The sequence below is a fragment of the Proteus penneri genome (genome assembly GCF_003144535.1).
GTDB classification, from domain to species: Bacteria; Pseudomonadota; Gammaproteobacteria; order Enterobacterales; family Enterobacteriaceae; genus Proteus; species Proteus penneri.
In genome coordinates this window covers 115,344-230,686 of the sequence record NZ_PHFJ01000001.1, presented here as the reverse complement: position 1 = coordinate 230,686, position 115,343 = coordinate 115,344, and the positions used below count along the sequence as shown (strand labels likewise).

Sequence of the window (115,343 nt, the reverse complement as noted above, 5' to 3'; positions counted from 1 at the left end):
CGTGATCGTCAGCGTGTCACCTATATTTCGAGGGCGTCTATCTTCAAATAAAGGTTGATAGCCAAAATAAACAGGCTGAGTTGCCTGAAAAATAGAGCCATTTGGTGCAGGTGCTGTTGGTGCCGTTGGAACCGCCGTTGTGTTACCTTCTACCAACGGTTTTTTCGGTATATGTGCGCATCCCGCCAGTGTCAGTACCAACAGGGCGGTACCTAAACGTTGATGACGACGCCATCTGACACTAAGCTTTCTTGCCCCAGAATTGTCAGTAATGACCTTTGTATCCATCTTCGATACTCTTTTAGTAATATGCCTGACAGGAAACCCTGTCAGGCTAATGAACAAACGAAATTAGAGTTGCGTTAGTTTCTGTAACATCTGATCAGATGTTGAAATTGCTTTACTGTTAATTTCATAAGCACGTTGAGTCTGGATCATATTGACCAACTCTTCAGCTACATTAACGTTAGAGGTTTCAACATATCCCTGATACAACAAGCCTGCGCCGTTGATACCTGGAGCATTTTCAGTCGGTGCGCCAGAACTTGCGGTTTCTAAGTACAAGTTTTCACCGACACTTTCTAATCCGCTGTCATTAATAAAGGTTGTTAGCGTCAATTGCCCCACTTGTTGTGGTGCTGGTGAACCTTCAATTTCAACACTAACAGTACCATCACGACCAATCATGACCTTTTTCGCCGTTTCAGGCAGAATAATTGCTGGAACGACTTGGAAACCACTGGTTGTCACTAATTGCCCATTTTGATCCATTTGAAAAGAACCATCACGGGTATAAGCGTCTGTGCCATCAGGTAACTGAACATGGAAGAAACCCTGTCCTTTAATCGCCACATCACGAGTACCATTAGTTTGAGCCAAGTTACCTTGACTATGTAAACGCTCAGTAGCAACAGGACGAACCCCCGTACCAATTTGTAAACCTGACGGTGCATTCGTCTGTTCAGAAGTCATCGCCCCCGGTTGACGGATTGTTTGATACAGTAAATCTTCGAAAACCGCACGTTGACGTTTAAAGCCATTGGTGCTGACGTTCGCGAGGTTGTTGGAAATCACATCCATGTTTGTCTGTTGTGCATCCAACCCAGTTTTAGCAATCCATAAAGAACGGATCATGGTTTTCCCCTTACACTATTTAACTCAGTGATAGCAATTGGTTAGCTCGTTGCGCATTATCGTCAGCGCTATGAATAACCTTCATTTGCATTTCAAAACGTCTTGCGTTTGCTATCATATCGACCATGGCTTCTGCTGGATTAACATTACTGCCTTCTAACACACCAGCTAACACCTTCACGCTATCATCCGCAGGTAATTCCGCACCTGCACGTGCAACGCCGTTCGGTGATAAATGGAATAAACCATCATCGCCACGAACTAAATCGTTTTGCTCTGGTTTTACCATTTTCAAACGACCAATCTGACCCAACATTTTTGGCGGATCAGTCGGCACATGCGCAGTCACAATACCGTTATTGGCAATACTGACATCTGCTTGAGGAGGTACTTCAATCGCACCGTTATCCCCCATTAACAAACGCCCTTGTACCATCAACATGCCGTCAGCGTTACGTTGGATATTCCCGTTTCGGGTATAGGCTTCAGTACCATCTTCAAGTTGAACCGCTAAATAGCCGTTATCACTTAACGCAACGTCCATTGATCTGCCGGTATAGTTCATCGTTCCTTGACTCTGATCGCTACCAGGCGTTGAGGCTACCGTTAATGTACGAGTTGGTAAGGTATCGCCATTGACAGGTACGGCTCGCATTGCACTAAGCTGCGCTTTGAATCCCGGCGTTGATGCGTTTGCTAAGTTGTTCGCCACGACAGCTTGATTTTCCATCGAGTGTCTGGCGCCGCCCATCGCGGTATAAATCACATGATCCATAACAGATTATTTCCGGCGTTATTAGCGCAAGCTAACCAGAGTCTGCAGGATCTGATCCTGAGTCTTAATGGTTTGTGCGTTTGATTGATAGTTACGTTGAGCAACGATCATATTGACTAACTCTTGGCTCATATCCACGTTAGACGCTTCTAATGCGTTATTGGTTAATTTGCCGAATACACCAGAGCCAGCAACACCGACGATTGGCGAACCTGAACCGTTAGTTTCAGACCACATGTTGTCGCCTTGTGAGCTTAAGCCGCCAGCGTTTGCAAAGTTAGCTAATGCGATTTGGCCAACAACTTGGCTTTGTTGGTTTGAGTAAGTCGCCATAATAGAGCCGTCTTGCTCAATACGGAAGTTGGTGAATTCACCTGCTTGATAACCGTTTTGCGCCAGTTTAGAAACACTTGATTCGGCTACTTTTTGTTGAGTACTGCCTGTAAAGTTCATCGCCATATCCATGGTTTCTGAACCTTTATAAGACACAGTAGTGAAATTTTTAATGCTAGTTGCCGTTTCGTCTAGTACACCATTATTTTTATAAACTAACTTACCTAGATTTTGAGCTGGCTCACCTGTTGTAGAGTCTTGAGCATGAACTTCCCATTCATTATCTTTTGTTTTCACAAAGAATAAGTTCAAGTTATGTTCATTACCTAAGCTATCATAAGTTGTTACGTTAGTACTGAAGTTATAAGAGTCATTATCTTTAGGATTAAACGCATGAGTCGTTTGGTCAATTGGCTCTTCAGCTGAGTTCAAGTTAACCGTCATATCCACTTTATCGGTTGCACTTGCATTCATCATATCCGTAGGAATAACGATAGGTGTTGGCGTTGCCCCTTTTTGAACCACGTTTTTACCATCAACGCTTTGTACTGGATAACCTGTTACACGCATACCTTGCATGTTAGTCAGAAAACCATTTTTATCTTTACCAAATTCACCATTACGTGAATAGAAAACGCCGCCGTTTTGATCTTCAATACGGAAAAAACCACCACCAGAAATCGCCACGTCTGTTGGACGGTTAGTGGTTGTGATACTACCGTCTTTAAAGTTTTGGCTAATACCCGCCACTTTAACCCCCAGACCTGCACCTGAACCAGCGAATACGTCTGCAAAAGAAACGCTTGCGCCTTTAAAACCGTAGGTTGCGGAGTTAGAAATATTATTACCGATAGTATCTAAGTTAGCGGCTGCTGCGTTTAAACCACTTACTGCTTGTGAAAAGGACATGCGCCCTCCAAGTTGAATATGTGTTAGTTAAAGAACCTGACGAATTTCATCCAATGAAACGGTATTACCTAAGCCAACATCAAGGCGGGCACCACCATCCACCATGGACACACTATTCACCAGCGCATAATTCAGTGTCTTAACAGGGACCTGAGCATCATTAAGCGTGGCGTTAACGGTAAATTTATAACTGCCTGTTGGAACAGGATTGTCATCTTCATCAGTACAATCCCAAGAGAAGTTATAAACATCCGGTAGCATCTTTTTGTCCATTTGGATTGTACGAACGGTAACACCACTCGCATTGGTGATGTTTATCGTAAGAGAATCGGTTGGACTGAGTAATTCAAAACCAAAAGGTGTTGAAAAAAGGTGTTCATCGCTAGGCGTAGTTGGGTCAGTACCTTCTGATTTATACGTTCCCATTTGCTGGCGCATTTTTTCATTTTGAGTATCAGGTGTTGGAATTGTGTCATCCCCGTTACCAGGTTTTTCAGTCTCACCTTTACCGTCAGTTGGCTGAAAGACAACAATTTTATTCCCAGAGACCATGACACCATGGCCAACTAAGGAAGATGCTCGCAATGCCTGACTTTGATCAATCTGACCAACAATGTTGTTCACTGTTTTATTCAGTGTTTCGATACCTTCAACGGTCGAAATTTGAGCTAACTGGGAGGTTAACTCATTATTTTGCATTGGATTTGTTGGGTCTTGGTTTTTCATCTGAGTGATGAGTAGTGTTAGGAAATTCCCTTTGATATCCTCACTACCACTTTTTTTCGTATGGTACGAAGAAGGTGCATCCCCGATAATGGTATTATCATAAGGTTCATTCATTGAGGCGGAAATACCCACAATTTATTCTCCCTATTGGCCTATCATCAGTGTTTTTTGCATCAGTGATTTGGCTGTGTTCATCACTTCGACGTTAGCTTGGTAGCTTCTTGATGCAGAAATGGTGTTAATCATTTCACCCACAACATCAACATTCGGCATACGTACATACCCTTTTTCATCGGCAAAAGGGTGTCCCGGCTGATATTCCATACGAAATGGAGCAGGATCATCCACCACTTCAGTGACACGAACACCACCAACTTCTTGACCAGCAGGTGCGTTAACCTGAAAAACAACCTGTTTTGCACGATAAGGTTCACCATCTGGGCCTGCAACACTGTCGGCATTTGCCATATTGCTAGCGCTTACGTTTAAACGTTGAGATTGCGCTGAAAGTGCTGAACCTGAAATATCAAAAATACTAAATAAAGACATGCTCTTTACCCTACTGTTGCAATACAGCCATCATGCTTTTGACTTGCGAGTTAATAAATGTCACATCAGCCTGATACTTAAGGCTATTGTCAGCAAAATTACTACGTTCCATATCCATATCCACGGTATTACCATCCATCGCCGTTTGATGAGGTACGCGATAGAGTAAGTCTGCTTCTAAGCGATAACCGGGTTTGATCGGGATATGGCGCTCTGATGTCATCGCCAATTGCATGCCATGACTACCAGTACGTCCGTTTTCAATGGTTTTCTTCAATTCAGAAGCAAAATCAATATCACGAGCCTGAAAGCCTGGGGTGTCTGCGTTAGCGATATTCGCAGCGAGAATTTCTTGGCGTTTATTGCGTATTGAGAGCGCTTCTTGTTGAAAATGAAACGTATTTTCTAATTTATCGAGCATCTTCTATCCTTGGTGGCTAAGCCACTTACCTCAGCTGATAAAACAATTTCAGTTGACAGAATAAACGCTCAAAAAAAAGATGATTGGAGGAATAGGCGTAAATTGGATTGCTATTTATGCGTTTAAGGCATGCAAAGTCGCTGTACACTGTTGTTGCTAAATAATGACAAACGCACAATTAGCATCAACTCTGTAAGGTGATACAAACTATGTTAGTTAAAACTCTTATCGGTCTGTTTTCTTTTTTCTTTATGGTGAATGTGAGTATTGCGAAATCACTTCCTGAAGAACTACAAGATTTCTTTGTCGCGCTTCATCAACAAGGCGATAAAGTGACAGTCACAGTTTTAACACCGGAAGAGAAATGGCCAGTGTGTCAAACACAAGCGATCCAACGCCATGCAGGCTCTCGTAATTGGGGGCGGCTTTCGATTCCCATTCAATGTGATAAACAACGTCGTTTTATTCAAGTTGATGTGAGTGTAACGGGTAAATATTTAGTCGCCAAAAAAGACATCAATCGTGATGATGCGATTGAAACGGCATCAGTCAGCATGATAACAGGTGAATTAGAAAAGCAACCTTATGACGTATTACGTGATCCTACGTTAATTAAAAATGCCATTGCTATGCGCCAAATTTCTGCCGGAAAACCTATCACATCGACCATGATCCGTCGCCCTTGGGCTATTTTGGCAGGTCAAACCGTTACTGTTTTTGCACAAGGCGATCATTTTCAAATTCGCTATGAAGGCAAGGCAATCAACAATGCTGTTGCCAATGAAACGATTAGAGTTAGAGTGAAATCAGGCCAAATCGTCATTGGAGAAGCTCTTGAAAATGGCTCTGTTCGCATCCCTCTTTAATAAATAAAAAAGCTGATAAGCAGAATAAGCCCTTATTAAATTGCTTGTTAGCCGTTTCAGTTATGGCAAGCCGAGGTAAACTCTCTTGCGCTACATTTTTTACTCTAAATAATTTAAAGCATCATATGTAGATACTCTAAATAATTTAAGCTGTAGTTAGATAACAATTTAAAGCATCTAATATAGATACTCTAAATAATTCAAGTTGTAGCTAGGCGACAAATGAACGAATCGCTAGGAGCATACATAAGTATGTGACTAGTGTGAGTGAATGCGGTCAACAACGCTACGGCTTGAAGTATGACGAGTATGATGAATATGACGACTAAGATTAAAGTTTTTGATTCGATAGCCGATATAAAGAACCAAGATGATAGGCGAAAACACATAGGTTGTTTTACAATGGCTTCATCTGACTATTAATTGATGCCTAACAAAGGATTTTCCTATGAGTATTGAACGCGCAAATCCACTGCTTCCGATTAACGCAATTGCACAACGTAACCCAAGTGAAATCACTCAGGGATCACGTAAATCGGGAACAACTGAACAAAAATCTACAACAGGTGACACGTCTGTAAAACTAAGTGAAGCGCAGAAAAAACTTGTTCAACCTGGCAATAAAGACATTAACGTTGAGAAAGTTGCTCGCTTAAAAGAAGCAATTGCCAACGGAACATTAACCATGGACAGCGGTAAAATTGCGGATGCTCTTTTCCGTGAAGCTGCTGAAAGCATAACTCAATAATATTTTAATGATTATGATGGAAGAACTCCGCCAGACTTTAGATCTTCAATTATCACAGCTTAATACCATTGCGAGTATTTTACGTGCTGAACAACAGTTATTATGCGCTGGTAATATTGATATCAATGCCCTACACGAAGTAACTGAACAGAAGAATTTTGTCTTGTCGGCTTTAGGTCATACAGACCAACAGCGTCATACGCTAAGCCTACAAGCCGGTGTAGAAAAGCCTTATACAGGGTTACCATTCTTATCTGATTTATGGATACAGATAATGGATATTACGGCGGAGCTAAAACATCTTAATCAACATAACGGATTACTACTTGATCAACACATCTCTCGTAATAGTGATGCAATCCGTTTTTTGCAAAAGAACCACAGCCCAACCCTTTATGGTTCTGATGGGCAAGCACAACGTTCAATATTAGCTGGGCGAAAAATCCAAGTATAAAATTTAAAGAAAATAACAGTCCTTGCATTATATCAACATAATACAAGGACTATTTTATGTAACCTATTATAGTTACTTATATATAGTAACTATAAAATAAGCATTAAATTAATGTTACACGTTAAATCGATAGTAATAATAAACATGATATTTTTATCATTACTTTTTAATTAAAGTCTATTAACGGATTTTCACGGTTGATGTTTTTTTATCTATAATAGTTGATGTACCTAATCGAAATTTCGGTAGTCCCTTTAATTCTACTAGCTCTTCTCCTGTTAACTCTATTTTATCTTTTCCATTAAAATTCCCTTTTTTTCCTTCTAACACAACACGACCTTCCCCATGGATTTTACCATCAATATTTATACGATGCAGAGAAGTAACATCAAGATAGCTTTTATTCAACGTAATGTTATTCATATCTATATAATTAACACGTGATATTAAATAGCTATTGTCGATAATATAATCGTTAAGTAACACCATATCTCCCGCATTAATAAATAAAGCACTATCTTTAACATAAAAAGATGATTTATCAGCACTAAAATAATACGTTGAAATATTTAACTTTGATTTTTTTACATCATCATAAGCTGTTTTATATAAGTTTATATCTCTATTTAAATCAATGATTGAATCATTGAGGTTCCACCATATATTGACATTTGCATTTAAAGATAAAGTATCAATATGACCATAATGACTAACCGCAGCCTTATTCCCTTTTATTATTAAATACCGACTATTTAACGTTGCATTATCGCTTATTACCAAATCTCCCATACGATTATAAGCATTTGAATAATTAAGGTTAAATTTATCTAAACCGATATCAAAACGGATATATTCAGCATTAAAATCACCTTTATCCAGCATTATATTATTAGATATGATATTTATATATTTAGGTGAAATGTCTTTATCATGACGATTGATATGCGTAAGCTTATTTCTAGGTAATTTATTGACAAAAGCAAAATCAACAGGATTATCTGTTATAGTAAATTCCTTAGAAAATTTTCCTACACTGCTACCAGAAATTAACTTAATATCATCAATTCCTGAGAAAGAGCAATCATAACAAGAAATTCCATTAGGGTTAGCTATAATTACTGTCGCCTTTTTTCCTTGTAACTCAAGATCACCATGCAACTCTGAACTTTCGTGAGAAACAACCTCATTAATAATTAATTCTGCTTTATCATTATCTAATGATAAACCATCATTATTAATATTAAAACGGTCGTAATAGATATGGGCTACATTATCTTGATTAGTGTTTATGATTTTAACTTGTGTTTTACCTATATCATCATTAATTGATACTTGTGCATCAGATAATGAATTAGCATTTAAAACAACATCTTGAGTAGCATAACAAGATACTGAAACAAATATAGATAATAATGAAAGAGTAAATAAAGGGATTTTTTTCATAGCCATTTCCTTTGGTTTTAAAGTAATTATTATAATTAATATATAATCCGATTAATTTTAAAAACCATCCACATAAAAAACATTCATATAAAATATTTTATAAAAAAACATATATAAATAATTAATATTAAATATTTAATAAGGATGTTATCGCTATTTTTCTGATTAAATCTAATATCCGTACTGTTTTGAATAAAAACTTTACCAAGGGAATCAATAAAGAAAATTTCCCCATTGAGTATTACTCTTTTTTCAGCATCAATAACCATTAAAGAGTTAATGTTAAATGATTTACTTTCGAAAGAATGAATATAATTACGTACATTAGCAGAAAATTTACTCTTCTCTAAACGTAGGGAACCCTTATTAAAATAAGTTACCTTTAGATAAATTAAAATGAACATTAGTCTTATAAATAGTTAATCTAGAATTTTTTTCATTACTGAATATCTTAGCATTCAATATGGTATTTTTTCTGAAAAATCAGTGTTACTATATTTCTTATAAAGATTTTCAAAAATGGAATCAATACGCCAACTTAATATATTTATTTCCCCTAAGTTGATTATTTTCCCCTTTGTATATACAACTATCACTCCCATATTTAAAATACCATTTTTTATAAGAACATTATTTCCAGCAGAATAAATAAATTTCTTTGCATTAATAATCGAGCCAAAATCTAATAACAATTTTCCTTTATGATACTTTTAGGGGAATTTATTATACATATGGTAAATCTGTTTACCATTAAATGAACATCCTTGACAATGTATTCCATTAGGATTTGCAATAACGATACTTACAGGGTTGCCATTAATAGATAGGTCACCTTTAAGCATTGTTTTATTTTTAGATGTCACTTCATTTATAATGGTTATTACATCTTGCTCTTTAGCGTTATTAAACACTACACCTTTTTCATCAACATTAAAGTCACTATAATGATTATGTGAAACCCCTTGAATATCATTTGTCTCAATATTAATCACAGCTTTTCCACTTTCATAATTAATAGAAAGTTTTTTTCTTTATCATCATCTTTAACGATTAACATATCCGAAGAAGCTTGAGAGGAAAAAAATAGTGATATTATAAATAAACTATGATAACAAAAATAAAGTATTTTTTGATTTCATTACTAAACCTATTTATATTATATATTAGCAGAGATAATAAGAAGTATTTCATAAAATACTTCTTATTAAATTTATTACTTCTAGAAAATAAACATCAGCACGTTAACTCTATATGTGATTTACCTAAATTAGCACCTATATATTTTATATTTAAAATAAAAACGTCATTTTTATATATTAATTACCTAGATATATAAAGAGCACTATTTCCAGACAAATCATCAATATTTAATTTACTTTTCGTTATATTATAAGCACCTTTATCAAAATAAACCTCACCATAACCATGCTTAATATTAATTTCATTTAAATTAGATTTAAACCCTTCAAAAAAAGAAATTTGTCCATTGTGATTAAATTCATTTTTTGAAAAAAGATGATATGTTTTCAACCCACTAAGTATATTTAATGTATCAATAGATTTATTTAATGTTCCTTCCATAAAAATTTTATTAGAAATAAGATTAATTTTTTGACTAGCGATCCGTTTTAGACCATGAATAGAGACATAATTTTTATCTGATAAAATGAAATCTCTGACACTGTCATTAGTTTTTCCACTAATTAGTGTAAAATCAGTAACTCTGGAGGCAGAACACTGGTTGCATTCAATACCATTAGGATTAGCAATAATTACATGAGCCTTTAGTCCTTCGACTCTAACATTACCATTAATTAAACTCATTTCATTTCCAGTGGCTTCATTAATAATAATATTTGCTTTGGCTTTTCTATTATTAAGAATGATCCCCTCTTTAGGAACATTAAATTTATGGTAAAAATTAAGTGAAATACCATCTTCAAGGTTTGTATCTATATTAATGACATCTTTATTTTTTTCATTATCAAAAGTGAGCGTTGTCTTAGGCGATAAATTATCATTTACAATAATATTCTCACCTGCCAAAACCATTTGTGAATTGAATAAAATAAATAATGGGAAAAGTAATTTTTTATTTTTCATTAATAAATCTCCTATAAAAAAAATTATATTAATGAAATTAATTTTCTTAGATATTATAAATAAAACATCATCTGTAAGGATTAAAACAAGATAGAGATAAAAAAACACGCAACTAATCAAATTAGTCGCGTGTAATAACATGTTCAAAATAAAGATTATTGGTCTATATGACGTCTAATTATTAGTTTAGTGTGGCTGTCCACCAATCATCGACGTCATACGAATACGACGACCTTCACTGATTTCCATATTTGATAATACGGCTAATTGTGGCAGGCTACGACGTAAAAAACGTGACAATAATGAACGTAGCGAATGATTCACTAATAATACTGGCGCACCGCCGGACATCTCTTGATGGCGTACAGCATCTGCCGCTTGTTGTTCAATATTTTCAGCAAGCCCTGGTTCTAATCCACCGCCACTTTGCATCGCTTGAACCAGAATACGCTCTAAGCTTGCATCTAAACCAATCACCTGGATTTCATCTTGATCACCAAACCAATGTTGTGTAATCGCTCGACGAAGTGCAACACGAACCACGGCGGTTAATTCAGCTGGATCTTTTTGTTCTGGTGCATGCTCCGCTAAGGCTTCTAATATAGTTCTCATATCACGAATAGGCACCTGCTCAGACAGTAGGTTTTGCAATACTTTGTGCAATACCGTCAGTGAAAGCATATCTGGGATCATATTTTCTGTCATTTTAGGGAGCTCTTTACTGACCCTATCAAATAACATTTGTGCTTCTTGACGACCAAATAATTCTGATGCGTATTTCGTTAATGCATGATTAAAGTGCGTTGCAATAACAGTACTTGCAGCAACAACGGTATAGCCCTGCACCTGTGCTTGCTCTCTTAAACTGTCATCGATCCAAACTGCCGGTAAACCAAATGCAGGTTCTTGAGTAATATCACCTTCTAAAGAGCCAACAGCATTACCCGGATTGATTGCTAACCAACGCCCCGGATGCGCTTCTCCATGACCAATTTCAACCCCTTTCATTAGAATGCGATAAAAAGAAGGTTTTAATTCCATATTGTCTCGAATATGAACAACGGGAGGGAGATATCCTGTCTCTTGAGCAAACTTTTTACGAATCCCACTAATTCGACCTAACAACTCGCCATTTTGGCGGCTATCTACCATTGGAATTAACCGATACCCCACTTCCATCGCTAATGGATCTTCAAGTTGCACATCTTCCCATGATGCTTCAACAACACGATTTTGTTTTTCAACTTCTTCCATCTCTTTTTGTTGTTGTACTTCAGGGTTAGCATTACGACGTAAGATATACCAACCTAATCCACCTAATGCTGCGGTGAAGAATAGGAAAACAAAGTTAGGCATTCCCGGTACTAAACCTAACAAGCCTAATACCCCAGCTGTTAACATCAGTACACGAGGATTATCAAATAGTTGGGTCACCATTTGTTGCCCAACATCTTCATCTGTTGCAACACGCGTAACGATAACACCTGCTGCTGTTGAGATAATCAATGCTGGGATCTGAGCAACCAGACCATCACCAATGGTTAAAAGGGTATAAGTCGTTGCAGCATCGTTTAATGCCATTCCATGTTGAGCGACACCGACGATAAGACCGCCTACCACGTTAATCACTAGGATCATTAAGCCTGCGATAGCATCACCACGAACAAACTTACTCGCACCATCCATTGAGCCGTAAAAGTCAGATTCTAATGAAACTTCTTTACGACGTTTTTTAGCTTCATCTTCGTTGATAATGCCCGCATTCAGGTCAGCATCGATTGCCATCTGTTTACCCGGCATTCCATCTAACACAAAACGTGCACCCACTTCAGCAATACGTCCCGCACCCTTGGTAATAACCATAAAGTTAATCAAAATAAGGATGATAAAGACCACAATACCGATAGCAAAGTTACCGCCAACAAGGAAATGGCCAAAGGCCTCAACAACGCGCCCTGCGGCTTCTGGCCCTGTATGCCCTTCCATTAAGATGATACGCGTTGAAGCCACGTTTAATGATAAACGTAACAACGTGGTAAACAGCAAAATAGTCGGGAAAGCAGCAAAATCTAAAGTACGCTTTGTAAACATTGCTACTAACAGCACCATAATGGAGAGTGCGATATTAAAGGTAAATAATAAATCCAATAGAAAAGGTGGCAATGGCAATACCATCATTGACAGTATCAACAAGATAAGCACTGGCCCTGCCAGTATCTGCCACTGAGAACTTTTCCAATTTCCCGGCAAGCGGAGTAATGAGGCCAAATTAGCCATGACGATTATCTTCTCCAGCAAAGTCCAGTGCGGGAGGCACTGGCAAGTTCATAGGTTGTTTAGGTTTTAAACCACCTTCGGTTTTCCATCGTTTCAGTTGATAAACCCATGCAAGTACTTCTGCAACCGCAGCATAAAGGGTTGAAGGTATTGCATGGCCTATTTCACTGTGACGATATAACGCCCTAGCAAGCGGCGGCGCTTCTAGAAGCGGAATTCGATTTTCTGCACCAATTTCTTTAATTTTTAACGCAATAGCCCCAGCCCCTTTTGCTAACACTTTAGGGGCTGTCATTTTGTCGTTATATTGCAGTGCGACAGCATAGTGGGTTGGGTTTGTCACAATTACATCTGCATTAGGCACATCTGCCATCATTCGACGACGCGACATCGCATGTTGCTGCTGGCGGATACGCGCTTTAAGTTGCGGATCACCCTCTTGCTGTTTAAATTCGTCTTTAATTTCCTGGCGTGTCATACGTAGTTTTTTCAGATGACTACGGATTTGGAAAATAATGTCGAATGCCACCATCGGGATCAGCATAAAAACCGTAATGTAGACAGCAAAAATTAGCAGTTGCATCGCATTGGCTAGCGCACTAAGCGGTGGAAGCGTGATCAGATGGAGAATATCGTTCCAGTTGTGCCATAAAAACACTGTTGCAGCGATCCCCACAAAGGTTGATTTCAGTATCGCTTTAAACAACTCTGCTAACGCATTCATAGAAAAAATACGTTTTAACCCAGAAATAGGATTCCATTTTTTGGGATCAAACTTAATGGATTTACTACTAAAGTTAATCCCACCTAATAAGGCAGAGCCACCAATTGCTACAAATACTAACCCCAAAAACACGGGTGATAGCGCAAAAACAGCTTGTTTAATCAAGCTACCAAATCGAGGGATCAATAAATTCTCATTACCGATAAGGTGATGATTAAACGTAAACCCTTCTGTTAACATGGCATATAACTCACGAGTGATAAATCCACCACTCATCCACAGCAAACTCACGCCACCCAAGATCATTAAAACGGATGAAAGCTCTTTAGAACGGACAATTTGCCCATCCTTTTTAGCTTTTTCCCGTTTATGGGGTGTGGGTTCCTCTGTTTTTTCGAGATCGCTATCTTCAGCCACAGTCTGTCCGATTTAGGTAATGAGATTAAAAGCATGAATGAAATGACTCTAATCATGACAAATTCAGAGGAAATTGATGGGTTGAACAATCGCAAATTTACGGGGCTTTTTGGGCTATGACGGCATGCACTGAAAAAAACAACCTAATGATAAAAATGGAGATATGACCAAAATTGACGCTGATTATAAGGAAATTAGCAAAATTCACAGTAAAATTGAGTTATTTTACTTTTGATGTTTATTTCAACAACTTCAAAAGCCGCTTAAACAAAGCGGCTTACAGTTTCTTCAATAGCGTGAGCTATTAAAGCATTATTACGTGATTTTTTATCCATAAAATACACCATCCTAAAAGAGCAGAGCATAGAGCGAATGCGTCCTGCATATCTCAACGTCCTTATCGCCCTACAACTCATCACAGGTTAAAAACCTAGACTTTCTAGCAAATCATCAACTTGATCTTGATTTTTGATCACACCAGCGTTGTTTTTATTAACCTGAGGACCATTTAATAAAGAGTCAGTCTCTTTCTTCACATTAGACTTTTCAAGTTGCTCTGGTGGCAGGTTTTCCATTAATACCATCACGAGTTGTTTTTCAATTTCTTGAACGACACTCATCATGCGTTTAATCACCTGACCGGTCAGATCTTGGAAATCCTGTGCCATCATGATTTCCAATAACTGACTGTTAGTAAAAGCCGTACTCTCAGGGATATCCCGCAAATAATTGCGGGTATCGGTTACAAGAGAGCGTACATCTTTCAGCTCTTCTGGCTGTTCGAACCATTGGTCCCAACGTTCAGTAAGCTTAGTCGCATCGGCACTTAACGCATCCTGTTTAGGCTGCGCAGCTTCGACACAATTCAATGTACGCTCTGCTGCCTGAGCGGTCATTTGAGCAACATAGTCCAGTCGTTCCCTAGCGTCAGGGATGGCTTCTGCTGCTTCGGCTATTGCTTTATCCAATCCTAATTCTCGCAAACTGTCGCGTAACATCCGCGTCAATTGTCCGATCCGGCTGATAATATCAGATGTCATTTCAATATTATCTTTCGGCATAATTGGATTCCCACTCATTGCGACTCCTTAGATGCCCAGTTTTTCAAAAATTTTATTTAGTTTTTCTTCAAGAATTGCTGCCGTAAAAGGTTTAACAACATATCCACTTGCACCAGCTTGCGCTGCTGCAATGATATTTTCTTTTTTAGCTTCAGCGGTTACCATCAGTACTGGTGTTGCTGCAAGTCCCGCATCACTACGAATATTTTTAAGAAGCTCTAGACCATCCATGTTTGGCATGTTCCAGTCTGTAATCACAAAATCAACTGCCGAATTGCGTAATTTAGCTAACGCGTCAGCACCATCTTCTGCTTCTTCTACATTCGTAAATCCTAATTCCTTTAGCAAATTACGAACTATGCGGCGCATTGTTGAAAAATCATCAACCACTAAAAATTTCAGATCCTTACTTGCCATTGAAAACTCCTTCAAAATATATCGGCAAATTACTGTGTTGCTTTTTAAACTGAACTTAATCAGATACGCAATGATTGCGTGCTACTGATTTTCATCAGCACCGCTTTACTCATTGCGCTTATGCTTTTCACTTCGTCTACTGCGCCTATTTCAACCGCAGCACGAGGCATACCAAAGACGACACAACTCGCTTCATCTTGTGCAAAGGTATAACTTCCTGCTTGACGCATTTCTAATAACCCAACTGCACCATCACTTCCCATCCCAGTTAAAATAACGCCAATAGCATTACGCCCCGCATATTTTGCAACTGAACGAAATAGCACATCAACTGAAGGACGATGACGGTTTACTGCAGGTTCTTTATTAATGTGGATCTGGTAGTTAGCACCATTACGACGAAGCTCCATGTGATAATCACCTGGTGCAATATAAGCATGCCCAGGTAATACACGTTCGCCGTCTTCTGCTTCTTTTACACTAATTTGACATAATCGATTTAATCGTTCTGCAAATGAGTGTGTAAACCCTGCCGGCATATGTTGCGTAATTAATATCGCAGGGCTGGTAATCGGTAATGGTTCTAGAAAATTACGAATAGCCTCTGTGCCACCAGTTGATGCACCGACAGCGATCAACTTTTCACTCGAAATCATCGGTGTAAATGACAATGATTTAGAAGGCTGTGCTTGTACTTCTCGGCGATTAATTCGTGCCAGTGCTGCCGCTCGAATTTTCTCGGCAATCAGTTCGCTATAAGCCATCATACCTTCACGCAAACCAAGCTGTGGTTTAGTCACAAAATCAACCGCACCCAACTCTAACGCTTTTAACGTTACTTCGGAGCCTTTGGCTGTTAATGATGAAACCATAACGACAGGCATTGGTCTTAATCGCATCAATTTTTCCAAGAAATCAATACCATCCATACGTGGCATTTCAACGTCTAACGTTAATACCTGTGGGTTGTACTTTTTTATTAAGTCACGAGCCACTATAGGATCTGGTGCACAATCAACAACTTCCATATCGCTATGACTGTTGATGATTTCTCGCATGATTTGACGCATTAACGCCGAATCATCGACACAGAGTACCGTTATTTTATTCATAACCTCTCCTTGCTGGTGTCAGCCCGTAAACGGTATGCCCATGCAAGTAGAAATTCTTGCTAAGCTGGCTTACATTCTCTGAATGTCCAACAAACAGCATTCCGTCTGGCTTAAGTAATGAGGTAAAGCGGTTAAGTAAGGTTTGTTGTGTTTCTTTGTCGAAGTAAATCATGACATTACGACAAAAAATCGCATCAAAACTACCTTCTAAATCCCATTGCTTGTCAAGTAAATTCAAATACTGAAAAGAGACCATCTCGCTAATTTGATGTCTAATTTTCACGTATCCTTCAAACTCGCCGACACCTTTGAGAAAATATTTTTTCAAATATTCATCATTTAATGTTTTAAGCTCTTCCTGTCGGTAAACACCTTTTCGTGCTTTATCCAACACATTAGTATCGATATCGCTGGCAATAATTTTGGTTTTATACGGGTTATTTCCAAAAACATCGCGTAAAGTCATCGCTATTGAATAAGGTTCTTCTCCAGTAGATGCTGCTGCACACCATACTCGGTAGACGCCTCCTGCTTTTTTTCTGGCATGTTTTGCCAAAATAGGAAAATGATGCGCTTCCCTGAAAAATGCAGTGAGATTGGTTGTTAATGCATTGACAAACTCTTGCCATTCAGGGTTGCGTACATCACTTTTAAGAAACGCAAGATAGTCACCAAAGTTATTCATCCGTAATTCACGTAACCTCCTAGTGAGACGGTTATAAACCATCTCCCTTTTGTTGTTAGTCAGCACAATACCAGCCTTTTGATAAATCAATTGGCATATAGATTGGAACTGATCATCGGACAACATGAACCGTTGGGTAAAAATATCCAACGGTTGAGCAGCGATATCTGATAAGACTTCAGTAACATTACGTTTCATTGTTTTTTAATGGGTCTTTTTAAAAAATGATTTTTTATCTGCTTTTTTCAACCCATTACCTTCTAAGGATGAAGAATTATTACTCTCATCCGTGTCAGGCAACTCGAATGCCGATACAGCATCAACAAGGTTATTAGCCTGATCTTCTAATGCTGCGGCAGCAGATGCTGATTGCTCCACCAAAGCAGCGTTTTGCTGTGTCACCTGATCCATCTGACTGACTGCATCAGCGACTTGGTGAATACCTCGGCTTTGTTCATCAGAAGCTGAGGCGATTTCTGCCATTAATTCAGTGACTTTATTTACTGAGGTGACGAGTTCCTCCATTGTCTGTCCTGCATTATTAACGAGTTGAGAACCTTGAGAGACACGTAAAACGGACTCATCAATCAACAACTTAATTTCTTTTGCAGCATCAGCACTGCGTTGAGCAAGGTTACGAACTTCTCCTGCAACGACAGAGAATCCACGCCCTTGTTCACCCGCGCGAGCAGCTTCAACCGCCGCGTTAAGTGCTAATATATTGGTTTGGAACGCAATACCATCAATCACACTGATAATAGCCCCTATCTTTTGAGAACTTTGTGTAATCGCATCCATGGTTTCAACAACACTATGCGTGATTTGCCCACCACGTATAGCTGTTTCAGAAGCAGATTCTGCGAGCTTGCTCGCTTGCAGAGCGTTATCAGCATTTTGTTTTACCGTTGCTGTTAACTCTTCCATGCTTGCCGCAGTTTCTTCTAACGAAGCAGCTTGTTGTTCAGTTCTTGAGGATAAATCCGTATTTCCTTTGGAAATTTCTTGAATACCCGAATACATAGCATGGCTATTATCACGAACGAGACGAATAGAACGTGCAAGCTCACCACGCATCTCTCGTAGTTTTTTAAACACATTTCCTATTTCATCATCGGTGAAGACAAGAATTTCACGATTTAATTTACCAGTAGCAACATCATTAAAATAACGGCTTAAACTTGCGAAAGGTTTAATGATATTAAAACTTAGCCAGCGATGAGCGGCGATTGATACAACAATAACCATCGCTATTGCACCGATAAACATCAAGATAGCAATAGTATAAGAACGATGTCCTTGCTCGATAGATTCAGTAATTTCATCCTGAACATAATTCATATAGGTATTAAATGAATTTTCCATCGCTGTTTGATAACGTTCTGTTGGTTGATCTAAAAAACCTTGGAAGTTATCGTTTTTTAACATGCTATGTAATTCGGTTAATGCACCATACAAAACGTGGTAATCATTTTTCACTGCATCAACAATTTCTTTTTCTTCTGTTGGGATTGCCTCTTTATTTATTTCAGCAAGGAAATTTTGAAAATGAGTATTCGCCGTTTCCAAACGTGAAAGTGCAATTGATTCAATAGATTGAATATAATCCGTTGACTGTTCAGTTTTCACTGCGATAGCTACACGATTAATCGCATTACGTGTTTGTATTAAAGATGCCCAACTTAATCCTAATTCATCTCGCTTAGATGTATCTATATCTACTTTAGTGATCTGTTCGTTATTCAAATGAACAATCCCTAGCGAAATACCACTAGAAATCAATTGCATAACGCAAAACATCATCAGTAATAAATAGAGACTGGTGGATATCTTTAATTTGCGAAACCTAAACATGCCTTCACCTCGTTTAAAGCGGTGGTTCAAAGCCACCGCTTGTCAGCCACTTGTTGTTGTTAGAAAGTTTCCCAATTAGCGGGATCTTCAACACTGCTGCTCTTTTTCTTTTCTGAGGTTCCTGGTTTTATAAGTGGAGCAGCGGCTTTAACTACAGGGGTTGCATCCAATTCCTTTTTTTCTAGCGTTTTTTCTTCCTGACCCGGTAATTTGAAGATTGAAACTAAGCGGGTTAATGCAACTGCTTGATCTTCAAGACCAGCAGCAGCGGCTGCAGATTGTTCTACTAAAGAGGCGTTTTGCTGAGTAACACGATCCATTTCAGAAACCGCAAGGCCAACTTGTGAAATACCTCGGCTTTGCTCATCTGATGCTGAAGCAATTTCGCCCATGATATCAGTAACGCGCGTTACTGAATCCACGATACGCGTCATCGTTTCACCCGCACTTTCAACAAGCACAGAGCCAGTTTCAGTACGACTTACAGAATCTTCAATCAGTGTTTTTATTTCTTTAGCAGCTTCTGCACTCCTCTGTGCAAGGTTACGAACTTCTCCGGCAACCACCGCAAATCCGCGACCATGCTCACCGGCTCTTGCTGCTTCAACAGCTGCATTCAGTGCCAAAATATTGGTCTGGAATGCAATGCCATCGATAACAGCTGTGATATCGGTGATTTTCTGAGAACTTCCGGCTATGTCGTGCATTGTTTGCACCACATTAGCAACAACTTTTCCACCTTGGCGGGCAATATCTGAGGCGTCATTAGCAAGGTTACTTGCTTGGCGAGCGTTATCTGCGTTCTGTTTTACAGTTGCAGTTAATTGTTCCATACTTGCAGCAGTTTCTTCTAACGAAGCGACTTGCTCTTCTGTACGAGCAGATAAGTCATTATTCCCCGCAGCAATTTCACTTGTACTGTTATAAATATTTTCTGTACTTTGATAGACACCACGAACAGTTTGAATTAGCTCTTGTTGCATATGTTTTAAACCACTCGCTAACAAGCTCATTTCATTGCGGCCATTCACCTCGATATTTGGACGTAAATCACCTTCAGAGAAAGTTTTAATGCTTAATAGAAGTGAGTTTAATGGTCTAATTAAGGCATTACGTAATGCAAACCAACAGAGAATTAATGCCGCAATAACGATAATGGCTAACACTGCTATAGTAATGGTAGTACGTTGGTGAGAGGCTTCTAATGCCATATTTAACTCTTCGTTAAATTTCTCATTACGCATAACATATGAAAGATATTCTTTATATAAAGCATCTTGATAACCCGTAGTTGGTTGCTCAAAAAAATCTTTTAAGTTCTTATCTTGAAGTAAAATTTCTAATTGGTTTAATGCAGAGAAATATTCAATAAAGCGCCCTTTTAGACTACGAATATCATCTTCTGAGTGAATTTGATAAGCAGTAATATTCTTTTCAAATTCTTTAAATTTCTCGTCTGCACGCGACATATTTTTGCGAGCAAGTCCCGCCAAATAATCAACAGACAGAGAATCATCTACATTAAGATTTTTATCTTGTAATAAAAAACTAATCGCAGCGCGGTTAATATTATTACGAGCTTGAAGTAAGTTAGCCCAGCTTTCATCTAGGCGTTCACGTTGCTTTTGTATTGTCAGTGTTTTATTAAGGTCGTTTCTTGTCTCAACGATATTTGAGTAAAAAACGCCCCCTGAGACAAATTGCAAAACACCAAACAACAGAAGAATGGATAATAATCCAGTCACTATTTTCATTCGGCTAAACATAGTTTCCCTTTTTATAATAAACGGTAATGAGCAAGTTATCGGCAGACTTAAGAGAAACTTTATAGGATTCATTTCGTCTTAGTCACATTTTGCTCCATTAGAAAGCGGTGGTAATACCATTTTTAATTAAAATTATAAGTATAAAAAACTTTAAAGTTATTTCCGTCAGTAGAAAAATATTACAGCTAAGTAATAGCTACTTATTAAGTTAATAAGTAATAAAATAGAACTTAACTAAAATTATTAGTTCTTTTTTATCTTTTAATTTCACTTAAGGTTAATTTAATGTGTTAACGCTCACTAATAAAATAAAAAAGATAAAAATAACTATTCCGGCAAAATTACCGGAACAGTATTTAGATTATTTTTTTAAAAATAAAAACTTATTTAGCTTGAATTGCAGCACTATCGACTAATTCCATTTCTTCACTATTGAGTAATTTTTCAATATCAACAAGAATAAGCATTCTTTCATCTAAAGTACCTAAACCTGTTAAATACTCAGTAGACATGGTGACTGCAAACTCTGGCGCAGGGCAGATTTGTTCTGGCTTTAGCGTAAGAACATCAGAAACGCCATCAACCACAATTCCTACAATTCGATTTAATAAGTTAACCACGATAACAACAGTATTGTCATTATAAGTTACACTTTCTTGTGAAAATTTAATACGCAGATCAACTATCGGAACAATAACGCCCCGTAAATTAGTTACACCTTTAATAAAGCTAGGTGAATTAGCAATACGTGTAACTTGATCATATCCACGAATTTCTTGAACCTTTAAAATATCAATTCCATATTCTTCATCACCCAGCGTAAAAATTAGAAATCCTTGTCCAACAGTTTCACCGGATAATTTCTCGAAATGTTCCGAAGCCATAATCTTATTTTATCCTCACTATTAAATGACTGCACTTGCAGTTGTATTCTTTTTCTTATTCGTCATTTGTGTATGACTTAAACGTTGCAATTCTGGTACATCAAGAATTAAAGCTACACTACCGTCACCCATAATTGTTGCTGCAGATATCCCCGGAACTTTTCGGTAATTACTCTCTATATTTTTAACAACAACTTGATGCTGACCAACTAATTGATCTACTAATAAAGCATAACGACGTCCGGCACTTTGAACAATAACCGCAATTGCTTGGGTAATATCCGTTTGAGCGCCTTCAATATTAAAAGTACGATGCAATTCAATCAGTGGTAAATATTCCCCTCTAACCTGCAATAATTTCTCATCGCCAGCCAATGGATAAATATCATCTTCTTCCGGTTGTAAAGAACTGACTACCGTTCCTAATGGTAAAATAAAGACTTCGTCATGAACTTTAACAGACATACCATCTAAAATTGCTAATGTTAGTGGAAGTAAAATACGAATACGCGTTCCTTTACCAACCTCAAAACTGATCTGAATTTGCCCCCCCCCATCTCTTGGATATTTCGTTTCACAACATCCATACCCACACCACGGCCGGAAACATCTGTTACGACTTCGGCGGTAGAGAAACCCGGTGCAAAAATCAGCATAGCAACTTCTTCGTTGCTCATATTTTCAGAAACTGCAAGCCCAGAGGAAATCGCTTTTTTCAAAATACGTTCGCGGTTTAATCCTGCGCCATCATCAGTCACTTCAATGCAAATATTACCACCTTGATGTTCCGCAGACAGCGTTAACTGCCCTGCTTCCGGTTTACCCAGTGCAATCCGCTCCGCTGGCATTTCAATACCGTGATCAAGGCTGTTACGAACTAAGTGAGTTAAAGGATCGATAATTTTTTCAATTAAGCTTTTATCAAGTTCTGTTGAGCTACCAATCATGTTTAACTCAACTTTCTTATTCATTTTACCTGCAACATCACGAACAACTCGAGGGAAGCGACTGAAAACATATTCCATCGGCATCATACGTATTGACATAACAGATTCTTGTAAATCTCGAGAATTACGCTGCAACTGAGCAATACAACTTAATAAATCACTATATATTGCAGGCTCAAGACTACCGCTGTGCTGCGCCAACATTGACTGTGTAATAACCAGCTCACCAACTAAGTTGATTAATTGGTCAACTTTTTCAACTGCAACACGAATGCTGCTTGATTCTGTTTTTGGTGTTGCCGCTGCAGTTGGCCTTTTCGTTGGTGCTGCTACAGGTGCTTTAGTTGGTTCTGCCGATGGCATCACCTTTTCAACCACTGTTTTTTGTACAGGTGCAGGTTGCTCAGCTTGGCTTTCAACATGAGCATCATCAACAGATGTTGTACTTTCTTCTGTAACTGCATTTTTTTCTGGTGTTTTTTCTGCAACAACCACTTTTTTAAACGAGATTTGTTCAGGTTCAATCACAAAACAAAGTACAGCGCTGATATCTTCTTCTGTTGCAGTAGTTTTTAATATTGCTTCAAGGCCATGATGCTGTTTTTCAACTTGGCTAACTTCACCAAGATGCTTTAATTCATCGAGCATTAAATCAATATCTGTCTCTTTCAGATCAGACAAAATGATATGATGGTAATAATGTCCATCAGCTGCCATTGTCGATGCGACTTCAACTCTGTTTTCTACGGCTTCACTTTGCACATTTTCAGCGTCAGATGACAAAACAGGAGTTTCAATCATTGTGGCCTGTGAGTCCGAAGCTTCAGATCCAGCAACAGCCTCAACTTGAGGAGCGGATTGTTCTTCTTTTACATCGAGAGCCAGCTGACGCAACTTCTCACAAATATAGTTAAATGTTTCCTCATCAGGTTCTTGTGAGTTTTTATGTGCATCCAATTGCTGTTGCATAATATCTTTCGCTTCCAGAAACAGGTTAATAATGTCGTCGGTGAGCGCCATCTCATGACGCCTTGCACTATCGAGCAAGTTTTCAAGCACATGAGTGGTCTGTTGAAGTTTAACGAAGCCAAATGTTGCAGCTCCTCCTTTTATGGAGTGTGCACTACGGAAAATTGCATTCAACTGTTCTTGATCTGGATTTGCCGGATCAAGTAACAGCAAATGCTGTTCCATATCAGCTAACAACTCATCTGCTTCATCAAAAAATGTTTGATAAAACTCAGTAATATCCATCGTTACTCATTCACCTTTACGCGATTACTAACAAATTAGGGGGCTGTTCCCTGCTTTGTAGTAATATTTGTCGATTGTGATGGCAAACTTTCCCCAGAAACTCCTGTTTCAACATTTTCCTTTTTTGATTCGGGAAGCTCAGATGCAGAAGACACAGACGAACCCGTCTGTGTGTTTTCTGCTTTTTCTTGTGGGGTTTCTTGCCCTGAAAGTAGAGGTTTAATTTCTGAAGCCTCTGTTACTGTCGGTGCAACCCGCTCATTTTCTTGTACAATTTTTTGTTCTGCTTGCTTCGTTAAGACCAAAATACTGATCCGTCGGTTAGCAGCTGCAAAACCATCCTCTTTAACTAAATGAACTGTTGATGCCATACCCACAACACGCAATACTTTCCATTCATTTAAGCCTGCACCAATTAATTCTCGACGAGAAGCATTTGCACGATCCGTTGATAATTCCCAGTTACTATATTTAAAAGCACCACTTGCATAAGGGATATCATCGGTATGACCCGATAAACTGATTTTGTATGGCGTATCATTTAAAATAGGTGCGATTGCCGTCAAAATATCTTTCATATAAGGTTCAACGGTGGCACTACCGACTCTAAACATCGGTCGATTTGCTTTATCAATAATTTGAATGCGCAAACCTTCATCCATCATGTCGATCAGTAAATGAGGCTTCAGATCTTTTAACCGAGGATCATTTAAAATGACTTGTTCTAAATTCTCTTTTAATCGGCGGAATTGTTGCTTTTCATTGAGCTGTTTATCTTCTTGGCCTTTTGGCAAAATATCGCCTTCGTTATAGACAGGATCACGCCCTCCTCCAGGAATAGGATTGGTTGCATCCCCACTAAATCGCCCTTTTTCAATAGCGACTTTTAATGGCGTACGAAAATATTCGGCTACACGAGTTAATTCTTGTGGACTAGAGATTGAAAGTAACCACATCACCAGAAAGAAAGCCATCATTGCGGTCATAAAGTCAGCATAAGCTATCTTCCATGCACCACCGTGAGCGTTATGTTGCTTTCTCCCTCGCTTTTTAACTCGGATGATTTGTGAATTACTCTTCATAATTACTCTTCTTTCATTGCATCAGGATTTGCCTGCATTGGTGTCCGTACCTGACGTACATGTTCTTCCAATTCAATAAAAGAAGGTCTGTCTGCCAGAAAGAGGGTTTTACGTCCAAATTCAACAGCTATCTGTGGTGCATATCCATTCATGCTAGATAACAATGTTGTTTTGATGCACTCCATCATTTTCATTTGCTGACTAGAGCGCTGTCTGAGCCTAGAAGCTAATGGTGAAATAAAGCCATAAGCTAATAAAATACCTAAGAAAGTACCAACCATTGCATGACCAATGAGAACGCCCATTTCACCAGCAGGTCTATCGGCTGCACCTAACGCATTAACGACCCCCATCACCGCAGCAACAATACCAAATGCGGGCAGTGAATCACCCATGGCAGATAATCCCGTTGCAGGAACTTCGCTCTCTTCCTCAAAAGTTGCAATCTCTTCATCCATCAGAGATTCAATTTCATAAGGGTTCATATTCCCTGTCACCATCAGACGCATATAGTCAGTAATAAAACTGAGCATATAAACATCTTTCATAATGCGAGGATATTGGGAAAAAATGTCACTTTGTTGTGGATTTTCGATATCTCTCTCTAATGCCAACATCCCGTTTTGACGAGCTTTTGACAATAAACGAAACATGAGTGCCATTAAATCCATGTACATCGCTTTATTATAATTTGTACTACGAAGTAATTTCGGTAGGATCTTCATTGTCGATACAATTGCTCTACCATTATTACCTACAATAAAAGCACCGATACCGGCACCAAAGATGATTATAAATTCGGCTGGCTGGTATAAGGCACCTAAACTACCACCGACGAGAAGATATCCCCCGATGACGGCGCTCATAACCACGATATATCCTAAGAGTACTAACACGCGATATCCCTTTAGCTAATTTCGTTATTGAGAGAATGGCGAACATAGCAGCAAGAGATAGGAGGGGGAGAGGAAACGGTACAGGTTATAGATAACTAAGCTCTATAACCTGATATTTAACTTTCAATCTCGAATCACATTGCAAACTGTTCAAGACCATCCAACAGTTGTAAGTTAATATCGGCAGGATTGGCGGAAAGTTTACGTTTTTTTATTGCGCGAGAAGGTGGCTGGCAAAGACTACAAACATAATTACTAGCTGGCTGGTGTGCGTATGTAATAAATGAACCATTACATTTGGTACAAACAGAAAGTTGCAACATACCACTTTCAACAAAACGTACTAATGTCCATGCTCTTGTTAGTGCTAAAATAGGTTCTTGATCTTTAACAGGAGGACATTGCTCTAAGTATAAACGATAAGCCTTAACAACAGCCTCAACGCCAACACAACCGCCATTTTTTAATAAAAAGCGATAAGCATTATAAAACATTGAGGAATGGATATTTTGTTCCCATGTCATAAACCAATCCGTTGAAAATGGCAGCATTCCTTTTGGAGGGGGCTCCCTCTTAATTCTTTGTATAATTTAATTAAACGCCCCCGACTTAATTGAGTTTCACTTTCAAGCATTTGTAAGCGGGCACCCAAGGTGATTAATTCCATTGCTAAGCGAATATCTTTCGCTTCTCGGACGATACTTTTCTCACTCATTGTTATGCCCGTTTCTTTGTTGCAGTAGTGTCTTGTTCCGATAACTGACGAAACAAGTTAGAAGAAAGAAGAATGCCAGTATGAATTTGTTGTAAATCATCCACTCTAGATTCTTTAGTGAGTTGTTCTATTGTTTCGCTGTCTTCAAAGCGGAAATTACAGATTAGTTGGTTTGTTTCAGCCAACTTAACCAATTGTGGCAATGTAAGCTCTGCCAGTGCATCCGCCATTGCATCACTAATCCCAAGCCGAAACATTGCGGAAGCCTTTTCTTGGTTAATTAACCTTTGCGCCAAAAGCAAATACGATAAATTTATGTCATAAATATGCTTAAGCAATTCAACCGTACTCATCTCTTTACATCCCGTCCGATTATATTGAACAAAGAGGATCTTTCTAATGAAAGATCCCGAGGAAATTAATATAAATGTAATATTAAATTCCAGGCCCCATTTTATGAACATGACACGTAGTAACACTACCTTGTATTACTTAGTTACGGTCATTTTCAAAAGTAGCGAAAAAATCATTTAAATTAAAAGTAAACTTTAAATGCTCGCCAATATAGCTCGTTAAGAATAATCCTAACGCAACAACTTTACTCCTTAACGATTAAGTTATTCAACGGATAAAGTAGTCTAATTTAAATACTATGTGAGTCACATCACAAAAAGATAATCATTATTATGGAATTAGTTCATTAACTATTCAAGTGATAAAAGTAATAAAACTTGGTGTAAATTAATAAGCTAATCTACCCAAATTAAAATATTAATGATAATTTTTTATTTTATACGATCTATTAAACTTATAAACCTAAAAATACAGCATAAAAATTTGACAAATCTACAATTAGAGATTTTTTTGATCACAGTAACATATATTGATATATCTCCCCCTCATCTTTATCTAAACAAGCTTCTTAAATTTAATAAATATTTCTATAGATATTATTTTTTTCACCATTTACGCAAACCTTCATAAATGATCACTTTTTGTTTACAATTTGTTTGAAAAATAACCCATTCTAATTATTTATAGTTATCCTAAATTTTTTTATTATTTCAAACCAAATATTATACTTTAAAATCAATATGATAAGTTAATGCATTTATTAGACAGGACGATAAGTCATATAAAATTAAATTCTTAGTTATGCATCTTCACCCTTAAATCATTGAATATTTATTTCTACATCATTAAAGTTTCAACTGTAATAATTTAATTTAGCTAATACTTACCAAGTACTATTTAACACTTAAATTACAGAACCCTTAATAAGAGTTTTATTGCCTTTAAATTAATCACAGAGAAATAATATCCACATATAAATAAGTTTTTTTTATGAGTCATAGTATAATTTATGAACAATATAAATTTAAAATTACTACTAGATTAATATAAAAACAAAATAATCTTTTTTATTTAATTAAATAAAACCTTTTACCAATTTAATTATTAATTCAGAATTGAATATGAAAATAATACAGTATTTAACTTAAGTTGAATCAAAAAAAACACGCATTTTTTTATAAAATAAAGTCAAAGATTATTAATATAAGAAATTTAAAATTTCTTATTTTTCACTGTATAGTTATATTCCACCAATAATTTACAACTAATAAAAAACACAAAAGACAGTAAAAAAATAAAGAAAAAAAGCAGATTTATAAAATCATGTCTTATATAACCACATCTCTTTTTTTATAAAAAAAAGACATTTCTTGAAATATAAATTTCAATTTCATAAAAAAAGATCCCAAGATCTCCAAGATAAAGTAATTAATTCATAAAATAATAAGGTAAAATATAAATTCTGTTTTTCCTGTTAACCGTATTGCCTCTACACAATAAATGGCTGTAATGGCAAATATGATAACCCGAAGTTAACACCTGTATAGATGCACTTTCTCAATGTAAAGCCAGAAAAACAAATATGATTAAAATAACACCTTATTGATTACTCCATTAGCATTGGTACGAATAAAAAAATATCAAATGTTAACTTTTAGCCCCAAATAGTTTCTAACAACAATTTGTTTTACTCTTACAAATGATGAGTATTGTTTCACCTTCTCTCTTATCATGTAGTTAGCCTCTTTTTTTCAACCTAGCTATCACAAGTCTCAAGGCATTACGGAACTAAAAATGCTGACTTCGTAACAACACTATTACTTAACAAAAGTTGGTGTTGACGAACCTAGGAGAGTATAAAGATTTAAATATCGGTACATCTTTACTTAAAGCGCCAAAATATATCTCTAAATGTTCCTCTATTCTAACTACTAATTTGACTCATTTTATTACCCTTTTTATGAGTAATTTCAACATTAAAAAGACTTTTTCTCTCGCTCAAAACCTAATAAAAATATTGATATATCTAAATAATCAAGGCTTATATCTCATTTATTAGATTAGTCTTAAAAACCAATAACAGTACTTAGTATTCTATAACCCCAAAGTGTTCTAATTTTTTGGAAAAAGAAGGTATTGAAAAATATTGTAACCGTATTTTGTTATAGTAATAATCGAGATCATTCATGAGGTGAATGCAAATAGTTTGTGTATTGCTTCCAGTTCTATTGAAACGAGTTACATTGTTTTTTAGTAAGCGAACATGAAATTTTTGTTCACACTTTTATACCAGCAATGTTTTAAATTAGTGTTCCTCTTATACTTGGTTTTATCTTTTTTGGTGAATCAAAAAAGGTCAGTACCACAATTATCCTTTATATATATTTTCAAGAAAAATACTAACGACACATCTATTTCATACTAAGATAATTCTCTTTCTGTAATAAGTAAGATTTACATCCTTGACAAAGTTATAAACAATATAATTTTGAAATGATTATTTTACTGAACAGAAAGAGTGGTGTAATTTTTCTACTATTATTATAAGATTACTTATTGGTATCAATTTTTCCACATGGTCTTTACAAAAAAAACCACAATTCTTCAAAAGATTTTCATTCACCAATGATTAGTGATTACAGACAACATACCACAGCAATTCATCAGCTTTACTGTAGCAGTATAAGCCCACCGTTTTCCTAAATTTTTCTTCATATTTTGAGAGTCTAATTAAATTAAATTAAAAACATTACTCAAAAAAATCACGCTTAAATTAAATATGGCAGTAAATGTTGATATATTTTTAGCCAAATACATTGAAATAATTTGAGAGTATAATTTAGGTATTAAAAAAATCTAATATAATCAATGGAAAACATCAATTTTTATCCCAAATGAAATACTGCTCTAAGCCCCTTAATAACGACTTTTTGTCCCATAATACTCCTAAGTACCTCATTTAATAAGTAAACCATGGGTAGCAATCTCTTACTTGATTTTAGTTTTTTCTATTTATTAAAAACAAAATAAACAGAGATAAATCAAATCAGAGCAAAAGAAACGATTAATAAAAATGAGAAATGATACCAAACACCCCACAAAGGTAGTTCAATATTTTTCATTCATAACTCATTATATGCGGGTTAACCACAATACAAATAATTGTACATTAATCAATTTAGACAAAAATGTTTGTTTTTATTAAAACGAAAATGAACGTATCCTCTCTATCACGTATTTTAATTAGCTTTTTTTGAATATATTTTTCTATTTTTTATTCCATAAAGTAATAGTTACGCAAATAATAATTACACAATTAAAATACTTTATTTCTATATGTTAGTAATAATACGTAATTTATAACTAAAGCCTTATTCTTCTCATTAGAGAAATTAGTTTTAGAATTAAATATTATGTAAATACTCTAAGTGATTTGGATTTAGGTAGGAAAAAGTGAATGGTTTACTATGAACATACAAAAGAATATGTCTGTACGAATAAACATAATCGACTATACAACAACTTGAAATATGACAGTTCTATTACTTACAAATTACAAAATTATATTCTTTATAACTTTTATTAATATTCATATTCCTTTTTGAAATAACTTTGTAAGTTGATCTCTAACTAGTATCTACATGACAAAAAAGCGCCCTATACTGAATATAGAGAGCCTTGATTAGAATAATCTTGTCTTAAAAAAGATCCGTTAAATAGGATGCTCTGCTGCTATCTTCCAATTAATTGCACTGACACTCTTTTCTAAACTTACTCTGCAAACAATCGCTTCTATCTCTTTTTGCTCGACAGGGGTTGCAAGTAATTCGGCACAAACTTCCAATTGACTAGGCATCAATGTATCAGCACTACTTAAAGACTGTAATCGAACATGTAATCCATTTATTGCCTGTAAAATCAGAGTTCTAACTAAAACTTCATCTTCTTCATGACAAATAATTCGTATTGAGTAGCGTTGCTCAATATCTATTGCTTGATGTTGTGGTTGAGCGTTTATCCGCTGAGCAGCTTCTCGCAATAAAATATTCGCACAAAGAATAAGAAGTGCTGCTATGGTCGCCAATTGATATAAACCTAATCCACTCAACACACCAATTCCCGCAGAACACCAAAGCGTTGCTGCTGTATTAAGCCCTCGTATATTCATTCCTTCGCGCATGATCACACCAGCACCAAGAAATCCAATACCTGAAACAACTTGAGCTGCAATCCGACCAGGGCTATCTGACGAAGTTTCTATTGAGCTTAAAATAAAAACAGCAGCCCCCGTTGCCACTAAAGCATTTGTTCTTAAACCTGCCATTCTTTGTCGCCATTGACGTTCAGCACCAATCAAAGCACCAAGGCACATTGCAATCACGAGATTTAAAATATAAGGCGTCATCGTCATGTTTATTTCCTCTACATGATGATTAAAATCGATATGAAAATTTTGCTCTGACAATTCAGAGTGTTGAAATCAATTCATCGCCTTAGGAGGAGGAAATAAAGAGAAAAAAATATAGCACATGAAATTACCCTTCTTGTTTTAGCTGCATAAGGGAAATTATTTGGGTAAGTGCATAATTGAAATATAAGAAAGGAATATTACAACGCACTGCCCACCAAAATGGTAAGCAGTTTTACTGAAGAAAACAGCTTACCTATTATTTTGAATAAAATTATTCTCGATTAATGGTTTTATCATTAACCTACAACTTTGTGTATCCAAGGTGTTTTCTCCTAACTATAATTTAGCAAAAGTATAAGTAGCTGATTTGAAAATGTAAATGAACCAAACCTAAACGTCAGTCACTTTTGCTGTATTGGTCTCACAAATATTCCTTCACCGCCCTCTTTTTCATTAAAAAACCAAATTCCTTTTGGATATTCAGGGAGTGATACCAAATACATTATACCTTCATTAAATTCTTCGATAAGTAGGATAGTTCCTTCACGATCGTCAATACCATCTGTTTTTACAACAACATTATCATTAACCTGCATTTTCTCTCCTGATAAATATTATCATTCTCTTTTTTTATTTTACCCATAAAGAAAAAGCCTGCCACCATAAGGTGACAGGCTTGAAGAAAATTTTTAAAAGGCTTTAATTACAGAGCAGTTACGTTAGCAGCTGCTGGACCTTTTGCACCGTTTTCAATTGTGAATTCTACGTTCTGACCTTCAGCCAGAGTTTTGAAACCGTTACCTTGAATGGCAGAAAAGTGAACGAATACGTCTTTGCTTCCGTCTGCTGGAGTAATAAAACCAAAGCCTTTAGACTCGTTGAACCACTTAACTTGACCTTTCATTTTGTCAGACATGTGACTTTCCTATATATCAATAAAACGTTGCCTTCTCGGCATCTACTGGCCTGAACTACCTATAACTTATGGGCACACATGAAGAAAACGGTCAAAAAGCGATGCTGTTTAAAACTCATTAACTTAGAATGTCAATCATAAATCAGGTCTGTATTGAGGCCTTACTCATTAACGCATGAGACAAGTTTAATAGCAATAGTTTTATGCACCTAAAGATTAAAAAAATGCAAATTGCACATTAAAAATACAATTCTTCCTCGATTTTTATCACTGTGCATAAAATTTATTTGATATTTTATCTCTATTATTAACAACGAATAAGAATATTCTTAATAATCTAACAATAACAGTTAATGCCAGAATTTAAAAAAACTGTTCTACCCGCTTATCTTGCCCACGTGATAATCTAGTAACAAGAAACAAGTTTGCAACATTCATCTCTTAAGGTGTTTACAATGAATGTATTAAAAGAAATCTTAGAGCGTGATTTAGACCGGATCAATAAAGCAGAAAAAAGAGACGGGAAACCACATTTTAATAGTCAATTTTTAAAAAACCATATCTGGCTATGTATCAGCATGGTTCTCTCTTATGTATTACTCGCGGCGTTATTAATTTATTCACCTTACTTTGGTGTTATCTCGCTGACTCTCTTTACTATGATGTTCTTAGCTATGGCTGGTATCTTATTATTTGATATAAAACCTATCTATAAATTTGAAGACATTGGCGTTCTCGATTTGAGAGTCTGCTATAACGGTGAATGGTATACCTTTGAAAAACTCTCTGATGAAGCCATAAATGAGATCCACCAGCACCCTGCGATATCTCAACAAATAAAAGAAGACATTCGTGAGATTATTAGTAAAAAACAAGAAATTCATTTTTACGATGTGTACTTGATGGCATTTGATCCCGTTCAACAATCAATTTCAGCATCACAATTATCTCATCAAGCCTAATTGATTCTCCGTGTTACAGATAAAAACACGGAGAATAACTTCTATTATTTAGCCACTTTGTCGATAAACCCACCAAACAGATATTTAATCCACTTTTAACGTTGACACTCTGATATATCATCGTTATTATGCGCCTCGTTCTCACGAGAACTCGCTTCCTCCATAGTTCAGTCGGTAGAACGGCGGACTGTTAATCCGTATGTCACTGGTTCGAGTCCAGTTGGAGGAGCCAAATTTAGAAAAGCCCGCGCTATTGCAGTGCGGGCTTTTTACTTTCTACATTCTTATCATCTAAATCAGCTACCTAAATCCAATCAGTATCGTTATCTTGCTTAATTAATAAATAGCTAATTTATATCTAGTACGATAAAGACCTAACCTGCTATTCCAACAATTTCGTGTTTTAGGTGTTTTTTATACGCTTCAACATCTTGCTCAATTTGCGGTTGTTTCACCACATCAAACATTCCGAAGGTTTTTAATCCTTCCATACCTAAAAATTGATTCGCTTTATGGAATGGAAAATAGACAGCATCAATCCCTTTTCCTTCAAAGAACTGTTCTTGTTCTTCAAAAGATTCAAAAGGCGCATTCCAAGTTACAGAAAGAAGATACTTTTTGCCTTGTAATAATCCACCCGAACCATATTTTTTCGAAGGATCTTTTCGTGTACGACCATCATCAATATACATTTTGCCGTACCCAGCACTAAATACATCATCAATATATTTTTTTAAGATCCAAGGACCTTCCATCCACCATGCTGGCATTTGATAAATAATGACATCGGCCCATAAGTATTTATCAACTTCTTCGTTATTATCATAACCATCATCAATGCGTGTTGATTGCACATTTATCTGATGCGAAGACAACAAATCTGTGGCGACTTGCGTTAAATGATCGTTGAGTTTCCCTTCAGAACCATCAAACTCTTTTGCAGCATTAATAATAAAAACGTTAGTCACTTCTAAACTCCTTGTATACACATATTTAATAAGCAAACTATAACGCAATTACTCATCACTGCTTTAACTCATTTCTCCATTATTCTTGCCTAATAATCCAAAGATACCATTTCAGTTTCTGATTCTTTTAATCGTTGAATATCTTTTAAGGGCGATAAACCAAATAATCGATGATATTCACGACTAAATTGTGATGGGCTTTCATAACCGACGATAAATGCTGCTTTAGAAACATCACTCATTTCAATCAGCATGATCCTTCTTGCTTCATTCAGCCGTAACCACTTTTGATATTGCAACGGCGTCATGCCAGTTCGTTTTTTAAAGTGAAAATGAAATGATGAGGTGCTCATACCCACTAACGTTGTAAGATCTTCAATCCGAATTGTTTCGTGATAATGTTGTTTAATCCAATCAAGCGCATCACTAATTTGCCGACACTGAGGATGTTGTGATGCTAATAGTTGCTGACGCGCACCATCATTCGATCTTAATAAGTAATAAAGGATCTCTTTTTGGATCAAAGGAGCAATAAAAAGTGCATCTTCTGGTGTATCTATTAGTTTTATAAGTCTTGTTACTGCTTGTAAAATTGGCGCGGTTGCTTGAACAATTTGTTGAGCGCTGATCTCGTTATTTTCTTGTAGTAATTCAAACTTATTTTCGGCTAGCAGTTCAGGTAATAGAGCGAGGTCTAATTTTAGCAACATTGCTAAAAAAGGCGTTTCTTTTGACGCTTCACAGACTTTAGCAAAAGTAGGTATATCTGATGATGTTAAAAGCATATTCATAGGGCGATAACAGTTTGTCTCTAGCCCTATCGTTATTTGCTTTGCACCTTGTGCAGCAATAGCCAAACTGGGTTCATACATCCAGCCTTCAGACTCTGTAATAGAAGTATACCGACATAACGCTAAACCAGAAACAGAGGTATCCCATCCTCCTTCTTTATCTTTTGTATATAGAAGAAGTGTTTTTTTAAATTGCTCAAACTCTAATACCATCGGTACTGATAAATTCGTAGTATCCATCGTCTCGGGATCTTCAATTAGTCTTTGAATTCGTCAGATTGTATAACTAAACAGTATGAAAAACTTTCTTTTAAAAAAACGCTTTATCTTTTCTTTCCTATGTAAGACACATTTCAGCGACTAGAAATGAAATTTCGAATATTATTTCTATTGATAACCATCTATTTTTTATACATTTTTATCAAAAAAGAAACAACTTGATGCAGTCTTGAGCAAACGGTATTTTTTTTCATTTTTTTACTTTACAAGGTGATAAAGGATAGCTATTATTCGCCTCGTTCTCACGAGAACTCGCTTCCTCCATAGTTCAGTCGGTAGAACGGCGGACTGTTAATCCGTATGTCACTGGTTCAAGTCCAGTTGGAGGAGCCAAATTTAGAAAAGCCCGCGCTATCACAGTGCGGGCTTTTTGCTTTCTACTCATTGACTATTTTTATTCCTCTATTTTCTTATTTATTTCTTTTGTATTTTTATATGTCCATCTTCAATTTCGTGTTAACTCAAAATCATTAATAAAAGAATGCCTTTTTATAAGGTCATTTCAATCAACACTCTTCCACCGACTATTTTTTAAACTCAAAACCTCCTTATTTGATTTAAAAACCATAAATTAGTTATTTTTTAACCACTTAAACTGTTATTTCACTTTTTTTACTTTACAATGTTCATCTCCCTCGCTATTATCCATCTCGTTCTTACGAGAACTCGCTTCCTCCATAGTTCAGTCGGTAGAACGGCGGACTGTTAATCCGTATGTCACTGGTTCAAGTCCAGTTGGAGGAGCCAAATTTAGAAAAGCCCGCACTATCTCAGTGCGGGCTTTTTGCTTTTCATCTTTTCTATTATCATTACCTTTCTTCTTTTTCTATCTCATTTATTTTTTAGATTTCCGCGTTGACTTAAATACGTTATTTCTTTATTTTCAGTATTCGGCGTGGAAAAAACATCCAATTAAAAAATGTTTATTATCTCATAATTAGATTATCTGTTTTAGAAACGAACAATATGTCGTTTATCTATGCACTTAAACAAATATCGTCGATTGTCCTTTGACATATCAAACCACCCACTATATGATACACGCCACTTAATGATGTTCCTCCATAGTTCAGTCGGTAGAACGGCGGACTGTTAATCCGTATGTCACTGGTTCGAGTCCAGTTGGAGGAGCCATTTCTCTTTGTGTCACCCTCGTAACATTTTGATTTTATTCTCTGTTTTACCTTACACACTTCCCAAAAATATAATAAAAAAATGCGATTAAATGGTAGCTATTTAATCGTTTTCGTATTAGCATTCATTTCCGGCTTGACTACCTAGTCCAATCCAATCCTTGATCTTTCGATTTTCCTAAGACACACGGAGCCGGTATATGACCACTGCACAACCTATCACCCTCACTATTCACCGTCCAGATGATTGGCATGTTCACTTTCGTGATGATGACATGCTAAAAACTGTTGTTCCTTATACCAGTCGCTATTTTGGCAGAGCTATAGTCATGCCAAACCTTGTTCCACCAGTTACAACGATTGAAGCTGCTCGCACTTACCGTGATCGCATCAAAGCGGCTATTCCTGCCGGAGATAACTTCGAACCGTTAATGACTTGCTATTTAACAGATAGCACACTACCTTCAGAAGTCGAACAAGGTTTCTTACAAGGTGTTTTTACTGCTTGTAAACTTTATCCTGCAAATGCAACAACCAACTCAAGTCATGGTGTATCTGATATCACAAAGATTTATCCTATCTTAAGTGTGATGGAAAAAATCGGCATGCCATTGCTGATCCACGGCGAAGTAACTGCTTCAAGTATTGACATTTTTGATAGAGAAGCACGTTTCATTGATAGCGTTATGTCTCCTGTACGCAAGCAATTTCCTGAGCTAAAAATTGTTTTTGAACACATTACAACTAAAGAAGCAGCTCAGTATGTCTTAGAAGGAAATGAGTTTCTCGGTGCCACTATTACCCCACAACACTTGATGTTTAACCGCAATCATATGTTGGTAGGTGGTGTTAAACCTCACCTATATTGCTTACCTATTCTTAAACGCAACGTTCACCAAGAAGCACTAAGAGAAGCTGTTGCGTCAGGAAATTCTCGCTTCTTCTTAGGTACAGATTCTGCACCTCACTTACAACATCGCAAAGAATCATCTTGTGGTTGTGCTGGGGTATTTAATGCGCCAACCGCGCTGGCAGCTTACGCAACCGTATTTAAAGAACTCAATGCATTACAACATTTTGAAGCTTTCTGTTCTCTAAATGGCCCTCGTTTCTATGGTTTACCGGTTAATGAAGGAACCATCACATTAACTGAAAAAACTGTTGAGGCTCCAGCACAAATCCTTTGTGGTGATGAAGCACTTATCCCATTCTTAGCGAATGAAAATATTCACTGGGATATTACTGTCGATTAATCTCACCCCCTTGATATTTTTCTAAAATGCACCATATAACATTTGTTAGACTGTTAATGGTGCATTGCTCTTTTATCAGAGCCAGCACACATTTTTTTGTTACAACAAAATTTATCTTTTTAATCATGATAAATCTCGTATACTGAAAAGTAACCACATTGCGTGGGAGCTTCTCTCTTAGTCAAAACCGGTTGTATGATTAGGAGGTATTATGAGTAGAAAAAATGAAGTTATTCAGACACACCCTGTTGTAGGCTGGGACATCAGTACCGTTGACATCTACGATGCCATGATGTTGCGTTTGCATTATCTTCCTGAAAACGAACATCATCCAGAAAATGCAGTTGTAGATAAGACACTTTGGCTCACAACAGACATAGCTAAGCAGTTGATTCATATTCTTCAAGCAGGTATTGATAAAATTGAATCATCTGAAGATTCTGTTTCAGTCAACACCAAGCATTAATAAAAAGATCTAGAAAAGATAGCGAACGCGAAGCAGGGGTACTTGGTACTCCTGTTCTCATTTTATCTCTCACCAATCCACTACCACATATTGTTTATATCTATATAAGCCAACTCTTACAGTATAAAAATAATTAGTTATATTAATAAATCGACTCCCATTTAATGGAAAAATAATCATAACCTTTTTATTCGATATATCTTCAAGAAAAGAACACATAAGCCGAATTGACATAAAATAAGGTTATCTTTATTTTAATAAATTAAAACAACGACAAACAAGGAAGTTATTTGTGAAAGTATTAATTATTGACGAATGTTTTTTTACTCGTAATGGTATAAAACACTATTTTGAGAAGAGAAATGTAAGGCATGAAATAATTGATATGCCATCTATACAGGAAGCCAATAATTATATTAATCACTCAATGCCAGATATCATATTTATTGATCTCACAAGATATTGCCGGGAAATAGCATATTGCCCTCATTTGCAGCTTTTTTTTCTTTCAACAAAGAACTGTCGTCTTTATCTTTATCTAGATGCAAACTATCCAGATAAAGAAAGACCTATATCATTGACAAACAACTGTTTTATCCTTCCAAAAAAGATACTTCCTTGGGTACTTGAAAAGGCATCGATGTTCACTTCTCGGTGCCAAGTTTTCTTTCCAACTTATAAACATTCATTATGTTCTATTTTTAGTTTACAAGAACAAAAAATAATTAATTATTGGATGAGTGAAATACCTAATCATCAAATCGCTAAAAAACTATCCATTAGTAGTAGCACAGTATATTCACACAAAAGACATATTACAGAAAAAATTAATGTAAAAAATCGAATTGAGTTATTTTTTATATATAATATTTTAAAATATATATATGAGAAATAACCTTATTAAACTTCAATCAAAAAATAAACAAAAGAAAGAAAAAAGGAGTCCATTTCCTATTATTACTCACTGTAATGAAGTGGCTAATATGCGTGTTGGTCACCTTAAAATTATTATACTATTATGTATTTAGGATATATATGATATTAAAACAATAAAACTAATATAGTTATATCTTATAAAAAATAAAGTAAAACTGATTTGTTTTGCAATCACTTCACTCTGCTTCTAATAAAGAGTGAAGTGATTATTCACAATACCAGATTGAGAATTAAGCTATGCGCTCAATCTTAGCGGGTAAACCTTGGCGAACAGATGCACCCGATACCCAATCTAACCATGTATTAGTGATTTGACGGGTTGGATCAGCAAAACCTAAATCATTAAGGTTAATACCGCTACCAATACCTTTATCCATTGGTAATGGTTGTTCATCTAAGTAATGCTGACGAGAACCTAACTCTTGATGCCCATATCCATGTTCAATAGCTAAAACCCCCGGCATTACACCATCGAGCAAGCTAATCTCAGCTTCAACTTGCCCACCAGGTGTTACAATACGAACCTTATCACCATGGTTAACCCCCCATTTTTTACCATCTTGAGGATTAATTGCGACCAAGTTACTCGGTTTCACCATTCGTAAACGTTGTATCATACCCGTTGAACTACTCACCACATGAGATTTAAAGGACATTAATTTCAATGGCCACTGCTCTTCAGGATAATGCTGATGAATATCGCTACCATCCGATAAACGTGGCGGATAATAAGTCGGGCAACCACTATAACGTTCACCTGTTATTGCATGATGGTTTTTCGCCACTTCTTCATTCCAAATCTGCAATGGTTGTTTCCACTGCGGCCCTGTTTCATCACCATTCCATGCTTTTTCATAAGGTGCAAAACGGCCACCTCGCGTATAGATATACGCAACTTGAAGAACTTCTTCATTTTTTAACGTTGAAGTTATCGCAGGTAAAATGCGATCTACACCACTTAATAAAATATCTTCATTGGTTGCTGGTACAACAGGTTTCTCACCCATAAATGCCATATTAGCCGCAACACGTAAATAGTAATCTTCTGCACTGTTGATTGGATAGAAATTTCCATCCATATCTTCAATAGCTTTATCACCAAAGCCGGGTAAGTCTAAGGCTTTTGCAACGGCAATACAGAATGTTTCCATTGAAATTGGTTGGCCTTCCGCTGTTTTAGCAACACGAGGTTCAATAATCGGCCAACGTGCAGTACTTGCTTTAGTTTGAACACCAGACCAAGGCGCACTAAACCCCCAACTTTCAAAGTTGTGTGTATCAGGCACGATATAATCTGCCAGCGCAGTTGTTTCATTCATAAAAGCATCAATACCGATAATTAAAGGCAGATGCTTCGGATCTTTAAGACGCTCTTCCATTACTTGACGAATACCAGCAATCCCATAAACAGGGTTGGTCATATTCGTGATCCATGCTTTTAATGAATAAGGATAACCCGCTAACGCAGAACCCAATTGTTCAGTTAATTGCCCAGCAGCAAACGGATACCAAGGTGCTTTTGCTGGATATGGAGATTCCCCTTTTTCTACTCGCTCACGGTACTCATCAGATTTCTCATAAGCTACTTTACTGCGTGATAACACCATGCCTTTTGGCTTCACTTTACCCTTAAAGCTATCCATTTTGTAACAAGGGCCGTCTGTTGCGCCATTAAATTTACCGCCACCAACAGATACTCCACCTTTAAGGTTTAAGTTACCTATTAGTGCATTGAGCATAATCACACTCCAAGCAGTATAAAAACCATTTCCTCCCATCATACCGCCATGAGAGATAACTGCGGCTTTTCGTCCATAAGCAGTAAATTCGCGACCTAATGCAACAATGGTCGTTTCTGGTACTTTACAGCGCTCGCTATATTCAGCCAGAGTCATACGTTTAGCTGCTTCATCAAGTAATTGAAAACTTGATTTTACAGTCACTTCTGCGCCTGTTTTTAAAATGACTTTATACGTAGCAAATAATTGTGCTTTATCGACTTGTGTTGCGGGAACTAATTCACCATCTGGCGATAACACTAAGTTTTGCTCTTCCCCTTCTGCAACATCATTTAAATGTGCCGTAGTGAGCATTTGTCCTGAAAGTGGATGTTTTTCATCACTGACCACAAGGTGAGTCGCATTTGTCCAGCTCTTCTCACCCACATTTTTCATTGAAACTTCACTTGGTACTGACAGATATTCTGCATTGTAGCGCTTGTTTTCAATGATCCAGCGGATCATTCCCATCACTAAAGCCGCATCCGTTCCCGGTTGAACAGGAACCCAATGACCATGATCGTTCGCTAATGTCGTTGTTAGAGGTAAAGCTGGTGCAACAACCACATAATTAAACGAATCACGAATTCGAGCGTTAGCTAACTGACGGCCTTGACGTTTAAATGGATTACCTGATTGTGCCGGTGATGTTCCTAAAAACAGAGCAAATTCAACGTAATCCCAATCAGGCTTAACGTGAGCGTTTTTATTTAAATCGTTCATTAACGCACCAGAGCCGGCACGGTACGCTAATCCACAATAAGAGCCGTGAGCACCAAAGTTTTTACTACCAAATGAGTTTTGAGCAAAACGACGAATAAACGAATCACGTCCATCATCACCCGCATTTGTCATCAATAATTGGTTCGCTTTAGGGCCTAAAGCCGGTTGTTTTGGATCGATTAAAGTATCTAAATCACGAATAGCACGTAAACCATCAACATGCCCCTCACCAAAGAGATCGCCACCTTCGACAACTTCCTGGATCAACTGCTCAAAACTGATACGTTTCCATTTACCTTCACCACGTTTACCCACGCGTTTCATTGGTTCAAGAATACGTGTTGGGCTATCAAGGCTTTCCATCATGGTTGCACCACGAGCACAAGCCGTCGAGCGGTTTTCTAACCCACTTTCCCCCCCATTTTTTCCAATGCTTCTTTAATTGGCATGTTATAGCCAAAATGATGATCATGAGAAAGTGGGTGATAAGGATTACCAGCAATACGCAAAATTTTATTATTTGCTCTATCAACACGGGCACGCACACCGCATTGTGTCCAGCACCCAAAACATTGGGTCATACAAACAAATTGCTCTGTATTTGCTTGCCATTTCGCGTCTTTTACAATTTTACCTTCAGGTAATAAAGAGTTCCCGTTGATCCTATCAAGTGTTACTTTGCCTGATGTGCCATCAACTAAACCATCTACGGCACGTTTAGCAACATCACGGTAACTGGCAGCAAATGCGGCAATACCACCGATAACTAACCCACCTTTAAGCCATTGACGTCTTGTAAACTTAGCCATGCTGCACTCTCCTGACAACCCAACGAATACTTTCTCTAAATAAAATGGTTAACGCTATCCACAATCCAAATGTACCGACAATTGACATCAGTCCATCATTACCTAGCGTAAACTCATAAGGGTTTGTAATGATGTTATATTTGGGAATGTATTGAGCCCCCATCAACATCAACCAGCGTAATACCCACGCAAGTCCCATTGATACAAATGCCATGATGGTAATAAACACAGCCGAACGTGCTTGTTTTGCCATCAAAAGTCCCATCACGACAGAGATCCCCCATAGTGCGATAACACCTATGGCACTCCACCAGCCAAGACTTCCCATCGCTAATTGTTCTCTAATTGCTAGGCCTGAAATTGTATCGCCAGCAACCCAAAAAGCCGTACATACTGCTAATAACATCAGAGAACTCACAAACCACATCGCTAATTCACGCTGGTATACAGGTTCACGGCGTGTTCCTAATGCTAGTAGTGTTGGTAGTACTTGCATTGCACTAAAGAACAGTAGGATTGGTAACCAATAGGTATACAACACAGGTCTTGCTTTTAAGATAGATGCTTCACGACCTGTATATAACAACAAACCAATCGCAGTTAATGAGCAAGCTAATGCCACCCAACGAGTTAATTTATATTCACGTTTCCATACTAAGCGAACGATCATTGCCGCAAAATAAAGTATGCTAAATGCTGAAAATAATGGTAGTAACAGTGAGCCCCATGCCATCCACGACCATGGTGTTGGATAAGCATAGAAATGCCACACACGTGCTGTTTGGTGTAAATCTGCTGTTAAAGCCAGAGGTGCTGTAATACCCGCGGTTACTGCAATAAATACCGCAACAGCTTCTAAACGTTGATTACCTGCACTGCCTTTCCAACACTGCCAACAGGCGTAAAGTGTTGCACAGCAAGCAATACCAATAAAAAAGAAATACTGCACAGCCCAAGGCAACCAAAAATATTCTTGCGGGATCGCAATGACTTCTTGAATTTGAGAGACTTGCGGGATCATGAGTGAACCTCCTGCTGCCATAATGCGGGTTGTCCTTGACCTTCTAACGGTTGTACAAATGCATCATCGAGGCCGAGATAGAAAACTTGTGGCAATGTGCCACTTTCTGGTTTTAATACTTTCAGCTCTTTTTCATGTGTACGCAGCATTTTGCTGATAGTGCTATTAGGATCTTTCATATCGCCGATAATACGAGCACCACCGACACAAGATTCAACGCACGCAGGTAGCAATCCAACTTCGAGGCGATGCGCACAGAACGTGCATTTATCTGCTGTTTGTGTTGAGTGATTAATAAAGCGTGCGTCATAAGGACATGCTTGAACACAATAAGCACAACCAACACAACGTTCATTATCAACGACGACAATGCCGTCTTTACGTTGGAAAGTGGCTTGAACAGGGCAAACTGGTACACAAGGCGGTTCATCACAATGGTTACACAATCTAGGCAGTAAGACATTCGTGATCCCTTCTTGCCCCTTGATAGCAACCTGATATTGGTTTACTGTCGTCCTAAATTGTCCTTGAGGAGTCTGATTTTCAATATTACAGCTTACTGTACAGGACTGGCATCCTACACAACGGCGTAAATCAATCAGCATTCCGTAACGTTTATCTTCTGAGCCTTCACGACGCTCAGGCGATAATTTAATGCCGGCTTCAGCTAAAGGAACTATTGAAGCACCCGCAGTAAGGACCCCTAATTGTTGTAAAAATTTTCGTTTTCCAAGATCCATATTTGTCTCCAGTATCACTCAATAACACAAGCTCACAATGAGTGAAGGAAATAGAAAGTAAAAAGTATGTGTTTTGTTATAAGAGCATTGTAAAAATTACTGAAGACGGCACCTATTGTGGTTTACCACATACCCTGTGCGAACTTGATCCAAAACAATATTTAACATTAGATATTTATGACGATAAAACAGACAATTGGGAAAAAACATGCAGTTACCATCGGGTTATTACTGCTCTTTTTTATCCTTCCTTTACAAGCCGCAGCAAAAGAGTGGACGATCGGCGTTTTAGCACTACGAGGAGATGCATCAACTCAAAGGCATTGGCACCCACTTGTTGATACATTGAATAAACATCTCCCAACAGAAAACTTTGTATTAGTTCCTTTAAATCTTGAAGAAATGAAATTAGCGGTAGCGAAAAAAAACGTTGATTTCTTACTAACAAATCCAGCGCAATTTATTCAATTAGATAATGCATTTCCGTTACGTTGGTTGCTCTCATTACACTCCGGCTATGAGCCTGATAACACAACAAGAAATGTCATTGGTAGCCTAATTTTGGTCCGTAACGATAGTCCAATTACTTCTGTTAACGAGCTAATAGGAAAACGTGTCGGAGCCATTGCACCCGATGCGTTTGGTGGATACCTTTTAGGTTATAAAGCGCTACAAGAGCAAGGAATTGATCCTGATAAAGATTTCACATTACGTTTCACCGGTTTTCCTGCTGATGCTTTGCTTTACCTTTTACGAGATGAAGATATTAATGCTGCAATTATCCCCGTCTGTTTGTTGGAAAATATGGATAGTGAGGGATTAATAAAAAAAAGTGATTATCGGCCAGTGATCACCTACCAAACCAACACACCTTGTTTAACTAGTACACCGCTCTACCCTAATTGGTCATTTGCTGCACTAGATACCGTTCCTGATGAGTTAGTTGATAAAGTCACACGAATTTTACTCACGGAGGATAGTAAGCCGATGAAATGGGGGGCTCCAGCATCACATACCCAAGTTGAGACACTATTAAGAGAAGTAAATCAGCACCCTCGACAAAGACAACTCTGGCAAGATGCACAAAGTTGGGCGATTCAACACCAATTTATTATTGGTCTTTCATTAGCCGCTATCCTTTTTCTCATACTAAATCAAGTCTGGGTCAGTTATTTAGTGAGACGTCGTAGTCGCCAATTGGAACATGCACACAATCGATTAAGACAGCAAAAAGAAGAGTTAGAACACGCTCAACGCTTAAACATATTGGGAGAAATGGCTTCAGGGTTTGCTCATGAGCTTAATCAGCCACTTTCTGCGATAAAAAGCTATGCACAAGGAAGCGTTATTCGCCTTAAAAAAGAGAATGAATCGCACCCATTGCTACCTGCATTGCAACAAATAGATAAACAAGCACAACGCGGTGCTGATATCATTAGAAATCTACGTTTATGGGTTGGAAAACAAACACCTAATACCGATACAATTTCGCTTTCTCATCAAAATATTGCGGAATGTATCCAACATATCTGGAAGCTTTTACGCGTAGAAGGGAAATACCCACAGGTTTCACTGGTCACCCATATTGATAAACATGATACCTTGTATTTACCTGAAACATTATTAGAGCAAATTTTATCGAATTTAATCACTAATAGTCTCCAAGCTGGCACTAAAGTACTAAAAATTAGCACCCATAAGGCGCCTGATCGGCTGCTTATCGTTATTGAAGATGATGCAGGTGGAATGACCGACAGCCAACTTGAACAGCCCTTTGCCCCATTCCAAACAACAAAAATGGAAGGTCTTGGACTAGGTTTAGTCATTTGTCAACGTTTATTACTTTCTCAAGGCGCTGATATTCATATTGAAAATCAAAATAATGAGCAAAATAAAATTGGATTAAAAATCACCCTTATTTTCCCTAACAAAAATAAATAATGGAGAAAAAATGCCAACTATTCATCTTGTTGATGATGATCTTGCTGTCACTGATGCGTGTCAGTTTTTATTAGAAAGTTTAGGTTACTCTGCCCATGTCTGGAATGATAGCGAGTTTTTTATTAACAACGTCAATCTTTATCAACAAGGCGTTGTATTATTAGATATGAGGATGCCAAAACCTGACGGTAGACAAGTCCACCAGCATTTAATTGATAAACACAGTACACTTTCTGTCATTTTTTTAACCGGACATGGTGATATTCCTATGGCCGTTGAGGAGATCAAAAAAGGCGCTATTGATTTTTTACAAAAACCCGTTGATAGCCATGCACTGTTATCTGCCTTAGATGCCGCATTTATTGAAACTAATACCCGTTTTACCGCACATGATATTCGTCGCCGTTATGCTTCATTAACGCCAAGAGAAAAAGACATTGCCTATTATGTCATTCAAGGATTAATGAATCGTGAAATTGCGGAAGTGGCTTGTGTTTCCATCAGAACAGTCGAAGTACATCGTGCAAAAGTGATGGATAAAATGGCAGCTAAAAATATTGCTGAGCTAGTTACAGCGCTACAAGGTATCAAAATAGTTTCACCTAATTTATGACAAAATTTCTTATCTGCACTAAAAAATGTCACAATATAAAATATTCATTGGAAAAAGAGTAAATAGATAGGCTTATGATAAAGTCACCTCCATTTAAAAAATCATTTTTGCAGCCTAAATATTGGCTGACTTGGTTTGGGATCGGATTACTTTATATTCTGGTTCTGCTCCCTTATCCTGTTATTTATTGGTTAGGCACGCGTTTAGGACGTCTTTCAAAGGTTTTTTTAAAAAAACGAGTCCAAATAGCAGAACGTAATCTCGAACTCTGTTTTCCACAAATGCCTAAGAGTGAACGCGAAGCCTTAGTGAATAAAAACTTCGAATCTGTGGGTATGGGATTATTTGAAACAGGTATGGCTTGGTTTTGGCCTGATTGGCGTGTAAAACGCTGGGTTAAAGTCAGTGGCAGAGAGAATATTCAAAAAGTACAAGAAACAGGTCAAGGCATTATTGTTGTTGGGATCCACTTTCTAACTTTAGAATTAGGCGCTCGTATTTTTGGTATGTTAAATCCCGGTATTGGTGTTTATCGTCCAAATGACAATCCAGTTATGGATTGGCTACAAACTTGGGGTCGATTACGCTCCAATAAATTTATGCTTGATAGAAAAGATCTAAAAGGAATGATCCGCAACCTTAAAGCAGGTGAGATCCTTTGGTATGCCCCAGATCATGACTATGGCCCACGTAAAAGTGTTTTTGTTCCATTATTTGCTGTTGATAAAGCAGCGACAACAACAGGCACCTATATTCTAGCAAAAACGGGAAACCTGGCTTTAATTCCATTTACTCCTAAGCGATTACCCGAAGCCAAAGGATATGAGTTGATTATTTCACCGGCAGTAGCAAACTTCCCACTTGATAGCGAAGAAAATGCCGCGAATGCTATGAATAAAGTAATAGAGCAAGAAATCTTACGCGCTCCTGACCAATATATGTGGTTGCATCGTCGCTTTAAAACTCGCCCAGAAGGTGACGCTTCTTTATATAACGAAATAAAGAAAGTACACTAATCACAACGTGGCTGTTTTATTCTAAAGCAGCCACTTTTTAATATGACAACACGCTGAAGCAACAATAATAAAATCAGCAACAGCACAAGCTGTAAACTCTTGCAAAAACACATTATAAGAGCAAGACCTATCGCACTTATTCTGTATCATGGCTATATTCTTATTCACTATAAATAAGAAGACCGATGCGTTGTCACAATATTCAACGTCACCACGGTTATGTTCAGCCTATTTTCTTGGTTTACTCTCTCGTTCTCGGCTAAAGGAGTAACATGGATCTCAAGCCCCGAAATAATTCTTGGAAACGTAATCTTTATATTGTCTGGTTTGGTTGTTTTTTAACTGGCGCAGGTTTTAGTTTAATTATGCCTTTTCTTCCTTTATATGTTGAAGAATTAGGTATAACCGATCATGAAGAGCTTAATCTTTGGACGGGTGTTGCATTTAGTATTACCTTCCTTTTTTCTGCCATTGCAGCGCCTTTTTGGGGGAAATTATCGGATAGAAAAGGTCGAAAATTAATGCTGTTACGTTCTGCCCTTGGTATGGCGATTGTAATGGTATTAATCGGATTTGCTCAAAATATATGGCAATTATTAGTACTGCGAGCCTTGCTTGGTATATTAGGTGGCTTTGTTCCGAATGCAAATGCGTTAATTGCAACCCAAGTTCCGGTTAAAAAAAGCGGCTGGGCATTAGGTACACTTTCAACAGGCGCAGTGAGTGGCGCATTAATAGGCCCTTTAATTGGTGGTATGCTTGCCGATCTCTACGGTTTACGACCTGTCTTCTTTATTACTTCAGCGGTTTTATTTATTTGCTTTTTAGTCACCCTCTTTTTCGTGAGTGAAAACTTCACGCCTGTTTCTAAAAAAGACGCACTAACCACAAAACAGGTCTTTTCATCACTTAAAAATAAAAGGCTCGTTGTATGCCTGTTTTTCACCACAATGATTATTCAAATAGCAACAGGCTCTGTTACACCTATTTTGACACTTTATATTCGTGAATTAACAGGTTCAGTCAGCAATCTTGCCTTTATCAGTGGTGTTGTCGCCTCCGTACCGGGTATTGCGGCTCTGATCAGCGCACCTCGTTTTGGTAAGCTAGGTGACCGAATTGGCCCTGATAAAGTCCTTATTTTTACCCTCGGGCTCTCTATTTTTATGCTGATTCCAATGGCATTGGTCAGTAATTATTGGGAACTTGGTGCATTACGATTTTTACTTGGTGCGGTCAATGCAGCTATGTTACCTGCCGTACAAACGCTTATTCTCTATAATATTACCCCAGCTATTGCGGGTCGCATTTTTAGTTATAACCAAGCACTAAGAGATGTTGGAAATGTTACAGGTCCGTTAATGGGTGCTTTTGTTGCTGCAAGCTATGGATTTAGAGCTGTTTTTTATTTCACCGCAGCCGTTGTCTTTTTTAATCTCATTTATTCTTGGTTAAGCTTTAGAACGCCACAAAAAAAGTAGTCAAAAAATCTACAAATCAGATCAGTTAATAGTTTTTTTTCTTCAAAAAATTATACTTTTACATTTAAAGGCCTAATTGTTACTTTTTTTATTCTGTTTTTTGTAATTTGTTGTTTATTAAGAATATTCTCAACACCTATTTGTTAAGACCTCTAAAATCTTCTTGTCCTCTTTTTTCAAAAAATTGCAAGGTTAACTATTGCAAAATGAGATTTTTATCGACTTTTGCACCAAAAAATGGTTTATAAAGTATTAAATATACTTTTAGTCACTAAATTACGACAAAAGTATGTTAAAAATATATTAATTAAATGCAGTGGATATTGATAACAGAATGAAATAATTTTGTTCAACCACTAGCTAATATTTTGTTCTTTTTACTTGCAAACGACCTGTAGAGGTTTTTTTTGGGAATTTAAGATGCAATCTACTCACTCAAAATCTAGCCGAACTTTCTTTGGCCACCCATATCCATTAAGCTCTCTTTTCTTCACCGAAATGTGGGAACGCTTTTCTTTCTATGGTATTCGCCCATTATTAATTCTATTTATGGCGGCAACCGTTTATGAGGGTGGCATGGAAATCCCCAGAGAGCAGGCATCTGCTATTGTGGGTATTTTCGCAGGCGGTGTTTATTTAACCTCGTTACCTGGAGGTTGGCTAGCTGATAACTGGTTAGGTCAACGCCTAGCTGTATGGTATGGCTCTATCTTTATCGCGTTAGGGCACTTATCCATCGCACTTTCAGCGTTTTGGTCACAAAATCTGTTCTTTATCGGTTTATTACTGATTGTATTGGGTACAGGACTATTTAAAACCTGCGTAACTGTGATGGTAGGAACCTTATATAAAAAGGATGATACTCGCCGTGATGGTGGATTCTCCTTATTTTATATGGGTATCAATATGGGTTCATTTATTGCACCACTCATCACCGGTTTCTTAGTGCGTGATTATGGCTGGCATTGGGGCTTTGGTATCGGTGGGATTGGTATGCTTGTTGCGTTACTGATTTTCCGCTTTTACGCAGTACCGACCATGCGTCGCTTTGATAGCGAAGTGGGTTTAGATTCAAGTTGGGATCGCCCAACGGTTGTTCGTCGTAATGTCGGTCAATGGATTTTAGCGTTATCTGTCGTTCTTATGGCAATTGTTGGTCTTATCATTTCTGGTGTTATTCCTTTTAACCCAGTTGTTGTGGCTAACTTTATGGTTTATGTGATTTCCGGTAGTGTTATCGCCTATTTTATCTATTTATTCCTATTTGCTGGATTAAGCAGTAGTGACCGTTCTCGCTTATTTGTTTGTTTCCTATTACTGGTTTCAGCAGCCCTTTTCTGGTCTGCATTCGAACAAAAACCGACATCATTTAATTTATTTGCCAACGACTATACTGACTTAAACTTTATGGGTTTTGAGATCCCAGCAGTTTGGTTCCAATCTGTTAATGCCCTGTTTATTATTATTCTTGCGCCTGTATTTAGCTGGTTATGGCCAATGATGGCACGTAATAATATGAATTTAAGCAGTATGACTAAATTTGTGATTGGTATTTTATTTGCAGCGGGTGGCTTTACCGTCATGATGTTTGCATCTGAAAGTGTTATTGCAACAGGACAAGGCGTTTCACCACTTTGGTTAATTGGCAGTATCTTATTACTAACATTGGGTGAATTGTGCTTAAGTCCTATTGGTCTTGCTACAATGACTATTTTAGCTCCAGCTAAAATGCGTGGTCAGGTCATGGGATTATGGTTCTGTGCAAGCGCATTAGGTAATTTAGCTGCTGGTTTAATGGGGGGAAATATTCGTCCAGACAAATTGGATGTGATGCCTGATTTCTTCTCTCATGTTTCTATCGCTCTGGTTATTTGTGCCGTTGTTCTTGCTGCACTGATTATTCCAGTTCGTAAGATTTTACAAAGCGCAGATAGCAAAGAGAAAGCACAAGCTTAATTTCACTTGCTCGTTATTGAAGCCATGTCTAATTAGTTAGGCATGGCTTTTTACTGTTATATCCTACAATTTAAACACTGTTTTTAAGTATTGCACCTAATATTTAAAACACTTAATCTCATTACTTTCTATTTGTTGATAGTTTATCACTAAGGTAATGCGATGACTGTTCTTCCTATTTATTATGTTAATGCTTTTTCCTCTCTACCTTTTTCAGGAAATCCTGCGGCTGTGGTTTTATTAGAAGAATGGTTGCCTGATAACACCTTAATTACTCTTGCTAGTGAGATTAATTTACCTGAAACCGCTTTTTTAGTTGGCGACCATATTCGTTGGTTTACACCTAAAATTGAAGTTCCCCTTTGTGGACACGCAACATTGGCCACTGCTTTTGTACTAAAAACGATAAAACAGTCCCCTGATGATCTCTTTAAATTCCAATCTCTTTCGGGTGAACTCACTGTTTCTTGTCAAAGCACTCTCTTTACACTTAATTTCCCAGCCATACCCGCGACGTTGAATAACGGTATAAAATCAGCGATTGAAGAAAAATTAGCATTACAAATAGATGAAGTTTGGCAAGCGCGTGATCGTTATGTTTGCTTTTTATCTGATCCTGAAACAGTGATTAGTTATCAACCTGATTTCTCTCAAATCGCACAGTTAGATTTACCCGGCGTGATTATCACAGCTAAAGGCCACTCTCCTTTTGATTTTATTTCTCGTTTCTTTGCCCCCGTAAAAGGGGTAAATGAAGATCCCGTTACTGGTACGTCTCACTGTGTATTAGCGCCAATTTGGAGTAATAAACTCAATAAAAAACAATTAAAAGCAAGGCAAGTTTCAAAACGAGGTGGAAATATCGACTGTGCGCTAAAAGATAATCGTGTTTTACTGACAGGAGAGGCTGTACTCTTTTTAACTGGTGAAATAACCTTTTAATTATGAGCGATATAATCAGCCCTTCATCTACTTTGCTTTCAATTTACTCTATTTTATACTGTGGGCAATTTCTCCCTACAGTATAAAAAGAAGGCTTTATTGTTATGTCCATCTCTGACTTATCTCCTGAACTACAAGATAAAATTAAAAATTCAATCACCCGTGTATCTAAAGTCATATTCCCTACTACGACTAATCACCACTCAACACTCTTTGGTGGCACAGCATTAGCTTGGATGGATGAAGTTTCATTTATTACCGCCACTCGTTTTAGCCGTAAACGCCTAGTGACAGTTTCAACTGAAAAAATAAATTTTAATCACCCTATTCCATCCGGGACGATTATTGAATTAGTAGGTGAAGTTATTCGTGTTGGTCGTACAAGTTTGACGGTAAATGTTTCTATTTTTCTTGAAGATATGTACGCAGAAGGTCGTGAAGAAGTGATCCACGGTCAGTTTAATTTTGTTGCGGTTGATCATGACGGAAAACCAACTCCATTATTCGATAAATAATATCTTATAGAGAGATTTGTCATACTTTTTATCTTTCTTAATTAAAAACTACACTATTTTATTAAGTTTTTTATTATTTTTAATAATAACAAAGTATTAATAACATTAATTTAGATGGATATTTTTCAATCAAAACAAAATAACCAATAAAATCAATAAATAATAAGATTACTAACATGTAAGACAAGAGTTATCCACAATTAATGTGGATAACTGAATAAATCTAAAAAATCACAGAACACAGATTTTTGTTACCACAAATTCAATCTGACACAAAGTCAGTTTCCGTCCCACTATTGCACTTTCAGCAATAACAATATCCGTTGATTGTGAATACAATCGCCCCACTTCCAGCGCGAATTCAATAGTGGGTTCAATCAGTAATATCACCCCGACATCTTCAATATCAACAGGAAAATCTGCAAAAGTGCTAAGTTGTGCCACTTGTTTTATCTTATTTTTAGCAATTTCTTGCGCTTTTTCCGTTGCTATTTTATTAACTCTTACTTGTTTTTCAAAAACACCACCACCAGAATGAAGATAGATCATAATTTACTCATTATAGAAAACAAAGGCTGTTATCTTTATTATTCAAATCGAAGGTATAAAAGCCAGTAGATAAATAAAAAAGAAACAGCCTTATCCCTAATTTTCATTCTATCGAATACAATACAAAAGTGCTTTACCAGCCATAAGAAACACCGCCGCCGACAACACCGCGATCTTCTGTGTTCCATGAAGCAGAAACGCGAATAATGGCACTTTCTGTTATTTGATACTGGGCACCGGTTGCCAATGCATTCGCATCACGATAATTACCCACTCCCACACCTAAACTAAATGTGTGATTAGTCACGTAAGGAATATTAGCCATCGCTGCGACAGAAGCAATGCCCGCACTTGCCCTTTTGTCTGCCTTATCAATTTTATTATCCATATTCTTAAGTGCAATATCATTATCAAGAAAGATATTTTTAAATTTATTATTGGTGTATTCATTTGCGATAGAGATAGAATCATTTTTTGATTTTTCGATATATTCCTTCAGCGATTCATCTCTTTCATTAATTATCGTGTTAGTCACATAAATATACTCATTTCCTTTTTGGGTAACATAATTTTGATGTTCTTTGGTTAATTTCGCATTATTTTTTCCAATCAGCCTTTCCACACCTGATGCTATTTTACTGATCTCAATATCTGTATAACTGTTAGCATTTTTTTCTGATGCATTAACCTTTCGAGTTGTTAAAAAAGTCATTTCATCTTTAATATTATCAACATGTTTAACTATTTTTTTATCATGCTCATTCACTTTAAAATCAGTGTATTCTTTACTCTTATTTTCAGATTCAGCAACTCTAGTATTTATGTTTTTTTCGATTCCTTCTTTCATATTATTAACTTTATTATTAGTATAATTTTCAGCATCTACCCTAACATCAGATAACCTGTCTTCATTATAAAGATAAATTTCATTTTTAACTTCATTGATATAACTAACTGTATTATCTTGGTGTTCTTTGATTTTATTATCAGTATATTGATTTGATTTTTTTTCTGCACTTTCAGCAAATGCTTTTGCCTTTAATTCACTTTCTTTTAAGACTGTTTCATTTGCTTTTATAATATTTTCTGTTATTACTTTATTATTTTCATTAATACGCTCATCTGTCTCAATAAGAATATTATTTTTTTCTTTCCTTAATTGAGAAATATTAACCGCATCGGTATCTTCAGTTCCTGCGGCAACATTAATAATTTGTCTCTGATTTTTATCACTGCCGATTGATAATGTATTATTACGATTATTACTACTGTTATCGCCTAATATAATCGCATTACTTGCTGATCCGGAAGATTTGCTACCAATAATAACTGAATTATCTGCATTATCAGAAAGGTGGCTACCACTACCTAAAATAACACCATTTTCAGCGTTATTTATTGCCCCTCTCCCTATACTAATTGAATCTTTATTTTCACTATAAGCTTGTGTTCCAATAGAAAGAGAACCTTCTCCAATAGCCATAGCACCACTTCCCAATGACATCGCATTATCACCAATAGCTGTACTTTTATGACCTATTGCAGTTGCATTTTCGCCTTCGGCTCCTGCATTAGCACCAATTGCCGTTGATTGATCAGAATGTGCCCACGTATTGTATCCAACTGCCGTAGATTCATTACCATCGGCTCTACTATTTACACCTAATAAGGTCGTATTATTTGCATAAGATAAAGGTGATGATAATAATGAAATAACTAATAGTTTCACCTTAAAATATTTATTTTTAATCATATCCACATCACTCCATAATTAATTAACTCATATATAGAGTAATATGTATTTTATTTTTTACACATTATATATATTATAAAATAAACTAATAATAAATTGAAACTCTATTAATTAAAGATAATAACATCACAATACAATTAACTTTATTATAAATAAAAAGTCTCTACTTGATTCATATTTAAATAATAATCAACAACTAAAGAATATTGATGAAAAAAGGAAATAAAATTCAAATAAATTTATTCGCTATTTACAAAGAATAAAAATTTTTTACTTTTGAGATAATGATCAAATAAAGGGTATCTCTAATCTAGAAATAATAATGCCATTTATTAAACGAAACACTAAGTAAATCCCCTAAACTTATTTCTGTTTAGGGGGTTAGCATTATTCAATAAATTGTGCTTCTGCGATTAATAATTTATCAATTGATGATTGGCATAAAAGAGGTCTAAGTGTTTCAAATTTCTTTTCCGACCATTGGTAAATCTTTAAAGATAAAAGTTGCTCAATAACCTTTGGCTCAAAACGATATTTAAGGTGTCGAGCGGGTATCCCTCCCACAATGCTATAAGGCTCAACATTTTTGGAAACAACACTATTAGCCGCAACAATAGCACCTTCTCCAATCGTCACACCGGGCATTATCATTGCACGCATTCCTATCCATACACCATCATGAATATGAGTATCACCTTTACCAATATAGGCTTCCTCAAGCTTATCCATAAAAGGATAGAGTGAAAACCAATCCATACGGTGAGTATGATTTCCACCCATTAATATAACCGCCTGTGCGCCAATACAGACATAATCACCAACATATAATTTATCAATTTCCCACAATGGCTCCCATTGCAGGCTAACTTCATCACCATAAAGATAACGAACAACAGAAGTTTCAAAACCATCATCCCAACAATCACTGTAATAACTGTGTTGCCCTTTAATGATAATATTTTGATTTTTAACTGTTTCGTGCAGATATTCTACACGTGACCAATGTTTATTTTTCATAATATGACTCGTAATAAATTAATGAGCCATCAAAGAATGCTTAATTCTCTGATGATGTGTTCGCATTCAAAACACATCGTCTTAGGCAATCCTTGGTTGAAGCAATAAAGGATTCTTTTTCATCTTGTTTACGACCTATTTTTACAACACAATACGATTATGCTTGCAGTTTATCCGCACCATCATAAAGGTTATTAAAGAAAAAGCCACGGATACCCTTAATAACCCTCTGTTATTTCCCGTGGCTTAATATCACTATTTAAAAAAGTCTTTGCTACCATGAGGCGCACAACGTAAGTATTGAGGCGCTACTTTGATGGTTTGTTTGAGTTTTTCTGCCGCATGCCAAGGCCAGCGAGGATCATAAAGAATACCTCGACCCAAAGCGATAAAGTCAGCTTGCTCTGTAAGCAAAATGGCTTCGGCCTGTTCTGGCTCGGTAATTAAACCAACAGTAATAACAGGTAGTTGCGTTTCATTATAAATTGCTTGGGCAAATGGTACTTGGTAATTAGGACCCAGTTTAATTTCTTGTTTTTCTGATAATCCACCAGAAGAAACATGAATATAATGACAACCTAATTCTTCAAGATGTTGTGTTAACGCAATCGTACTTTCTAAGTCCCAACCACCTTCCACCCAATCAGTCGCAGAAATTCTGATACCGACACAGACATTATCAGAAACTGCATTTTTCACAGCCACAAAGATATCCACCAATAACCGACTACGATTATTGAAATCGCCACCGTATTGATCCGTTCTGTGATTTGATAATGGAGATAAGAATTCATGCAATAAATACCCATGAGCACCGTGGATCTCAATAACATCAAATCCTGCTGACTCAGCTCTTCTCGCAGCATCAACAAAAGCTTGTTTTATTTCTTCAATTTCATCAATAGCCAGAGCATGAGGCTGATGATTTTTTCCAAAAGGAATTTCTGAAGGTGCAACTTTTTGCCATCCATTAGGAGTTCCTGGCGCTAATGATGCTCCGCCATTCCAAGGTAAATCGGTCGATGCTTTACGTCCTGCATGTGCAATCTGTATACCCATTTTTGCAGGTGAATATTGCTTAATATTATCAACAAGTTTTTTTAATTCATTGCCATGTTGATCAGACCAAATGCCTAAATCTTTATAACTAATACGACCTCTTGGCTCAACCGCAGTTGCTTCAACAATCACTAGCGACGCACCAGATAGTGCTAGTTGCCCATAATGAATAGTGTGCCATGCTGTCGGGTAACCTTCTTGTGCTGAATATTGGCACATAGGTGCAACGATAATACGGTTATCTAACTGATGGGGGCCTAGTTTTTTAGGGGAGAACAACAAACTCATTTAAAGCCTCCTGCTACCAATAAGAATTTATGCAAAGAAAAATATCTTCACACTTGTATATACTATTTAAATATACAAGTTTAAGGCTATCGGATCTTATGCATTTAGGCGATGGTTTACTTCACATTGTGAAAAACAAAAAGATCAGTATCAATTACTGATCATTTTGCTAATTAATCATTAGATTTGGCAGGTTTCACCAATAAGTAAAAATGGAAAAATACAAATTTCTGTTCGTTATCAGTAAGATAAAACAACAATTATTGACGACACAAAATATACATTAATGCCAAAAAGTTATTGGCTATTTCAACATTGGGCTAATGATATGTTATTGGTGGTACCATTAAATTTGCCATTTAACTTAATATTGTGGGATAACTCACTTTATAAGTAATAACATCATGTGAAATGCTCCCAGAGGGTTGGGAGCATTTCTGACACAGAATGATTTAATTTATACTAAATAACACCATCTAATTTCATATAAATTCCTTTTATTAAAAATTAAATTCCTTTTCAAGTAGTTAATATTTATTGCAAGAGTATAGATGAATCAAGTAAATAATTTAAATCTAATAAAATGTTGTACAACAGGGATATATTAAAACAACTATTTATTTTTAATAAAAGAATAAGACATCAATTTGATAGCTATATTAACCAATGAAATCAATGTTTTATATTTATATTATTTTAAAAATGAAACCTTATTTATTGAATATCATTTTATAATAGACTTCACTTTTAAATCTAAAGTAGTTTAAATAAAGTATTTAAGTTACTTTAGCATAATAAGACGAGATATTTATTATTCACATTAGTGTTTATTACACGGATTCTATCTAAATACATCTTTAATATTAAATGCCTTAATGCGATAAACATGAAATAAGTGGCATACTTACCTCAATTTATTTCTAAAAATTCCAGTCATTTATTTTTAGTAATACATATTAAATAAAAATTTATCTTACATTAAGAGTTCATTAATCAAACCTTGCTTTGCATTTTATTATATTGCTCAATTTTTATTTGGCTCTTATACTTTCTTAAGACAATTTTAGATAGGTATTATCATGAATATTTTATTGGTTGAAGACGATTTACAACTCGGTAAAGCACTTTGTCGCGGGCTTGAAATTGCTGGTTTTCAGCCATGTTGGGTCAGATTGCTTGCAGATGCTCGTGTTCAATTAAGTCAGCGTCCTTTTGATTTAATGCTATTAGATTTAGGCCTACCTGATGGTGAGGGGCAGGATGAACTGATTGCACTTAGAAAAAATGGCGAGAAAATCACGATTATCATTTTAACTGCCCGCACTCAAATTGATAATTTAGTACAAACATTAGATTCAGGTGCAGATGATTTTTTACCAAAGCCTTTTGCTATGCCAGAACTGATTTCTCGCGTAAAAGCGGTTAGTCGTAGAATGGCCGGTTTTTCTTCACAAATATGGTCTATTGGCGATTTACAACTTAATCCAGCAAACCATCAAGTCACTTTAAATGACGAATTGCTTTTATTATCAGGTAAAGAATATCAACTATTATATGAATTAATGCGTAATACTGACAATGTGGTGCGTAAATCAGAGTTGGAACAACGTTTATTTGGTTTAGACGATAAAATTGAAAGTAATTCCCTTGAAGTGCATATGCATAATTTACGGAGAAAAATAGGTAAAGAACGTATTATCACGGTTCGTGGCGTAGGTTATTTATTAAAAAAAGAAACTAATTAAATGAAAATCCGCTCCTTCTTTATTTACACCATTGTCCTTCAGATTATCTCCATAATTATGCTTTGGGGCGTTTGGTTAGCTTGGATACAATTTGATTATCTTGCTGAGTTCGAAAAAGTTTACAACAAACAGCAAGAAATTATTGCTGAGGGTTTTGCTAATACCTTAGAGATTGTGGCTGACCAACCTGAAGTTATCAAAGAAGTCGCTCATAATTTACAAGGTATGTATATCGATGCCATGCTTAATGGTGAAGATGATGAACTACAATATCTACCATGGTTTATTGCCTTAGATGAAAATAATACGTTAATTTATACTAACCGCCCTGAGTTGCCTATCCCTACAAGAGTACTTTCATTAGCATCAGAAAAAGTGTCTGTCGCTGGTGAAAAATGGATACTTTCTTTTAGTTGGGGAGAAAAACATAAAATAAAAGTCTTTATTGGTGAATCAGTTGAAGACAGAGGCCATGTTATTGGTAACCCCGTTGAAGGCACCTTTATTCCTTTCTTATTTATTCTCGCAACTGTTATTTTTGCAATCTTAATTACCGCATATTTTAGTTTACGGCCTTTTAGACAAGCAGCTGAACTTATCTCCAATCGCAAACCGCGTAACTTAACACCAATTAATGTAAGCCAACAATTTAAAGAAATTCGCCCTATCTTTAAAGAACTAAACCAATTAATGGCCAGAATTGACGAGGCCAATATTCGTGAAAAACAATTTATGGCAGATGCAGCTCATGAATTAAGAACACCAATAGCTGCAGTTATTGCTCAATTACACTTACTCTCTTTAGTCGATGATCAGCAAGAGCGAGAAGAAATTATTGATGATATGAAACAATCTCTTGATAGAGCAGCTGCTCTTTCTCATCAATTAATTGATTTAGCGCGACTAGAATGTGACAACTTCCCATTAAAAATAGAATCTCTTGATATCTATAACGTCATTGGAAATGCAATAGCACAACACGTTCCTTATGCGATTACTAAAAATATTGAGTTATCACTTAATGAAGGCCACGCTTTGACGATTAAAACCGATAAACAGGCTTTACTTTCTATATTTAATAATCTGCTTGATAATGCCATAAAATATTGCCCTAAAGGTAGTCAAGTTGAGGTAACTATTGAGAATCGATACGTGGAAGGGATCCATGTTATTGTGCGTGATAATGGCCCTGGTGTCGCAAAAGAACATATCAATGCTCTATTTTCACGTTTTTATCGCGTTCCTGGCTCTAACGCAACAGGCAGCGGATTAGGTCTATCTATTGCACAAAATCTCGCTAAAAAAATTCAAGCATCGCTAATTATTACTGAAGGATTAAATAATAAAGGGATTGGTTTTATTATTGTTTTACCTTTAGAAGTGAAATTATCAGATAATGATTAACAGAATAAATGATAAATTTACCGCACTGCTATATAACAATAAAAATCTGAAAGCAGTGCGATAAATTTGATAAAGAATATCTGTCTAGTCAATTATTTTTTAAGTGTTTTATCAAGGTAAATCTCTCGTAACCGTTGGGATAAATGCCCAACTGCACCCTGATTAATATCTTGATTATCGATTGAAATAACTGGCCAAATTAATGTAGTCGCTGAGCTAATAAAAGCTTCTTTGGCTTTTTTCGCCTCATCAAGTGTAAATCGGCGTTCTATTATTTTAAGCCCTTCTTCTTTCGCTAATTGAATAATCGCTTGGCGTGTAATACCTGGTAAAATATCCTGACTCAGTGGCCGTGTAATAATTTCATTATCATGATTAACAATAAAGAAATTACTTGAACTACCTTCTGTTATATAGCCTTCTTTAATTAAAATGGCATCATCAGCACCTTGTTGATGTGCTTGATGTTTGGCTAAACAAGCAGCTAATAGGGCAACGGTTTTTATATCACAACGTTGCCAACGAATATCTTCAACACTGATCACTGAAATCCCTTCTTTTGCATTAGGGTGATTAACCACTGTTGAATGTTGAACAAAAGCCACTATTGTGGAAGAGACGGATGAAGGTGGAAAATCAAAAAAACGAGAGGAATCTGTACCTCGAGTTATTTGCAAATAAATAAGCCCTTCATGAAGATTATTTTTTTCGATAAGCTGATGATGAATATTAATTAATTGATCTTTAGTAATGGGAATCGATAAACCCAATTCTTTACATGATCGTTGTAATCGTTGGAAATGCCCGCTAAAGTCGATTAGTTGACTATCGATAACCGCAGTAACTTCATAAACTGCATCTGCAAATAAAAAACCACGGTCAAAAACAGATACTTTAGCCTGCTCTCTAGGTACAAAGTGACCGTCTAAATACACTATATCAGACATTTTACCTCCGCTATAAATTTGATTTATTTTTTGATTTAACCTACCACTCTACTCTTTCAATTTTATATTTCAAAAATGATTTATCTACCTTCATACCTCTTTTTAATTATATTTTTTTTTAAAGAAATCATGCTATATAAGCAAAAATTGCTATAATTTAGCTTATGTACCAAACATAAGGAAAAAGGGGTTGCTATGTTAGATATTAATAAAAATAATTTATCTCAACTAACAGAAAAACTAGTTAAAAAACAATGCACTTTAATGAACGTTATTGCTGTATTAGGTTTAATTGCGGGTATTATCTGTATTATTAATCCGCTCTCTTCTGGTATCGTTATCAGCGTATTGTTAGGTATTATATTTATAGTCTGTGGTATCTCGACCATTTTTGGTGGCTTTAATACCCAAGTGTTTTCAGGTTGGTCAATACTGATTACATTATTAGCGGGTTTTATTTATCTTCTGCTCGGCTATATTTTTATTTCTGATCCATTGCAAGGAATGCTAAGTCTTGCTTTCTTTATTAGTTTTTTATTTATTTTTGCAGGAATATTTCGTTTAGTTATCGGTTTCAAACAAATTAAAGATAATTATTATGGCTGGTTTAATATTCTAGCGGGTATTTTAGATTTAGTTATCGCTTATTTCTTATTCGCATTTAATCTTGAAACGTCTATCGCTTTAGTTATGGCGCTAATTGGTATACAGCTTATTTTAAGCTCAATCACTATTTTATCCATTACTGGTGCTATAAAACGAATGACGCACTAATCATCTTTTCAGCTAACAGTAGCTTTAAACGTAAAGAGCCACATCATGTGGCTCTTTAGTAGAAAAAATCTTCTTATGTTAAGCACAAGGTAAACGCAGAGATACCGTATACATATTTTCTCCACAAAGATAACAGTTTCCTGTTCTTTCAAATACCATCACCTGAATACCGAGATGCCCGACTTCAATATTAGGCAATGCATCTGCCAAAATACTCTCTAATGCAGGCTCAACAATTTCAACGATATTAATAGGGTCGTTATTAAGTGTTGCATCGTGTAAGAAATCATCTAAACGAGGATCATCGGCGTAGATTTCAAGTGTAGAACGATACACTAGAGTTCTATCACTGCTATTTGCCCGAGAATAACCATTAAAGATGATGACTATTTTTTGGATATTCATTTTTGCTACGCGGTTTTTAATTTGCAAACATAAAGAAGGAACAAGCCTAATATTTACAGAGTTAAAATAGCGGTCACAAATTTGTGGAATAATGACACTAATACTAGGTTTAGGTGCAATATTTCTAATTTGTTTACTGCACTCCCCCGTTAAAGAGTTATCAACAATAATACGTTCACGTCGAGAAAAACAGACATTATCGAATATATCAACAGTAAAGAAAGAAATATAATGAATACCATTTGTTAATGACTGATTTTCTAATTTCACAGAAACGGCTGATTTGTCAGTACATGGCAACATCTTAAGTTGGTCATTAAAATAAAACCCAACTTGTGTGCTTTCACTAATATCGCGACCTAAAATAAGATTCGCGTTAACGCAATAATTTTCGCTATGATAGCTGAGAATACCATTTAATGTTGCAGGCACTCTAGGAGAAGGCAATTTCTCCGTTGTCATTTCAACATAGTAATCTCTGGATTTAATTGGCTTCGTTGGATCTTCGCTATTTTCAGTTTCGGCATGGAATATAGCGATTTGTTTAGGTTCACTCTTTTTAAATTTCACTTTAAAATTTGCAATACCGTATTTGTTCGTTTTGCTAATATTACTTTGCTCGCCATCGGAATTATAAATTTCTGGCTCAACAGCTAATGTGCTATTCTCCACATCGTAAATTAATTTGACCTCTTTATTTTGACTATCCTCACCTTCTTCATCTTGAAGATGTACCACAAAACTTTTAGAAACACTTTCCCACTTACTTGGCCATTGCATAGATTCTGAACGTATTGTTAACAAGTCATCAAACTTCTCACAATTAGTCGCTATACAATCATTATTAGGATTAGGCTTTGGAGGCGTAACTCGAATTTGAATCGGTGTTGCATAATGAACAATGTTTTCATCATCTTCATCTTTTAAGATTAATTGTAATGATGCTACCCCACTTCGATTACCCATTAAAGAAATTTCTGTTTTGTTGTCATCCACTATCGTGATGTAGACATCTTTATTATTAGGTAGAATTAAAATCCCTTTCGGACTCGTACGCCATTCTGCCAAACGTAGATTAATCCCCGTGACAACCACCTCATACTTGATAACTCGGTTCATTTTAACTTCGTTATCAGTCTCATCTGGTAATGATTTGACTTGATTGAACTCAATCTTCACATCATCATCATCAGTAACAACTTGAGACTGCATATTATGAACGGGAGGCTGAAGAGCTAACTTGTCCTTCTCACCTTGTATGATTTTTTGCAAACGTTCTTCTTTTGTTTCGATATTCATTGAGTGATTTCCTTTCTTTTTCCGATTCCATTTTTAGCTTAAAGCAAAAAATTTGAGCGAAAATCACAATAGAAAAAAGTCAACTAAGCATTGTTGTTAGACGAAACAAAAAAATGTTTAATAAACAACAAGATAAAAAGCATTCCAATATGAACCCATTTATGGAAACAATAAAAACACCTTTAATATAAAAAATAATTTAAAATTTAAAATATTTTTGTATAAAGCTATTGACTGTTATGGAAATGTGATTAAAATCAATCTTAGAAAATATTTGTGATATGAGTCACATTTTATTAATAGGATACTTAATATGAAATCAATGACTTCTTTTATTACTCATCTGCACCAAGTTGTTGTAAAATTATCATCAACTCGCTTACTGTAATTATTTGATTTAAAATAAAATATAATATAAAGCCAGAAATAGCACCCTCATCGTACAAAAGACTATTTCTGGCTTTTATTCACTCTACTACGCTTATTCACCCTTTCGTTTACCCTCGCATTTTTCGTAACAAAAAATTCACCTTATTGAACTAAGCTCTCTTTTCTATAATCTTAATATACAACCCGCATTAACTATGAGGATATTTTATGCAGCAGCAACTGCTTACATGGATACGTCAATTTAATGAAGAGTACGCCCAAGTTGCTTCTCTCCTACTCGTTTTAGCCATTATTTTTCTTGTCGCAATCATTCTTCATTTTATTTTGCACAGGTTAGTTTTACCTAAAATTTCCAAAGCGATAAGTCAGTACGATCAGAAATGGCAACTTTCTCTAGAAATAAATAAGTTATTTAGTCGGTTTGCTTTTTTAATCCAAGGTATTGTTGTTAATATCCAAGCGTTGGTGTGGATGGGATCGGGTAAAACCCAAGAAATTCTCACCACCAGTGCTCAAGCATGGTGCTTAATTTTTGGCTTGTTGATGCTTTTCTCTATTATGGATCTCTGTATGCAGATCATGAGAAATTCATCCTCATTTGGCCGATTACCATTAAAAGGTATTTTTCAAAGCTTAAAACTCGCCGCCTCAGTGCTGATTGGGATAATGATTATTTCCCTACTTATTGGCAAATCACCCCTTATTTTACTCAGTGGTTTAGGCGCCATGACGGCGGTATTAATGTTGGTGTTTAAAGATCCAATTATGGGATTAGTCGCCGGTATTCAATTATCTGCAAACAACATGATAAGTCTTGGTGACTGGCTAGAAATGCCTAAATATGGAGCTGATGGCGCTGTCATTGATATTAGTTTAACAACTGTCAAAGTGCGTAATTGGGATAATACGGTTACGACTATTCCAACTTATTCTCTGATTTCAGATTCCTTTAAAAACTGGCAAGCAATGACAAAATCAGGAGGACGTCGTATTAAAAGAAGTCTTGCTCTTGATATTAACAGCATCCATTTTTTAGATAAAAAACAAATTGATAATCTGGAAAAGGCCCACTTGTTAGCGCCTTATATAAAAAATAAGGAAAGTGAAATTAATCAATTCAATGCAACCTTGGGCAATGAATGTCAAACACCATTAAACCAACGAGGCATGACCAATATTGGAACCTTCCGTGCGTATGTTGAAGCTTATTTAAAAAACCATCCTAATGTTCATAAGCAAATGACGATTATGGTAAGACAATTAGCACCAACTTCGGATGGGCTACCCATTGAAATTTACGCCTTTACGAACACCACTGTTTGGGTTCAATACGAGGCAATTCAATCAGATATATTTGATCATATCTTTGCTATTTTGCCTCAATTCGGCTTAAGAGTTCACCAATCTCCAACCGGAAATGATGTAAGAGCACTCAGATTTCCTGTCGAAAATAATCCTCAATAAATCATTTTCGTATTAAGTAAAAAAGAAGAGTTATTCTTCTTTTTTACTTTTCTAATTAACAAATATTTTTAATCTCTTATTTTGTTATTATGTTAACAATCTTGTTTTTCTAGATATTTATGAAAATCGATATGTTATTTTTTACATATCGATTGATTGTTAAATCCTATTTAATTTATATTTCGTTTACCACTAAAGTGGTATTTATCAAAAAATGTAACCATTTGTTTAATAATTATTTTTTTAGATAACGTTATTAACATTTTTTATATTGATATAAATCATTATAGGTAGAAGGGTTATAACTTAACATATATATACAACTTTACTTGTTGTGAAAAATGTTAGGGTAATGTCAATGTCAAAAATTAAAAATAATACTTCTATTACTGAAATGAGTCGGCGTGGATTCATTCAGTCTGCAGCAGTTATTTCTGGTGCTGCCGCTGTTGCAGGAACGGTTTCATTACCATTCGCTGCTAATGCTCAAATCCCCCAGGGTATTCGTCCTGATGAGACTTCAGAAACTATCAAATACAGTGCATGCTTAGTGAACTGTGGTAGCCGTTGTCCATTAAAAGTGCATGTGAAAGATGGCGTTATTCGTCGTATTTCTAATGAAACTATGTATGACGATTCAACATTCGGTCTTCACCAAATTCGCCCGTGTCTGCGTGGTCGTTCTGTACGCTGGAAAACGTATAACCCAGATCGTTTAAAATACCCAATGAAGCGAGTTGGTAAACGTGGTGAAGGTAAATTTGAACGCATTTCTTGGGATGAAGCCACTTCAATCATCGCGGAAAAATTAAAATATACCATCGAAAAATACGGTAATGAGTCCATTTATTACCAATATGGTACAGGCTCTACTGGCGCAAACTTACACGGTAGAACCGCATGTAAACGTTTATTAAGCACTGTTGGCGGCTTTTTAAGTGACTATGGTACTTATTCATACTCTCAATTAACCGGTATTGTGCCTTATGTTTATGGGGACATGTTAGAATCACTGTTAACAGAAATTGAGAATTCAGACTTAGTCGTGATGTTTGGTCATAACCTTGCTGAAACTCGTATGTCTGGTGGTGGTCAGTTCTATGAAACATTAAATGCGTTAGATAAGAGCAAAAGTAAAGTTATCATCATTGACCCTCGTCGTACCGATAGTGTGACAACATTAGGTGCCGAATGGATCCCTATTTATCCAGGTACCGATGCTGCATTAGTCGCTGCATTAGGTTATGTAATGATCCAAGAAGGCATCACCGATGAAGATTTCTTACGTGAATATTGTGTCGGTTGGGATAAACAAACATTACCAGCATCAGCGCCTGAAAATGGCTCTTATAAAGATTATATTTTAGGTAATGGCCCAGATGGCATTGCCAAAACACCTGAATGGGCGAGTAAATTAACCGGTATTTCTGTTTCTCGTATTATCCAATTAGCGCGTGAAATTGGTGGTGCAAGAGCTGCGTGGATCTCTCAAGGTTGGGGTATCCAGCGTACTTCAAATGGTGAGCAGGCATGTCGCGCGATTATGATGCTGCCATTAATGTCAGGTCATATTGGTCGTCCAGGTACAAATACCGGTTGTTGGGGCGGTAACGTTGCTTATCCAGTTGCCAGTTTTGCTCTGCCTAACCCAGTTAAAACCTTGATCCCAACATTTATGTGGTCTGAAGCAATTGCTCGCGGTGATCAACTGACCAGCAAAAATGCAGGTGTTAGAAATAAAGATAAACTCGACACAGGTATTAAATTTATGTGGTGTTATTCCAGTAACGTGATTGGTAACCAACACGCTGACTTGAATAAAACACATGATTTACTGCAAGATGAATCAAAATGTGAGTTTATTTTAGTGTGGGATAACCACATGACACCATCTGCAAAATACGCTGATATTTTATTGCCAGATGTGACAACTGTTGAGACTAACGATCTTATCAATAACTCTTATGCAAGTGGTGCTTACCACTATGTCGTCCGTTTACAAAATGCGATTAAACCACTTTGGGAAAACCGCCCTTGCTATGATGTCTTAACTGACATAGCAGAAAAGATGGGCACCAAAGAGCAATTTACTGAAGGACGTACTTACGAAGAGTGGATTGAATATTGCTATAACCAAATGCGTGAGAAAAATCCAGCGCTACCTACATTTGCAGAAACTAACGATGTAGGAATTATCGATCGTAAATTACCTAATCGTAATCAATACGTTGCACTTGAAGCATTCCGTCAAGATCCTATCGCTAATCCATTAAAAACAGCGTCAGGTAAGATTGAAATTTATTCTGAAAAACTAATGCAAGATACCGATGGCTGGGTTTTACCTGAAGGCGACCGTATCCCTGCAATTCCAGAATATTGTAAAAATGAAGAAGGTGTTGAAAACGTTAAGCTTAAAGAGAAATTCCCTCTACAAATGACCGGTTTCCACGACAAAGGCCACGTTCACTCTAGTTACTATAACGTTGCTATGTTACGTGAAGCTATTCCGCATCAATTCTGGTTAAACCCAATTGATGCGCAAGAACGCGGATTAAAATCTGGCGATATTGCTGAGATTTATAATGATCGTGGTCGTTTAAATATTCGCGTTAAAGTGACAGATCGTGTATTACCTGGTGTGATTGCAGTACCGCAAGGTGCGTGGCGTTCACTTGATACAACAGGTGTAGATACAGGTGGATGTATTAATACATTAACAAGCTGGCACCCATCGCCGTTTGCTAAAGGAAATCCACAACATACAAACCTTGTTGAAGTGAAACGTGCATAAGGAGTTAACTCATGAAGCAATATGGTTTTTATTTTGACTCCACTAAATGCACTGGCTGTAAAACCTGTCAAGTCAGTTGCAAGGATGAAAAAGATTTAGATTTAGGGCCTAAATTCCGTCGTGTTTATGAATACGGTGGTGGTAGCTGGGCAAAACAAGACGGGATCTGGACACAAAATATCTACAGTTATTATTTATCCATTTCTTGTAACCATTGTTCAAATCCTACTTGTGTAGCAGGTTGCCCAACTGGCGCTATGCATAAACGTGAAGAAGATGGTTTAGTGGTTGTTAACCAAGATATTTGTGTTGGTTGTCGTTATTGTGAGTTACGTTGCCCTTATGGTGCACCACAATTCGATGAGAAGAAAAAACTCATGTCTAAGTGTGATGGTTGCTACGAACGTGTAGCACAAGGCATGAAACCGGTTTGTGTTGAGTCTTGTCCTCAACGTGCACTTGATTTTGATGATATTGAAGTGATCAGAGCAAAACACGGTACTGAGTGTGGTATCGCACCAATGCCTGATCCTAGTTTGACCAATCCAAATATCGTGATCAAAGCACACAAAGAAGCTAAACCTTCTGGTGATAAAACCGGTTCAGTTCAAAATGCGGCGGAGGTATAAACCATGCATGAACTTCCTCTAGTCTTTTTTACTGTTTTAGGTTCATCAGCAGCAGGCCTATTTCTTATTGCTTATATCAGTAAAAAATTAGGTCAAATTGATGAAAACCAACTACGTAATGCGAATATTTTAGCGTTGGTTTTAACATTAGTTGGTTTAGGTATTGGTGGATTACACGTTGGTCAGCCACTGCGTTTTTTCAATATGCTTTTAGGCGTTGGTCGTTCTCCAATGAGTAACGAAGCGTTTTTAAGTGGTGTGTTTACAGGTTTTGCTTTCGCAACTGTTGCTCTCACTATAATGAAAAAATGGAAGGGATTACGTGAAATTTGTAACCTATTTACCGTTGTTTTTGGTTTAGCATTTGTTTGGTCAATTCCGCAAGTTTATCATATTCCTACAATTGCTAACTGGAATACAGACTACACCACATTGCAATTCTGGATGACACTGTTAGTTGGCGGTGGTGTATTAGCAATGGCAATAGGTGCAAGACGTTTAGGCGCATTATCCTTTATTATCGGTGCCATTATTACTTTTGCTACTCGCTCTGGTTATGTTAGCTTCCTTGGCTTTACTGGCCCAGAACTCAGCGCTGATCAATCTCTATTTTGGGGATTCCAATTAGCGGTATTAGCATTGGGTATTGTTATCGTTGGGTTTACAGCCCTAAAAGCACAGGCATCAAAAATGACGCTAGTAACTTGTGCTACTGCGGTCATTATTGCCGAGTTATCAGGCCGTATCGCTTTCTATAACTTATGGCATATTACAATGTAATCTAAAGTTATAGCTGATTAATCAGTTATAAAAAAGAAACAAAAATGCATACCTTTTTAGGTATGCATTTTTTTAGAATGAAGAACCAGGTTGTTGTAAAAAATCTAATTCTTCTGGTGTAGATGTTCGTCCTAAAATTTCATTACGATGAGGATAGCGACCATATTTATCAATAATTTCTTTGTGTCTTAGTTCATATTGATAAGTATTTTCATCATTAAGCTGAGAAAAAAAGATAACCGCATCTTGATGAATTTTAGCTGACTCTGAATGCATAAATGGCATTATCATAAACTTACGTTTAACGGGGGTTAATGTCAGATATTCAGGTAACCGAATAGCTTCTTGCGCTAAGATTAAGGCCATATTATCTTGGGCAAAGGCTTTTGGTGTATCGCGCCAAATATTACGCGAGAACTGATCAAGAATAATAATCTCAGCTAAGCGTCCTTCTATCGTTTCTCTCCATGATGCCAGCTCACCACGACTCGCGCTTAACCATAATTCACCAAATCTGCGGCTAATTTCTTTATCAAACTGAAGATCTTTTTTAAACCATTGCTCTGGTGTGCATTCTTCAAACCAAAACGTCAAAGTTGATTGGTAAGGGATCATAAAAACTACCACGCTAGTTGTTTATTAATCAAAACAGCGTTTATTTTCATCAAAATAAACGTCATTGGCGGTTTACTACTGTAGTAAGTTACCATTTTAATATAGTGACAGCTATTAACCCCAATCCGAAAAGGGCATAAAAATAAATCCCCTTTTCAATCTTAAAAGGGGATTTTAAATGCTTCCTAGCTAACGCTTAAATCCATTAAGTCGCGCCATCCATAAGCCAATTTATCTACAAGTATGTATAAAATGGCATTCATCCCATTTGTTACATTCTGTCGATATCATGATGTAATATAATTAACCTGCGCATTTACAAACATCAAATTTATCTCTTCATCACTATCCTGCCTTAAAAATCAGCATTTAAAAATTTTAATTTTTATAGTGAAACTACTAAAAAAAATCTATATCGTTTTGTTCTATTGTTTATAGAATATCATTTTAAAACAATAAAGATTGTTATAAATAACAAATAAAATCAATGCGATATATTTCATTTTTTTGATTCCTCAGCTTTAATCTTGTTATTATCTTGTGTGATTACTCCCAAAAGAGATCGAAGATCAAAAATGAGATGAATGTTTAAAATTTGTACATTAGTAATGACATTTATTGAAAAGTTTGCCCTATTCCTCTGTTTCTTTAACAATTTTAGAGTACAATTATTGCAGTCTATTTACTGAATGATCTGTTATGTCTGCTATCTCTATTATTGGAATAAGCTACCTTATTGGAGCTGTAATATCGTTTATTATTACTTTCTTTTTAACCAAAGATCCGAGTCTAGCTATGCGCCTTTTAAGTGCATTACTAATCGCCTTAACTTGGCCGCTTAGTTTTCCTATGGCACTTATCTTTTCTATTTTTAGTTAGTTTTTTATTTAATTTAAATTTAATAACAGTAGTTATATTCTATTAATTTAGAATAATAGCTATTTACGTTTTATTCTTATATAAATACATTAATTTTTTTGTATAAATAACACTTTTAGCTTAGATTTTATCTAAAAAAGAATATCTAATTGCTCGTTATTTTATTCAAGTAATTATAATCCTATCAGGTAATATCAGAATGTTATAATTAATACTCAGTTTATCGAGATAGGCATCATTTTAAAACCCAATGTTAGAGTAAATATTTTTATAAATTTACAATCAAATTTAATTTCATTACAGTATCTTATGTAAATTGGTTAGATACGCGTATTGTTTACTATTACCAATAATAATTTTTTAATTAGAGCTAGAATATGTTTAGTGAAAATGTCATTACAGATATTATCTATTGGATTGAAGAAAATTTAGAGAAAGATCTAAAACTTGAGAATGTTTCACAAAAATCAGGATATTCCAAATGGCATCTTCAACGCATGTTTAAAGAGCAAACAGGATTGACATTAGCCTCTTATATTCGAGCAAGACGACTTTCTTGTGCTGCTGTTGAATTACGCTTACAAAAAACACCACTGCTGGATATTGCATTAAAATATCGTTTTGATTCTCAGCAGACATTCTCAAGAGCGTTTAAAAAGCTATTTGATATGACGCCCTATAATTATCGTAGAAAAGAGAATTGGCAAGCTTATGGCTTTACATTACCGTTAAGAAAATTTAGTGGTTTTAATTTAGATATCGAAATCGTCACAATAGACTCTCTTCCATTAATCGGTATAGAGCATACCTATAAAGCTAATATGATTGGTTGGAATTTTAATACAGAAAAAGCGCGAGAAGATTACTGGAAAGTATTCTTTCAACATACGCACTCCAAGCATGAGCGGGTATATGCTTTACATAATATTTTATCTAATAAAAATAATGAATTGACAATAAAATATGCAACTATGATGGAAAATAAACCTGACGTTTATCATCCTCAATTTAAAAATCATGCACATATAAAAAATACAAAGTATTTAAAATTCAGTATTCCAGAAGCATTATTAAAATTAGATTATAAAGATATTATCTATAACACCTATGGTATTTTACTTAGAAAACTTAATATCCCAAGAAAGAATGGTGCTCCCGATATTGAAGAGTATATATTTAAAGATGATTATCCAGCTTCAATTCTCGCTACTAATCCTGCATCGTTATTAAAAGATGTTAATTATTATATTCCGATTGAAGTGGATAATAATGAAAAAGGTAAGATAAAAGAATAATTTTATCTTACATAATGAAACAACGAGATACAGGGAAATAATACAAATTAGTAAATGATTTAACATTATTTAACGTAACTAATAAAGAAAAAACCCGCTATCTCTTACGAGATAATGGGTTCTTATATGGTGCCGGCTACCGGAGTCGAACTGGTGACCTACTGATTACAAGTCAGTTGCTCTACCAACTGAGCTAAGCCGGCTAATTCTGGCGGAAGGATAGAGATTCGAACTCTAGGATGGTTTCCCATCGGCGGTTTTCAAGACCGCTGCCTTCAGCCACTCGGCCATCCTTCCATAGCGCGGAATTATGCCTATCTCTGACCCCGCTGTCTAGTCCTGATTGTAAAAAAAATGACTTTTTTATCTGTTTGCTCAATCTTCAAACGTTTTATGCTTAAAAAATGCTAACTCTCTAATATATTGGTTAATTTTTGATAACTAGAGATCAAAAATTATAGTGATATCGAGAGATAAATAGAGTAACCCAAAAGAAATAAAATATGAGGGAATAGAAAAAAGAGAATTATGGATAAGAAAAACCCGCTATCTCTTGCGAGATAACGGGTCTTATATGGTGCCGGCTACCGGAGTCGAACTGGTGACCTACTGATTACAAGTCAGTTGCTCTACCAACTGAGCTAAGCCGGCTAATTCTGGCGGAAGGATAGAGATTCGAACTCTAGGATGGTTTCCCATCGGCGGTTTTCAAGACCGCTGCCTTCAGCCACTCGGCCATCCTTCCATAGCGCGAAATTATGCCTATCTCTGACCCCGCTGTCTAGCTCCGATTGTAAAAAAATTGAATTTTTTAGTTTGTTTGCTCAAAGTTCATCCGAATATCCCTTTTAAAGTGATAACCTGTTAATATAATGGCCGAATAATGATGACTGTTTATTCTATTTTTAAATTACATTGTCTCTTAAGGGCTCGCAAACTGAATGCGTACATTGAACCAACTCAAGCCAAATACACTAACTCGTCTATATGCCCTGTTTCTTCTTTTTATGGTCATATCGCTTTTTTTATACGCTTACAGCTATTTTAACACTTGGCTAGATAGCAAAAAAAACGCGATAAACAATACGACTCAAAAATTCGCGCGGCAGGTTGAAGATTATCGCTATCACTCTAATCAGCTTTTCCAGTTATCAAATAAAATAGCTGATACCTCAATATTCCCTGTATTGCGACTTAATCCAATAAAATTACGTTCTGATGTATTTTGGCTTGAAGGTCGAGACCAAACCGTAGATTCTATTATATTTGGTAAACCCAATGAGCAAACCTTTCAGTTGGCACAACGATTCGCAAATTCACTCGAAATTCTTTGGGGTGTACGTAATGATTACAGTTCACTTTATTATTTAAATGGTAAAGGAAATGATCTTATCTTAATTACGACCCATTCTGTGCTTAAGCCAGAGATCCGTTACAAAGAAAGCTATTTAACATTAACGGCTGAAAATAAACGGTCTGAGTTATTGATGCAATCAACAGCATTAGATGAAAAAGAGAGTCTTTCACCTATTAGGAAAATGTCTACAGAAAACATTTATTACTATACTTATCGTATTATGTTTAATGTGCCGGGTCAGTTAACCAGCGTAGTAGCGTTTGATTTGCCTATCAATAATTTCTTACCTTCAGAGTTATCGCCACACTACTTAAGATTACTGCCAACAGGTCAGCAATCTGTCTATGACAAAAATGACATTGAAATATCAACCGACGGCTCATCACTGATTTTTTCTCAACCAATTATTGGGATCCCTATTCACTCTCTTATGAATACCCAATGAAGTCGATGATCAAAGAAATTGTCTACAAAAATATTTGGTTATTAATCAGCTTAATGGTATTTGTTTCTATTTCCGTTTTTGGCCATATCTATATCCGTAATAAGTACGTTTACCCTTATATCTCTATGACACGTAATCTACGGATCAAAGAAGAGATGACTCACGACATCATTTCAAATCTCCCGATAGGATTATTAGTCTATAATTTTTCCTCTAATCATAAGATTATTAGTAACAGTCATGCAGAAAAACTATTACCTCATATCGATTTATCTAAGATCCGCCAAATGGCAGTTGAGCACAATGGTTTAATCCAAACCGCTATCAACAACGAAATTTATGAAATAAGAACAAGTAATAATAACAATATTGACAATACATCATTATTCATATTTCTGAATAAAGATAACGAAGCTCTGATCAATAAAAAATTACAACTTGCACAGCAAGAATATGAGAAAAATACCATCGCTCGACGCAAGATTTTATCTAATATGTCATTAGAATTAATGCGCCCCATCAAAGATATAAATGAGATGGTTTATCAATTCAAAGATTTATTACCCGAAGATACTCATCAACAATTGCTTAGTTTATTATTAGAGAAAACAAATTACATTTCTGAATGGATAGAAAACATTACATTAATTAATAAGTTAGAAAATCAAGAATGGAAAATACATAAGGATGAATTTGAACTATCAACATTAGTTGAATCTATTCTGACAACAGCATCACCTTTTATGATAAGAAAAGGCTTAACACTTTATTTCCACAATAATATAAAGCCTGGGTTACTTTTAATTAACGATGGTCCCGCATTAAGTAAGATTATTTTATCATTGATTAATTATGCCATTAGTACGACTAATTATGGAAAGATAACCGTTAATCTAAATTTAGTTAAAGATGAAGATGAAGAAAAGATAGTGATTGATATTATTGACAGTGGAAGTGGGCTTACACCTCAAGACATTGCTAATATAAAATACCCATTCTTAGGCCAAGCAATGGGAGACAAATATTATTCTAATTCAGGCATCATTTTTTATTTATGCCATTTACTGTGTAATAAGATACAGGGAGAATTAACTATTAAGAGCCAAGAAAGTATTGGTTCTCATTTCCGAATTGCACTCCCATACCAGCATATAGATACAGAAGAACGGACTTTTAACGTATTATTAGAGGGAATAAACGCAAAACTCGCCATAAAAAACCCTGAAATAGAAAAAATCATTCGCCAACAGCTTGATAAATATGGTGCTACATACTTTGATAAAAATAGAGAGAATCTTTATCCTGAATACGATATCATACTTAGGGATACACCGAATGATAATCCTGAATCTCCAACAATATTATTAATAAGCTCTGTTGTTGGTTTCGAAAAAATATCAAAAGATTTAATAAAGTGTAACTATAACTTCGGTGACCCTTTAATTGAGGCTATTACTTATTTAATTGAAGAAAATGAGTCAATTTCCCTAGATACAACTAAAGAGAGTATTTGGGATGAAAATAATAACCTTGATAAATACGAAGTAATTCTTAATAATTACAGGAAGAAGTTGAATGGTAGTGATTATAAGGAACTATTTATCAGTACTGTTCCTATTGATGTTGAAAAACTACACTTAGAAGCAACAAATAAAGACTTTCATTCTCTAGCCCAGACAACTCATCGTCTAAAAGGTGTTTTTGCCATGTTAGATTTAGAATATCTCAGAGAAAGCTGTGAATATTTAGAGCATGACATAAAAAATCATAATGAATTAGAGATCAAAGAACGTATCACTCAACTGGATAAATGGATTCAACAGTTGCTGCAGCAAGGTAACAATTAAACATGAATAACCTTAATATTATTATTGCCGATGATCACCCAATCGTTTTATTCGGTATTCGTAAATCTTTAGAACAAATTGAATGGGTCAATGTTGTAGGTGAGTTTGAAGATTCAACTTCACTTATCAATAACTTACCTAAGTTAAATGTTGATGCTTTAATTACTGACTTATCTATGCCTGGCGATAAGTATGGTGATGGTATTACACTCATTAAGTACATTAAAAGACATTATCCCAATTTGTCGATTATTGTACTAACAATGAATAACAACCCTGCTATTTTGAGCGCAGTCCTTGATCTTGAAATTGAAGGTATTGTGCTTAAGCAAGGAGCGCCAACTGACCTGCCAAAGCATTGGCTGCACTACAAAAAGGCAAGAAATTTATGCCTGAAAGCGTTGCAAAGCTACTTGAAAAAGTAAATGCTAATGGTTATGGCGATAAACGTTTATCACCCAAAGAAAGTGAAGTACTAAGATTATTTGCTGAAGGCTTCCTTGTGACCGAAATCGCCAAAAAACTCAATCGCAGTATTAAAACGATTAGTAGTCAGAAAAAATCAGCTATGATGAAATTAGGTGTCGATAACGATATCGCATTGCTTAATTACTTGTCATCAGTGACTATTGATAAGGAAATTAACGGCCCAGATTAATTTCACCGTAATTGCCTTAACCGAGTCGATAAAATCAGGAAGCTCAACCCTTTGCGGGAGCTTCTCTGTTTTTTTGTTTTTTTACTCTTTATCACTCATTCTCTTTGCACTTATTTCTCTTTCCTTGCAAATACTTTCCGTTGAAGCACCTTATAAGCTGCATAGCATAACTTATATTTTTCATACCGTTACTAGGTTTAAGCTTATAGACTGTTGCAGAAACGCTCTCACTCTCCTTTTAATCAACTAGTATTATTTCTGCTCTTTGTTTCATTTTATCTATCAAAATGCTTTGTGATTACGTTATTTTTACCTTATGAGGTTTAAAAACAGACAAAGACTAATAAATTAGTCTTTGTCTGTTTACTTATTTTATCATTCTCTATTTAGAATTATTCTTTAGAAATATATTTCACCAATACTTCTCTTAAAATAGAGAGCGAAACAGGTTTAGATACACAATCATTCATTCCTGCATCAATACAGCGTTGCTTTTCTTCTGCTATTGCATTCGCCGTCACCCCTATCACAGGCATATTACTACCCATTTCTCTTATATGTGTTGCCAACTGATAACCATTCATATTTGGCATATTGACATCCGTCAGAACGATATCAACATGATTTTTAGCTAAATATGTTAATGCATCACAGCCATCTTCTGCCGTTGCTGTATTAAAGCCAATTTTTTTCAATTGATCGGTCAACAATAAACGGTTTATTGGATGATCGTCGACAATAAGGATAGTTAAGGTTTGTAAGCGACAATCCGTATCTTGCTTCACGATCTCCACACAATTTGCTTCAACTTTACTTTGTGGCAATTGCAGTATTATTTTTGTTAAATCGTTTAGCTTATAAGTACTGCATACCCATACGTTTTCAGCTATTTTTTTCAATGGTTCAAAGTAATGCTCATTGATCCTAATCAACTGGCAGTTATCTTTTCTTGGTGCATCGTAATCTGTAATAATAAAATCGGTTGAAGATATCACCTCTTCTTCGGTAAACAATTCACAACTCAAACCAAAGTAACGAAGGTATCTACCAATAAATCCTTCTAAATAAAGATTTTTAATATCAATAAAGCAACGAACATGACTTTCTTTATAAATATTCTGTTTATAATTAGGATCTATGCCATCTAAGGCACCATAAAGAGGTATACGGATCGTAAAGCGACTACCAATATTTTCTTGAGAAACAACGCTAATATCGCCATCCATCAAGTTGATCAACTTTTCACAAATGGCTAAACCTAACCCTGTTCCCTCTGATGCGCTTTCTGTATTCTGGGACACTTGGAAGAATGGTTCAAAAAGCTCATGCAATGCTTTGTCACTGATCCCTCGTCCTGTATCATGAATATCAAAATAGAGATAATAATCATCTTTATAAAGATGTAAGGTAATACACCCGGTCGTAGTAAATTTAATACTGTTATTCAACAGATTAGAGATAACTTGTTGTACACGCACAGGATCACTATTTACAATTTTAGGTACATCAGGTTCGATAAAACAGTAAATAGCCAAGCCTTTTTTCGCAATCAAAGGTAAATAGCTTGAGATAACAAAAGATAACACTTGGCGACAATTAAATGGCTTAATATCAATTTTTAACTGTTTAGATTCAATTTTCGAAAAATCGAGGATATCACTAATAATTTTTAGTAATAATGATGAGGAGTTATCCATCGTTTTTAGCAATCGAGCGGTATCATCGCTTTGTGTATGAGATTGCAATAGCTCTAAATTACCAATAATGCCATAAAGTGGCGTTCGTAATTCATGGCTAACTGTTGCCAAGAACATCGATTTAGCTTGGTTAGCTTGCTCCGCTGCTGTTGCCATATTTTGTAGTGAACGCTCCATTTTAACCCGTGAGCTGATATCCACTAAAACACAAATAGCCACATCTTCATTTTGATAACGTGAGTTAACAAAGCTTATTTGCAGATGATTACGATTGTTGGTAACGACATCAACCATGTTGCTACTTTTCTCGGCAATAATAGAGAGAATATTTTGTTTATCACTATGGCTAAGTAAACGGAAATAGTTATGTGCTAGCTCGTTACTTAAAATAATCATGCCATCACGTATTCTGAGAATACTGATCCCAACTGGTGCTGATGCCACAATCTTATGGTTAAATTGCTCGTGCTCTTCTAGGCGAGAAGCATTATTTTCTGCTGGGGAGAATATTTTTCTCTCAAAGATCCATACAAAGATAAAAATCATAATGGCTGAAATAATATTTAAGATCAGCGCATTGAAAATCGTGAATTTAAATTCATTTAAAATTTGCTTGAGTGGTAATGAATACACCACACTAAAAGACGAGGGCAATAATTTACGCTTAGCAACCAAATCGCTAAAGTCTTCATCAAAGCCAAAATAAGGTGCGCTGACATCAGGAACTTGTTTAACTAAATGATAAGTATTTTCTGCAGGATAGCTTAAAACTGTAGTATTTCTGTTATTAAGAAGATGAATTGAAATCACTCTATCTTTGGTAGGTGAGAAATATTCAAGACGAATAGCTCTTTCAATACCAATCAGACCAATAAATTTACCTGAAGCATAAACTGGAGACATAACATATAAAATGCCACTATCCCCTTTTGCATCTGGCACAATCCAATATTGGTTAACTTCTTTACCTTGTGCACGTTGATTAATGTAGTTACGTGTATTTTCGTAAACCAATTTTTTCAACATTTCAGTATCGACAGGGGATGCGCGCAAAGGAAAGTTAATCATACACATGCTATGGGAACCAACCATAAAGACTTGGTTTATCCCTTGTAAGGCTGGAGTATTATCTTTCCAATAATATAAGATACTATTAAATGAGCGGAAATAGTTATTTGTTTGCCCTTTAAATAATTCACAATCTGCGGTTTCATTAAGCTTATGAAGTGAAAATGGCCCTTCATAAAATAATGAATTTTTCATATTCGGGTTTAAGTTAATTTGTTCTTGGTGGCGTTCAGCAAGGTATTGTAAATCACGGATAGTGCTGGAGGTTTGCCTAAAGAAACTAAGAAGATTAGTGTAGTTATTACTATACTCTTGCCGAATATCAGATTTAGTATCATTGAAAATATTGATAAGGTAAAACATCGTTAGCAATGCACCCATTGCCCACAACATGATACCTAATATGCGAAAAAGGTAGCGGGAAATTTTTAACGATGTTTTAAAGGACGAGAGATATCTCAAACAACCACCCTAATCAATATTCCTACCGCTCAAGAAACTTATTCTATTCTAGCAGAAGTTACTGTATGTCTGAATGATATGATCTTTATCATCAGGATAATTTTTTCTGATGATAAACTGATCCTACCACATAAAAAAAGCAGGCAATTATGCCTGCTTTCTTTGATTTATACATCACAATAATGATAAATATTATTCTTCGTTCGCATCATCAGCTAAATCTGAATCAGGTGCTTCTGATAACTCTTCGTCAATAACTTCATTAACTTCATCGTCATCTAATGCATCATCTTCATCTTCGACACGTTGCAAACCAACAACTAATTCACCTTCTGTTGTACGAATTAAGGTAACACCTTGTGTATTACGTCCAACAATGCTGACTTCAGAAACACGTGTACGAACTAATGTACCCGCATTGGTGATCATCATGATTTGGTCAGTTTCTTCAACTTGAATCGCACCAACAACTTTACCGTTACGCTCACTCACTTTAATAGAGATAACGCCTTGTGTAGCACGATTCTTCGTTGGGTACTCGCTTTGTGCTGTTCGTTTACCATAACCATTTTCAGTGACAGTTAAAATATCACCGTCACCACGAGGAATGATTAGAGAAACTACTTTGTCGTCATCACTCAGTTTCATACCACGAACACCTGTCGCAGTACGACCCATTGGGCGAACACAGTCTTCTGCAAAGCGAACCACTTTACCATCAGCAGAGAACAGCATAACTTCATTAGTGCTATCGGTTAAATCAACACCGATTAACTCATCACCTTCATTTAAATTAACAGCAATGATACCGGCACTACGAGGACGGCTGAAATCTTGCAAAGGTGTTTTCTTCACGGTTCCGCTTGCCGTCGCCATAAAGACAAACTTGCCTTCTTCATACTCTCTTACAGGCAAAATAGCAGTAATACGTTCATTTTGCTCAAGAGGTAACAAATTAATAATTGGGCGACCACGAGCACCGCGACTTGCTTCTGGTAACTGGTAAACTTTCATCCAGTAGAGACGACCGCGACTTGAGAAACATAAAATCGTATCATGGGTGTTAGCCACTAATAGACGATCGATAAAGTCTTCTTCTTTAATTCTTGCTGCTGATTTACCCTTACCGCCACGACGCTGTGCTTCATAATCAGTAAGCGGTTGATATTTAACGTAACCTTGATGAGAAAGTGTTACAACAACATTTTCTTCATTGATCAAGTCTTCAATATTAATATCAGCCGTATTTTCAGTGATCTCAGTACGACGTGGATCATTATATTGATCTTTAATCGCATTTAGCTCTTCTCGAATGACTTCCATCAAACGCTCAGGGCTTCTTAAGATATGCAGTAATTCAGCAATTTGAAGCAATAAGTCACGATATTCATCTAACAGTTTTTCATGTTCAAGGCCGGTTAGTTTCTGCAAACGCAGATCCAAAATAGCTTGAGCTTGTTGCTCTGTTAGATAGTACTTACCGTCATGCACACCATATTGTGGTTCTAACCATTCAGGACGAGCAACGTTGCTGTCACCAGCACGCTCTAACATAGTAGAAACACTACCTAAATCCCAAGGCTGTGCAATTAATGCCGCTTTTGCTTCTGCTGGATTTGGTGCTTGACGGATCATTTCAATAACAGGATCAATGTTCGCCAAGGCAACGGCCAGTGCTTCTAAGATATGAGCACGATCACGCGCTTTACGTAATTCATAAATAGTACGACGAGTAACAACTTCACGACGGTGACGAATAAAGGCAGAGATAATTTCTTTTAAATTTAATAATTTAGGTTGACCTTGGTGAAGCGCAACCATATTAATACCAAAAGAAACCTGCATTTGTGTTTGTGAGAATAAGTGATTTAATACCACTTCACCCACAGCATCACGTTTGATTTCAACGACAATACGCATACCATCTTTATCAGACTCGTCACGTAATCCGCTAATACCTTCAATACGTTTATCTTTAACAAGCTCTGCAATTTTTTCAATTAAGCGAGCTTTATTCACCTGATAAGGAATTTCTGTCACGATAATAGTTTCGCGACCTGTTTTCTCATCAGTTTCGATATCAGCCTGAGCGCGGATATAAATTTTTCCGCGACCAGTACGGTATGCATCTAAAATTCCTCTGCGACCATTAATAATAGCGGCAGTCGGGAAATCAGGCCCCGTAATATGTTCCATCAACTCTTCAATCGTGATGTCTTCGTTATCAACGTAAGCAAGGCAACCATCGATAACTTCGCCTAGGTTATGTGGAGGAATGTTTGTTGCCATCCCTACCGCAATCCCTGAAGAACCATTGACTAACAAGTTTGGAATACGGGTTGGCATTACTGCCGGAATATGTTCTGTTCCATCATAGTTAGGAACAAAATCAACCGTTTCTTTTTCCAAATCCGCCAGCAGTTCATGGGCGATTTTCGCCATACGAACTTCGGTATAACGCATTGCAGCCGCCGAGTCACCATCAACTGACCCGAAGTTACCCTGCCCGTCAACCAACATGTAACGCATAGAAAAAGGCTGTGCTAAACGAACAATCGTTTCATAAACAGCACTGTCACCGTGCGGGTGATATTTACCGATAACATCCCCAACAACACGGGCTGATTTTTTATAAGGTTTATTCCAATCGTTTCCTAGTACATTCATCGCGAAAAGAACTCGGCGGTGTACTGGCTTCAGTCCGTCTCGAACATCGGGTAATGCGCGTCCTACAATAACAGACATCGCATAATCCAAATATGAGCTTTTCAGCTCTTCTTCGATATTAACTGGTGTGATTTCTCTGGCAATGTCGCTCATGGAGCCACTGTCCCTCATACTACGGATTCAAAGGTTTAGAACTATACCACAAATCGCCAATTTTTGGAAAAAGGAAACAACTAAATTAATGATCCTTTCGCTATTCTCTTCGATTTCACCGTCTAACGTTGGTAGAATCATGACAATATGAAAATAGGAGTAATACTTTCTGATGAATGATAAAACAACCTCTTTACATGCTAACGTGGATCAGCATGAAATCGACAAGTTTGAAAGCGTTGCATCACGCTGGTGGGATCTTGAAGGTGAATTTAAGCCATTACACCGCATCAACCCACTAAGACTTAACTATATCCAAGAACGCGCTGACGGCTTATTTGGAAAAAAAGTCCTCGATGTTGGCTGTGGTGGCGGTATCTTATCTGAAAGTATGGCGTGTGTCGGTGCCGAAGTGACTGGCCTTGATATGGGCACAGAGCCATTACAAGTTGCACGCTTGCACTCACTAGAGTCAGGTATTCCTGTGACTTATATTCAAGATACCGTTGAAAACCATGCAAATGAAAACCCACAAACTTACGATGTTGTCACCTGTATGGAGATGTTAGAGCACGTTCCAGACCCATCTTCTGTTGTTAGAGCCTGTGCAAAACTGGTAAAACCTGGCGGGCATGTTTTCTTTTCAACCATCAATCGTAATAAGAAAGCGTGGCTAATGCTGGTGGTAGGTGCAGAGTATATTCTGAATATGGTACCTAAGGGCACACATGATGCTAATAAGTTTATTCGCCCGTCAGAATTACTTAGTTGGGTCGATGAAACCGATTTACGTTGCAAAAATATGATTGGTTTACATTATAACCCGATCACTGACAAATTCAGATTAGCGCCAAATGTCGATGTGAATTATATGGTGCACACACAATCGACACATAACTCGAATTCATGAAACCGAAAGTTTGATTTGGTCTAATAAAACATCAAACGATCACATTTTTTAAAATTGACTTTACATCGTTGCCAGTTGAATTTGTGTTTCTTACTGCCTGTATTTATGCAGGGTACGGGCAGTTGTTAAAAAATTTATCCCCTATTTATCCACAGAAACAATCCGATTTGTACACTTGATCAATCTCTCAATTACCTTTATCTTGTTATCACCATTTGAACCAACCCCTATATATTGTGTTTCCTTAAATTTCACACCACAAGACTCCTTGACATAGTTTGTCATCGGGAGCGTTTTTTTTGCGGTATAAAATTTCAGGTAACACTCATGCAAGATAAGGTGCATCGCTCATGAATCATAGCCTGCTTGTCACAAAACGTGATGGTCATAAAGAACGCATTGACTTAGACAAAATTCACCGTGTTATCGCCTGGGCCGCTGAAGGTCTAGAAAATGTCTCAGTATCTCAAGTTGAATTACGTTCTCAGATTCAGTTTTATGATGGTATCAAAACTGCTGATATCCATGAAACGCTGGTAAAAGCTGCTGCAGACTTAATCTCTGGTGATACACCTGATTATCAGTATCTCGCTGCCCGTCTTGCCGTATTTAATTTACGTAAAAAAGCGTATGGCCAATTTGAGCCACCTAAACTGTATGATCACGTTAAAAAATTAGTCGATTTAGGCAAATACGATCGTCATCTTCTTGAAGATTACACACAAGAAGAGTTCGAACAGATGGATAACTTTATTGTTCATCAACGTGATATGAATCTCTCCTACGCGGCGGTTAAACAGTTAGAAGGCAAATACTTCGTTCAAAACCGTATTACAGGTGAAATTTACGAAAGTGCACAGTTCTTATATGTTTTAGTCGCGGCTTGCTTGTTCTCTCGTTATCCACAAGCAACACGTATGGACTATATCGAACGTTTCTATAATGCGATTTCAACCTTTAAAATCTCATTGCCAACACCAATCATGGCTGGAGTAAGAACTCCAACTCGTCAATTTAGCTCTTGTGTTTTAATTGAGTGCGACGATAGCCTTGATTCTATCAATGCGACATCAAGTGCCATTGTAAAATATGTTTCTCAACGTGCGGGTATTGGTATTAATGCAGGTCGTATTCGTGCATTAGGTAGTGCTATTCGTAATGGTGAAGCATTCCACACTGGTTGTATTCCGTTTTATAAACACTTCCAGACCGCGGTAAAATCTTGCTCACAAGGTGGTGTTCGTGGTGGTGCAGCAACCTTATTCTATCCATTATGGCATTTAGAAGTTGAAAGTCTGCTGGTACTGAAAAATAATCGTGGTGTTGAAGATAACCGTGTTCGTCATTTAGATTACGGCGTTCAGTTAAATAAATTAATGTATGAACGTTTAATCAAAGGTCAGGATATTACTTTATTCAGCCCTTCTGATGTTCCAGGTTTATATGATGCATTCTTTGCTGATCAAGATGAATTTGAACGTCTATATGTGCAATATGAGAAAGATAAGAGCATCCGCCAAAAACAAGTTAAAGCGGTTGAGTTATTCTCATTAATGATGCAAGAACGTGCCTCAACTGGCCGTATTTACATTCAGAATGTTGACCACTGTAATACACATAGCCCATTTGATCCGGCTGTTGCACCAATTCGCCAATCAAACTTATGCTTAGAAATTGCACTACCCACTAAGCCATTAAATGATATTAAAGATCCTAATGGTGAAATTGCACTGTGTACATTATCTGCATTTAACTTAGGCGCAATTGAAAATCTTGATGATTTAGAAGAACTGGCTCGTTTAGCCGTTCGTTCACTGGATGCACTATTAGACTACCAAGATTATCCAATCTTAGCGGCAAAACAAGGTGCAATGGGTCGTCGTACCTTAGGTATTGGTGTTATTAACTTTGCTTATTATTTAGCAAAACACGGTGTTCGCTACTCTGATGGTAGTGCAAATAACTTAACCCATCGTGCATTTGAAGCAATTCAATACTATTTATTAAAAGCATCTAATGAATTAGCGAAAGAACAAGGCGCATGCCCATGGTTTAATGAAACCACTTACGCTGAAGGTATTTTACCTATTGATACCTATAAAAAATCATTAGATGTTCTGACAAAAGAACCTCTGCATTACGACTGGGAAGGCTTACGCAAAGACATTAAAGAGCACGGTTTACGTAACTCAACTCTGTCTGCACTGATGCCATCAGAAACCTCTTCACAGATTTCGAATGCGACCAATGGTATCGAGCCACCTCGTGGTTATATCAGTATTAAAGCCTCTAAAGACGGTATTTTACGTCAAGTGGTTCCTGAGTATGAGCGTTTGAAAGGCGCTTATGAATTACTGTGGCAAATGCCAAGTATTGAAGGTTATTTGCAGTTAGTGGGTATTATGCAAAAATTCGTTGACCAAGCGATTTCAGCGAACACTAACTACGATCCTACTCGTTTCCCTAGCGGTAAAGTTCCAATGAACCAACTGCTGAAAGATTTGCTGCTCGCTTACAAATATGGTGTAAAAACACTTTATTATCACAATACCCGTGACGGTGCAGACGATGTACAGGGTGATCTGGAAGAAGTCGTTGAGACAGAAGATTCAGATTGTGAAGGCGGCGCGTGTAAAATTTAATTGAGGAAGCTATGTCTTATACTACTTTTTCACAAGTTAAAAATGATCAACTTCAGGAGCCCATGTTTTTTGGGCAACCTGTTAACGTAGCGCGTTATGATCAGCAAAAATACCCTATTTTTGAAAAGCTAATTGAAAAACAGCTCTCTTTCTTCTGGCGTCCAGAAGAAGTGGACGTTTCTCGTGATCGTATTGACTACAATGCGTTACCTGATCATGAAAAACATATTTTTATTAGTAATTTAAAATATCAAACTCTGTTGGATTCCATTCAAGGAAGAAGCCCTAACGTGGCATTCTTACCTTTAATCTCAATCCCTGAGTTAGAGACATGGGTTGAAACATGGTCATTTTCTGAAACCATTCACTCACGCTCTTATACTCATATTATTCGTAATATTGTTAACGATCCGTCAGTTGTGTTTGATGATATCGTTGAAAATGAAGAAATTTTAAAACGCGCGCGTGATATTTCTTCTTATTATGATGAGTTAATCAATCTGACAAACCTTTATCACATGTATGGTGAAGGCGAACATCAGGTTAAAGGCAAAACGGTTCATGTCACGTTACGCAAATTAAAGAAACAGCTTTATTTGTGCTTAATGAGCGTTAACGCACTCGAAGCAATTCGTTTCTACGTTAGCTTTGCCTGTTCATTTGCCTTTGCTGAGCGTGAACTGATGGAAGGTAACGCGAAAATCATTAGACTCATTGCTCGTGACGAAGCGCTACACTTAACAGGTACACAGCACATGCTGAATTTACTGCGTTCGGGTCAAGATGATCCTGAAATGGCAGAGATTGCAGAGGAATGTGAGCAAGAGTGTTATGACCTGTTCGTTGAAGCTGCTGAGCAAGAAAAAGAGTGGGCTGAATACCTATTCTCTGAAGGCTCAATGATTGGTTTAAATAAAGATATCCTTTGTCAATATGTTGAATATATTACTAATATTCGCATGCAAGCAGTGGGTCTTAAATTACCATTTAAAGCACGCTCTAACCCTATTCCATGGATCAATGCATGGTTAGTGTCTGACAACGTTCAAGTTGCGCCTCAAGAAGTTGAAGTCAGTTCTTACCTTGTGGGTCAAATTGATTCACAAGTTGATACTGATGACTTAAGTAACTTTGAACTGTAATACTGAGAAATAACACCGATACGTTATGGCATCTCATAAAGTGACCCTGCATCAGCAGGGTCTTTCAAAACCTTTAGAATTTCATACTGACACCCATCCTTCTTTGCTTGATGCATTAGAACATGGGAAAGTTGAAGTCGAATACCAATGTCGTGAAGGCTATTGTGGCTCTTGTCGTCTACGTTTAGTGAAAGGCAAAGTCTGTTATAGCAACGAGCCTTTAGCATTTATCCAGCCTGATGAAATCTTACCTTGTAGCTGCCATCCCATCAGTGATATTGAAATAGAAATTTACTCTGAATAATTTGAATTATCTTAATTTAAGCTTTTTTCTAACATTCTTGTTCAACTTTGACTAAGGTTAAGTTAACACAGTAAAAAAAGGAAAAGCATTATGAAATTAAAGTCTATTTTCTCAGTCATGGCTATTTCTACATCAATTTTGCTCGTTGCTGGCTGTTCCAGTCCACAAAAAATTGAAACCGTAAATGGGGAAACAATTTTAACGACAGATAAACCCCAAGAAGATGAAGCAACGGGATTAATTACCTACAAAGATGCAGAAACTGGGCAGCTCAAACAAATTAATCGAGATCAAATAAGACGAATGGTAGAACTTGACGATTAATGCGCTTATAAACTTTTCTCTTAAAGCGCCAATTCATTTTTATGATTGGCGTTTTTTTATTCACAACATCTTTTTTGTAAATAAATCATTACACTAAACGTAATTAAAATTTGACAGAAATTTACCATTCTTATACTCTGCATTTTTAAGTAAATAAATAGTCTAGTGAATAGAGGATCTTGTGAAGAATCGCACTATAGGCAGTGTTTTTATTGTTGCAGGAACAACAATTGGGGCAGGTATGCTGGCAATGCCACTGGCTGCTGTGGGTATTGGCTTTAGCACGATGATGCTATTGCTTGTTGGTTTATGGTTATTGATGAGTTATACCGCATTACTTCTGGTGGAAGTTTATCAATACAACGACCCTCATACTGGCCTTGGTTCTATCGCAAAACGCTATCTCGGTATAGGTGGTCAAGTCATCACTGGGCTTGCACTATTGTTATTAATGTATGCGTTAACCACTGCTTATATTAGTGGTGCGGGTGAATTGCTTTCATCTACCCTATCCTCTTGGATTGGCCATAAACTCTCTGTCACTCAAGGTATTATAATCTTTACAGTGATTGGCGGAGCTGTAGTCGGAATTGGTACAACATCGGTTGATATAATTAACCGTCTATTGTTTACCGCAAAAGTTTTCTTCCTCATATTTATGCTAATTGTGATGTTACCTCACGTTGAGTCAGTAAACTTAACCTCAATGCCTGTGGCGTATGGGCTTGTTCTTTCTGCTATTCCTGTTATTTTTACCTCATTTGGTTTTCACGGCAGTGTGCCAAGTATCGTCAGCTACATGAATGGCGATATTAAAAAGCTACGTATTATCTTTATTACTGGTAGTGCTATTCCACTTATTGCTTATATTTTATGGCAAATGGCCACATTAGGCGCCATCCCAACAAATACTTTTATGGGGATCATGGCGCAACAATCTGGATTAAATGGTTTACTGACAGCAATTCGTGATGTTGTTGCTACTCCTCGCGTAAATATTGCTGTTAACCTATTTGCTGCATTAGCTTTGGCTACCTCATTCCTTGGTGTTGCATTAGGTCTATTTGATTATCTTGCGGATTTATTTAAACGCAGTAATCGTGCAACTGGACGTATGCAATCCAGCTTATTAACCTTTGTTCCACCTTTAGTCTGTGCACTCTATTTCCCTAACTTTGTTCAAGCATTAGCCTATGCCGCTATTGCACTGTCGATCTTAGCGTTACTTCTACCGGCTTTATTAGTATGGAAAGTTAGACAAGAACAAAATAGTGTAGATAAATACAAAGTTAAAGGTGGAAACGGTGCATTAGGTATTGTATTTATTTGTGGACTGGTAGTTATTGGTATTCAAGTTGCTATCACTTTTGATGTATTACCTCAAGTTGGCTAACATCCTTTCTGATATAACTGTCTTATAGACAATAAAAAGCAGGTGTTAATTTAGACACCTGCTTTTTTTGATTCAGATCTAGCGTCTGGATTAGAAACTTAAGCCTGCACCCACATAGAAACCATCAGCTAATTTATTATTGCTTCTATTATGTGAGTTTTCGATTTCAATCACACGATAACCAGCATTAACATGCAGTGGTTTAAATACCGTTAATTGTGCACCCACATCAGCTTCATAATAAGATTTGCTACCGGAGGTTAATCCTTCAGGAGATGCATAAGCTTCGCCATATAAGCTTAAAGAAGGTAGAACATTCCAGTTAAGTCCAACGCCCCCCGCTAAAGCAGCACCATCATCACCATTTTTGGGTGATAAATAGAGCGCTTTACCACCAACACTTGCTGAAAATGGCCCTAAAGGCAAAGCAAACTTCGCACCTAAGCTACCTAATTGACCATCATGATCACTACGCGCCCAGTTTCCATTAAAAGAAAGGCCCGCATTAGGATCACCTAAACCAGCGCGAACATCAGTATAATGTTTCCCTGCTTGAATATTCATTGATACTGCATTGGCATTTCCAGCCACAAACAACGCACTTATCGCACCGACCAATAAATATTTTTTCATTGTTATTACTCCAGCAAATAATTGTCCCAATATATAATTATACAATAAATTTATTAAACAACTTGAGTCAAAATTGAAAGATAATCTGTAGAATTATCAATCTATGTAAATAAGTTACGTCTATCAATATTATTGGTCTAATTGGTTTTATTAATGAGTTCAATATTGCTAAAGTGGAAATACAGTCAATATTAACCATAATAAGTATAAGGCTGCTCGCTTCGTTTTATTCACACGTGCTGTTTTTTTAGAACGTTTAATATTTCATAAACTGGAGATATGTGATGGAAAAGAAAAAGCTAACAACGGCGTCAGGCGCACCTGTCGTAGACAATAATAACTCGATGACAGCAGGCCCTCGTGGTCCGATGTTACTTCAAGATGTCTGGTTTTTAGAAAAACTAGCTCACTTTGATCGTGAAGTTATCCCAGAAAGACGTATGCACGCAAAAGGCTCTGGTGCTTTTGGTACATTTAAAGTCACTCACGATATTACAAAATATACTCGTGCTAAAATTTTCTCTAAAGTGGGTAAAAAAACAGAAATGTTTGCCCGCTTCTCAACAGTGGCTGGTGAAAGAGGTGCCGCAGACGCTGAACGTGATATTCGTGGTTTTGCGTTAAAATTTTATACTGAAGAAGGTAACTGGGATATGGTGGGTAACAACACCCCTGTTTTCTACCTTCGTGATGCGCTGAAATTTCCAGACTTAAACCACATTGTAAAACGTGATCCTAAAACTAACCTACGCAATATGGCATACAAATGGGATTTCTTTTCTCATTTACCAGAATCATTACACCAATTAACCATTGATATGAGCGACCGCGGTTTACCACAAAGCTATCGTTTTATTCACGGTTTTGGTAGCCATACTTATAGCTTTATTAATAAAGATAATGAGCGTTTCTGGGTTAAATTTCACTTCCGTTGCCAGCAAGGCATTAAAAATCTGATGGATGATGAAGCTGAAGCACTGGTAGGTAAAGATAGAGAAAGCTCACAACGTGATTTATTTGATGCGATTGAACGTGGTGATTTCCCTCGCTGGAATTTACAAATCCAAGTAATGCCAGAAAAAGAAGCGTCAAAAGTCCCTTATAATCCTTTTGATTTAACTAAAGTTTGGCCTCATGCTGATTACCCATTAATCGATGTAGGCTATTTCGAGTTAAATCGTAACCCTGAAAACTATTTCTCTGATGTAGAGCAAGCGGCATTTAGCCCCGCTAACATTGTTCCGGGTATTGGTTTCTCCCCAGATAAGATGCTACAAGGTCGTCTATTCTCTTACGGTGACGCACATCGTTATCGTTTAGGTGTTAACCATCATCAGATCCCAGTTAATGCACCAAAATGTCCGTTCCATAATTACCATCGTGATGGTGCAATGCGTGTTGATGGTAATAGTGGTAGCGGTATTACTTACGAGCCAAATAGCGGCGGTATGTTCCAAGAACAGCCTAACTTTAAAGAGCCACCATTATCAATTGAAGGTGCGGCAGATCACTGGAACCATCGCGAAGATGAAGACTACTTCAGTCAACCTCGTGCGCTGTATGAATTACTGAGTGATGAAGAGCATCAACGCATGTTTGCTCGTATTGCAGGCGAATTAGTGCAGGCAAGTAAAGATACACAAAAACGTCAAATTGCCCTATTTAAGAAAGTCCATCCTGAATATGGCGCAGGCGTTGAAAAAGCAATAAAAGCGTTAGCAAAAAAAGACGCTAAATAACGGTATAATAAAAAGCCTTGTGAGCAACTCGGCACTCATGCCCCTAGTTAAAAGCTAGGGGCATATTTTTATATTAAAGAAATAGTCAATTATATGAATTAAAGACTTTTACTTTAGTATTGATTCGCTTAAAAATATTTTTTCCTTCTACGGATTTATTCTTATCTATCTGAAAAACCCCTAGAAACCGATATAATACTCGGTTAAGTTCATCTCGAGAATGAGCCATAACAATACGATAATCCCAATCCTCGATATAATTGTTATCAACTTCGAGACTCTCCTCCGTGATCCACTCACCATCAGGAGAAAGCTCATTATTCCAAACACCCGCATTATAAAGGCGAGGAAACCACACCATTATACGACCAGATAAACCAATCTCTCTTACAATATTTTCAGGTAATTTCCAACTACCAGACTGATGATGTCCTTTATTAATATAACCAAAGCATTCTAAAGCATCACGATGGTAGCGAAAAATAGCATGTGGCCCTACTTCAATAAAGCCTGCATCTATATGGCGTTTGGCTGTATATTGTGCGCTATAATCCCAAGGTATAAACTTCTTTTGTGCCTTTTGCTTTTCTTTAGTGTCTATAAGTAACTTAACAAATTCATCTATACTGGTATTTAACTGCTCTATAGTAACATTGCTAGCAGGGATCCGTTTTTCGATAAAACCAGTAGCTTCAATAATATCAAGTCGCCTCTTTGCATCCTTTTTTTTTAGCCTCATCGCTATCGTGATGCTCTTCATCTATTTCCAAATACAGAGCAAGTTGCGGAAAAAATAAATCAGCAAGATATATTTTATCTGGAGAATTTGCTTTTCGAATGCACTGCTGACAAACAAATTCAATTTCGGGGTCGTCTAATTTATGAAAGATACGATTGATAACATAATGTTCCCATCGTTTTTTAGTTATCTTTGAAAGGGAACGTAAAATATAATCTGTTTTACTCATAAGAACATCACATCAATTATCATAATAAAGTGAAATAAGCGTTCAATATTTAATAATAACAATTATATATCCTTAATAAGCATTTGCCCTTTCACCCATTCTTGCACTTGTTTGCGGGAAATTTTAATTCCACCATTTTTAAGGTTTTCAGGGAGTTGTAAACAAGCAACGGGTCGTTGAAATCCAGCTAAACGCGAATGATACCACTGCGGTAACTGATTGATTATTTCAATATCACTATCGACAACTGCGACTGGACGTTGCCCAAATTCTGCATCATCAATAGGAACAACAAAAGATTGGCTTACACTAGGGTGTGTATTGAGTATTTTCTCAATATCTTCTGGCTGAATACCCTCACCCGCACTAAAAAACAGATTATCTAATCGCCCTAAAACACACCATTCACCGGCGATAAAACCACCTTTATCTCGTGTTGAATACCATCCATCAGCTGTAAGTGATAACGGTTTTAATTTACCATCAAACCAATAACCTAAAGCAACGCTATCAGACATTATCTGGAGTTCATCATCCACTAACCTAACTTCTTTGCCTTGTAGTGGAAGTCCTACTCCTGCTTTACCATCTGCACGTTTCGCACAAACCGTCGATGCCATTTCTGTCATGCCATAACCACACCAGCATTGAATTCCCCAATGTTCTGCTGCTTGCGTTAGCTCAATAGGGATCATGGCTCCCCCTAATAAAACAGATTTTAAAGTAATAGATTGTTGATTATCTTGCTGCACTCTATTTTGTAAGAAACGCCATAGTTGTGTGGGCACTAAAGAAGCATGAGTACAACCCTGCAACGCATCCACGAATGGGTGCATTTCACGCACCACCAGCGTTGCTCCACGCAATAACCAGCGCCAAAGTATACCTTGCCCTGAAACATGAAATAGAGGCAAAGAAAGTAACCAGCTATCACCTTTTTCCAAAGGCATTAATGACAAAACACCCATTGCGCTGCGAAGATGAGCATCAAAGGTATGTACCGCAGCTTTGGGTAAACCTGATGAGCCTGATGTCAAAATAAGTGTTGCCATACGAGATGGCTCCCATAGAACATCATTTACTGTTTGAGTTTTATATTGACGTGACCTGTTACTTAGCTCAATACCACTAAAATCAAGCAATGTCGCCTTCAAATCTAGCGGTGAATCACTCAAATCAGCATAAAAATCAATACATAAGTTAGGCAATAATTCATCAAGTAAAGATTTTGGAAGCTGTGGATTTAAAGGTAAAACCTTAGCACCACATTGAAAAACAGCCAGTAAGGCAAAAATAAGATTGAGGTGATTTTTTCCACGCAACAGCACAGTGCTTTGTGTATTAACACCTTGTTCCATAAAATGGCTAGCTAACTGATTAATATGACAGCTTAATTGTTGCCATGTAATAGGCGAATTGCCTGAAATGATGGCCGTTTCATTTGGGCTAAATTGTGCCCAGTGATGCCACGGCCATTGTTTAAATTGAACTACTGTTGCCATACAGTCTCTAGCTGTTCAAGAGAAATAAGCGGAATATCCACATCTGGCCAAGGACGAATAAGCTGTTGCTTAATTAGATCAACGGTATCCAGTCCTGGAATGCTATTAGGCGTTAACCATTGTGCAATTCTTGCTAATTGAGTCAGCCCGAAGCTACTCTCAATGCTTGAACTAATAATAGCATCAAGCCCTAAAGCATGTGCTTGCTCAACTAAAGAGCGACAACGTTCAAGGCTTCCCACCAGTGTAGGTTTTATCACAATAGTAGTGACACCGGGTTGTGGTTTTACTTCAAACCCGTCATCTCGTACTGTTTCATCCCAAGCAATATTAATTCCTGTTGCTTGAGAAAAAGCCAGTGACTCTTCTGGTGTTTTGCATGGCTCTTCTAAGAATGCGATGCGATCACGCCATTGCGGATTAACATACTTCGCAAAACCTTCTGCTTTGGCTGGTGTCCAGCTTCGATTGGCATCGAGTCTGAGTTTTAAGTCAGGAATAGCTTCTAATAACAGATTAACGACGATCCCATCACGCACAGCTTCATATAAGCCCACTTTGATTTTAGCGACTTTTTCACCTTCCATATCATTAAGGCTTAAAATCAAATCATCAGGATCGCCATTACATAAAGGTGCAGCACGATAATTTGCGTCTTGTGGCAACGTATCATTAAGCTCTGCTAATGCACAGCTAATACCAAAAGCCACGCTTGGCAGTTCACTGTGCTCTGGGTTTTCACCCGCACACCAAGCTGTTAACCAAGATTGTGCAGCTTCTTGTGCTTGCTCTAAAGTTTCACGGCTAAACTCAGGAAGAGGTGAAATTTCACCCCATCCTTGTTTGCCATTTTGCTCTAAACAGACAAGAAAACCATCACGCGTTTTTAGCCTTTGATAGCGCAGAACAACGCCTGCATCTACAGGTAGGCTGAATGAATAGAGTTTGGCGTTTCTCATTATGGGTTACGTTTAAATCGAGTGAAATCAGGTTGACGTTTTTCATTAAAGGCGTTGCGGCCTTCTTGACCTTCATCAGTCATATAGAACAGCATAGTTGCATTACCCGCTAATTCTTGCAGGCCTGCTTGACCATCACAATCCGCATTTAATGCTGCTTTCAAGCAACGTAATGCCATTGGGCTGTTTTCCAGCATTTCACGACACCAACGAACGGTTTCTTTTTCAAGATCTGCATAAGGAACAACGGTATTAACCAAGCCCATCTCTAATGCTTCTTTCGCATCATATTGACGACATAAGAACCAGATTTCGCGTGCTTTCTTTTGGCCAACAATACGCGCCATATAAGATGCACCCCAACCACCATCGAAAGAACCCACTTTAGGGCCAGTTTGACCAAAAATAGCGTTTTCAGCAGCGATAGTTAAGTCACACATCATATGAAGCACATGGCCACCACCGATAGAATAACCGGCGACCATGGCCACAACAGGCTTCGGACAAGTACGGATTTGGCGTTGGAAATCCAACACGTTTAGATGATGTGTACCGCTCTCATCACGATATCCGCCGTAGTCTCCACGAATTTTTTGGTCACCACCAGCGCAGAATGCTTTTTCACCTGCACCCGTTAGAATGATAGTACCAATGGTGTCATCGTAACGTGCATCAGCTAATGCTTGGATCATCTCTTTCACTGTCAAAGGACGGAAAGCATTACGCACTTGCGGGCGGTTAATCGTAATTTTTGCAATGCCATCGACTGATTTATGATAGAGGATATCTTCAAAACCTTCAGAGCAATCCTGCCATTCAATCGGTGCATATAATTTTTCTTCGCTCGGGTAAAGCATAATTAGGTTCCTTTAACCAAAGAGGGATAAAACATGATTTATCACCGCAGCATAAGCCGCTGGCTGTGCCTGATGCGCATTATGGCCAGCATGCGGGATAGTCGTTAATGGCAGCGAATACCGCTGCGCAATAGATTGAAATTTATTATCTTTTTCACCACAAAGCCAAATAAACGGCAATGTGAGTTGCTGTAATTTAGTCACCAACCACGGTTGATAGCCCAAAGAAAGTGTCTCAAGGCTTTCAGCAATGCACGCCCCGCTATTATGGCGACGCTTCTCAATCAGTAATTGACGTTTTTCATCACTTAAATCAGCAAATACGGGTTGTTGATACCATTGTGTTAATACATCACTAATAGGTTCATTACGAAAACACTCAGCCCAACGTTTATCATGTGCAATGCGACTTTGTCTTTCTATTGCATCATTTAAACCTGGGTTGCCACCTTCTACAATCAATCCCATTAATCCTGTAGTATCACCAAAACATGCATGATACATCGAGATCCGGCCACCTAACGAGTAACCAATTAACCAATAGTGATCAATACCTTGCTCTTTTAGAGTGTCTGTTAGCAATGTACTCACTTCAACAAAATCTTTCGCGCTGATAGATGCAGAACCTCCATGACGAGGCAAATCAATCACAAGTGATGGATATTCATGGCAAGCCTGAATGACAGGCTCCCATTCACAACCTTCACCTAATAGCCCATGCAACCAAACTAACCAAGGCCCTTCATTATGGGTATTATATCGCTGACATGCTAAAGTCATGAGATGTTACCTGTTTTACCAACTGATTTAATGTTTTTGCGCCATCAGTATCATCAACAATTAATTCAATTAATGTCGTTATTGGCGCCCCTGTCCAGCATTCCTGAACAGTCGTTAACAGTGCATCCCAACTTGTTGGTGATACATAATGCAAACCAAACATTGCGGCCGCGTGTTTGAAATTTAGTGAATGAGGCATACAGTAAAAGCGTTCTCGCTCTGTCTCTGGCGTGGGTAACATAGAAAATATTTGCCCACCGTTATTATTCACTACGATAATAACATTAGGTGCATAAACTTGTTGATGTAACGCTAAACTATTTAGGTCATACAGTGCCGATAAATCACCCAAAATTGTTAATGTTGGCTTTTCTGTCGCACGGTGAACACCTGCAGATGTTGAAATTAAGCCATCAATACCACTTGCTCCTCGATTGCTCATCACAGGATACCCTTGTGGTAACTGAGCAAATGCATCGATTAATCGTACTATCAGACTATTGCCAACAAATAATTGCCCATCATTAGGAAGTAATTTATCTAATTGGTGAGCAACCAGTGCTTCACCAAAATAATCGGTTATTTCACTGACTTTTTGATAGGTTTGTTTGGCTATATGAGCTAATGCATCAGTCCACGGTGAATTATCAACCGCAGGATGTGCCATTAACCACTGCATAGGTGATAATGTAAATTTCTCACCTCGATGATGACCGGGATCTAAGCGTCCCGGAATAGGGTCAACAATCCAATAAGCGTTAGGAGAACATCCCACTTGCCATTGCAATAAACGTTTACCTGTTAAGCTTGAACCAAATTGAATAACGATTTCAGCTTGATTTAATTCTGATGTTATTTGAGGGTTATTCAACCATAAATCGGCACAAGGTAGTGGTTGCCCTGTTTGGGATAATACATCACCTAATAAAGGCCAACCTAATTGTGATGCCCATTTTGCGACTGCAACACCTTCTTCTGGGCTAATACGCCCTGCGATCACAACACCTTTTTTCTGGCGTAACTCATTCCATTGCGGATGTGTTGAAACTGCGTTAAAACGAGTTTCTTGTAGCCACGGTTTATCACTTTGCCACCAATCTCCTAAAACATCAGTCCATGGTGTCGATGTTTCAACATCATCACCATATAAAGGTTCTGCAAAAGGACAATTAACGTGTAATGCACCATGTACCAACGTATTCATGGCATTATCAAGGGTAGAAACTAACCAACTCGCGGAAATATCTGCTGTTGGTCTTGGTAAAGAGAGGGTTTGTGAAGGATGCGTTGCAAAAATACCTTGCTGTCGAATCGCTTGGTTTGCACCACAATCAATTAATTCAGGCGGCCTATCTGCGGTTAAAAAGATAACACGTTCACCGGTTAATCCCGCTTCAATCAAGGCTGGGTATAAATTCGCAACGGCTGTCCCCGAAGTTACAATCACCGCAACGGGTTCTTTGGTTGCTTTTGCCAACCCCAAGGCTAAATGACCAAGCCCACGTTCATCAAAATGTGTATGGCAAACTAATTTTTGATTGGCAGCCGCCGCTAGTGTTAAAGGGGTCGAACGAGATCCGGGGGCAATACAGATATGGCGCAAGCCATGACGAGTCAAAGTTTCGAGTATAACTTTAGCCCATTGGCGATTAAACGAACTATTAGACATTGATCATCCCAACAACGAAAACCTGCAATTGCTATTATAATATCTGTTACTAAATACTTTTCCTTAGCCTAGTTCAATGAACAGAAGTTTTCGTTAAATAAATCGTTAAAAAAACACTCAAAAAGTGCATTATTTAGGCTAATTATCCACTCTATTTTCAATGAGCTCTTTTTTATCGTTAAGAATAGGAATAAATAGCGTTAGTGTTCTAAAGGATAGCATCAATTAATTAACAATTAGCACTGGTTATTTAAAGAGTAGTACTAAATAACTGACATAAAAAACTACTCATCAAATTTTGATGATTACACTAATATTATTTAAACTGAGATTATCTGTAAGAATTAACTCTCTTTTTCCAACAATGTTCGTAGACCTGCTGCTTTATTTTCTATTTCAGTCCACTCTTGCTGAGGATCAGATCCTGCAACAACACCTGCACCAGCGTATAAAGTTAAAGCATCATCATGCAATTCACCACAACGCAAACTTACTGCAAATTCGGCATGAGGAAGCGATAAATACCCCGCAGAACCTGCATACCAACGACGCTCAAAAGGTTCATGTTGACGAATAAAAGCACGTGCGACACTTCTTGGTAATCCACATACAGCAGCCGTTGGCTGCAATCGTTTTAAGCAATCGATATCATCAGAGTAAATTAACTTACCATGTATATAGCGACGAAGATGCTGCACTTTACGCAATCGGATAACATCTGCGGGTGAAACATCGATACCTTCTACACCGCCTTGTAATCGCTGACAAATATCATCGACCACAACGAGATTTTCATGCTGATTCTTTTTATCATTCATCAGCCAATCTGCAAATTGAGTGGCTTGCTGTTCGTTGTCAGAACTCGCCACAGTCCCCGCCAACGCCTCAGTGTAAAGCATCAACTCATCACGTTTATATAATCTTTCTGGTGTTGACCCCATAAATGCATCTGAAGATGAAAACGCCAGCATATAGTGATAACAATGATGATTAACATCACGACTGGCTTTCATAAACTGGATCGCTTTAAGCGGGTTATCCAATGTTAAACAAGTTGCTCTAGCAGGGACAACTTTTTCAAATAAACCTTGGTTAATCTCATCTAAGGCAATATTGAGATAGTGAGTCCACTGCTCTTGCGTTAAAGAGTGATTAACATGAGTGACAGAAACAGAAAGCGGTTCAATCTCTTCGGCTTGGTTTAATGTTTGCAGAAAATCTAATGTATTTTGCTTATCATCTTCATCCAACATATTTAGATGAACAGAAAGTTGTTGCTGGTGGCGTCTGATCTCAATGCGAGGTAAAAAAAGGTAAGCATCATCGCCTTTTATTTTGTCAATGCGACCAGGAATAATGGTATCCCACGCATTTAAGCCCCAAATACGCACATCATCAATATTTATATCAGACTGATGAGTTGCTAAAAATTGGCGAGCATCTTCAATATGATTGAAGCAACATAATTGCCCACATGCTGCCACTTCTTCACTCTCATCGCGGTGCTGCCAGTAAAATTGTGGATAATATACCTGAGCCGCAAGCCATGAGAGCAATGAAAATGAGACCTCTGATGGCAAGGTGACTTTCAAATGTAAAAGATTACCTTGTGCTGTCAGATTTATATTTTTAACTTTTTCGTACAGTGTCGAAAACACAGGATTAATCTTTTCCACTACCAATACCCACAACAAAATTAAAAAGGTGATTATACGTCTCTATACAAATTATCAAAGGGCTGATTAATTATAACCTTTGTCATTTATCAAAGTTTTGTATTTTTTATGTTACAAAGTAGAAGCATTAACTCGCACTTCTGAAATAACCAACAAATCGTCATTAGATAAAGTGGTAAAGATAAAAATTTTTATACATAAGTGAGGTTATATGGATACAACCGCCTTTGAACACATCGATAAGATCATTGAGACGTCCGATATTCCTAAGGTTGCTTTGGGGTTAATATTAGGTGTAGATATTGAAGATGGACGACTACCTGGTATTGTTACTTCTCATGATTTAATAAAAATAAAGTCTTATATTAATAAAGCACTTTCGCTTTCTTACAAAATAGATGATGTCATCAAATTCATTCATTATAGTGAAATAGATGAATCACAACTCTCACCTGATAATATTCTCTCTCTTTTTATCAAAATACGAGAACACGCTTTTGATTGGAATAAAATAGAATATAGTATTAAGCAACAAGCAATTGATTTAGAAATAATGGGTAGAGAAATCACTTCTACAGGTGAAAATATCATTGCATTTATCAATCAAATGCCTTTATTAACAAAAATATCCTCTGTTATAGAAGATCTTTCTGAACAAGAGTTAAAAAGTATCCAATATAAATCTCAAGATAAAGAAGTCGCAACACAACTTATTCATATTTTAGAAAGTATGAAAGAAGATATTGAGAATGAACGAAATAAAACCATTAAAATAAAAGATAGCTTATCGACATTTAGAAGTAAAATAATAGGTGGAAAAGACAGTCAAAATGTCGCTCACCCTTCTATCTATCATGAAATTCTGAATAAAAAACGATTTATTAATGAGTTTTATACTGAGAATAACAATTCTCTTATAGAAGAACGAGATTTATTGATTGAGGAAATTTCACAATTAAAAGATGAATATAAACACTATGTTGGCCTTGCTTTTACGGGACTCGCCGTAGGTATTATTGGTGTCATTATTACAGGAGGAATATTTGGTGCAAAAGCCGAAGTCATTCGTAAAAAGAAAAATGAGCTCATTGAAAAAGTAAAAACAATCAATATAAAGATCGATGTCTACGCTGGTTTGTCTTTGCATTTAAATACACTTTATATTGAATTATCAGAAATCGAACAATTTATTGAAGATACAAATATGGCTTTAGAGCATATTGAGTATGTATGGCAGGCGATATTAACAGAGATAGAAGCTTCAATAACTAACTTTAATAAAATTAACAATGCGTTAGAGTTGATAAAATTTAGTATTTATCTTGAGAAAATCATCACACCTTGGTACATGGTTATTGGTTACTCAAAGGAGATCTTGCTCTCTTTTGATAATGCGCTTTCTACGTTTTATTCATCAAATAGCTAACAAAAGGATATTGTTATGAACAATCATGAAAATCCCATTAAATTAAATCACCTCTTTGAACATAGTAAATTATTTCATGCATACAGAAATATTTTTTATTTAAGTAGTAGTAAAGGCTATATGGATAGTACACTAGAAGAAGAAACAACACAGCTTTTAGAAAGAAACAATAAGAGCATTGAAAATATTATTTACTTTTCTCTCAATATAAAAAATAGACTAAGACAAATTTTATTTAATGATATCTTAGAAACGGTTAACGAAATTGATAGAGAAATACAGGCCGGAAAAATTAACAATGAATTAAAGAATAAATTAAAAGAAGAAAAAAATGAAATATTAAAAATATTTTTTGATGAAATAGATGAAACAATAAATTCTATTAATCAACACAACCAGTATCTTTTATTTGAAATTAATGAATTAAAAAACAAATTTATCACAACTAAAATAACCCCTTTCATTCATGACAAAGAAAATAATATAAAAAAACTTACAAGTGAAATTATCAATTTAGAACATCAATCAGAGGAAACTAAAAAAGAACTTGATATTATACGTGATAGCGAAGATATTTTACATAAAAAAAATTTTTTCGACCTTTTTAAAAATTCGATACCTCAACTATCAGAAATTAATAATCTCAATATTGAAAAGCAAGAAAAAAATATTTTATCTTCCCTAGTAAAAATATTAAACAATTTGTTTTCTACATTAGATTATGGCTTTTCTTATACCAAAATAGTCGAAACTCGACATCAGCTTACTACACTTTATTTGGCACAAATAAAAAAAATTCATCAGTTAAAAAAAGAACAGAAAAATACACTTTTAAATTTAAAACATCATTACAAACTCGTTGATATTGATTATTTTCTTCATATCTTGATTAAACAGTTAGAGTTTTTATCTGAATATTGGAAAGAAATTATTTTGCAAATACACACACTAAAAAATAATAATTTATTAAATAAAGATATTATTATTCCTATATTTTCATTCTTAGATAGTTTTTCTTTATATTATGAAGAAGTTGAAAAATAAAAAACATTAATAATAACGAAAAAAAAACGGCTCTATAAAAGAGCCGCTCTTAGTTTGAATATCTAACTATTACGATTAATTTGCTACTGGTGCAATAATCGCGAAATTCGTTAGTTCAATTAATGGTTGTGGCCATACACCTAAAGCAATCACAACAATAACGCAGATTAATGCAACAAATGTCGCCATATTTTGTGATGTGGTTGCAACCACCGGTGTATTGTCATTGTCTGGTTTACGTAAGAAGACAATCGCGGCTGCACGTAGGTAGTAGAATAAACCTATCGCACTACCTAACACGACCATACCTGTTAGCCACCATAAGCTTGAGTTAATACCTGCAATAATGACATAAAGTTTACCAATAAAACCTAATGTAATTGGTACACCTGCCAGCGATAACATCATGAGTGACATCACCACAGCAACGACAGGACGGCGCCAGAATAATCCACGGTAATCTTCTAGTGAATCCATTTCGCTTTCGCGATAAGGACTTGAAGCTACTGCAATAGCACCAAACGCCCCTAAGCTTGCAAACAAGTAACCAGCTAAATAAATTTCAGCCGTTTCTTGCGCCAGCACAGGACTGTATTGCAATACAATTAATGCCACTAGCAGATAACCAAGGTGCGATACTGAAGAGTAACCCAGTAAACGCTTCACGCTCTTTTGCGTTAACGCCATAATGTTACCAAACAAGATAGAGGCAATTGCCATGAAACCTAAGATCATTCGTAAGGTTTCACTATCCGCAGCGGGTGCTTCAAGGAATAAACGCATCACAACTGCAAAAATACCAATCTTACTTGCAGTGGCTAAGAATGCCCCCGTTGGTGCTGGCGCACCTTGGTAAACATCAGGTGTCCACAGTTGGAATGGGAATAAAGATAATTTAAATCCAATTCCCACCAACATCATCCCTAAACCTGCAAGTACTAATGGTTTATGGATATTGCTATCACTTAAACTTTGTCCCATCGCAGTAAAGGAGAGATCCCCTGCTTCTGCATAGAGCAGTGCCATACCAAACAGTAAGAAAGAAGATGCTGCTGCCGAAAGCAGCATATATTTAATACCCGCTTCCAGTGATGGACGTTGTTGGAATGCATAACCGATAAGACCAAACAGCGGTAATGTCAGTAATTCAATACCAATAAACATCGATGCGAAGTGGTGGGCTGAAGAGAGTAAAATCCCTCCAATCACCGCAATCGCAATCAGCATGTAAAACTCTTCTTTGTTATCTTGATAGCCTTCTAACCAAGGATAAGCAAAAGCGATAGTACCAATACCCGAAAGAATAACTAGTGCAGTAAAGAAACTAGAGTATCCATCAACATGGTAAAGCGTGGTAACGTCCACTACACCTAATGCATTAACGTAATAGAGTGATCCCAGCGCAATGATGAAACCTGTTGCTGTCAAAGTGGCAATAGTGAAATGATCGCGTCGCCACGCAATGGACAGCATCACAACCACCACCGTCAATCCGACGATTAATAGCGGTAGCATTGCGATCAATTGTTCAGGAGTTATTGTCATGGCGAATTACGGCCTTACTGTTGAAATAGAAGCGGAATACCAAGTCTGGAGATTTTCCATCGCTGATGCCGAGGTGTCTAATACAGGTTGTGGGAAGAAGCCCAGAATAACCAGTAAAACGACCAAGGTGATCAGGATAAAGAATTCTCTCAGATCCAACCCTTTATAGGTTCTTTCAGCTGTTTTCGGTGAACCGTAGTAAGCCTGTTGCATCATCCATAGTGCATAAACAGATGCAAAGACTAAACCAAAGACCGAAATAATCGTGATCAGCTTAAAGTTGCCATAAGTACCAAATAGGATCATAAACTCACCGACGAAGTTACCTGTTCCTGGCATACCTAAAGAGGCAACCGCAAAGAACAGTGAAAACGCAGGTAAGAAACGGATGCTTTTCCACAATCCGCCCATTTGATTCATATCACGCGTACCTAAACGCTCATACAGCATGCCACACATGATAAACAGACCTGCTGCTGACAAACCATTGGTGATCATTTGAATAATCGCACCTTGATAAGCCAATACAGAGCCAGCATAAATCGCAATTACGATAAAGCCCATGTGAGAAATACTACTGTAAGCCGCAAGACGTTTGATATCTGTCTGACGAAATGCCAGTAATGCTGCATAAAATACGGTAATTAAACCTAACCACATCGCCACAGGTGCCAATAACGCTGACGCTTCTGGGAACAGTGGTAAGTTAAAACGCAATAAACCGTAAGCTGCTGTTTTTAACAAAATACCGGATAAGTCAACAGAACCCGCGGTTGGTGCTTCTGCATGCGCATCGGCTAACCAGCCATGAACAGGAACGATTGGCATTTTCACCGCAAATGCAGCGAAGAAACCTAGCATCAGGATAAATTGTAGCTCAGTACCTAATACGGTGTGTGCTTGTAATAAGGTATCATAGCTAAACGTCCAAATACCTGTTTCACGGTAGAAAGCAACCGCTAAACCGATAATGGCCAGCAACATTAACAGGCCACTTGCCTGTGTATAGATAAAGAATTTCGTTGCTGCACTGACGTGTGCTTTATCACTACTTCCTTTGTGTCCCCATAAAGAAATCAGGAAATACATTGGGATCAACATCATTTCCCAAAAGAAGAAGAATAAGAACAAGTCCGTTGCTAAAAATACCCCCATTACACCTGCTAAGATCCACAGCAGGTTAAAATGGAAAGCACCTTGTGATGGTTGGTTTTCACTCCACGAAGAGAGCACCGCTAAAATACCTAAAACTGCGGTCAAAACAGCCATCAGCAATGACATACCATCAAGTGCAAACTGGATATTGATCCCTAACGAAGGGATCCACGGCACAAAGTAATACTCTGTCCAGCGTGGCGCTCCATCAGCACTGAGTAGTTGATAATCGCCTTGCAACCAAAGTTGCACAGAAATAACGAGTGTTAATCCCATCGTCAGCAACGCAACCCAGCGAGGAACTTGCGAGCCGATTCGTTCAGCCTGCCAACTTAGCAGGCCACCGATGAAGGGAATAAGTATTAGCCAGGGTAATAACATGGCGCAATGTGTCCCTTAATTAAACCAGAAGCAGCAGAGCGATAACCAGCACTGCACCTAAACCGAGAGAAGCCGCATACCAACGAGTTAATCCATTCTCACTGAAACTTAATCCTTTATTGGTACCTTTAAGCAGGCAACCGAATAAATTAAAGAATTGGTTAACAGGATCATTTTGGATAAGCCACGCCGCCCCTTTATAAGGTTTGACAAACAGCACTTCATACAGAGCATCAAATCCCCAAGCATGGAACCACCATGTTGAGAAGAAACGACCGGTACGAGTATTGGCAACCTTAGCAACACATTGACGCTGTTTCAGGTATAACCATGCTGCAATGGCAACGCCTACAATCGCTACCACACCAGAAAGAATTTCTAATACATACTTACCATCGTGCGATGCGTTTCCTTCAGGGAAAACAGCACCTAACGGTTGAGTGATTAACGCACCGATAAATGTTGATAACAGTGCTAATACCGCTAATGGGAAAGTATGAGTAAACCCTTTAACTTGGTGTGCTTCGGTTTTGGTTTCACCATGGAATACGATGAAAATCAAACGGAAGGTATAAAGAGACGTAAATAACGCACCAATTAACCCTGCTAGCATTAAGTTAAAATGCCCGTTTGAGTACGCACCCCATAAGATTTCATCTTTACTGAAGAACCCTGCTGTTAACAGTGGTAATGCCGCTAATGCGCCACCACCAATCAGGAAACAAGCATAAACAAATGGGATCTTCTTACGTAACCCGCCCATCTTAAAGATATTTTGTTCGTGGTGGCAGGCAATAATCACAGAGCCTGCGGATAAGAACAGTAACGCTTTAAAGAAAGCGTGGGTCATTAAGTGGAAAATTGCCGCATCCCATGCTTGAGCGCCTAAAGCCAAGAACATATAACCAATTTGGCTCATGGTTGAATAAGCAAGAATACGTTTAATATCTGTTTGTACTAAGGCAGCAAAACCCGCTAGCACTAATGTCACCGCACCGATAATACCGACTAATTCCAGTACTTCTGGTGCCATTAAGAATAGCGCGTTGCTACGTGCCACTAAGTACACACCCGCTGTAACCATAGTTGCTGCGTGAATTAATGCAGATACAGGTGTTGGGCCTGCCATTGCATCGGCTAACCAAGTTTGTAATGGAAGCTGTGCTGATTTACCTACCGCACCGCCTAATACCATTAACATTGCCCAGTTAATAACACTTGAACCTACTGCTAATTGCTCAGGCGCAAGTACCGCCATTTCACGGAAGCTCAATGTACCTAATTGGTCAAACAGGATAAACATAACGATAGCTAAAAACACATCACCGATACGCGTTACGATAAACGCTTTCATCGCCGCTGCGCCATTAGCAGGATTGCTATAATAGAAACCAATTAACAGGTAGCTACATAGACCAACCCCTTCCCAACCCATATACATCAGCATCATGTTATCAGCCAGTACTAAGACAACCATACTGGCGATAAATAAGTTGGTATAAGCAAAGAAGCGAGAATACCCTTCTTCTCCACGCATATACCACGATGCATACATATGAATCAGGAAGCCAACACCAGTAATCACACCCAGCATGGTTAATGAAAGACCATCAAGAACCAGTGTGAATGGAATATTAAAATTCCCTGCTGACATCCAATTCCATAAAGTCAGAACTTGAGTTTCTTGCCCATTGGCAAAGAAATCCATACCAACCCAAAGTGCAACTAAAGCCGATAAACCAACCGAACCTGTACCAATCCATGCTGATACGTTTTCAGACCAACGACCACGTGAGAAAGCGAGCAGTAAAAATCCCAGCAGTGGTAGCAGAATGGTTAAATAGAGTATATTCATCCGCGCATCTCACTGACTGTATCAATATTGATGTTTTGGCGATGTCTATGAAGCTGTAACAACAATGCCAGACCAATACTTGCCTCTGCCGCCGCCAAGCTGATTGCCAGAATATACATTATCTGACCATCTGTTTGACCCCAAAAGCTACCACCGACAACAAATGCCAGTGCAGCCGCATTAATCATAATTTCTAGTCCGATCAACATAAACAACAGGTTGCGGCGAAGTACTAAACAGGTAAAACCTAACACAAACAGTACCGCCGCCAAGATCAAACCATGTTGAAGAGGTATCATTTTTGCTCCCCTGCGTTTTCGTTTTCGACGAGATCGTCATGGCTCTGATCACGACCAATGTGATAAGCAACTATTAACCCCGACAATAAGAGAACAGATGCTAACTCAACAGCCAGAATATAAGGCCCAAATAAGCTAATACCGACCTCTTTCGCACCAATTATTTCTCCAGTAATTTCACCGTGAGTAACACTACTAATTGCATAAATAAGCACGACTAATAGCATCAGAGATAACAGTGCTGGCCCAATCCAAAACTTCGGTTGTAGCCACTTTCTCTCTTGGTCAACGACGGATTTACCTAAATTAAGCATCATCACCACGAAAACGAACAACACCATAATGGCGCCTGCGTAAACGATGATTTCTAATGCACCTGCGAAATAGGCGCCCAGCGAGAAGAAAACCACAGAGAGGGCAATCAATGAAATCACTAAGTACAACAATGCGTGTACTGGATTGGTATGAGTGATCACTCTCAATGTTGCAAGGATGGCAATCAGCCCCGCGATGTAAAATGCAAATTCCATGAATATCGCTCCTTACGGTAACAGGCTTTTGACATCGATAGGTTTAGCTTCATCATCTGCATCACCTTTGTCTTTGCCGTTAATCGCCATACCTGTTTTACGGTAAAAGTTATATTCAGGATATTTGCCGGGTCCAGAAATCAACAGATCGTCTTTTTCATAAACCAGATCCTGACGCTTAAACTCACCCATTTCAAAGTCAGGCGTCAATTGCAACGCCGTTGTTGGGCAAGCTTCTTCACATAAACCGCAGAAAATACAGCGAGAAAAGTTGATACGGAAAAATTCCGGATACCAACGACCATCTTCATGTTCTGCTTTCTGTAATGAAATACAGCCAACTGGACAAACTGCCGCACACAAGTTACAAGCAACACAGCGTTCTTCACCATCGGGATCACGCGTCAATACAATACGTCCACGGTAGCGTGGTGCAACGTTGACAGGTTCTTCCGGGTACATCTGTGTTTCACGTTTGGCGAAGGCGTGTAAGCCAATCATCCAAATGCTTCGTACCTGGGTGCCGAAACCAGTCAATAACTCTTTTAAAGTCATGGTTCAATCACCCCTTATTGAGCGTTGTAAAGTATCACTGCAGCAGTTACCAGCAGATTGATAAGAGTTAACGGTAAGCAAATTTTCCAACCAAAAGACATCACTTGGTCGTAACGCGGACGCGGTAACGAAGCACGAATAAGGATGAACATCATCATGAAGAATCCTGTTTTCAGTGCAAACCAAATGAATGACGGTAAGAAAGGACCTTGCCAACCACCAAAGAATAACGTCACGATAAGACCTGATACTACAACGATCCCGATATATTCACCGACAAAGAACAAACCGAATTTCATACCGGAATATTCAATGTGATAACCATCAGCAAGCTCTTGTTCTGCTTCTGGTTGGTCAAATGGATGACGGTGACAAACAGCAACGCCAGCAATCGCAAACGTAATAAAGCCGAAGAATTGTGGAATGACATTCCACATATTCGCTTGTGAATTCACAATATCTGTCAAGTTAAAAGAACCTGCTTGAGCAACAACCCCTAAGATTGAAAGTCCTAAGAACACCTCATAACTTACGGTTTGTGCTGATGCACGCATTGCACCTAACAATGAGTATTTATTGTTACTTGACCAACCCGCAAATAACACGGCATACACCGCGATACCCGCAACCATCAAGAAGAATAAAATACCGATATTTAAGTCAGCAACAACCCATGTTGAGCTAACAGGTACAATGGCAAATGACAGCAATAAAGATGAAAACGCAATTACTGGTGCTATGGTGAAGATAAAGCGGTCAGCAAATTTTGGGATCCAGTCCTCTTTAAAGAACATTTTGATCATATCCGCAATTAGCTGTGCTGAACCTGCATAACCTACACGATTAGGCCCATAACGGTTTTGAAATAACCCCAGTAAACGGCGTTCCCCCATACTCATAAAAGCACCACAGGTGACCACGACAAGCAAGATCACCACGGCTTTTAGAACAGTGAGTAAAATCTCTGTAACTTCAGGAGATAACCAGCTCATTATGCAATACCCCGCAGTTGACGAACCGATACACCCACCAGCGATGGAGAAATACCTGCCATACCTAACGGCAAGCCGATTTGACCTTGAGTTAGGTGAGCACTGATTTTCACAGGTAAGGTGAATTCACGACCTTCGTAAGTAAACATGGCTTGCTGCCCCTGAGTTAACGCTAATGCTTGTGCATCAGATTCGCTCAATGTTAAATAAGCCGTTTCCATACGAGATTGGATAACTTCTGCACGTTGTGATAATTCTTCACTACCAAATAAACGGTAGCAAGGTGCAACAGTCCATTGATTTTTCTGTGCATTAAATGGCGCAGGAATATCAGTAAAGTAGCCAAGTGTATTATCACCACATTCGATTAAGCGCACACCCGGATCGCCAAAGCGTAAGCTGCCACCCACTTCGGCTTGGAATTTATTCCATGCTTGAGGTGAGTTCCAACCCGGTGCCCATGCAAATGGAATTTGCTGACGAGGTGCGGTTGGGCTGTTATTACCTTCCATTGAGAACGCAAATGGTGTGTCGATATCTTTTGGTTGGCGCTGTTCATGAACAGACACATTCGCCAACATGGAAGTACGACCACTGTAACGATGGGGTTCACGCGCCAATTTTTGACCGCGAATGCGGAATGATGCATTCGGAGCCGCATCAACAATGCCAGCAAACTGAGGAAGACTGGTTGCACAATGCTCAATCACATTGTCTAACTGTGTCCAATCCAGCGTTCTTTCATGCCATTGTGAATCAACTGCACTTAACCAACGCCAGCTTTCATGCATTACCACTTCTTTGTTATAGAAAGAAGGTTCAAAAACTTGGAAATAACGCTGTGCTCTGCCCTCTTGGCTCACCATTGTCCCATCGCTTTCAGCGAATGAAGACGCGGGGAGAACTAGATGTGCTTTTGCCATAATGTCTGTTTGCTGGTGGTCGATAACAATAACGTTATCGACTTTAGCAATCGCATCATCAATAACATCGGCATCGTAATGGCGATATAAATCGTTTTCCATAACAACAACGGTGTCGGCTTGACCACTGCGCATGATTTTTAAAGCATCATCAAGTGGCTGAGCGTTGATCATGGCTAGCCCCATGCTGTTTGCATCATCAGCAACGAAAGAAAGTCCCACTTCATTGCCTTTTGCTTTTAATGCAAACGCAATGTTGGCAGCAGCTTTAATAACGTCTTCACTACCTGCATGACTACCACTGATAATTAATGGTTTCTTCGCTTGAGAAAGTGCTTGAACAATCATCTCGATATGCTTATTCAGCGCGTCATCAATACCATCAACCGCAGGTGCTTCACCGTTAATGTTATTGGCAATTGCAAATCCTAAGCGTGCTTGATCAACAACTGGGGCGCGATAACTCCATGCAGCAACATCATCAAGACGGGTTTCATCAACATGAGTCACAAACAGCGGATATTTCGCACGTTGTCCGATATTCATAATCGCAGCAATTTGCCAGTCAGCGACTTTTTGAGCCGCAGCCATTTCACGCGCTTTACCTTTCACCGCTTGACGTACAGACAATGCCATACGAGCACCAGTTTGCGTTAAATCTTCACCTAACACTAAAACCGCATCGTAATCTTCAATTTCACGTAGAGATGGAGTATGAACGCCACCTTTTTGTAAAATCTCTAGCATTAATGTCAAACGTTTCTGCTCTGATGCAGAGATACCACTATAGAAGTTTTCAGCACCGACAACTTCACGTAATGCAAAGTTACTTTCAATGCTTGCACGAGGCGAACCAATACCCACGATACGCTGACTTTTCTTCAGCATATCCGCAGCGGCTTGAGTCGCTTGAACTGCACTAATTTCTAACCAGTTACTACCTAAACGTTTTTTAGGCTGACGAGGTCTGCTTGCTAAGTTCACATAGCCATAGCCAAAACGACCACGGTCACAGAGGAAATAGCGGTTTACAGTCCCGTTATAACGGTTTTCAATACGACGTAATTCACCATAGCGTTCACCCGGGCTTGTGTTACAGCCCATGCTACAACCTTGGCAAATACTTGGTGCAAACTGCATATCCCACTTACGGTTATAACGTGATGAGTGAGTTTTATCAGTAAATACACCCGTCGGACAAATTTCGACTAAGTTACCCGAGAATTCGCTCTCTAATGTGCCATCTTCAACACGTCCAAAGAAAACGTTGTTATGCGCACCAAAGACACCAAGATCAGTACCATCGGCATAGTCTTTGTAGTAACGAACACAGCGGTAACAAGCAATACAACGGTTCATTTCATGAGAAATAAACGGTCCCAGATCTTGATTTCTATGTGTACGCTTGGTAAAGCGATAGCGACGCATAGTGTGACCTGTCATTACCGTCATATCTTGAAGGTGGCAGTTACCCCCTTCTTCACAAACTGGACAGTCATGAGGATGGTTTGTCATATACCATTCAACAACGCTTTCGCGGAATTTCTTCGCTTCTTCGTCATCAATAGAAATAAACGTGCCATCAGTCGCTGGTGTCATACAAGACATCACTAAACGACCGCGGGTATCCTCAGCATTTTGATACTGCTTAACCGCACACTGGCGGCAAGCGCCAACGCTTCCCAGCGCTGGGTGCCAGCAAAAATAAGGAATATCTAAGCCTAAATTAAGACAGGCTTCTAACAGGTTATCAGCCCCGTTAACTTCATATTCTTTGCCGTCTACATGAATCGTAGCCATAGTCAGCATGCTTCCCAAAGGCCTGCACAGCAGGCGTTAAACCTAGAATGTGTCGTGAAAAATTACCAGCGGCTTTTCAGCAAGTTAGGCTGAATACCTCTGATTAAGTTGGCATTTGTATAATCTTCTTGAATAATGCCCGCTTCAAATTCTTCACGGAAATATTTAATGGCGCTTTGTAAAGGTTCTACTGCACCCGGTGCGTGAGCACAGAATGTGTGTCCTGGACTTAAAGAACGACATAAATGCTCAAGGGTCTCAATATCACCAGGGCGACCTTTACCGTTTTCTATCGCACGTAAGATTTCGACACTCCATGGCAAGCCATCACGGCAAGGTGTACACCAGCCACAAGATTCACACGCAAAGAACTCTTCTAAGTTGCGAGTTAATGAAACCATATTAATTTCATTATCTACTGCCATCGCAAGCGCTGTGCCTAAACGGCTACCGGCTTTTGCAATCGTGCCAAAATCCATTGGGAGATCGAGGTGATCTTCTGTTAAGAAATCAGTACCTGCACCACCCGGTTGCCATGCTTTCAGCTTAAGACCATCACGCATACCGCCTGCGTAATCTTCAAGGATCTCACGCGCGGTTGTACCAAATGGTAATTCCCATAAGCCCGGAAATTTCACACGACCAGAGAATCCCATTAATTTAGTACCCGCGTCTGGGCTTTTGCCTTCACTTAAGCCGATATACCAATCTTTGCCATGTTCAATAATCGCGGGCACGTTACACAGTGTTTCAACGTTATTGACACAGGTTGGTTTACCCCATGCACCTGATGTTGCAGGAAATGGTGGTTTAGAGCGCGGGTTAGCACGACGACCTTCTAAGGAGTTGATTAATGCTGTCTCTTCACCACAGATGTAACGACCAGCACCTGTATGAACAAACAGTTCAAAGTCAATTCCTGAACCGAAGATATTTTTACCAAGGAAACCCGCTGCTTTTGCTTCCTCAATGGCATGGCGTAAATGCTTAGCCGCTTCAATATATTCACCACGAAGGAAAATATAACCACGGTAAGCTTTTAGTGCGTGAGCGCCGATAATCATCCCTTCAATTAATAGATGTGGAAGTTCTTCCATTAAGAGACGGTCTTTATAAGTACCCGGCTCCATTTCATCTGCATTACAAAGGATGTAACGGATATTCATGCTTTCATCTTTTGGCATCAGGCTCCATTTCAAGCCTGTTGAGAATCCAGCACCACCACGACCTTTTAGGCCAGCATCTTTAACTTCAGTGGTCACCTCAGTCGGAGACATACCTTTTAATGCTTTTTCTGCCGCTTTATAACCGTTTTTAGCACGGTATTCATCCAGCCATACAGGCTGACGATCATCGCGTAAGCGCCACGTTAGCGGATGCGTTTCTGCGCTACGAATAATCGGTTTTGCTCCTGAAATTGCTGTCATGGATACTGCTCCAGTAACGTTTCAATCTCTTCAGGTTTAACAAAGCTGTGAGTATCGTCATCTACCATCATGGTAGGACCTTTATCACAATTACCTAAACAGCAGGTTGGCAGTAATGTAAAGCGACCATCTGGTGTTGTTTGACCAGGGATAATATTAAGATGCTTTTCAATTGCTGCTTGAATGCCTTGATAACCTGTAATATGACAAACCACGCTGTCACAAAAACGAATAATGTGACGGCCAACGGGTTGGCGGAAAATTTGGCTATAGAACGTAGCAACGCCTTCAACATCGCTTGCAGGGATCCCAAGAACATCCGCAATTGCATAAATCGCGCCGTCTTCCACCCAACCGCGGTTCTTTTGCACAATTTTCAGTGCTTCAATAGAGGCTGCTCGCGGATCTTCGTAGTGATGTTTTTCTTGTTCAATTTCAGCACGTTCTTCTTCAGTTAAAACAAACGTTGCTTTCTTTGAATGTGTTACATCAACGATTTCGATCTGCACTGCATCATCTTTTTGGTTTAATTCATTTTGCATGATTAACGATCCACATCCGACATTACAAAATCAATACTTCCCAGATACACAATCAAGTCAGAAACCAAGCTACCGCGGATAACCGCTGGGATTTGTTGTAAATGAGCAAAACTAGGCGTACGAATACGTGTACGGTAGCTCATTGTGCTGCCATCGCTGGTTAAGTAATAACTGTTGATCCCTTTAGTGGCTTCAACCATCTGGAATGATTCATTAGCAGGCATAACCGGGCCCCATGAAACCTGTAAGAAGTGGTTAATCATGGTTTCGATATGCTGTAATGTGCGCTCTTTTGGTGGAGGCGTTGTCAGTGGATGGTCTGCTTTAAATGGCCCTTCTGGCATATTTTTATAGCACTGTTCCAAAATGCGTAAGCTCTGG

The 115,343-nt window shown here is 37.4% G+C and carries 93 protein-coding genes, 8 tRNA genes and 4 pseudogenes (2 of these 105 cut by a window edge); 39 read left to right on the top strand and 66 right to left on the bottom strand.

Annotated features, from left to right (window positions below; all coding sequences use genetic code 11):
* The 7 genes from CUB63_RS01240 to flgB form a co-directional block, all read right to left on the bottom strand.
* Positions 1-288, bottom strand: partial view of a flagellar basal body L-ring protein FlgH gene (locus tag CUB63_RS01240; protein ID WP_006533166.1) — the 5' portion only. It extends 456 nt beyond the left edge of the window; the window shows 288 of its 744 coding nt (coding positions 1-288); the start codon lies at positions 286-288; its stop codon lies off the left edge, out of view.
* A 63-nt stretch (positions 289-351) separates the two neighbouring features.
* Entirely contained in the window at positions 352-1,134 is a 783-nt protein-coding gene (flgG, locus tag CUB63_RS01235) for a flagellar basal-body rod protein FlgG (RefSeq protein ID WP_036935743.1), read from the bottom strand.
* A 19-nt stretch (positions 1,135-1,153) separates the two neighbouring features.
* Positions 1,154-1,909 carry a flagellar basal body rod protein FlgF gene (locus CUB63_RS01230; RefSeq protein ID WP_109847283.1) on the bottom strand — a complete coding sequence of 252 codons (756 nt, stop codon included), beginning with the start codon at positions 1,907-1,909 and terminating at the stop codon, positions 1,154-1,156.
* Positions 1,910-1,930: 21 nt separating this feature from the next.
* Positions 1,931-3,151 carry a flagellar hook protein FlgE gene (gene flgE, locus CUB63_RS01225; protein WP_006533171.1) on the bottom strand — a complete coding sequence of 407 codons (1,221 nt, stop codon included), beginning with the start codon at positions 3,149-3,151 and terminating at the stop codon, positions 1,931-1,933.
* 27 nt (positions 3,152-3,178) lie between these two features.
* Positions 3,179-4,009: a flagellar hook assembly protein FlgD gene (locus tag CUB63_RS01220; protein ID WP_109847282.1), complete on the bottom strand. Its 831-nt coding sequence runs from the start codon at positions 4,007-4,009 to the stop codon at positions 3,179-3,181.
* Between the two features lie 12 nt (positions 4,010-4,021).
* Complete coding sequence (gene flgC / locus CUB63_RS01215) at positions 4,022-4,426, bottom strand: flagellar basal body rod protein FlgC (protein ID WP_006533173.1); 405 nt, start codon at positions 4,424-4,426, stop codon at positions 4,022-4,024.
* A 10-nt stretch (positions 4,427-4,436) separates the two neighbouring features.
* A complete protein-coding gene (gene flgB / locus CUB63_RS01210; RefSeq protein WP_006533174.1) occupies positions 4,437-4,847 on the bottom strand; it encodes a flagellar basal body rod protein FlgB in 411 nt (136 codons plus the stop codon).
* A gap of 209 nt (positions 4,848-5,056) precedes the next feature.
* On the opposite strand from flgB, the gene flgA reads away from it, so the two are divergent.
* The 3 genes from flgA (at position 5,057) to CUB63_RS01190 (ending at position 6,915) form a co-directional block, all read left to right on the top strand.
* On the top strand, positions 5,057-5,713 hold the full coding sequence (flgA, locus tag CUB63_RS01205; protein WP_006533175.1) for a flagellar basal body P-ring formation chaperone FlgA: 657 nt from the start codon (positions 5,057-5,059) through the stop codon (positions 5,711-5,713).
* Between the two features lie 448 nt (positions 5,714-6,161).
* The gene (flgM, locus tag CUB63_RS01195) at positions 6,162-6,461 is read left to right on the top strand and encodes a flagellar biosynthesis anti-sigma factor FlgM (RefSeq protein ID WP_006533176.1); all 300 of its coding nucleotides are present in this window, start codon (positions 6,162-6,164) and stop codon (positions 6,459-6,461) included.
* A 13-nt stretch (positions 6,462-6,474) separates the two neighbouring features.
* On the top strand, positions 6,475-6,915 hold the full coding sequence (locus tag CUB63_RS01190; protein ID WP_082147341.1) for a flagella synthesis protein FlgN: 441 nt from the start codon (positions 6,475-6,477) through the stop codon (positions 6,913-6,915).
* 180 nt (positions 6,916-7,095) lie between these two features.
* On the opposite strand, the gene CUB63_RS01185 is transcribed toward CUB63_RS01190, so the two are convergent.
* The 21 genes and pseudogenes from CUB63_RS01185 to cspE form a co-directional block, all read right to left on the bottom strand.
* Positions 7,096-8,358 (bottom strand): filamentous hemagglutinin N-terminal domain-containing protein, encoded by a 1,263-nt coding sequence (locus CUB63_RS01185; protein ID WP_109847280.1) that lies wholly within the window; start codon positions 8,356-8,358, stop codon positions 7,096-7,098.
* A gap of 710 nt (positions 8,359-9,068) precedes the next feature.
* A complete protein-coding gene (locus CUB63_RS01170; protein WP_157955965.1) occupies positions 9,069-9,350 on the bottom strand; it encodes a two-partner secretion domain-containing protein in 282 nt (93 codons plus the stop codon).
* Between the two features lie 328 nt (positions 9,351-9,678).
* Positions 9,679-10,461: a two-partner secretion domain-containing protein gene (locus CUB63_RS01165; protein ID WP_229096619.1), complete on the bottom strand. Its 783-nt coding sequence runs from the start codon at positions 10,459-10,461 to the stop codon at positions 9,679-9,681.
* A 186-nt stretch (positions 10,462-10,647) separates the two neighbouring features.
* Positions 10,648-12,738 (bottom strand): flagellar biosynthesis protein FlhA, encoded by a 2,091-nt coding sequence (gene flhA, locus CUB63_RS01160; protein ID WP_109847277.1) that lies wholly within the window; start codon positions 12,736-12,738, stop codon positions 10,648-10,650.
* Positions 12,731-13,879: a flagellar biosynthesis protein FlhB gene (gene flhB, locus CUB63_RS01155; RefSeq protein ID WP_072063119.1), complete on the bottom strand. Its 1,149-nt coding sequence runs from the start codon at positions 13,877-13,879 to the stop codon at positions 12,731-12,733. The genes flhA and flhB overlap by 8 nt, the downstream gene beginning before the upstream one ends.
* Before the next feature lie 422 nt (positions 13,880-14,301).
* Complete coding sequence (gene cheZ, locus CUB63_RS01150) at positions 14,302-14,958, bottom strand: protein phosphatase CheZ (RefSeq protein ID WP_023581808.1); 657 nt, start codon at positions 14,956-14,958, stop codon at positions 14,302-14,304.
* Between the two features lie 9 nt (positions 14,959-14,967).
* The gene (gene cheY, locus CUB63_RS01145; protein WP_006533192.1) at positions 14,968-15,357 is read right to left on the bottom strand and encodes a chemotaxis response regulator CheY; all 390 of its coding nucleotides are present in this window, start codon (positions 15,355-15,357) and stop codon (positions 14,968-14,970) included.
* Positions 15,358-15,416: 59 nt separating this feature from the next.
* On the bottom strand, positions 15,417-16,469 hold the full coding sequence (locus CUB63_RS01140; RefSeq protein ID WP_109847276.1) for a protein-glutamate methylesterase/protein-glutamine glutaminase: 1,053 nt from the start codon (positions 16,467-16,469) through the stop codon (positions 15,417-15,419).
* Positions 16,462-17,352 (bottom strand): protein-glutamate O-methyltransferase CheR, encoded by an 891-nt coding sequence (cheR, locus tag CUB63_RS01135; protein WP_072063121.1) that lies wholly within the window; start codon positions 17,350-17,352, stop codon positions 16,462-16,464. The genes CUB63_RS01140 and cheR overlap by 8 nt, the downstream gene beginning before the upstream one ends.
* A gap of 6 nt (positions 17,353-17,358) precedes the next feature.
* Positions 17,359-19,005, bottom strand: a complete 1,647-nt coding sequence (locus tag CUB63_RS01130; RefSeq protein ID WP_072063122.1) for a methyl-accepting chemotaxis protein — start codon at positions 19,003-19,005, stop codon at positions 17,359-17,361.
* A 59-nt stretch (positions 19,006-19,064) separates the two neighbouring features.
* Complete coding sequence (locus tag CUB63_RS01125; RefSeq protein WP_109847275.1) at positions 19,065-20,771, bottom strand: methyl-accepting chemotaxis protein; 1,707 nt, start codon at positions 20,769-20,771, stop codon at positions 19,065-19,067.
* 383 nt (positions 20,772-21,154) lie between these two features.
* On the bottom strand, positions 21,155-21,655 hold the full coding sequence (gene cheW / locus CUB63_RS01120; protein ID WP_006533200.1) for a chemotaxis protein CheW: 501 nt from the start codon (positions 21,653-21,655) through the stop codon (positions 21,155-21,157).
* A 21-nt stretch (positions 21,656-21,676) separates the two neighbouring features.
* Positions 21,677-22,120 (bottom strand): chemotaxis protein CheW, encoded by a 444-nt coding sequence (locus CUB63_RS17920; protein WP_415752985.1) that lies wholly within the window; start codon positions 22,118-22,120, stop codon positions 21,677-21,679.
* Between the two features lie 143 nt (positions 22,121-22,263).
* A pseudogene (locus tag CUB63_RS01115) lies at positions 22,264-23,856 on the bottom strand (Hpt domain-containing protein); the annotation flags it as partial.
* Between the two features lie 35 nt (positions 23,857-23,891).
* A complete protein-coding gene (motB, locus tag CUB63_RS01110; RefSeq protein WP_072063126.1) occupies positions 23,892-24,938 on the bottom strand; it encodes a flagellar motor protein MotB in 1,047 nt (348 codons plus the stop codon).
* A gap of 2 nt (positions 24,939-24,940) precedes the next feature.
* Entirely contained in the window at positions 24,941-25,834 is an 894-nt protein-coding gene (motA, locus tag CUB63_RS01105; protein WP_036935706.1) for a flagellar motor stator protein MotA, read from the bottom strand.
* A gap of 134 nt (positions 25,835-25,968) precedes the next feature.
* A pseudogene (gene flhC / locus CUB63_RS01100) lies at positions 25,969-26,549 on the bottom strand (flagellar transcriptional regulator FlhC).
* Between the two features lie 2 nt (positions 26,550-26,551).
* A complete protein-coding gene (flhD, locus tag CUB63_RS01095; RefSeq protein ID WP_072063484.1) occupies positions 26,552-26,902 on the bottom strand; it encodes a flagellar transcriptional regulator FlhD in 351 nt (116 codons plus the stop codon).
* A 3,713-nt stretch (positions 26,903-30,615) separates the two neighbouring features.
* Entirely contained in the window at positions 30,616-31,314 is a 699-nt protein-coding gene (locus tag CUB63_RS01090; protein ID WP_072063127.1) for an MgtC family protein, read from the bottom strand.
* 401 nt (positions 31,315-31,715) lie between these two features.
* Entirely contained in the window at positions 31,716-31,910 is a 195-nt protein-coding gene (dsrB, locus tag CUB63_RS01085) for a protein DsrB (RefSeq protein WP_006533211.1), read from the bottom strand.
* A gap of 107 nt (positions 31,911-32,017) precedes the next feature.
* Positions 32,018-32,230: a transcription antiterminator/RNA stability regulator CspE gene (gene cspE / locus CUB63_RS01080; protein ID WP_004243573.1), complete on the bottom strand. Its 213-nt coding sequence runs from the start codon at positions 32,228-32,230 to the stop codon at positions 32,018-32,020.
* 455 nt (positions 32,231-32,685) lie between these two features.
* Between cspE and CUB63_RS01075 the strand changes: the two genes are divergently transcribed.
* Positions 32,686-33,192 carry a YlaC family protein gene (locus CUB63_RS01075; RefSeq protein WP_109847274.1) on the top strand — a complete coding sequence of 169 codons (507 nt, stop codon included), beginning with the start codon at positions 32,686-32,688 and terminating at the stop codon, positions 33,190-33,192.
* A 156-nt stretch (positions 33,193-33,348) separates the two neighbouring features.
* A tRNA-Asn gene (locus tag CUB63_RS01070) sits at positions 33,349-33,424 on the top strand.
* Positions 33,425-33,566: 142 nt separating this feature from the next.
* On the opposite strand, the gene CUB63_RS01065 is transcribed toward CUB63_RS01070, so the two are convergent.
* Both CUB63_RS01065 and CUB63_RS01060 read right to left on the bottom strand, forming a co-directional pair.
* A complete protein-coding gene (locus CUB63_RS01065) occupies positions 33,567-34,160 on the bottom strand; it encodes an NAD(P)H-dependent oxidoreductase (RefSeq protein WP_072063129.1) in 594 nt (197 codons plus the stop codon).
* Between the two features lie 89 nt (positions 34,161-34,249).
* A complete protein-coding gene (locus CUB63_RS01060) occupies positions 34,250-35,191 on the bottom strand; it encodes an AraC family transcriptional regulator (protein ID WP_232240034.1) in 942 nt (313 codons plus the stop codon).
* 296 nt (positions 35,192-35,487) lie between these two features.
* On the opposite strand from CUB63_RS01060, the gene CUB63_RS01055 reads away from it, so the two are divergent.
* The 6 genes from CUB63_RS01055 (at position 35,488) to CUB63_RS01030 (ending at position 38,977) form a co-directional block, all read left to right on the top strand.
* Positions 35,488-35,563, top strand: a tRNA-Asn gene (locus CUB63_RS01055).
* A gap of 338 nt (positions 35,564-35,901) precedes the next feature.
* Positions 35,902-35,977: transfer RNA gene (locus tag CUB63_RS01050), tRNA-Asn, on the top strand.
* 311 nt (positions 35,978-36,288) lie between these two features.
* Positions 36,289-36,364, top strand: a tRNA-Asn gene (locus tag CUB63_RS01045).
* Between the two features lie 199 nt (positions 36,365-36,563).
* The gene (gene pyrC, locus CUB63_RS01040; RefSeq protein ID WP_109400765.1) at positions 36,564-37,616 is read left to right on the top strand and encodes a dihydroorotase; all 1,053 of its coding nucleotides are present in this window, start codon (positions 36,564-36,566) and stop codon (positions 37,614-37,616) included.
* Positions 37,617-37,827: 211 nt separating this feature from the next.
* The gene (gene bssS / locus CUB63_RS01035) at positions 37,828-38,082 is read left to right on the top strand and encodes a biofilm formation regulator BssS (RefSeq protein ID WP_072063131.1); all 255 of its coding nucleotides are present in this window, start codon (positions 37,828-37,830) and stop codon (positions 38,080-38,082) included.
* A 292-nt stretch (positions 38,083-38,374) separates the two neighbouring features.
* On the top strand, positions 38,375-38,977 hold the full coding sequence (locus CUB63_RS01030; RefSeq protein WP_006533220.1) for a response regulator transcription factor: 603 nt from the start codon (positions 38,375-38,377) through the stop codon (positions 38,975-38,977).
* Positions 38,978-39,248: 271 nt separating this feature from the next.
* Here CUB63_RS01030 and ttrA read toward each other — a convergent pair.
* From ttrA to ttrB, 3 genes and pseudogenes are all read right to left on the bottom strand, one after another.
* A pseudogene (gene ttrA, locus CUB63_RS01025) lies at positions 39,249-42,328 on the bottom strand (tetrathionate reductase subunit TtrA).
* Positions 42,321-43,349, bottom strand: a complete 1,029-nt coding sequence (gene ttrC, locus CUB63_RS01020; protein WP_109847273.1) for a tetrathionate reductase subunit TtrC — start codon at positions 43,347-43,349, stop codon at positions 42,321-42,323. The pseudogene ttrA and the gene ttrC overlap by 8 nt, the downstream one beginning before the upstream one ends.
* Positions 43,346-44,089: a tetrathionate reductase subunit TtrB gene (ttrB, locus tag CUB63_RS01015; RefSeq protein ID WP_006533227.1), complete on the bottom strand. Its 744-nt coding sequence runs from the start codon at positions 44,087-44,089 to the stop codon at positions 43,346-43,348. The genes ttrC and ttrB overlap by 4 nt, the downstream gene beginning before the upstream one ends.
* Positions 44,090-44,266: 177 nt before the next feature.
* Between ttrB and ttrS the strand changes: the two genes are divergently transcribed.
* The 7 genes from ttrS (at position 44,267) to CUB63_RS00980 (ending at position 52,553) form a co-directional block, all read left to right on the top strand.
* The gene (gene ttrS / locus CUB63_RS01010) at positions 44,267-46,030 is read left to right on the top strand and encodes a tetrathionate respiration histidine kinase TtrS (protein WP_109847272.1); all 1,764 of its coding nucleotides are present in this window, start codon (positions 44,267-44,269) and stop codon (positions 46,028-46,030) included.
* A 10-nt stretch (positions 46,031-46,040) separates the two neighbouring features.
* Entirely contained in the window at positions 46,041-46,643 is a 603-nt protein-coding gene (gene ttrR / locus CUB63_RS01005; RefSeq protein ID WP_109847271.1) for a tetrathionate respiration response regulator TtrR, read from the top strand.
* A gap of 74 nt (positions 46,644-46,717) precedes the next feature.
* Positions 46,718-47,659, top strand: a complete 942-nt coding sequence (locus CUB63_RS01000) for a Kdo(2)-lipid IV(A) acyltransferase (protein ID WP_109847270.1) — start codon at positions 46,718-46,720, stop codon at positions 47,657-47,659.
* 272 nt (positions 47,660-47,931) lie between these two features.
* Complete coding sequence (mdtG, locus tag CUB63_RS00995; protein WP_072063139.1) at positions 47,932-49,140, top strand: multidrug efflux MFS transporter MdtG; 1,209 nt, start codon at positions 47,932-47,934, stop codon at positions 49,138-49,140.
* A 420-nt stretch (positions 49,141-49,560) separates the two neighbouring features.
* Positions 49,561-51,096, top strand: a complete 1,536-nt coding sequence (locus CUB63_RS00990; protein WP_109847269.1) for a peptide MFS transporter — start codon at positions 49,561-49,563, stop codon at positions 51,094-51,096.
* 162 nt (positions 51,097-51,258) lie between these two features.
* Positions 51,259-52,038, top strand: coding sequence for a PhzF family phenazine biosynthesis protein (locus tag CUB63_RS00985; RefSeq protein WP_109847268.1), 780 nt, complete (start codon positions 51,259-51,261; stop codon positions 52,036-52,038).
* Between the two features lie 104 nt (positions 52,039-52,142).
* A complete protein-coding gene (locus CUB63_RS00980; protein ID WP_006533237.1) occupies positions 52,143-52,553 on the top strand; it encodes an acyl-CoA thioesterase in 411 nt (136 codons plus the stop codon).
* 231 nt (positions 52,554-52,784) lie between these two features.
* On the opposite strand, the gene CUB63_RS00975 is transcribed toward CUB63_RS00980, so the two are convergent.
* From CUB63_RS00975 to CUB63_RS00960, 4 genes are all read right to left on the bottom strand, one after another.
* Complete coding sequence (locus CUB63_RS00975) at positions 52,785-53,102, bottom strand: hypothetical protein (protein WP_109847267.1); 318 nt, start codon at positions 53,100-53,102, stop codon at positions 52,785-52,787.
* A 133-nt stretch (positions 53,103-53,235) separates the two neighbouring features.
* Entirely contained in the window at positions 53,236-54,855 is a 1,620-nt protein-coding gene (locus tag CUB63_RS00970; RefSeq protein ID WP_109847266.1) for a YadA-like family protein, read from the bottom strand.
* 387 nt (positions 54,856-55,242) lie between these two features.
* Positions 55,243-55,872 carry a CatB-related O-acetyltransferase gene (locus tag CUB63_RS00965; RefSeq protein ID WP_006533243.1) on the bottom strand — a complete coding sequence of 210 codons (630 nt, stop codon included), beginning with the start codon at positions 55,870-55,872 and terminating at the stop codon, positions 55,243-55,245.
* A gap of 255 nt (positions 55,873-56,127) precedes the next feature.
* The gene (locus CUB63_RS00960) at positions 56,128-57,219 is read right to left on the bottom strand and encodes an NADH:flavin oxidoreductase/NADH oxidase (protein WP_006533245.1); all 1,092 of its coding nucleotides are present in this window, start codon (positions 57,217-57,219) and stop codon (positions 56,128-56,130) included.
* A 1,079-nt stretch (positions 57,220-58,298) separates the two neighbouring features.
* On the opposite strand from CUB63_RS00960, the gene CUB63_RS00955 reads away from it, so the two are divergent.
* Together CUB63_RS00955 and CUB63_RS00950 are read left to right on the top strand one after the other, a co-directional pair.
* Positions 58,299-58,964, top strand: a complete 666-nt coding sequence (locus CUB63_RS00955) for a response regulator (protein ID WP_109847265.1) — start codon at positions 58,299-58,301, stop codon at positions 58,962-58,964.
* Positions 58,965-60,368: an ATP-binding protein gene (locus CUB63_RS00950; RefSeq protein WP_109847264.1), complete on the top strand. Its 1,404-nt coding sequence runs from the start codon at positions 58,965-58,967 to the stop codon at positions 60,366-60,368. It begins immediately after the preceding gene.
* A gap of 92 nt (positions 60,369-60,460) precedes the next feature.
* On the opposite strand, the gene CUB63_RS00945 is transcribed toward CUB63_RS00950, so the two are convergent.
* A complete protein-coding gene (locus tag CUB63_RS00945; RefSeq protein ID WP_109847263.1) occupies positions 60,461-61,315 on the bottom strand; it encodes a D-amino-acid transaminase in 855 nt (284 codons plus the stop codon).
* 195 nt (positions 61,316-61,510) lie between these two features.
* Between CUB63_RS00945 and CUB63_RS00940 the strand changes: the two genes are divergently transcribed.
* On the top strand, positions 61,511-62,089 hold the full coding sequence (locus tag CUB63_RS00940) for an HdeD family acid-resistance protein (protein WP_109847262.1): 579 nt from the start codon (positions 61,511-61,513) through the stop codon (positions 62,087-62,089).
* Between the two features lie 78 nt (positions 62,090-62,167).
* Here CUB63_RS00940 and CUB63_RS00935 read toward each other — a convergent pair whose 3' ends face one another.
* Positions 62,168-63,793: a hypothetical protein gene (locus tag CUB63_RS00935; protein WP_109847261.1), complete on the bottom strand. Its 1,626-nt coding sequence runs from the start codon at positions 63,791-63,793 to the stop codon at positions 62,168-62,170.
* 597 nt (positions 63,794-64,390) lie between these two features.
* On the opposite strand from CUB63_RS00935, the gene CUB63_RS00930 reads away from it, so the two are divergent.
* The 4 genes from CUB63_RS00930 to CUB63_RS00915 all read left to right on the top strand — a co-directional run bounded on the left by CUB63_RS00930 (position 64,391) and on the right by CUB63_RS00915 (position 69,847).
* Positions 64,391-65,647, top strand: a complete 1,257-nt coding sequence (locus CUB63_RS00930) for a mechanosensitive ion channel family protein (RefSeq protein ID WP_072063150.1) — start codon at positions 64,391-64,393, stop codon at positions 65,645-65,647.
* A 358-nt stretch (positions 65,648-66,005) separates the two neighbouring features.
* A complete protein-coding gene (locus CUB63_RS00925) occupies positions 66,006-68,438 on the top strand; it encodes a DMSO/selenate family reductase complex A subunit (protein WP_109847260.1) in 2,433 nt (810 codons plus the stop codon).
* Between the two features lie 11 nt (positions 68,439-68,449).
* A complete protein-coding gene (locus CUB63_RS00920) occupies positions 68,450-69,067 on the top strand; it encodes a DMSO/selenate family reductase complex B subunit (protein ID WP_023581764.1) in 618 nt (205 codons plus the stop codon).
* A gap of 3 nt (positions 69,068-69,070) precedes the next feature.
* Entirely contained in the window at positions 69,071-69,847 is a 777-nt protein-coding gene (locus CUB63_RS00915) for a dimethyl sulfoxide reductase anchor subunit family protein (RefSeq protein WP_006533261.1), read from the top strand.
* A gap of 72 nt (positions 69,848-69,919) precedes the next feature.
* Here the strand turns inward: CUB63_RS00915 and CUB63_RS00910 are convergent, their stop codons facing one another.
* The gene (locus CUB63_RS00910) at positions 69,920-70,462 is read right to left on the bottom strand and encodes a DUF924 family protein (RefSeq protein WP_109847259.1); all 543 of its coding nucleotides are present in this window, start codon (positions 70,460-70,462) and stop codon (positions 69,920-69,922) included.
* 699 nt (positions 70,463-71,161) lie between these two features.
* On the opposite strand from CUB63_RS00910, the gene CUB63_RS00905 reads away from it, so the two are divergent.
* Positions 71,162-71,341 carry a GhoT/OrtT family toxin gene (locus CUB63_RS00905; protein ID WP_036912664.1) on the top strand — a complete coding sequence of 60 codons (180 nt, stop codon included), beginning with the start codon at positions 71,162-71,164 and terminating at the stop codon, positions 71,339-71,341.
* A gap of 377 nt (positions 71,342-71,718) precedes the next feature.
* Positions 71,719-72,636, top strand: coding sequence for a helix-turn-helix domain-containing protein (locus CUB63_RS00900; RefSeq protein WP_072063153.1), 918 nt, complete (start codon positions 71,719-71,721; stop codon positions 72,634-72,636).
* 127 nt (positions 72,637-72,763) lie between these two features.
* Here CUB63_RS00900 and CUB63_RS00895 read toward each other — a convergent pair.
* From CUB63_RS00895 to CUB63_RS00880, 4 genes are all read right to left on the bottom strand, one after another.
* Positions 72,764-72,839, bottom strand: a tRNA-Thr gene (locus tag CUB63_RS00895).
* Between the two features lie 6 nt (positions 72,840-72,845).
* Positions 72,846-72,933: transfer RNA gene (locus CUB63_RS00890), tRNA-Ser, on the bottom strand.
* 278 nt (positions 72,934-73,211) lie between these two features.
* A tRNA-Thr gene (locus CUB63_RS00885) sits at positions 73,212-73,287 on the bottom strand.
* 6 nt (positions 73,288-73,293) lie between these two features.
* A tRNA-Ser gene (locus CUB63_RS00880) sits at positions 73,294-73,381 on the bottom strand.
* Between the two features lie 196 nt (positions 73,382-73,577).
* Here CUB63_RS00880 and CUB63_RS17645 point away from each other — a divergent pair.
* From CUB63_RS17645 to rcsB, 3 genes and pseudogenes are all read left to right on the top strand, one after another.
* Positions 73,578-74,438, top strand: a complete 861-nt coding sequence (locus CUB63_RS17645; protein ID WP_232240033.1) for a hypothetical protein — start codon at positions 73,578-73,580, stop codon at positions 74,436-74,438.
* Positions 74,439-74,443: 5 nt separating this feature from the next.
* Positions 74,444-76,285, top strand: a complete 1,842-nt coding sequence (gene rcsD, locus CUB63_RS00875) for a phosphotransferase RcsD (protein ID WP_232240032.1) — start codon at positions 74,444-74,446, stop codon at positions 76,283-76,285.
* A 2-nt stretch (positions 76,286-76,287) separates the two neighbouring features.
* Positions 76,288-76,943, top strand: a pseudogene (gene rcsB, locus CUB63_RS00870) (response regulator transcription factor RcsB).
* 392 nt (positions 76,944-77,335) lie between these two features.
* Here rcsB and rcsC read toward each other — a convergent pair.
* Both rcsC and gyrA read right to left on the bottom strand, forming a co-directional pair.
* A complete protein-coding gene (gene rcsC / locus CUB63_RS00865; protein ID WP_109847258.1) occupies positions 77,336-80,170 on the bottom strand; it encodes a two-component system sensor histidine kinase RcsC in 2,835 nt (944 codons plus the stop codon).
* Between the two features lie 192 nt (positions 80,171-80,362).
* Positions 80,363-82,990 (bottom strand): DNA topoisomerase (ATP-hydrolyzing) subunit A, encoded by a 2,628-nt coding sequence (gyrA, locus tag CUB63_RS00860; protein WP_072063156.1) that lies wholly within the window; start codon positions 82,988-82,990, stop codon positions 80,363-80,365.
* Positions 82,991-83,162: 172 nt separating this feature from the next.
* Here gyrA and ubiG point away from each other — a divergent pair, with 172 nt between their 5' ends.
* From ubiG to tyrP, 6 genes are all read left to right on the top strand, one after another.
* Complete coding sequence (gene ubiG / locus CUB63_RS00855; RefSeq protein ID WP_072063157.1) at positions 83,163-83,900, top strand: bifunctional 2-polyprenyl-6-hydroxyphenol methylase/3-demethylubiquinol 3-O-methyltransferase UbiG; 738 nt, start codon at positions 83,163-83,165, stop codon at positions 83,898-83,900.
* 350 nt (positions 83,901-84,250) lie between these two features.
* A complete protein-coding gene (gene nrdA, locus CUB63_RS00845; RefSeq protein ID WP_109847256.1) occupies positions 84,251-86,542 on the top strand; it encodes a class 1a ribonucleoside-diphosphate reductase subunit alpha in 2,292 nt (763 codons plus the stop codon).
* 11 nt (positions 86,543-86,553) lie between these two features.
* Positions 86,554-87,684, top strand: coding sequence for a class Ia ribonucleoside-diphosphate reductase subunit beta (gene nrdB, locus CUB63_RS00840; protein ID WP_006533276.1), 1,131 nt, complete (start codon positions 86,554-86,556; stop codon positions 87,682-87,684).
* Between the two features lie 25 nt (positions 87,685-87,709).
* Positions 87,710-87,988, top strand: coding sequence for a class I ribonucleotide reductase maintenance protein YfaE (yfaE, locus tag CUB63_RS00835; RefSeq protein ID WP_072063161.1), 279 nt, complete (start codon positions 87,710-87,712; stop codon positions 87,986-87,988).
* Between the two features lie 90 nt (positions 87,989-88,078).
* Positions 88,079-88,312: a YgdI/YgdR family lipoprotein gene (locus tag CUB63_RS00830; protein WP_006533278.1), complete on the top strand. Its 234-nt coding sequence runs from the start codon at positions 88,079-88,081 to the stop codon at positions 88,310-88,312.
* A gap of 181 nt (positions 88,313-88,493) precedes the next feature.
* A complete protein-coding gene (gene tyrP, locus CUB63_RS00825) occupies positions 88,494-89,705 on the top strand; it encodes a tyrosine transporter TyrP (RefSeq protein WP_006533279.1) in 1,212 nt (403 codons plus the stop codon).
* A 90-nt stretch (positions 89,706-89,795) separates the two neighbouring features.
* Here tyrP and CUB63_RS00820 read toward each other — a convergent pair whose 3' ends face one another.
* A complete protein-coding gene (locus CUB63_RS00820; RefSeq protein ID WP_006533280.1) occupies positions 89,796-90,338 on the bottom strand; it encodes a YfaZ family outer membrane protein in 543 nt (180 codons plus the stop codon).
* A 284-nt stretch (positions 90,339-90,622) separates the two neighbouring features.
* Here CUB63_RS00820 and CUB63_RS00815 point away from each other — a divergent pair, with 284 nt between their 5' ends.
* Complete coding sequence (locus CUB63_RS00815) at positions 90,623-92,077, top strand: catalase (protein ID WP_109399905.1); 1,455 nt, start codon at positions 90,623-90,625, stop codon at positions 92,075-92,077.
* 85 nt (positions 92,078-92,162) lie between these two features.
* Here the strand turns inward: CUB63_RS00815 and CUB63_RS00810 are convergent, their stop codons facing one another.
* From CUB63_RS00810 to menF, 8 genes are all read right to left on the bottom strand, one after another.
* Positions 92,163-92,816 carry a hypothetical protein gene (locus CUB63_RS00810; protein WP_239996094.1) on the bottom strand — a complete coding sequence of 218 codons (654 nt, stop codon included), beginning with the start codon at positions 92,814-92,816 and terminating at the stop codon, positions 92,163-92,165.
* Positions 92,779-93,045 (bottom strand): AbaSI family restriction endonuclease, encoded by a 267-nt coding sequence (locus tag CUB63_RS17640; RefSeq protein ID WP_232240030.1) that lies wholly within the window; start codon positions 93,043-93,045, stop codon positions 92,779-92,781. The genes CUB63_RS00810 and CUB63_RS17640 overlap by 38 nt, the downstream gene beginning before the upstream one ends.
* 62 nt (positions 93,046-93,107) lie before the next feature.
* On the bottom strand, positions 93,108-94,547 hold the full coding sequence (menE, locus tag CUB63_RS00805) for an o-succinylbenzoate--CoA ligase (protein ID WP_006533283.1): 1,440 nt from the start codon (positions 94,545-94,547) through the stop codon (positions 93,108-93,110).
* The gene (gene menC / locus CUB63_RS00800) at positions 94,535-95,506 is read right to left on the bottom strand and encodes an o-succinylbenzoate synthase (RefSeq protein WP_109847255.1); all 972 of its coding nucleotides are present in this window, start codon (positions 95,504-95,506) and stop codon (positions 94,535-94,537) included. Before menC ends, menE begins: the two co-directional genes overlap by 13 nt.
* Complete coding sequence (gene menB, locus CUB63_RS00795; RefSeq protein WP_023581739.1) at positions 95,506-96,363, bottom strand: 1,4-dihydroxy-2-naphthoyl-CoA synthase; 858 nt, start codon at positions 96,361-96,363, stop codon at positions 95,506-95,508. Before menB ends, menC begins: the two co-directional genes overlap by 1 nt.
* 12 nt (positions 96,364-96,375) lie before the next feature.
* A complete protein-coding gene (menH, locus tag CUB63_RS00790; protein ID WP_109847254.1) occupies positions 96,376-97,143 on the bottom strand; it encodes a 2-succinyl-6-hydroxy-2,4-cyclohexadiene-1-carboxylate synthase in 768 nt (255 codons plus the stop codon).
* A complete protein-coding gene (gene menD / locus CUB63_RS00785) occupies positions 97,118-98,812 on the bottom strand; it encodes a 2-succinyl-5-enolpyruvyl-6-hydroxy-3-cyclohexene-1-carboxylic-acid synthase (protein ID WP_006533288.1) in 1,695 nt (564 codons plus the stop codon). The genes menH and menD overlap by 26 nt, the downstream gene beginning before the upstream one ends.
* 344 nt (positions 98,813-99,156) lie before the next feature.
* Complete coding sequence (menF, locus tag CUB63_RS00780) at positions 99,157-100,488, bottom strand: isochorismate synthase MenF (RefSeq protein WP_109847253.1); 1,332 nt, start codon at positions 100,486-100,488, stop codon at positions 99,157-99,159.
* Positions 100,489-100,699: 211 nt separating this feature from the next.
* On the opposite strand from menF, the gene CUB63_RS00775 reads away from it, so the two are divergent.
* Together CUB63_RS00775 and CUB63_RS00770 are read left to right on the top strand one after the other, a co-directional pair.
* A complete protein-coding gene (locus CUB63_RS00775) occupies positions 100,700-101,914 on the top strand; it encodes an alpha-xenorhabdolysin family binary toxin subunit A (protein WP_109847252.1) in 1,215 nt (404 codons plus the stop codon).
* A 15-nt stretch (positions 101,915-101,929) separates the two neighbouring features.
* Positions 101,930-102,958 carry an alpha-xenorhabdolysin family binary toxin subunit B gene (locus CUB63_RS00770; protein WP_109847251.1) on the top strand — a complete coding sequence of 343 codons (1,029 nt, stop codon included), beginning with the start codon at positions 101,930-101,932 and terminating at the stop codon, positions 102,956-102,958.
* Positions 102,959-103,033: 75 nt separating this feature from the next.
* Here CUB63_RS00770 and nuoN read toward each other — a convergent pair whose 3' ends face one another.
* The 11 genes in view from nuoN to nuoC are tightly spaced (at most 53 nt apart) and all read right to left on the bottom strand, a layout consistent with a single transcriptional unit that may run on beyond the window.
* On the bottom strand, positions 103,034-104,503 hold the full coding sequence (gene nuoN, locus CUB63_RS00765) for an NADH-quinone oxidoreductase subunit NuoN (RefSeq protein WP_006533295.1): 1,470 nt from the start codon (positions 104,501-104,503) through the stop codon (positions 103,034-103,036).
* 6 nt (positions 104,504-104,509) lie between these two features.
* A complete protein-coding gene (gene nuoM, locus CUB63_RS00760; protein WP_109847250.1) occupies positions 104,510-106,039 on the bottom strand; it encodes an NADH-quinone oxidoreductase subunit M in 1,530 nt (509 codons plus the stop codon).
* A gap of 19 nt (positions 106,040-106,058) precedes the next feature.
* Positions 106,059-107,894 (bottom strand): NADH-quinone oxidoreductase subunit L, encoded by a 1,836-nt coding sequence (gene nuoL / locus CUB63_RS00755; RefSeq protein WP_109847249.1) that lies wholly within the window; start codon positions 107,892-107,894, stop codon positions 106,059-106,061.
* Positions 107,891-108,193 (bottom strand): NADH-quinone oxidoreductase subunit NuoK, encoded by a 303-nt coding sequence (gene nuoK / locus CUB63_RS00750; protein WP_023581731.1) that lies wholly within the window; start codon positions 108,191-108,193, stop codon positions 107,891-107,893. The genes nuoL and nuoK overlap by 4 nt, the downstream gene beginning before the upstream one ends.
* Complete coding sequence (gene nuoJ / locus CUB63_RS00745; RefSeq protein ID WP_072063175.1) at positions 108,190-108,723, bottom strand: NADH-quinone oxidoreductase subunit J; 534 nt, start codon at positions 108,721-108,723, stop codon at positions 108,190-108,192. Before nuoJ ends, nuoK begins: the two co-directional genes overlap by 4 nt.
* Positions 108,724-108,735: 12 nt before the next feature.
* On the bottom strand, positions 108,736-109,278 hold the full coding sequence (gene nuoI, locus CUB63_RS00740) for an NADH-quinone oxidoreductase subunit NuoI (protein ID WP_006533299.1): 543 nt from the start codon (positions 109,276-109,278) through the stop codon (positions 108,736-108,738).
* 14 nt (positions 109,279-109,292) lie between these two features.
* A complete protein-coding gene (gene nuoH, locus CUB63_RS00735) occupies positions 109,293-110,270 on the bottom strand; it encodes an NADH-quinone oxidoreductase subunit NuoH (RefSeq protein ID WP_109847248.1) in 978 nt (325 codons plus the stop codon).
* Positions 110,270-113,002, bottom strand: a complete 2,733-nt coding sequence (gene nuoG, locus CUB63_RS00730; RefSeq protein ID WP_109847247.1) for an NADH-quinone oxidoreductase subunit NuoG — start codon at positions 113,000-113,002, stop codon at positions 110,270-110,272. Before nuoG ends, nuoH begins: the two co-directional genes overlap by 1 nt.
* A 53-nt stretch (positions 113,003-113,055) precedes the next feature.
* Positions 113,056-114,420: an NADH-quinone oxidoreductase subunit NuoF gene (gene nuoF / locus CUB63_RS00725; RefSeq protein ID WP_109847246.1), complete on the bottom strand. Its 1,365-nt coding sequence runs from the start codon at positions 114,418-114,420 to the stop codon at positions 113,056-113,058.
* On the bottom strand, positions 114,417-114,962 hold the full coding sequence (nuoE, locus tag CUB63_RS00720) for an NADH-quinone oxidoreductase subunit NuoE (RefSeq protein WP_006533305.1): 546 nt from the start codon (positions 114,960-114,962) through the stop codon (positions 114,417-114,419). The genes nuoF and nuoE overlap by 4 nt, the downstream gene beginning before the upstream one ends.
* Positions 114,963-114,964: 2 nt before the next feature.
* On the bottom strand, positions 114,965-115,343 hold the 3' end of the coding sequence (gene nuoC / locus CUB63_RS00715) for an NADH-quinone oxidoreductase subunit C/D (RefSeq protein WP_072063179.1). 1,418 nt of this gene lie beyond the right edge of the window; only the last 379 of its 1,797 coding nucleotides appear in the window; its start codon lies beyond the right edge, outside the window; its stop codon occupies positions 114,965-114,967.

Bases quoted from the DNA above. Each gene is read 5' to 3' on its own strand.
- menC (WP_109847255.1), bottom strand. From the start codon at position 95,506: ATGAGAAACGCCAAACTCTATTCATTCAGCCTACCTGTAGATGCAGGC.
- nuoN (WP_006533295.1), bottom strand. From the start codon at position 104,503: ATGACAATAACTCCTGAACAATTGATCGCAATGCTACCGCTATTAATC.
- CUB63_RS01075 (WP_109847274.1), top strand. From the start codon at position 32,686: ATGAATGTATTAAAAGAAATCTTAGAGCGTGATTTAGACCGGATCAAT.
- cheR (WP_072063121.1), bottom strand. From the start codon at position 17,352: ATGAAACGTAATGTTACTGAAGTCTTATCAGATATCGCTGCTCAACCG.
- CUB63_RS00915 (WP_006533261.1), top strand. From the start codon at position 69,071: ATGCATGAACTTCCTCTAGTCTTTTTTACTGTTTTAGGTTCATCAGCA.
- CUB63_RS01165 (WP_229096619.1), bottom strand. From the start codon at position 10,461: ATGAAAAATAAAAAATTACTTTTCCCATTATTTATTTTATTCAATTCA.
- CUB63_RS17640 (WP_232240030.1), bottom strand. From the start codon at position 93,045: ATGAGTAAAACAGATTATATTTTACGTTCCCTTTCAAAGATAACTAAA.
- CUB63_RS00960 (WP_006533245.1), bottom strand. From the start codon at position 57,219: ATGAGTTTGTTGTTCTCCCCTAAAAAACTAGGCCCCCATCAGTTAGAT.
- CUB63_RS01190 (WP_082147341.1), top strand. From the start codon at position 6,475: ATGATGGAAGAACTCCGCCAGACTTTAGATCTTCAATTATCACAGCTT.
- CUB63_RS01130 (WP_072063122.1), bottom strand. From the start codon at position 19,005: ATGTTTAGGTTTCGCAAATTAAAGATATCCACCAGTCTCTATTTATTA.
- CUB63_RS00820 (WP_006533280.1), bottom strand. From the start codon at position 90,338: ATGAAAAAATATTTATTGGTCGGTGCGATAAGTGCGTTGTTTGTGGCT.
- CUB63_RS01140 (WP_109847276.1), bottom strand. From the start codon at position 16,469: ATGAATAAAATAACGGTACTCTGTGTCGATGATTCGGCGTTAATGCGT.
- ttrC (WP_109847273.1), bottom strand. From the start codon at position 43,349: ATGATCCCGCAAGTCTCTCAAATTCAAGAAGTCATTGCGATCCCGCAA.
- CUB63_RS00910 (WP_109847259.1), bottom strand. From the start codon at position 70,462: ATGATCCCTTACCAATCAACTTTGACGTTTTGGTTTGAAGAATGCACA.
- flgB (WP_006533174.1), bottom strand. From the start codon at position 4,847: ATGCTCGATAAATTAGAAAATACGTTTCATTTTCAACAAGAAGCGCTC.
- CUB63_RS01185 (WP_109847280.1), bottom strand. From the start codon at position 8,358: ATGAAAAAAATCCCTTTATTTACTCTTTCATTATTATCTATATTTGTT.
- CUB63_RS01000 (WP_109847270.1), top strand. From the start codon at position 46,718: ATGATAAAGTCACCTCCATTTAAAAAATCATTTTTGCAGCCTAAATAT.
- CUB63_RS00950 (WP_109847264.1), top strand. From the start codon at position 58,965: ATGAAAATCCGCTCCTTCTTTATTTACACCATTGTCCTTCAGATTATC.
- CUB63_RS00770 (WP_109847251.1), top strand. From the start codon at position 101,930: ATGAACAATCATGAAAATCCCATTAAATTAAATCACCTCTTTGAACAT.
- nrdA (WP_109847256.1), top strand. From the start codon at position 84,251: ATGAATCATAGCCTGCTTGTCACAAAACGTGATGGTCATAAAGAACGC.
- cspE (WP_004243573.1), bottom strand. From the start codon at position 32,230: ATGTCTGACAAAATGAAAGGTCAAGTTAAGTGGTTCAACGAGTCTAAA.
- CUB63_RS00975 (WP_109847267.1), bottom strand. From the start codon at position 53,102: ATGATCTATCTTCATTCTGGTGGTGGTGTTTTTGAAAAACAAGTAAGA.
- flgE (WP_006533171.1), bottom strand. From the start codon at position 3,151: ATGTCCTTTTCACAAGCAGTAAGTGGTTTAAACGCAGCAGCCGCTAAC.
- flhA (WP_109847277.1), bottom strand. From the start codon at position 12,738: ATGGCTAATTTGGCCTCATTACTCCGCTTGCCGGGAAATTGGAAAAGT.
- ttrR (WP_109847271.1), top strand. From the start codon at position 46,041: ATGCCAACTATTCATCTTGTTGATGATGATCTTGCTGTCACTGATGCG.
- CUB63_RS00970 (WP_109847266.1), bottom strand. From the start codon at position 54,855: ATGATTAAAAATAAATATTTTAAGGTGAAACTATTAGTTATTTCATTA.
- CUB63_RS01230 (WP_109847283.1), bottom strand. From the start codon at position 1,909: ATGGATCATGTGATTTATACCGCGATGGGCGGCGCCAGACACTCGATG.
- CUB63_RS00930 (WP_072063150.1), top strand. From the start codon at position 64,391: ATGCAGCAGCAACTGCTTACATGGATACGTCAATTTAATGAAGAGTAC.
- flhD (WP_072063484.1), bottom strand. From the start codon at position 26,902: ATGAGTACGGTTGAATTGCTTAAGCATATTTATGACATAAATTTATCG.
- bssS (WP_072063131.1), top strand. From the start codon at position 37,828: ATGAGTAGAAAAAATGAAGTTATTCAGACACACCCTGTTGTAGGCTGG.
- yfaE (WP_072063161.1), top strand. From the start codon at position 87,710: ATGGCATCTCATAAAGTGACCCTGCATCAGCAGGGTCTTTCAAAACCT.
- menE (WP_006533283.1), bottom strand. From the start codon at position 94,547: ATGGCAACAGTAGTTCAATTTAAACAATGGCCGTGGCATCACTGGGCA.
- CUB63_RS17645 (WP_232240033.1), top strand. From the start codon at position 73,578: ATGCGTACATTGAACCAACTCAAGCCAAATACACTAACTCGTCTATAT.
- nuoK (WP_023581731.1), bottom strand. From the start codon at position 108,193: ATGATACCTCTTCAACATGGTTTGATCTTGGCGGCGGTACTGTTTGTG.
- CUB63_RS01060 (WP_232240034.1), bottom strand. From the start codon at position 35,191: ATGGATACTACGAATTTATCAGTACCGATGGTATTAGAGTTTGAGCAA.
- CUB63_RS00810 (WP_239996094.1), bottom strand. From the start codon at position 92,816: ATGAGGCTAAAAAAAAAGGATGCAAAGAGGCGACTTGATATTATTGAA.
- CUB63_RS17920 (WP_415752985.1), bottom strand. From the start codon at position 22,120: ATGTCTGTTAAAGTTCATGACGAAGTCTTTATTTTACCATTAGGAACG.
- cheW (WP_006533200.1), bottom strand. From the start codon at position 21,655: ATGGCTTCGGAACATTTCGAGAAATTATCCGGTGAAACTGTTGGACAA.
- CUB63_RS00900 (WP_072063153.1), top strand. From the start codon at position 71,719: ATGTTTAGTGAAAATGTCATTACAGATATTATCTATTGGATTGAAGAA.
- dsrB (WP_006533211.1), bottom strand. From the start codon at position 31,910: ATGCAGGTTAATGATAATGTTGTTGTAAAAACAGATGGTATTGACGAT.
- ttrB (WP_006533227.1), bottom strand. From the start codon at position 44,089: ATGGATCTTGGAAAACGAAAATTTTTACAACAATTAGGGGTCCTTACT.
- mdtG (WP_072063139.1), top strand. From the start codon at position 47,932: ATGGATCTCAAGCCCCGAAATAATTCTTGGAAACGTAATCTTTATATT.
- ubiG (WP_072063157.1), top strand. From the start codon at position 83,163: ATGAATGATAAAACAACCTCTTTACATGCTAACGTGGATCAGCATGAA.
- motB (WP_072063126.1), bottom strand. From the start codon at position 24,938: ATGAAGAGTAATTCACAAATCATCCGAGTTAAAAAGCGAGGGAGAAAG.
- flgM (WP_006533176.1), top strand. From the start codon at position 6,162: ATGAGTATTGAACGCGCAAATCCACTGCTTCCGATTAACGCAATTGCA.
- CUB63_RS00965 (WP_006533243.1), bottom strand. From the start codon at position 55,872: ATGAAAAATAAACATTGGTCACGTGTAGAATATCTGCACGAAACAGTT.
- menH (WP_109847254.1), bottom strand. From the start codon at position 97,143: ATGACTTTAGCATGTCAGCGATATAATACCCATAATGAAGGGCCTTGG.
- CUB63_RS00980 (WP_006533237.1), top strand. From the start codon at position 52,143: ATGTCCATCTCTGACTTATCTCCTGAACTACAAGATAAAATTAAAAAT.
- nuoH (WP_109847248.1), bottom strand. From the start codon at position 110,270: ATGAGCTGGTTATCTCCTGAAGTTACAGAGATTTTACTCACTGTTCTA.
- CUB63_RS00830 (WP_006533278.1), top strand. From the start codon at position 88,079: ATGAAATTAAAGTCTATTTTCTCAGTCATGGCTATTTCTACATCAATT.
- rcsD (WP_232240032.1), top strand. From the start codon at position 74,444: ATGATCAAAGAAATTGTCTACAAAAATATTTGGTTATTAATCAGCTTA.
- CUB63_RS00990 (WP_109847269.1), top strand. From the start codon at position 49,561: ATGCAATCTACTCACTCAAAATCTAGCCGAACTTTCTTTGGCCACCCA.
- cheY (WP_006533192.1), bottom strand. From the start codon at position 15,357: ATGGCAAGTAAGGATCTGAAATTTTTAGTGGTTGATGATTTTTCAACA.
- nuoJ (WP_072063175.1), bottom strand. From the start codon at position 108,723: ATGGAATTTGCATTTTACATCGCGGGGCTGATTGCCATCCTTGCAACA.
- nrdB (WP_006533276.1), top strand. From the start codon at position 86,554: ATGTCTTATACTACTTTTTCACAAGTTAAAAATGATCAACTTCAGGAG.
- nuoF (WP_109847246.1), bottom strand. From the start codon at position 114,420: ATGACAGCAATTTCAGGAGCAAAACCGATTATTCGTAGCGCAGAAACG.
- CUB63_RS00940 (WP_109847262.1), top strand. From the start codon at position 61,511: ATGTTAGATATTAATAAAAATAATTTATCTCAACTAACAGAAAAACTA.
- CUB63_RS00920 (WP_023581764.1), top strand. From the start codon at position 68,450: ATGAAGCAATATGGTTTTTATTTTGACTCCACTAAATGCACTGGCTGT.
- nuoG (WP_109847247.1), bottom strand. From the start codon at position 113,002: ATGCTGACTATGGCTACGATTCATGTAGACGGCAAAGAATATGAAGTT.
- nuoI (WP_006533299.1), bottom strand. From the start codon at position 109,278: ATGACTTTAAAAGAGTTATTGACTGGTTTCGGCACCCAGGTACGAAGC.
- flgC (WP_006533173.1), bottom strand. From the start codon at position 4,426: ATGTCTTTATTTAGTATTTTTGATATTTCAGGTTCAGCACTTTCAGCG.
- menB (WP_023581739.1), bottom strand. From the start codon at position 96,363: ATGCTTTACCCGAGCGAAGAAAAATTATATGCACCGATTGAATGGCAG.
- CUB63_RS00815 (WP_109399905.1), top strand. From the start codon at position 90,623: ATGGAAAAGAAAAAGCTAACAACGGCGTCAGGCGCACCTGTCGTAGAC.
- flgG (WP_036935743.1), bottom strand. From the start codon at position 1,134: ATGATCCGTTCTTTATGGATTGCTAAAACTGGGTTGGATGCACAACAG.
- flgA (WP_006533175.1), top strand. From the start codon at position 5,057: ATGTTAGTTAAAACTCTTATCGGTCTGTTTTCTTTTTTCTTTATGGTG.
- gyrA (WP_072063156.1), bottom strand. From the start codon at position 82,990: ATGAGCGACATTGCCAGAGAAATCACACCAGTTAATATCGAAGAAGAG.
- CUB63_RS01125 (WP_109847275.1), bottom strand. From the start codon at position 20,771: ATGTTTAGCCGAATGAAAATAGTGACTGGATTATTATCCATTCTTCTG.
- CUB63_RS00925 (WP_109847260.1), top strand. From the start codon at position 66,006: ATGTCAAAAATTAAAAATAATACTTCTATTACTGAAATGAGTCGGCGT.
- cheZ (WP_023581808.1), bottom strand. From the start codon at position 14,958: ATGAGTGGGAATCCAATTATGCCGAAAGATAATATTGAAATGACATCT.
- CUB63_RS00945 (WP_109847263.1), bottom strand. From the start codon at position 61,315: ATGTCTGATATAGTGTATTTAGACGGTCACTTTGTACCTAGAGAGCAG.
- CUB63_RS00985 (WP_109847268.1), top strand. From the start codon at position 51,259: ATGACTGTTCTTCCTATTTATTATGTTAATGCTTTTTCCTCTCTACCT.
- ttrS (WP_109847272.1), top strand. From the start codon at position 44,267: ATGACGATAAAACAGACAATTGGGAAAAAACATGCAGTTACCATCGGG.
- CUB63_RS01090 (WP_072063127.1), bottom strand. From the start codon at position 31,314: ATGACGATGACGCCTTATATTTTAAATCTCGTGATTGCAATGTGCCTT.
- nuoM (WP_109847250.1), bottom strand. From the start codon at position 106,039: ATGTTATTACCCTGGCTAATACTTATTCCCTTCATCGGTGGCCTGCTA.
- CUB63_RS00955 (WP_109847265.1), top strand. From the start codon at position 58,299: ATGAATATTTTATTGGTTGAAGACGATTTACAACTCGGTAAAGCACTT.
- menD (WP_006533288.1), bottom strand. From the start codon at position 98,812: ATGTCTAATAGTTCGTTTAATCGCCAATGGGCTAAAGTTATACTCGAA.
- nuoL (WP_109847249.1), bottom strand. From the start codon at position 107,894: ATGAATATACTCTATTTAACCATTCTGCTACCACTGCTGGGATTTTTA.
- CUB63_RS00775 (WP_109847252.1), top strand. From the start codon at position 100,700: ATGGATACAACCGCCTTTGAACACATCGATAAGATCATTGAGACGTCC.
- CUB63_RS00905 (WP_036912664.1), top strand. From the start codon at position 71,162: ATGTCTGCTATCTCTATTATTGGAATAAGCTACCTTATTGGAGCTGTA.
- nuoE (WP_006533305.1), bottom strand. From the start codon at position 114,962: ATGCAAAATGAATTAAACCAAAAAGATGATGCAGTGCAGATCGAAATC.
- CUB63_RS00935 (WP_109847261.1), bottom strand. From the start codon at position 63,793: ATGAATATCGAAACAAAAGAAGAACGTTTGCAAAAAATCATACAAGGT.
- pyrC (WP_109400765.1), top strand. From the start codon at position 36,564: ATGACCACTGCACAACCTATCACCCTCACTATTCACCGTCCAGATGAT.